Raw genomic sequence first — 115,343 nt, forward strand, 5'->3', positions numbered from 1 at the left:
TCGCGGTGGACGTCCTCGAGCACCTCCGCCGGTTGCGGCCGCGCCTGCTCCTGGCGCTCCTCCTCGCGCTGGTCGCCGGCGGTGCCACCTACGTCGTCTCCAACGCCCAGGCCCCTGTCTACGAGGCGACGCTGACCGCGTACGTGGACACCGGGGCCCCGGCCGGGAGCGCCGCGGACGCGGCGATCCGGACGGAGTGGACCGAGGGCGCCGTGGCCATGACCGCAGGCGTCCTCGACGACGTCGTCGACGAGGCGGGTGTCGACTGGAGCACGGGCGACGCGACCGACCGGACGAGCGTCGCGCGCGACCCCGACTCCGGCGAACTGCTGGTCCGCGTGCTCGGCCCGTCCCGGGACGCTGCGGCACGCGTCGCCGACGAGCTCGTGGTCGTGCTCGACCGACGGCTGGCCGCGCAGCAGCGGCGGACCGTGACCGCCGTCGTCCGCCCCCTCCAGGAGCAGGCCGCGGACATCGAGGACCGGCTCGCCGCCCTGCCCGCGGGCGGCACCGGCCGGTCGGGGCTGCAGGCGGACCTGGACGCGGTCCTCCAGCAGATCACCGACGCCCGCGACGACGAGGCCGCGGCCACCCTCCAGGCACTCGGCCCCGCGGTGGCCGCGGAGGAGCCCATCGCCCCGAAGCCGGTGGGGACGGCGGTGACCATCGCGCTGGTCGTCCTCGTGCTGGCGGCCGAGTGCCTGATGCTGCTCCGCCGCCGCCGCCGTCCGGCCCCCCCTGCCCAGCCTGGGCCGGGCGGCCGCGCGGGGGCTCCCGACACCCGCGGGGCCGGTGCGTGACCGAGTCCCCCCTGCTCGACGTCGTCGTCGTGACGCACGACTCCGGCGACGTGCTCGCGGCGTGCTTGGCCCCGTTGACCGGCCACCCCGACCTGACCCTCGTCGTCGTGGACTCCGGCAGCCGGTCCACCACCTACCTCGAGCGGTTCGCGGCTGCGGGTGTGCGGGTCGTCCGGCAGACCAACCAGGGGTACGGGACCAGCGCCAACGTCGGCGCCGCGCTCGGCTCGGCACCCTGGCTGGCGGTGCTGAACCCCGACGTCGTGGTCGACGCCGACACGCTGCGGGCCCTCGTCGACCGGGCCCGCGACTGCGCGGTCGACGCGCTCGGCCCCCGGCTCCTGGACGGCGAGGGCCGTGAGCAGGACTACCCCTACCGGGCCACCACGCCGTACTGGCGGCGACCGTTCCGCTGGAAGACGCTGCAGACCTTCGGCACGTGCCGGGAGACGGAGGTGCTCAACGGTTCCCTGGTGGTGTTCCGGCGTGCGGTCTTCGAGCGCACCGGCGGCTTCGACACGTCGTTCTTCCTCTACGCCGAGGAGGACGACCTGGTGACCCGGCTCCGCGCCGCCGGCGCACGGGTGGCCCGGTGCGCGGACGTGTCGGCGGTCCACCTCCACGAGCAGGGCTCAGGCGAGGTGCCCGGTGAGTGGCGGGGGTCGCAGCGGCTGCGGGGTCGGGCCCAGTACGTCGCCAAGCACTACTCCTCGGTCGAGGCGTTCCTCGACGTGTGCCTGAACCTGCACCGGCTGGTCCGGCGGTACGGGCCGGCGGGCACGGTGCGGGTCATCCGAGGCGCTCGGGTCGACCCCCGGGCCTCCGTCACGGCACCTGGCTGACCGCCGGACCGCTCCTCCGGGCGGCCGCCGTGCGACGGAGCAGGGCGACGGCCTGGACCGCCAGGACCGTCACCTCGGCGAGCAGGACGCCCGCCGCGCCGCCGGCCGCACCGTGCTCGCGGCCCAGGACGACCATCGCCGGGACGGCGACGAGGGCGCCGACGCAGGCGCTCACCCTGACCGCCGACCGGTCGCCGAGCGCGGGCAGCGCCACCACGCCGATCGCGCGGGTCAGCATGCCGACCAGGAAGACCCCCGCGAAGAGCAGCACGACCGGGGTACCGATCCGGACGCGGTCGTCGAAGAGGAGGGACTGCAGCCAGGGGAGGGCCGACACCAGGACGACGCCCCCGGCCAGGCCGAGCGCGGTGTGCGCGACCAGGCTGGTCCTGATCCGCCGCAGGTCGCCCGCCCCCCGGGCGACCCAGGACTGGAAGCTCTGGGTGACGGGCAGCGAGCCGGCCACGGCCAGGCGCATCACGCGGTCCGCTGCGGCGAAGGTGGCCACGCCCGCGGCGCCCGTCGCCGCCAGGATGGTCACCGGCAGGTTGAGGTACACCGTGGACGCGACCTGGGCGACGGAGAACGACGTCTGGTCCCGGAGGACGGCCCGCACCTCCCGGGGGGCGAGGGCCGCGCGCAGGCCGGTGACCCCCGCCCGGCGCACGAGGAGCACGTAGGAGACCGCCGAGGCCGCGGCCTGGCACAGCGGCAACGGCCACAGTTGCTCGGTCACCACCACGAGGACGCCACCGACGAGCGCGGACGCGACCTTGGGCAGGGCGTCGAAGACGACGTTCCAGGTGCCGCGGCCGAGTCCGATGAAGTACCAGATCGGGGTGACCCCGATCAGCATGGTCGCCACCGCGCCGAGCGCCGCACCCACCGGGTACGTGCCCGCCAGGGCCCACACCAGGGCCACCGCGGGCACGGTGAGCGCCGCTGCGACCCACACCTGGGTGGCGAGGGCACGTGCCAGGATGCGGGGGCGCTCGGCCGCGGACGCCCCGGCCACGGCCACCGGACCGGTGAAGGCCCAGCCCAGCCCGACCACGACCGCCGCCGCAGCGCCGACGGACTGCCCGATGGCGAGGTCGGAGAAGCCGGCGGCCCCGAGCGTCCGGGCCACGAGCGAGAGGTAGAGCAACGGGCTCAGGGCCACCAGGGCGGCTGCGGCGAAGAAGAGCAGGGTGGTGCGCAGCTCGCTGCGCCGGCCGGGGGTCACCTCGGGCATCGTGGCCGCACCTCAGTGCCGGGCCCGGGACGGGCGGCGGCGGAGCAGTTCCGCCCCGGGGAGCCGGAGCAGCGCACCGGCGAGGAGCACCAGCACGGTCGTCGCGACGGCCAGGACCAGCCAGGGCAACCGGTCGGCGGCCAGCTCGTCCAGCGCCACGCAGGAGGCCACGACGACGGCCATCGTGCCCACGGTCCGCCAGGGCACGAGGCCGCGGACCGGTCCCGAGGCCACCACGGCCCACATCGCCGCGCAGAGCAGGACGTCGGTGAGCACGCCGGCCACCGCCGCGCCCTCGAAGGAGGCGATCGGCACGAGCACGAGGGTCAGCACGACGGTCAGGACGAGCCCGAGAACCGCCACCGCCACGTAGGCCCGGTGCCGGCCCATCGCCATCAGGACGTTGAGCCCGAGCAGCGTCAGCATGGCGATGGCGGCGCCGAGGACCAGCAGCTGCGCCGCATCGGTCGCGGCGACGAACCGTGCGCCGAAGAGGAACACCACGAGCGGGTCGGCGACGGCCCAGAAGCCGACGACCGCCAGGCTGCCCACGAGCGTCACCAGGCCGATCACGTGCCGCACCCGGTCCCGGAACCGGTCGAGGTCGTCGGGCCAGGCGCCGACGAGGATCGTGAGCGTCGGCGCCAGCAGGGCCCAGCCCACGAGCCCCAGCGCGTCGGCGAAGCGGACACCGATGCTGTACAGCCCGATCGACTCGAAGGTGTCCAGCTTGCTGAGCACCAGGAGGTCGACCCGGGACATCAGCGTGAACAGGCCCAGGCCGATGGTCAGCGGGACGGCGTCGACCAGCATCGCCCGCCAGCGCCAGGCGTGCACCACCCCGGACGGCGGCGGCCCGGCTGCGCCGCGCCGCACCGCCCGGAGCTTCAGCAGGAGGAGCACCACCTCCCGGAGCACCGCCGGGAGGAGGAAGACCAGCAGGAACGGCGCGAACAACGCCGCCGCCACCGTCGCGGCGAGCTGCACCACCTGGGCGACGGCCTCGGCGAGGGCGGAGACCGTCAGGCGCAGCCTGCTCTGCAGCAGCACCGTGAGCGCGTTGCCCGGCGTGGCCAGCACGACGACCAGGCCGGCCACCGCGGTGGCCGCGACCACCTCGCCCGGGTAGCCACCCAGGAACACGACCGCGATGGCGATCAGGTAGCCGAGGAGGCCGAGGACCGTCCGCAGCGCGATGTAGCTGCTCGCGACGTCCGGGGTGTCCGCCCGGTCCTGCATCAGCCGGCCCAGGACCACCCGCCCGATGCCCAGGTCGGTCACCACCGCCATGAGCCCCAGCAGTCCGAAGACGAAGGAGAACTGCCCCCACTCCTCGGAGCTGAGCGCACGGGCCACGATGACGCTGCCGCCCCAGGCGAGCCCTGCGACGACGACCCGGCTGAGCACCAGCGCCATCGAGTTCCGGGCCGCCGCGACGTCCTGCTCGGCGGAGGTCACGACCGGCTCCTGCGACGTCCGTCCGTGCCCACCAGGGTGAGCAGGTCGACCAGCTCGTCCGCCGTCCTGGCCATGTCGTAGCGGGCCTCGACGTGGGCACGCCCGCGGCGGCCCATCTCCAGCCGCCGCTCCCGGTCACCGGTCAGCGAGCGCAGCGCGGCCAGCAGCGCGTCGTCGTCCCCCGGCGGCACGAGGAGGCCGGTGACGCCGTCGACGACCAGCTCGGGGACGGCGGCCACCGGGTGGGCCACGACCGGGAGCCCGGCCGCCGCGGCCTCGAGCACGGCGTTGGGCACCTGGTCCATCGTGCTGGGGAAGCAGAAGACGTCCGCGTCGGCGAGCACGTCCCACAGCCGGCCGTCACCGCTGCGCAGGTCGCGCACCACGCGGACCCCGGGCGCCGGGTCGACGTCCGCCGTCGTGACGAGGACGAGGTCGCACGCGTCGCGCAGGTGCCGCTGGTGCAGCGCCACCAGGTGGTTGCCGCCCTTCCGCTCCATCTGGTGGCCCACGAACACGATGGTCGGCCGACGCTCGGGGCGCTCGTCCGGCGGGGGTGGCAGGTCGACGCCGAACGGGAGGACGACGAGCCGGTCGGGCTCCACCGCACCGGTCGCCCGGAGCATGTCGGCGGTCCACCCGCTCGTGGCGACCACCCGGTCCGCCGCACGGAGGACCCGGCGCTCGAAGGGCAGGGCGACCCGCACCGCGGCCGGGGTCCACCGGGTGGGCAGCCGGTACGGGAGGCGGTAGGCGTTGGCCTCCGTCGTCGAGTCGGTGCTCACCACCGTGGGCACCCCGCGGAGGACGCCGCTGCTGAGCAGCACGCTGTGCTGGGTGTAGACGTGCACGACGTCGACGTCCCCCCGGCGCAGCCGCCGCCGGAGCCACCGGTGCACCGCGGCGGAGCGGACGAGCTGGGCACGGAGGGGCTGCAGGTCCGCGTCCAGCCGGCCCAGGACGGGGACCGGCAGGCGTGCGACCCGGCCGAGGAACCCGGGGTCGGGGGCGTCGAAGAACTCGGCCTGCACGTCGGTCCGCCCGGCGAGGTGCGTCCGCAGGGCGGCGTGCACGGTCCGGTGGCCGCCGAGCGCCTCGTTGACGAAGAGGACCCGCAGCGGGCGCGGAGTGGCGGGGCCCTCGGGCGCTAGGCGTTCGACGGTGCCCGCCCGACGTACAGACCCCGGTTGAAGGGGCTCACCGGGTCGTGCTCGACGCTCAGTCCGACGTCGGTCATGGCCGCCGTCATCTGCTCCCGGGTGAACAGCCCGATGCGGTGCTCCTCCACCAGGTGCTCGACCCGCTCCGGCGTCCCGACCAGGTAGTGGATGTCCAGGACCGAGACGTCGCCCTCCCGCTTGCTGGTGTACATCCAGCAGATCTTCAGGTCGGGCTGGTCGGCGTGGTTGGCCGTCACCGTGTCGGTCCAGTACCGGTCGGGCTCGAACCACGGCTCGACGACCAGCAGGCCGCCGGGGTTCAGGTGCCGGGCCATGGTGGCGACGGAGCGGCGCATGTCCTCGACGGTCTGCACGTAGCCGATCGCGCTGAACAGGCAGGTGACGACGTCGAAGCGCCGCTCCAGCTCGAAGTCGACCATGCTCGCCTCGTGGAACGGCACGCCCGGGCACCGCTGCCGGGCGACCTCGAGCAGCTGGCCGTCGAGGTCGAGGCCGACCACGTCGTAGGACCGCTGGAACTCCTGCAGGTGCCGGCCGGTGCCGCAGCCGACGTCCAGCAGGGTCGCCGCCCCGGGCACGTGCCGCTGGACCAGCTCGTCGAGCTGCGCGACCGCCGCCGGGTAGTCGACGAAGTGGTAGAGGGCGTCGTAGAACGCCGCGGACTTGGTGAACACGGTTCTCCCAGTGATCAGGTTCTCGGCCCGGACGGCGTCCGGGCGCCCGGCCGGCGGTACGCCGGGAAGTAGCCGGCGCGGTCGTCGGGGTCGGCGCCGACCTCCCGGGCCAGCGCCGCGTACTCGGCCGGCCGGTACACCTGCTTCAGCGCACCGAGCGGGAGCCGGGTGGCCCCGAAGCGCTCCTTGAACTCGGCGATGCCGTCGCCCCGCCGCACCCCGCCGCCCAGGTTGAGCCGCGGGACGCCCCGCTCGGCCAGGCGGGCGGCCGCGGCCCAGATGAGCGGCGCGGAGTAGTGCCGGCCGTCGGGGCCCGAGATGCCGAAGAGGTACTCGGCGTAGTGCGGGGTGGTCGCGAACAGGCAGGCGGCGACCGGGTCGCCGTCGGCGCCGTCGACGCCGACGAGGAAGGTGTCGTCGAGCTCGAGCAGGGCGGTCCAGGTCTCCGGGCGGAACGCGTAGGCCGCGGTCGCCCCGCTGGCCTCCAGGAACGCGTCGACGTGGGCGAGGAAGTACCCGGCCAGCCGGTCCTGGTCCTCGACGACGGGCTTACCGGCGGCCGCGAACGCCCGCAGCTGCCGCCGCCGGTTGGTCGACAGCGCCGCGTGCAGGGCGTCCAGGCCGCGGTCCAGCTCCAGCACGTAGACGTCGTTGTGCTCGGCGTGGTCGGGCGAGCTCCGGACGACGTCCGGCGCCAGCTCCGGGTTCAGGCCGACATAGCCGCAGACCCACCCCTGGTCGGCGGCGAACCGCACCCAGGAGTCGAGCAGCGCCGGCCCGACGCCGACCCCGGTGAAGCCGCCGAACCCGTAGGGGGTGACCACGTCCACCCGGCCCGCCTCGCCCCGCTCGGCGACGGCGCAGACCGCCCGCGACGGGCCGTCCTGCCAGACGTAGAGCGACGTCGGCCAGCCGGTGGTCAGCTGCATGGCGCGGCAGCTGCCCCAGGTGTGCGCGAAGGCGTGCGGGACGGCGGCGAGCTCCCGCTCCCACCGCTCCCGGTCGGCGAGCGGCACCAGTTCCTGCCGGACGCCGGTCACCGGGCGGCCCCGCCGTCCCGCGACCAGCGACCCCGCGAGCGCGTGTGCAGGTCCAGCCACAGCGCGACCCGCCGCAGCTCCCCCCGCCCGGGCCGCAGCCGGGGCACGTCCAGCGGCCAGGTCCGGAAGCTCTCCGCCAGGTGGTCGGCGGCGGCCTGGTGGTCCCCGGTCAGCGCGAGCTGGTGGGCCAGCCGCGCCTCGGCCACGGCGAGCCGGCGCCTCCGGTACCGGTCGTGCTGCGGCGGGACGACCCCGGACAGACCGCGGAAGAACTCGACGTCCAGCGTCTCCTGCCGCAGCGCGGACAGCCCGGAGAACATGCCGCCGCCGTGCAGGCGGTAGACGCCCATGACGTCGGGGAGGTAGTGGACCTCGCCCTCCGCGGCGGCGAGGAGGTAGAGCGGCAGGTCGCCCCACGGCAGCTCGAGGTACCAGGGCGGCAGCGGGTCGAGCACCTCGCGGCGGAAGACCGGCGTGCACGAGGCCACCGGGTTCTGCTCGAACCAGTCCGCGTAGGGGATGGTGCGGGCCTGGTCCGGCGGGTTGTAGAGGGCGTCCGGCACGCTGCCGTCGTCGGTGCGCCGGACGGCGTTGTGGAAGACCATCGTGCACCCGGGGGTGCGGTCCAGGTGGTCGAGCTGGGTGGCCAGCTTGTCCGGTGAGGTCCAGTAGTCGTCGCCGTCCATGCCGGCGATGAAGCGGCCGCGCGAGCGGCGCACCAGCTCCGCGTACAGCGCCTTGCCGCCCCCGCCCATGTTGCGCTCGGGGAAGAACGGCACGACCCGGCCGGGGTGCCGGCGGGCGTACCCCTCGATCACCGCCCGGGTGCCGTCCGACGAGCAGTCGTCGCCCACGACCAGCTCGATCGGCCCGACCCCGCGCTGCTCGAGCACGCCCTCGATGGCCTGGCCGATGAACGCCTCGTGGTCGTAGCTGGTGATGAGCACGCTGACCCGCACGTCGTCCCCGGGAGTGCCTGCCGCCACGGTCAGCCCACCTCGTCCTCGACGGACGGCGGCGGGACCTCGGCCGGGGCCGCCGGCGCCCGGTACGCCGGGAACCAGCCGGGCGCACCGTCGCCGGCCAGCGCCTCGTAGCCGGGCCGGTCGACGACCCGGCCGCCCAGCCAGGCGGGCAGCTCGGCGTTCGCCCACCCGCTCTTGAACCGGAACAGGCCGTCGTCGCGGTGGGCCGCGCCGGCGCTGCCGCCCAGGTCCACCCGGTCGACGCCGAGCTCGCGGAGGTGCTCGAAGGCGGCTGCGAAGATCGCGTAGGAGGCGCTCGCCTCGTAGCCCGCGGCGGTCGACGCGCCCAGGTGGTAGTACGCGGTGTCCCCGCCGACCAGCCACAGGGCCATGCCGACCGTGGCGCCGTCCCGCTCGGCACGGACGGCCAGCATCCGCGGGACGGCGAGCTGCTTGCTGAAGCTGTCCCGGGAGAACGCGCTGATCCCGGTCAGCCGGCGGCGGGCGACCAGGAAGTCGTAGAGGGCCACCCAGTCGTCGAGGTGGTCCAGCGGGTCGGCGCACACCTCCACCTCGACGGCGCGTGCCGCGCGACCCAGCTGACGGCGGTGGTGGGACGGCAGCGGCGCCGGCCGGGACAGCTCGCGCACCTGGTGCCGCTTGAACAGGACGAGGTGGTCGGGGAACGCGGCCTGCAGGTCCGCCGGCCGCCATGAGCCGAGCGGGTCGGCGACGGCCACCACGCTGAGCGGGTCGTCGTCCGGGGTCGCGAGGTCGTCGGCCAGCAGGCTCCAGTCGGCGCAGCTGAACAGCGGGTACGGCCCGCTGAGGTCGCGCCGGTCGGTGTCCGGGACGGACCGGCTGAGCAGCCAGCCCCCGCTGCCGGGCAGGTGCACGGGCCGGCCGACGTCGGCCAGCGAGGCGACGTAGCCCGGGTCGGCGTACGCGGGCACGTCGGCCGCGCCGGTGCCCAGCTGGCGGGACCGGTCAGCGCTCGGGGCCGACGGCACGGGTGCCTCCTCCGGTTCGGTGACCTGGGTGTCTCCGGCCGAGGCGGTCGACTCCCGGGCCGCAGGTCAGCCTGCCACCGAACCCGTGGCCGCGACGCACCCCGGGAGGGGGTCCACCCCCTCCGGGTGGCGCGCGGAGCCCGGCCGGGGGCTCAGCGGAGCAGGCCGGTCCGGGCGCCGAGGTGCAGCACCATCGACGGGTCGAGCTCGGCCGGGCGGGTGGCGCCGGCAACGGCCAGCACGTGCGCCAGGTCGGCGGCCAGCGCCTCCAGCGCCGCGGTCACCGCCTCCGCACCGCCTGCGGCCAGCGCCCAGAGCAGCGGCCGGCCCACGAGCACGGCGTCGGCACCCAGCGCCAGCGCGACCAGGGCGTCGGTGCCACCCCGGATCCCGCCGTCGACCAGCACCGGCACGCGCCCGCCGACCGCGGCCACCACCTCGGGGAGGGCCAGCGCGCTGGGCACCGCCCGGTCGAGCTGCCGGCCGCCGTGGTTGGACACGATGACGCCCGCAGCACCGGCCTCGACGCAACGCAGCGCCTCGTCACCGCGCAGCACGCCCTTGACCAGCACCGGCAGCCCGGAGGCCTCGGCCAGCTCGGCGATCACGTCGGTGGTCATCGACGGGTCCTGCTCGGCGGCCTCCCGGGCGATCGAGCCGGGCACCAGGTGCTGGGCCAGGTTCACCAGGTACTGGTCGTCGGGCACGGAGATCCGCACACCGTCGACCCGGCCCTTGCGGCCCACGTACGGGGTGTCCACGGTGAGCACCACCGCGCCGGCGCCCGCGGCGGCGGCCCGGCGCACCAGCGCGAGGGTCAGCTCCCGGTCGCGCATCCCGTAGGCCTGGAACCACCACGGCCCGGTCGCCGCGGCGGCGACGTCCTCGATCCGGCGGGAGGACCGGGTCGACAGCACCCCCAGCGCCCCGGCCGCCCCGGCACCGGCGAAGGTCGCGCACTCGCCGTCCGGGTGGGCCAGCGCGTGGAAGGCCATCGGCGCGACGACGAACGGCGACGCGGCGCGGGCGCCGAGCAGCTCGGTGGTGAGGTCGACGGTGGAGACGTCGTGCAGCACCCGGGGGCGCAGCCGGTACTCCAGCCAGGCCGCCTCAGCCTCGCCGGCCGTCACCTCCTGGCCCGACCCGGCGGCGTAGTAGCCGAGCACGGCGGGCTCGAGGCTCGCGCGTGCGGTCTCCTCGTGCTGAGCCAGCAGAGCGTGCACCGGACCTCCTCTTCCACTCGATGCCGGACGGCGGAGACTACGGCGGCGGGGCACCGCGGGGCGAGGGCGACTCCCTCAGAAGAGCTGGCGGTAGGCCGCCGCGGCCAGCGGCGCGGTCGCCGTCGGGGTGAGCGCGTAGGGGTTGCTGCCGGGCCAGACCTCGTTGAACAGCACCTCGTAGCGCAGCTGCCCCGGGCCGGTGCCGGCGTTGGCGGCGAAGAAGGCGTGCATCTGCTCCATGAACGCCGGGGAGTCACCGAAGTCGGCGTTGTTGCCCCACTCGCTCACCGCGAACGGCAGCCCCACGCTGCGGGCGAACTCGAGGTGCCGCTGGATGCCCCGCGGGGCGCCCCAGCGGTCGTAGGCCAGCGCCGCCTTCTGGAACTCGGCGGCGGTGCCCACCCACGGCCACATGTTGTAGTAGTCGACCGCGACGACGTCGACGTGTCCGGCACCGGGGAACGCCGTCCGCCAGTCCAGGCCGTTGGCGCCCTGGGTGTCGGAGTTGGGGCAGAACACCAACTGGGACGACGGAAACCAGCGCTGCTGGAGCGCCCGGAACCGCACCCAGGAGGCCCGGAAGTCCGCGGCGGTCGCGGCGGTGACCTGCCACGGGTACCAGTCGCCGTTGAACTCGTGGGCGAAGCGGACGTAGAGCGTCCCGGGGTGGCCGGCCCAGAGCCGGGCCATCTCCTGCAGCGACCGGGTCCAGCGTGCGTCGTAGGCGCCGCGGGCGGCGTCGGCCCAGGTCTCGCCCTCGCCGATGGCGCCGATGGCGATGTCCAGGTCACCGGTCCACCGCCCGAACTCCGCCTTGGGCTGGATGGTCCAGAGCTCCACCTGCGACACGTTGTCGTCGACCCAGGTGCCGGCGACGGGCACCGGCGAGCCGCGCCAGGTGGCGAACCGGCCGTCGGCCACCCCGTCGCCCGCCGCGCCCGAGGCCCAGGTCGCGGCCCGGACGGTCAGCTCGGTGCTGACCTGGCGGCAGGTGAGCCAGGACGTCGCGGCGGGGGGCACCGGGGCCTGCACGGCGACGGTGACCCGGGCGGTCCCCGCGGTCAGGTCGACCGGGAAGCTGAAGGTGCCGGCGCTGGTGCGGGTCGCCGTCCCGGTGGTGGTGCCGGTCGCGCCGGTCACCGTCCAGGTCAGCTTGCGCCCCTGCAGGTCGCCGCTGGTGCCGGTGACCGTCGTCCGGCCCGCCGGCACGGAGCCGCCGTCCTGCGGGGCGGTGACGGCGAGCGCGACGTAGGGGCACCAGACCGCGCCGTCGGCGACGGGCGGGGGCGGGTCGGTGGCCGGGTCCGCTGCCGGTGCCGCACCGGCGGGAGCGGCCGGGCTGGCGGGGTCGGCCGGACCGGACGGGTCGGCCGCGGAGGTCGTGGTCGGGTCGCCTGCGACGGGATCGCCGGCGGCCGGTGCGGTGCTGGTCGTGCTGCCGGCCGGGGACCCGGCGGGAGCTGCCGGGCTGCCCGGCCCCGGGACGTCGGGCCGCGCACCGCCGTCCGCCGGCGCACCGGCCACCACCGCCGGGACGGCGGGTCCGGCGTCTGCGACGACGGCCGGTGCCGAGCACGCCGACAGCGCCAGCACCGTGAGCAGCACGGCGAGGGCGGAGCGGCGGGGGTGCGCGGCGGGGCGCGGTCTGGGCACAGCACGTCCAAGCGGGTCGGGGGCTTCCCTCCCCTGATCGGCAGACCGGGCCCGGCCCCTGAGCCGCCGGCCTCACTCGATCGGGTGACCCCCCGCTGTCCGGCGCCGCCGGCCCGGGCTCACCAGAGCCGGGCGTAGGCCGCCGCGGTGTTCGGCAGGGACGTGGTCGGGAAGAGGCTGAACGACCTGCTGTCCATCAGCTCGTTGAACAGGATCTCGTACTGCAGCTGCCCGCCGCCGGTGCCGGCGTTCGCGTTGAAGAAGCCGTACATCTGCTCCACGTAGACCGCGGAGTCGCCGAAGCCGCTCTCCGCGCCCCACTCGCTGATGCCGAAGGGCAGCCCCACGCTGCGGGCGAACTCCAGGTGCCGCTGCAGCCCGCGCGGCCCGCCAAACGGGTCGTAGGTCAGCGCCAGCTGCCCGAACGCCTGGGCGGTGTCCACGTAGGACCAGTTGTTGTAGTAGCTGGTCGACAGCACGTCGACCTGGCCGGCGCCGGGGAACGCCGCCCGCCAGTCGCCGCCGAAGTCCGCGTCGCTCTCCCAGTTCGGGGAGAACACCAGCCGGGAGGCGGGGAACAGCTGCTGCTGCAGGGCCCGGAAGCGCTGCCACGACGTCACGAAGTCGCCCACCGAGGCCTGCGTCACCGACCACGGGTACCAGTCGCCGTTGAACTCGTGGGCGAAGCGGATGTAGAGGGTGCCGCTGTGCCCGGACCACAGCCGCGCGGCCTGCTGCAGCGACTCGGTCCACCGCGCGTCGTAGGCGCCCTGCGCCGCGGCTGCCCAGCTCTCCCCCGCGCCCGAGTCGATGGCGCCGATCGCGATCTCCAGGTCACCGGTCCAGGAGGCGTACTCCCCGGTCAGCGGCCAGAGCGCGGTCTGGCCGTCGGTGCTGTCGGCCCAGGTGCCGGCCATCGGCACCGGGGAGCCGCGCCAGCTGCCGAAGGAGCCGTCGGGCACGCCCTCGCCGGCCACCGCCGCCGACCAGCGGGGCGCCCCGGCCGGGTCGACCTGGAGGGCGGTGCCGGTGACGGCGCACGAGCCGTCGCTGGCCACCGACCAGAGCTGGGCGGTGTACGGCCCCGCGGCCAGGTCGACGGGGGCCAGGAAGCTGTTGCCGGTGCCGGCGGTGGAGCCCGAGGAGACCTCGAGGCCCGCGCCGTCCCGGACCGACCAGTAGACGGTGCTGCTCGCCGCGGGGGTGCTGCCGGCGACCAGCAGCGGGCCGGCGGCCACGGCGGCGCCGGCGGCCGGGGCGGTCACCGCCATGCCGGAGGTGGCGCAGCCCGGCGGCGGCGCGACGCTGACGTCGACCTGCGGCTCCTGCCCGGCGCCGCAGCCGGCCAGGAGCAGGACGACTGCCAGCGCGGCGGCGGCAGCACTCCGGGAGGATGCCATGCGGTCGATCATGACCCCGTGACGAGCCCAGCACCAGCCGTCATCACCCACTCGGGGAACCCACAGCTCCGCTCGCTACCGTGCCCGGATGCTGCGCTGGCTGGGGGCCCTGCTCACCGCGATGGTGATGACGGGGTTCGCGCTGCTGCTGCTCTCCGGTGACTACATCCGCGAGGGACCGGTCGTGGTCAGCCTGTCCGCGAACCACGGCATCCACCGCGGGGACGTCGGCATCGTGTCGTTCTGGGTGCTGGGCATGATCGGGCTGGGCATCAACCTGGCCACCAGCGGGCGCCGGCACCACTGACGCGAGGGGTCAGTGCGGCAGGTACCCGGGCCGCACCGGCAGGGTGCCGGGGGCGTCGACCGTCTCGGCGTCCGCCTGGCGGCGGAGCAGCCAGGCGGCCGGCAGGACCAGCCGCGGTGCCACGCCGACGAGCACGGCGGTGAGCACGGCGGTGGCGCCGACGACCTCACCGCTCTCCTCCACGAAGGTGGCGAAGGCGAAGAGCGGGGACGCGCCGGAGACCTGCCAGACGGCGGTCGAGACGCCGGAGAGCACGACGGCCGCGCCGGCGTACAGGGCGAGGGCCGTCAGCACGCGGCGACGGTCCCGCCGTTCGCCCGCGCTGAGCCGCCACAGGACCACGAGCGCGGTCCCGGCCACCGCGGCGCTGACCGCGACGGCGAGGACGGGGCGGCTGGCGAGGCCGGTGGTCTCCAGCGCCCGCACGTGCACCGACCCGCCGGCCTTGACCTGGGCGACGAGGGCGACGAGCACGCCGACCCCCAGCCACCACGGACGGCGGTCGGTGCTGCGGGCCGCACCCACGAAGGCGCCGAGGGCGGCGACGGCCAGGACGGCGGCGACGGTCATCCGGGGCAGCGACAGGGGGGCGTCCATGGACAGCAGCCGGAGCGGGCCCTCGTCGGTGCCGGCCAGCCGCGCTCCGAGGCCGGCGGCCTCCAGCGTGACCCCGGCGCCGATGAGGGCGACCGCGAGCGGCGGCACCGGGAGCCGGCGGCGGGGCGCGCGGACGGCGGCGGGCGGCAGCCCGTCCAGCACCCAGTCGGTGCGCGCCCGGGAGCGGTGCTCGGCGATCCGCAGCGCCTTGCCCACGACGACCGCGAGGACGACGGAGACCGCCGTCCACCCGACTACGACCCAACCCCACCACGGCATGAGGCGACCATCGGCAGCCCGGCGCCCCTCCTTGAGGGGCTCAGCGGCCGGGGACCACCCCGGCGAGGGTGTCCAGCAGCCGGGCGGCGAGCTCCGGCCGGCAGACGAGCAGGTCGGGCAGGTACGGGTCGGGCTGGTTGTAGCGCAGCGGCGAGCCGTCGAGCCGGCTGGCGTGCAGGCCCGCCGCGCGGGCGATGGCGACGGGTGCGGCGGAGTCCCACTCGTACTGCCCGCCGCCGTGCACGTAGGCGTCGGTCGTCCCGCGGACGACGGACATCGCCTTGACCCCGGCCGAGCCCATCGGCACCAGCTCGGCGCCCAGCTGCGCGGCGACGTCGGCGACCAGGGCCGGGGGGCGGCTCCGGCTGACCGCGAGCCGCATCGGGCCGTCGGCGCGGCTCGGCGCAGCCGGGACGTCGCCGCTGCCCAGCGTGGCGCCCTCGGCCGGCAGCGCGACCGCGCCGGCGGCGAGCTCACCCCGCTCCCAGAGGGCCACGTGCACGGCCCAGTCGGCGCGGTCGAGCTCGGAGAACTCCCGGGTCCCGTCCAGCGGGTCGACGATCCAGACCCGGCCGGCGGTCAGCCGCACCGGGTCGTCCGCGCCCTCCTCGGACAGCACCGCGTCGTCCGGGCACAGGGCGGCCAGCCGGTCGACCAGGAAGCGGTGCGCCTCGGCGTCGCCGGCGGCCTTGCGGGCGGCGGCGTCGGGGAAGTCGCGCTGCCGGACCTGCAGCAGGAGCTCCCCCGCGGCGGCCGCGAGGGACCACGCGATCTCGTGGTCGGCCGGTGTCATGTGCGGGCTCCCGTCAGCTGGGGAGCCCCATCCTGACGGTCGGCAGGGCGGCCGGGCTGCGCCGGGGGTCGCCTGCGGTCAGGCGGTGCCCCGGCGGTCGTCGCCGGGCACGTCCACCCGGCGCTCGGGCCGCCCGGCGTCCTCCTCGAGCAGCGGCCGCAGCATCCGCTCGAACTCCTCGTCGATCCGCCGGCGCCGGGCGACGTCCCGGCGCTCGCTGAGCTGCACGGCGACCCCCAGCCAGATCGCAGCAGGCAGCGCGACCGCCGTCCAGGCGACCAGCACCCAGCCCCACCACGTCACCGTCCGGCCCCTTCGTCGCTGCAGCGTGACCCCCAGGTTGACCTGCGCATGATCATCCGTGCAACCGTTGCCACGACACGCCCGACCGCGGGTACGGCCTGCGTTCGGCCGGGCACCGTGCGTCCACCGGTCCCGGCCCGCCGCTCCCCGTAGCGTCGTGGGCGTGCACCGGACGGCCGCGCGGACCCTGCTGGTCGGCTACCTCGTCGCCGCCGCGGCGCTGACCCTCGGGCCGCTGCCGGAGACCCTGCTCTTCGCCGTCGTCGACGCCCTCCGCAGCGTCGTCGAGCTGCCCCGCCTGCGCACCGCCGCCGCCGTCGAGCGCGGGGCGAACGTCGTGCTGTTCGTGCCCCTCGGCGCGCTGCTCTGCGTGGCGCTGCCCCGGTTCTCCCCGGCCGTGGTGTGGCTCGGCTGCCTGGCCGGCTCCGCGGCGGTCGAGGCGGTGCAGAGCGCACTGCCCGGCCGGACGTCGACCCTGGACGACGTGCTGGCCAACGGCCTCGGCGCGGCGGTGGGCTGCACCTCGGTCTGGTGGCTGCGGCGGCGCCGTCAGTCGACGTAGGCCTCGGCCTGCAGGTCGTAGAGCTCGGCGTACCGGCCACCCGCCGCGAGCAGCTCCTCGTGCGTCCCGGACTCGACCACCCGGCCCTCGTGCAGGACGTGGATGGAGTCGGCCAGCCGCACGCTGGAGTAGCGGTGCGAGATCAGCACCGCCGACCGCCCGTCCAGCACCCCGCGGACGTCGCGGAACAGCTCGTGCTCGGCGCGCGGGTCCAGCGCCGCGCTCGGCTCGTCCAGCACCACCAGGTCGGCGTCCCGGTACAGCGCGCGGGCCAGCGCGATCCGCTGCCATTGCCCCCCGGAGAGGTCCGACCCCTCCTCGAGCTCGACGCCGAGCACGGTGTCCTGCTGCTGCGGCAGGCGGGCGACCGCGTCGCCGAGCCCGACCCGCCGGACGGTGTCCTGCACCCGGCCGACGTCCGCGGGCCGCCCGCTGTCGGAGATCGCGACGTTGTCGACGACCGACATCTGGTAGCGCAGGAAGTCCTGGAACAGCACGCTGGTGCTGGCCCGGAGGTCGTCCATCGGCAGCGCGCGGCCGTCCCACCGGACGTCGCCGGCGGCCGGCCGGTAGAGCCCGGCGATGACCTTGGCCAGCGTGGTCTTCCCGCTGCCGTTCTCCCCCACCAGGGCCACCACCCGCCCGCGGGGGACGTCGAGCGAGACCCCCTGCAGCGCGGGGCGGTCCTGCCCCGGGTAGCTGAACGAGAGGTCGCGCACCTGGAGCCCCTGCTCGAGCCGCTGCCGGCTGCCCGGGTGCTGCACCGGCGGGTGCTCGTCGAGGAAGGAGGCCAGGTCCGCGAGGAACGGGGCGGACTCGACCAGCTGGCCGACCGTGCGGAAGACGGTGGTGAGCTGCCCGCCGAGCAGCCGGGCCGCGATGGCCGCGGCACCCGCCTCGGGCAGGCCGATCCGGTCGGTCGCCGCGAGCCAGACGATCACCAGCAGGGCCAGCGCCAGGCCGACCGCCGAGGTGGCCAGCCCGGCGAGGGCGTACCGCTGGCGCTGCCGGACGTGCGCCCGCAGCAGCGTCAGGTGGGCCGCGTCGTCGGCGGCGTGCCGGCGGAGCAGCTCGGGCGCGGCGTCGAAGGCACGCAGCTCGGCGGCGGTGACGCGGTGGCTGAGCAGCGCCTTGAGGTAACCCCGGCGCTGGGTGGAGGCGGTGCTCCGGCGGGCGAAGCGGAACTCGGCGCTGCTCGCCCGGCGGGAGATGAGCACGGCCGGCACCCCGGTGAGCACCAGCACCGGCACCAGCAGCGGGGCGATCGCGAAGAGCGACACCGCCATCGCCACCGCTCCGATGGCCGCCCCGCCGAGCCCCAGCAGCGACGAGACGACCGACAGCGGGCGGCTGACCGCGTTGCCCCGGACCCGTTCCAGCCGGTTGAGGAAGGAGGTGGACTCGTAGGTGAGCAGGTCGACGCCGGCGCACGCGGCGAGCAGCCGGCGCCAGACGTGCTGGGACACCTTCTCCCCCAGCAGCCGCTGCTGGAGCGACTGCAGCACGCCGGCGGCACCGGAGACCGCGGTCGTCAGCGCCAGCAGGAGCAGCGGCAGCACCAGCCCGGCCGCCGGCTCCTCGGACAGGACGGCGGTGAGCGCGAGCTGGCTGGAGAGCACCAGCCCCAGCGCGGACAGCGCGCCCACGACCTGCAGGGCCACCGCGACGAGCGTGCCGCGCCGGTCGGCGGACCAGACGGTGGCGACGGCGGCGAGCACGGGGGTCCGCAGCGCGGTGCCCAGCCCGCGGGTCAGCCGCACGGCAGGGAGTCTAGGGGCCGCTGTCCTAGCATCTGGCCATGTCAGCGGCCGGGCAGGACGGCTCCGCCGCGGTGGTCGTGGTCGGTGTGGTGGACGCGCGCCGGCTCGTGCGCGACCAGCTCGGTGCCCTCCTGGACGCCGACCCGCGGCTGCGCGTCGCGGCCGTGCACGCCGACTGGGCGGCCGCCGCCGACGACTTCGGGCGCACCGACGTGTGGGTCGGTGCCGGGGGTGCAGCGCACGTGCCGCAGGTCAGCGTGGAGCACCTCGACGTCGGCCGCCCGCGGGAGCTCTGCGACCACGTGCTCGCCGCGGCGTCCGGACCGGTCGTCCCGGCGGCGCCCCCGGAGGGGCGGGCCGACGGCGGGCCACCCCTGTCGGCGCGGGAGCGGACGGTGCTCGAGTCGGTGGCCGGTGGGCTGACGGCCGCGGAGATCGCCGTCGAGCTCGGCATCTCGACGAAGGCGGTGGAGAACGCCCGGCGCCGGGCGATGACCAAGCTGGGCGTGGACACCCAGGTGGCGGCGGTGCGCCGGCTGTTCGAGCTGCGGGGTGACCGGTGACGGTCCCCGCGCTGCGGGTCCTGGTCGCCGGCGACTCGGCGCTGGTGCGGTCGGTGCTGCGCGCGGCGCTGGCCGGCTCGGCCGACGTCACGACCGCCGCGGACGCCGAGCAGGTGCGCGCGCTCGGCCCCGACGTGCAGGTGCTCGTCTCGGGGGTGGACGTCGGCGGCGTCCCGCTGGTCGACCTGCTGCCCGGGGTGCTGTCCCGCGGCACCCGGGTGGTGGTCGTCTGCACCCGCGCCTCGGTGCAGCAGGTGCCCGAGCTGCTGCTGCACGGCGCCGGTGGCCACCTCGTGCTGGAGGAGTGCACCGCCCAGCAGCTGACGGCGGCGGTCGAGGACGCCGCGCTCGGGGTGGCGCACCTGCACCCCGGCGTGGCCACGCTGATCCTGCAGCAGTGGCGGGACGCGCGGAGCTCGGCGGCCCAGTCGCTCACCGCCAAGGAGCGGGAGGTGCTGCAGGCGATGACGACCGGGGAGCCGGTCAAGACGATCGCCCGGCAGCTGGGGCTCTCGGCCCGGACGGTGGACAGCCACCGGTCGCGGATCTACGTGAAGCTCGGGGTGCGCACCCACGCCCAGGCGGTGCAGCGCGCCTCGGAGCTGGGACTGCTCGGCTGACGGGGCTGCACCGTGCCCGCCGTGGCGGCCGGCACGGTGCAGCGGTGGGTCAGGAGACGTTGGCGTACGGCTCGTCGCCGATCCCGACCGAGGTGCCGCCGGGGATGTTGAGGATGATCCCGTCCGCGGAGCCGAAGTACTTGCCCTGCAGGGTCATGTCGTGGAGCGACCCGATGGTGGTGATCGCAGGGGCTTCGTAGTCCTCGTGCACAGTTGCTCCTCTCGTCGTCGTGAACGGACAGTAGGCTCGCCCGCCGTGCCGGCACACCGGGCAACTTCACCTAGGTGAACGTCGGCGGGACCACGACCGGGGGGAGGTCCGCACGTGCCGACCGGCTGCTACGGCATCACCCTCGACGGCCTCCCCGGGGCGGCCGGCCTGCTGCGGCCCACCGCGCCGGGCGACCCGGTGCTGCACGTCGCGCAACGCCGCGGCCAGGAGGAGCCCACCCACCCCGGCATCTCCGACGACCGCGCCGCCTACCCGATGGCCAACGGCGCCGGCACCGTGCTGCTGGACCGGGCCGCCGGCTCGCTGGCGTACGTCACCGGCGCCCCGCTGCCCGACCGGCACGTCGTCCACCCGCACCTCGCCCTGCCCGCCTCCGTGGTCGCCCGCTGGTCCGGCCGGGACGCGCTGCACGCCGGTGCGTTCGAGGTCGACGGCGGCGCCTGGGGCGTGCTGGGCCCCCGGGACTCGGGCAAGAGCTCGCTGCTGGCCCAGCTCCACCTGCTCGGCGTGCCGGTGCTCAGCGACGACGTGGTGGTCGTCGCCGACGGGCAGGTGCTGCCCGGCCCGGGCCTGGTCGACCTCCGCCGCGGTGCGGCCGGGCACTTCGGCGTCGGCGAGGCGCTGGGCGTGGTCGGCCGCCGGGAGCGGTGGCGGGTCGAGGTGCCGCCGGCGACCGCGGCGCCGCTGCGCGGCTGGCTGCTGCCGGCCTGGGGCACCGCCGGGCTGCAGCGGGTGCCCCCGACCGCGCGGCTGCCGGTGCTGATGACCAACGTCGCGCTCCGGCTGCCGCCGCCGGACCCGGCACGGTTCTTCGAGCTGGCCGGCGTCCCGGTGCTGCAGTGGAGCCGGCCGCGCGACTGGGCGCAGCTGGAGCAGGGCACCCGCCGGCTGCTGGAGTCACTGCCCGCGGCGTGACCGCCCGCTGTCGACGAAGGCCGCCTGCAGCAGCGGGTAGGTGCGGGCGTCCGGGTCGGCGGAGTGCCACACCCGGCGCAGCGCCTCGACGTCGACCAGGCCGTCGTCCACGCCCGACCCGTCCCAGGTCCGGGCGAACTCCTGCGTCTCCGGGCCCCAGAACGCGCCGTTGAACGACGCCTTGCCGACCCGGGTGAGCACCTCGCGCGGCAGCACGTCGGCGAAGAGCCCGATCGTCTCGCGCGACCGGTGCCGCGGCCCGGCCCGGCCGCGGTCGGCGGCGATGCCGCGGAGGAAGCACGGGTCGGCGAACGGGTGCACGATCGCCGCGCCGTACCCGCCGGCCATCAGCTCCAGGCTCTGCACGACCACCGAGAAGTACCGCATCGCCCACCAGTGGCGCAGCACCGCGTCGTCGTGCCGCACGGGCTCGGCCAGCCGCAGCGCGGCGAAGCCGTCCCGGACGGCGGCGTCGGCGGCGGGCAGCAGCCAGGTGGGCGGGTCCATCGGCTCGGGACGGCGGGCGAGCACCCGGCGCCGCAGCGGGCGGGGCCCGGCGGCACCGGCCAGCTCCAGCAGGTCGGCCGGCCGGGGGCGGCGCTGCCGGGTGAGCACCCAGTTCAGCCGGTCCCAGGCCCACCCCGGCGACATGATCTCGTCGCCGCCGAAGCCGGTGACCAGCGTGCCGCCGGCCGCCCGCTCCGCGATCGGTGCGTGGAACATCGTGTTGAACGGCCAGAGCACGCCGTGCCGGTCGAACTGGGTGCGGGCCAGCGGGCCGACGAGGTCCAGCTCGGTGTCCACCTCGACGCGTTCCCAGTCCGGCACCCCCAGGCGGTCCACGACCCGCTGCTGCCAGGCGGTCTCCTCGGCGGCGGGCACCCCGGCGAAGCGGAGGCTGACCGCGACTGGCAGCGGCAGGCCCTCCCGCCGGGCCACCGTCACCGCGACCGCGAGCACCGCGGAGGAGTCCCGCCCACCGGAGAAGCTGACCACGCAGGGCGGCCGGCGCAACGCCTCCAGCAGCACGGTCTCGAAGGCCTGCCGGGCACCCGGGGCGCCGGGCAGCGGCCGGGGCAGCCGCCGGGTGGGGTCGGTGCCCAGCGGGACCCCGGCCGCGAGCTCCAGCGGCGAGAGCTGCCAGGCGGCCGGGCGGCCGGTCACCGCGGCGCCAGCCGGTGGATCTCGCGGTACTGCCGGGCCAGCACGTCACCGCCCTCGATGTCGAGCCAGGCGTGCGCGCGGACGCCGTCGTCGTCCCGGGCCACCCCGATGACCACCTCGCAGGGCACACCGTGCGCGGCCAGCCACGCCTGCAGGACCAGCGAGCGCTCCAGGCAGGTGGGCGCGGTGCGCCGCAGCACGGCCTGCACCCCCCGGCGGGCGCCGCTGGGCAGCGGCGGCGGTGGGGTGACCACCGTCGACAGGCCGTCCACGGGGAGCCGCCGCCTCGCTGCCCGCAGCGCCTTGTGCGCCCACCACGCGGCGCGCAGGGTGGCCGGGCCGGCGCGCGGCGCGAGCGGCGCGTGCCGGTAGGCCCGCCACTCGGCGGGGCCGTGCAGCGTCGAGAGGTGGACCGGCCGGCCCGCCGGGACCGTCACCCCTCGAGGACGTCGCGGGACCGGGCGTCGGCGAGGAAGGCCGCGACGTCGGACTCGGCCCGGGCCCGGTCGAGACCGAAGGCCTCCTGCAGCGCGTCGACCAGCGCCGCCTCGGTGGTGCCGCCGGCGATCGCGGTCCACAGCACCGAGCCCGCCCGGTTCACGCCCAGGTAGTCCGAGGTGCGCAGGTCCAGCACGATCACCTCGCCGTCGGCCTCGCGCCAGGACACCGCGCCCGGCCGGAACCGGATCTGGTCGCCACCCTCGGTCACGTCGTCCGCCCTCCCGCTGTGGTGCCGCGTCGCGCGACCGCCCAACCGTAGTCACCGGTCCCCCGCGCGACGAGGACCAGACCGGCGGCCTCGACCTCCTCGCGCACCTGGCGGCCGGTGAAGTGGTGCACGAAGTTGGGCGACAGGGCGTCGCCGAGCAGCGGCGGCGGCGCTCCCCGCAGCCGGCGCAGCAGGCCGGCGACCCGCGCCGTCACCCAGAACTGCCGGCGTCCCGGGGGCATGGGGAAGTAGGAGAACGCGACGGGCCCCCGGTCGCCGGTGGCCGCGGACGCCGCCCGCAGCAGCGCCACCCGCTGCGCCCGGGTCGGGACCAGCATGTAGGAGCCCCAGCCGAGCAGGACGGCGTCGGCCCGCCCGGCGTCGTCCGGCCACGCGGAGCGGGCGCTGGGCAGCACCCGCGCGCCGTGGCCGTCGGCCGCGGTCAGCACCGACCCGGCGGACGCCAGCGCGGCGTTGGGCTCGTGGCCCCAGGCGTCGTGGCCCCGGGCCAGCAGCTCGAGCACCTCGCGGCCGCCGCCGGCACCGAGGACGACGACCCGGCCGCCCGCTGGGAAGTGGGCGTCGACCAGCTGCTCCTCCCAGGGCTGGAAGCCGCTCCGGTTCCAGGCCTCGGAGCGGTACATCTCCTGCCCGTCGTAGTAGCGCTCGTCCAGCCGGGCCAGCTGGGCCTCCGTGAGCACGCCCAGCCAGAGCCCGTCCCACGCCCCGCGGACCACGGACACCCCGCCCTCGAGCAGCCGCTCGCCCCGGACGTAGAGCTCGAGCCAGCCCGGCATCACCCCACCTCCTGGGCCACCGCGTCGAGGTAGGCGGCCAGGTCGCCGACGTCCCCGGAGGGGTACAGCGTCGAGCCCGGGTCCTGCAGCGGTGAACCGGCGACCCGGACCGGCGGGCGGGCGCCGAGCCGCCGCCGGAGCCGCGTGCCGCCGAGCACCACCACGCTGGCGTGCTCGGCGGAACCGACCACCAGCCGCGCCGCCCAGCCGTCGGAGTCGCTGCGCGCCGCGGGCACCCGCCTGCCGACGACCGTCTCCGCCGCCCGCCAGCTCGGCCCGGCCAGCGACCCGATGACGCCGCGCGGCACCGGCGCGCCGAGCAGCCGGCGGCTGCGGGCCAGCACCAGGCCGACGACGCGGCCGACCCGCCACTGCCGGGCGACCCGGACCACCTCGGCCCAGTCGACCGGCGTCTGCTCCACGGTGAGCGCCACGTCGAGCAGCCAGCCGAGCCGGCTGCCACCGGCCAGCCCGGCGTGCAGGCAGAGGTGCACGAGGGCGTCGGCCGGGTGCAGCACCCGCAGCGGGCGGCCGCCGACGTCGTCCGTGCGGGCGCGGTCCAGCAGCTCCCCGGTCGAGACCGACGTCCAGCGGCGCCGCCGGGACCGGTTGACCAGGCTCCAGTGCAGGTCGACCACGGTGCCGCGGCCGGCCTGCACCGCCACCTCGCCGGGCAGTTCCGCGCGCATGAGGGTGAAGTTCCGGCTCAGCAGCCCGCCGCCGGCCGTGGTGAGCGCCCGCAGGGCGTCGGCCAGCCGGGCCGGGGGCACCAGCAGGTCCAGGTCCGAGGCGGAGCGGTGCAGCCCGACCCGCTGGTACCGGGCGGCCAGCACCGGGCCCTTGACGCACGCCCACGGGATGCCGGCGGTGTCGAGCCGGACCGCGGAGTCGGCCAGGTCGGCGTCCTGCACCAGTCGGCGCTGCACGGCCCGGCGCTGCCGCTGCACGGCCTCGGTGGCCAGCTCGCCGGGCAGGCCCGCGACGAGGTCGCCGAGCGCGGCGAGGACCGGCCACCCGCGGTGGTGGCCGACCGCGGCCGCGAACACCTCCGTCGGCAGCCCGGGCGGCCAGCCGGGCACCGGGCCGGCCCCGCTGCGCGCCCGGCGGAACAGGGCGACCAGCAGGGCGTCCGCCTGCGAGGTCGGTGACCGTGTCACGCCGTCCACCTGTCCGCCCGGGGTCGGGCGCCGGTGGCGCTCCGCTGCCGAGCGATCACCCTACGGTCAACCGGCGCGGCGGCCCAGGGCGCGGTAGCTCCAGCCGGCGGCGGTCCACGCCTCGCGGTCCAGCGCGTTGCGCCCGTCGAGCACCCGCTTCCGCGCCACGACCTCCCCGAAGGCGACGGGGTCGAGGTCCCGGTACTGCTGCCATTCGGTCAGGAGCAGGACCGCGTCGGCCCGCTCGGCCGCCTCCTCCGGGGTGTCGGCGAAGTCCAGGTGCGGCCACTCGGCGCGGCTGTTGGCCAGGGCGGCGGGGTCGGTGACCCGGACGACGGCGCCCTGCAGCTGCAGCTGCGCCGCGACGTTCAGCGCCGGGGAGTCCCGGATGTCGTCGCTGTCGGGCTTGAAGGCCGCCCCCAGCACCGCGACCCGCTTGCCCAGCAGCGAGCCGTCGCAGACCTCGCGGGCCAGGTCGACCATCCGGATCCGCCGACGCATGTTGATGGCGTCCACCTCGCGCAGGAACGTCAGCGCCTGGTCCGCCCCCAGCTCCCCGGCCCGCGCCATGAACGCCCGGATGTCCTTGGGCAGGCAACCGCCACCGAACCCCAGCCCGGCGTTGAGGAACTTCCGGCCGATCCGGTCGTCGTGCCCGATCGCGTCGGCCAGCTGCGTCACGTCCGCGCCGGTGGCCTCGCACAGCTCGGCCATCGCGTTGATGAAGGAGATCTTGGTGGCCAGGAACGAGTTGGCCGCGGTCTTCACCATCTCCGCGGTGGCGTGGTCGGTGACGACCTGCGGGGTCCCGGCAGCCACGATGGGGGCGTACACCTCGTCCAGCAGGGCGCGGGCCCGCTCCCCGTCCGGGCCGGCCGGCAGCCCGTAGACCAGCCGGTCGGGGTGCAGGGTGTCCTGCACCGCGAAGCCCTCCCGGAGGAACTCCGGGTTCCACGCCAGCAGCGCGCCCGGGACCTTGCCCTCGACCAGCTCGGCCAGCCGCGCGGCCGTGCCCACCGGCACGGTCGACTTCCCGGCCACCAGCTCGCCGGGGGCCAGCACCGACAGCAGCGACTCCACCGCCGCCTGCACGTACCGCAGGTCCGCCGCGTACTCGCCCCGCTTCTGCGGCGTCCCGACGCACACGAAGTGCACCGCCGACCCGGCGGCGTCGGCCACGTCGGCGCTGAACCGCAACCGGCCCGACGCCAGGCTGGTGCCCAGCAGGTCCTCGAAGCCGGGCTCGTAGAACGGGGCCCGCGCGCGGTTCAGCAGACCGACCCTGCGCTCGTCGACGTCGACGCCCACCACGTCGTGACCCAGCTGCACCATCGAGGCCGCGTGGACCGCGCCCAGGTAGCCGCAGCCGATGACCGAGATCTTCATGGACTTCGTTCTCTCCCCGGGGACGGCCGGCCGGCACTGGCACCGTCCCGCAGACGCTAGGTGAGCGGTGACCCCCTGCGCCAACGCGGGACCGGCCCGCCCGGCCACCGACCTCCAGGTGCCGCCTCGCGGCGTGTCGTTGGCGACGCGCCGTGAGCGTGTAGGCACTCCTTGCCATGCGAACTACGTTCGTGGAAGTCGGTTCGGGGACCGGCGCACTTGGGGGGACACACAGGGTGTACAGCGCAGCGCACGGCCCGGAGGACACGGGCCGCCACCGCCGGGTCGAGGCAGCAGCACTGACGGACACCGGTCGCCACCGGGCCGTCGCCCTGCCGGCACCGCCCGCGGCACCCGCGCCGGCACCTGCCCGTCGCCGGCACGCCGCGGACGCCGCGCCCGCGACCCATCCCGACGCCCGGGTGCAGCCGCGCGGCCGCCGGTCCCGCCGTCTGGTCGCCGGGACCGTGCTCGTGACGATCGCCTTCGCCCCCGTCCTCGCCCGGTCCAGCAGCGCGCTCGGCATGCACGACGCCGTCGCCGCCGAGGTCGCCGCCAACCCGGACCGGGCCGACGACACCCTCGAGGCGCTCAGCCGCGGCGGCGCCCTGGTCGGTCTGGCGACGCCCACCCCGGCGGCCGGCCCGGCCACCGCCGGACCCGAGGAGCCGGCCGGCACCCCCAGCGGCCGGGCGGGCGGCACCGCCACCGGCAGCACCACGCGCACCACCGCCGGCGGCACCTCCGCCCCGGCGGACGCCGCTCCGGGGAGCACCCCGGCCGACGCCGGCGCGCCCGCCCCGACCGGCACGTCGGCGACCGACCCCGGCACCGGCACGACGGCGACGACCGGGTCGACCGGGGCCGTGCCGTCGGAGACCGGGACCAGCACCCCGACGACCGGCAGCACCGGGTCCACCCCGCCGACCGGGACCACCGGGTCCACCGCGCCACCCGTCGTCGTCCCGCCCGTCGTCGTCCCGCCCGTCGTCGTCCCGCCCGTCGTGGTCCCGCCCCTCGTCCTCCCGCCGCCCGTCGGCGACAGCGACGACACGGAGCAGGCACCCGAGGCGCCGGAGGAGACGGTCACCGGGTCGGCACCGGCCACCAGTGCGGCCTCGTCGGCGTCGCGCACCCCGCCCGGCAGGGACGCCGACCGCACCCGGCCCGGCCGGGGCGACGTCGCACCGCAGAGCACGGACGACGCGGCACCGACCGGGTCACCCGCGCCCACGGGCAACCCGGTCGAGGACCTGATCGCCACGATCACGGCCACCATGGGTGGCTGACGCTCCGCCTGCCCACTGGCGCCAGCCTCCCGTGCTCACGCAGAGTCACCCGTTCGCCTCGGATCCCGCGCCCTAACGGGTGATCACCGGCCGGACACCCCTGCACGACTCCGCTGCGTAGCTACTTTCCGGATCAGTCACATCCGGAGAGCAAGGGGTCGTCATGAGCGTGCACGCGCCTGCAGTGGACGAGGCGGAGCTCGTCCTGCGCTCCGCGTTCCCCGAGCACGAGGAGCCGACGCGACGGCGTCCGTCGTGGATCCGCCGGACCCTGGTCGGTCTCGGCGCGCTCGCCGTCGTGCTGGCGATGGTCGTGGGCGGCGGTCTGTGGTTCCTCACCGACCGCTACGCCGGCAACATCGAGCGCGTCGGCGACGTCTTCGCCGCGCTCCAGGACAGCTCCCGACCGGCCGCCCCCACCGCGGCGCCGACGGCGACGGCCGTGCCGATCACCTTCCTGCTGGTGGGCTCCGACACCCGCGCCGAGATCGCGGCCGGCGAGCTGCCCGACGCCCGCTCGGACGCGATCATGCTGGCGCGCTTCGCCGGCGACCGGGAGCACGTCCAGGTCATCTCGATCCCCCGCGACTCCTGGGTCGACATCCCCGGCCACGGGTCGAACAAGATCAACGCCGCCTACGCGCTGGGCGGTCCGTCGCTGTTGGTGCAGACCGTCGAGCAGCTCACCGGGGTGCGCATCGACCACTACGCCGCGATCGACTTCGCCGGTCTCACCGAGGTCACCGACGACCTCGGCGGCGTCGACGTCGTGGTGCCGACGACGACGAGCAACGGGCCCTACACGTTCACCGCCGGCCTCAACCACCTCGACGGCGACCAGGCGCGCTGGTACGTCGGCCAGCGCTACGGGCTGCCCGGCGGCGACTTCGACCGGGTCAAGCGCCAGCAGAACTACCTGCGGGCCACCTTCACCAAGCTGTTCAGCCAGGACGTCTTCACCTCCCCCGGCCGGCTCGACGCCACGATGCTGTCGGTGACCGGCGCGGTGGCGGTGGACGACGGGCTCAGCGACACCGACCTGCTGTCCATGGCCTACTCGCTGCGCGGGCTGACGCCGTCCGACGTCCAGTTCTTCACCGCCCCGGTCCTGGGCACCGGCCGGGAGGGCTCGGCCAGCGTCGTCTACCTGGACCGGACCACCGGCGAGCGGATGTGGAGCTACCTCGGCAACGACTCGCTGGGGCAGAACGCCGCCGAGTTCGCCGACGAGGCACTGCCCGCCGTCACGAACTGAGCCCCTGACCGGCGCCGCAGGCGCCGGTCAGGGGGACGCGTCAGCCGGCGCGGCGGCCGAGGGCGCGGTAGCTCCAGCCGGCGGCGGTCCACGCCTCGCGGTCCAGGGCGTTGCGCCCGTCGAGCACCCGCTTCTGCTTCACGACCGACCCGAAGACGGCGGGGTCGAGGTCCCGGTACTCCTGCCACTCGGTCAGCACCAGGACCGCGTCGGCCCGCTCGGCGGCCTGCTCGGCGGTGTCGACGACGTCCAGCTGCGGCCAGCTGCGCTTGATGTTCTCGTTCGCCGCCGGGTCGGTGACCCGGACGACCGCACCCTGCAGCTGCAGCTGCGCCGCGACGTTCAGCGCCGGGGAGTCCCGGATGTCGTCGCTGTTCGGCTTGAACGCCGCGCCGAGCACGGCGACCCGCTTGCCGACCAGCGAACCGTCGCAGACCTCGCGGGCCAGGTCGACCATCCGGATCCGCCGACGCATGTTGATGTTGTCGACCTCGCGCAGGAAGGTCAGCGCCTGGTCCGCGCCGAGCTCGCCGGCCCGGGCCATGAAGGCGCGGATGTCCTTGGGCAGGCAGCCGCCGCCGAAGCCGAGGCCGGCGTTGAGGAACTTGCGGCCGATCCGGTCGTCGTGCCCGATCGCGTCGGCCAGCTGCTTGACGTCGGCGCCGGTGGCCTCGCACAGCTCGGCCATCGCGTTGATGAAGGAGATCTTGGTGGCCAGGAAGGAGTTGGCCGCGGTCTTGACCATCTCCGCGGTCGCGTAGTCGGTGACCACCTGCGGCGTCTGCGCGGCCACGATGGGCGCGTAGACCTCGTCGAGCAGCGCCCGGGCGGTCTCGCCGGGGGCCCCGGCCGGCAGGCCGTAGACCAGCCGGTCCGGGTGCAGCGTGTCCTGCACCGCGAAGCCCTCGCGGAGGAACTCCGGGTTCCACGCCAGGATCGCGCCGGGCACCTTGCCCTCGATCAGCTCGGCCAGCCGGGCCGCCGTGCCGACGGGCACGGTGGACTTGCCGGCGACGAGCTCGCCGGGGGCGAGCACCTCGAGCAGCGACTCCGCGGCGGCCTCGACGTAGCGGAGGTCGGCGGCGTACTCACCGCGCTTCTGCGGCGTCCCGACGCACACGAAGTACACCGCCGACCCGGCGGCGTCGGCCATCGCGGTGCTGAACCGCAGCCGGCCCGAGGCCAGGCTGGTGCCCAGCAGGTCCTCGAAGCCGGGCTCGTAGAACGGCGCCCTGGCCTGGTTCAGCGAGTCGATCTTGGGCTGGTCGACGTCGATGCCCACGACGTCGTGGCCGATCTCGGCCATCGAGGCGGCGTGCACCGCGCCCAGGTAGCCACAGCCGATGACGGCGATCTTCATGGTGTACGAGCTCCGCTCAGTGGGGTGGTGCGACGGGGGGTGCGGACCGGGTCAGTAGGCACCGGAGCCGCGGAAGACCGCGCCGAGGGTCTTCCAGAGGATCATGAAGTCGAAGACCAGGGACCAGTTCTCGACGTAGCGCACGTCGATGCGGACCGAGTCGTCCCAGCTCAGGTCCGAGCGGCCGCTGATCTGCCACAGCCCGGTGATGCCGGGCTTGACCAGGAACCGGCGGTGCATGTCGAAGCCGTAGCGCTCGGCCTCCTTGGGCAGCGGAGGGCGCGGCCCGACCAGCGACATGTGCCCGACCGCGACGTTGAACAGCTGCGGCACCTCGTCGATGGAGTAGCGGCGCAGCACCCGGCCGACCCGGGTGACCCGGGGGTCGGCCTTCATCTTGAACAGCACGCCGTTGCCCTCGGAGTGCTGCTCGAGCGCCATGACCTGGGCCTCGGCATCGACCACCATGCTGCGGAACTTCAGCATCGAGAACGGCTGGCCGTCCTGGCCCAGCCGTACCTGGCGGTAGAAGACCGGACCGCGGCTGGTGGCCTTGATCGCCACGGCGATGCCGAGGAACGCCGGCAGCAGGACCAGCGTCGCGAGCACCGCGACGGTGCGGTCCACCAGGCTCTTGGTGAGCCGCCGCACGCCGCGGAGCTCGGGGCGCTCCACGTGCATCAGCGGCAGCCCGCACACCGGCCGGATGTTGACCCGGGGGCCGACGACCTCGGTGACGGCGGGGGCGAGCAGCAGCTCGGCCCGGGTCTTCTCCAGGTCCCAGCCCAGCCGGCGCAGCGCGGGGCCGTCCAGCTCCGGGCTCGGCAGCACGGCGACGGTGTCGACCTCGTAGCGCTTGACCACCTCGACCACCTCGTCGAGGTCGCCGAGCACCGGCAGGCCGTCGAAGTTGCCGCTGACGGTCGCGCCCGGCAGGCAGCAGCCGACGACGTCGTACCCCTGGCGCCGCTCGCGGTCGATCTGCTCGTGCAGCGCCGCGACGCCGCCGCGGTGGCCGACGAGCAGCGTCGTCTGCAGGTAGCGCCCGCGGTCCCGCTGCCGGTGCAGCCAGTACCGCATGCCGTAGCGGGCGAGCAGGGTCAGCGCGGTGGCCAGCGGGATGGCCACGACGACGAAGCCGCGGGCCACCTCGACCCGGAAGGCCCAGGAGACCGTGCCCACCGTGGCGAGCAGGAAGAGGGCCGCGACGAAGACCCGCCGGAACTCCTCCGGCCCCGCCCAGAGGAACCGGTCCTCGTAGCTGCGGGACAGCAGCATCGCGACCACCCACGCCAGCGGCAGCAGGGCCACCGACCAGGCGGGCGCGGTCGTGGCGAGCTGGCCCACGGCGGTGTCGAACCGGATCGTGTAGCCGATCTCGGCGCCGACCAGCGCGCACACCAGGTCGACGCCGACCAGGGCGCGGACGTAGCGGGACCGCCAGGCGCGGCGCGCCTCGGTGCCCAGGCCGCGGGTGCCCGGCCGCCAGGTGCTCAGCGGCCCGCCCCCACCGCCGCTGCCGGCGCCGGTGCGGTTGCCGACCCGGTGGGCGCCACCCGGGGCGGTCGTCGCCGCCCGTCGGCTGTCCGTGCTCGTCACAGGGCGACCTCAGCCGTCGTCACAGGTCCTCCGTCGTGTGTCACACCCGTTGCCGGGGCCCCCGTGACCGTGCCGACGACGCTGTCCGGCTCCCCCAGCCTGCCCGCTACCGACCGGTAATGGCATCCGCAGAAGGTGAACAACGCGTCACATCGGGGGCACGCTGCGGAGTTGGACGCAGCGTCCCACGCGCGGCAGGCGACTGACCTGCCGATACGCTGAGTAGTTGAAACTGCACGATCGGTATACCGATCGTGGCGTGTGACGAGGCTCATGCCGCCTTCCTCCGCCGGACGACGGACCTCAGGTCGCGCAGCGTCCCGCGGAAGAGCAACAGCCCGACCCCGGCGTAGACGGCCAGCGCCAGCAGACCGCCGCCGGCGACGACGCCGAGCTCCGCCCACAGCCCCTCGACCGGCGGCAGCAGGGCCAGGCCACCCGCGACGACCGCGAACACGGCGAGCCCGCCCGCGGCCGGTGCGGCCCACTGCCGGAGGTAGCCGGGCACGGACAGCCCCATCGCCGTCCGGAGGGCCCGCAACCGCAGCGGCCACACCACGTACTGCCGCGCGGTGACCGCGACGGCCACCGCCACGATGCCGAACGGCACCGCGACCAGCACGGCCAGGACCCCGACGACGCACTGCACCGCGGTGATGACCAGCGCGAGCCGCGACCGGCCCACCGCGATCAGCGCCGTCCGGTCGAAGACCAGCACGCTGTTGAGCGCGCCCATGACGCAGAGGACCTGGGCGATGAGCACGCTGGTCGCCCACTGCGGCCCGAACACCATCGGGACGACGACCGGCGCCAGCGCGGCGAAGGTGGCGTAGGTGAACACGCCGATGGCCGCGGACGCCCCGGTGAGGGAGAGGAAGGCCCGCCGGAACCGGGGCAGGTCGTCCTGGACCTTGGACAGGGCGGTCAGCGAGACGCTCTGGATCACCGCGGTCTGGACGTCGCTGAGGATGCTGATGATCCGGGTGCCCACGTAGTAGTAGCCCAGCGCCGAGGGGCTGATGAAGGCGCCGATGACGAACTTGTCGGCCTGGGCGTTCACGAACGCGAACAGCTGGATGCCGATGACGGACAGGCCGACGCCGCGCAGGTCGCGCAGTGCCCGCCGGCTGAACCGCAGCCGCGGCCGCCACGGCAGCACCGCCCACAGGACGACGACGCCCACGGCGGCGGAGGTGATGCTCTGCGCCACGATCGCCCAGACCCCGCCGCCGAGGACCGCGACCACGACACCGACCACCCCGCCGAGCAGGTTGGACACCACCCGGCGCTGGGTCAGCCGCTTGAAGCCGAAGTCGCGCTGCAGCAGCGCGGCCGGGGTCAGGCTGAGGGCGGCCAGCGGCAGCGTCACGCAGAGCACCTGGAGCACCGGCGCGAGCTCCGGGGCGCCGAGGGCCGCGGCGATCGGCCCGGCCAGGGCGACCAGCACCCCGGCCAGCAGCACCGAGCTGCCCAGCGACACCCAGAACGCCGACTCCGGGTGCTCCCGGTCCAGGTCCTTGCGCTGTACCAGGGCGTCGGAGAAGCCCTGCTCGGCGAAGACCTGGAACAGCGCGACGAAGGTCGCCGCCAGCGCGGCGACCCCGATGTCGGAGGGGTCCAGCAGCCGACCGATGACCGCGAACACGACCAGCGAGGCGAGCCGGTTGACCCACTTGTCCGCGGCCACCCAGAACACCGAGTTGACCGTCCGGCTGCGCAGCTCGCCCGGCGCCGGACCGGACGGTGCGGCGTCGAGCGGTGCGGCGTCGAGCGGTGCGGCGTCGAGCGGTGCGGCGTCGAGCGGCGGGGTGGCGACGGGCGCACCCGACGCGGTGGTGTCCGCCACGGAGCGGGCACCGGGCGTGGTCACGGGACGGGCTCCCGGACCGGCGCCGGGGCCTGCCCCACCTCCGCGGACACCCGGGCGGCCTCCCGGCGGGCCGCGCGGCGGCGGGACCGGCGCGCTCGGGCCCGGGCGCCGGCGAGCACCAGCCGGTCCAGCAGCACCGCGGCGAGCAGCGCGACCAGCACACCGACCAGGGCCAGCCCGACGACCGAGCGGAGGCGGTCCGGGTAGGACCGCAGCGGGTAGTCGGCCGGCGAGCCGACGGCGGTGGTGAACAGCTGGTCCTCCGGCGCGCCGGCGTCCAGCTGCACCCGCCCGACCTCGACCTCGGCGCCGGCGACCAGCCGGGTCATCAGGTCGCTGGCGCCCTCCGCGGTGCTGCTGACGGTCGAGAGCTCCACCAGCTGCGCGGCCTGGTTGTCCCAGCCGGCGCTCGCGGCACCGCTCCCCCCGGCGAGGACCTGGTCCTGCACCACGGCGGTGTTCAGCGCGTCGGCGAGCACCGCGGCCAGCGTCGAGCCACCGGTCTGGGCGTTGAACGGGTTGGTGGTGAGCCCACCGCTGCCGGAGGTGGGCAGCCGCGCCTGGACCAGCGACGGGGAGGGCACCACGACCAGGGTCGCGGTGACGGTGTAGCTGGGTTCGGCGGCCCGGTGCGCCTGCACGGCGCCGACGGCCGTCAGCGCGAACACGATCAGGAGCACGTACCACCGTCGGGCGCACGCGCGCAGGACGTCGGTGAAGGTCACTGTTCCTCTGTCTCTGTGGTGGGGAGGGCGGAGCGGTCGGCCGACGCCGTGGTCGGCCAGGCGCTGCGGACGACCACGGAGGTCAGCCCGACGAGGACGAAGACCAGCAGGGCGCTCTGCTGGAAGGCGAGGGTGTCGAAGGTGTAGGCGGCGACCCCGGAGGCGACCAGGCCGGCGACGAGCGCACCGGCCAGGCTGGAGCGCTCGGGGTCGCGGGTGCCGGTGCGGGCGGCGACGGCGTTGCACACGACGGGGCCCAGCAGCAGCAGCGCGAAGCCGAGCAGCGACACCAGCCCGCCGCGCACCAGGAAGCCGAGCCACTGGTTGTCCAGCACGCCGTCGCCGCTGGTGAGCACACCACCGAGCCACGGGCTGCGGTCGAAGACCTCCTGGACGCCGACGTAGTCGGCCAGCCGCCCGGAGATGCTGTCGTCGGCCGCGCTGGAGTCGGTGGCCACCCCGCCGAACAGCTCGACGAAGGCGTCCACCACCCGCGGGACGGCGACGACGGCCAGCGCCGGGGCGAGCACCGCGCCGGCCAGCACCGCCCAGCGCTGCGCCCTGGTGGCGAAGGGGACGTAGAGGAGCAGGCCGACGGCGATGCACAGCAGCCCGGAGCGGGACAGCGCGAACGGCGTCGCCAGCGCGATGACCCCGGCGGCCGCCGCGCTGGCCACCCGCCGGGCCGGCGTCGCGGCGAAGCGGCTGAGGTGGATGGCCAGCGGCAGGGTCACCGCCAGGCAGACGGCGAACTCGATCGGGTGCGAGGTGGTGCCCAGCACCCGGACGAAGTCCAGCCGCTCGCGCAGCTGGCCGGGGTTGGAGGTGAAGGCCATGCCCGGCACCCGGACGACGTCGGCCCAGCTGAGCGTGGCGCCCATCGCCTGCACCAGGCCCACGCCCGCGTTGAGCACGCTGCCGGCGACCAGCCAGCCCAGCAGCCGCCGGGCACCGGCCAGGTCCCGCACCGCCACGGCGATGAGCAGGGTGATGCCGATGCCGGCGGTGAGCACCAGGACGTAGCGGAGGCTGGTGGCCGCCGCGGTCGCGTCCAGCGTCCGCCCGGTCTCCACCCCGTAGCTGAACAGCGCCTGGGCGAGGAAGAGCAGCGCGATCACCACCACCGGGTCCACCCGGTGCCGCACCTGCATCCGGCGGCGTCCCCGCACCAGGCCGAGCGCGACCAGCAGCAGGGCCGCGAAGCCGAGCAGCCGGCCGGGCGACCCGTTGGACTTCAGCGGCCCGGCCAGCACCACCTCGCTGGGGAAGACGAACAACACGGCGCAGAAGACCGCGGCCAGGGCGGCCGGCGGCCCCGCGCCGGGCGGGGGGGCCAGCCGCTCCTCCAGCGGGAGCCGGTGGCTGCCCCGCTGGGCACGGACGGCGCCGGTGGTCGGGGCGCTCACGAGCCGGGACCGGGCACCGGGTCGGGGACGGCGTCGGCCGAGCGGAACCGGCCGTACCGCCCGACCTCGATGTCCCGGCGGATCACCACCGCCGGGTTGCCCGCCACGATCGTGCCCGGCGGCACGTCCTTGGTCACGATCGCGCCGGCGGCCACGATGCTGCCGTCGCCGACGGTGACCCCGGGCAGCAGCATGCTGCGGGCGCCGATGAAGCAGTTGCGCCCGACGACGGTGTCGGCCTTGACGCCGCGGGTGCGGTCGTGGCAGAGGATCGTGGCGCCGATCGCCACGTAGCTGTCCGGGCCGACGTGCACGCCCCGCGGGTAGGTGCGGTCGAAGTACGCCGACAGGGAGAACATCGCGGTCGGGGCGATGTGCATGCCCCAGAGGCGGTTGTAGTACTGGCGCTTGGCGCCCTGCAGGGCCTGACGCAGCAGGCGCAGCCGGTTGAGGCTCCTCATCGGTGCCCTCCTCGAGGGGTCGCCCCGCTGTGCGCAGGGGTCGGGCGGTCGTCGGGGGTGGGGGCGCCGTCCCGTCCGCGGCGGCGCTGCAGCAGGGCGGTGTCCAGCGCGACGGCGAGGGTGACCGCGGCGAGCGTCCCGGCCCCGACCACGAGCACGGTCATCCGGCGCCGGTCGGGGGTGGTCATCGCCGGCACCTCGGCGTCGGAGCCGGGCAGCACCTGGAAGACCGCGTCCGGCGTGACGCCCTGGGCCTGCTGCAGGTCGGCCAGCGACTGCCGGGCGGCGGCCACGGCTGCGTCGAGCGCCACGGCGGCGCTGTCCTGCTCGTCGCCGGTGGCGGCCAGCAGCACCAGGCTGGGCCGCAGACCGTCCCAGCTCGCGGTCGCCGAGGCGCCGTCGGGGAGGCCGGTCAGCACGCTGTCGGTGGCGACGGCCCGGCTGACCAGCAGCGCGAGGGTGGCCGCGGAGCTGAACGGGTTGGTGTCGCCGGGGCCGTCCTCGCCGGCCGCCGCGTCGCGGGCCGCGGTCAGCCCCGGCGAGGGCACGACCACCAGCGTCGCCGACGCCGACCAGCTGGCCTGCACGCCGTTGCCGAGCTGCAGGGCGAGCAGCACCGACGCCGGGACGACCAGCAGCAGCACGTACCAGCGGCGCAGGCAGCCGCGGACGACGTCCATCAGGTCCACGCGACACCTCCCCGGCACGACACGGAGGCCAAGGTCACAGCCAGCCGGCGGGCAGCCGTGCCACCGTCGGGGGCGTGACCCGTCGACACCGAGTCCTCCTCACCCTGCTGACCGTGGTGCTCGTGGCCGGGTGCGGTGCCGGGGACGACGACGACTACGTCCGCCCGGCCGGGGCGGCGGCCGTCACCGACGGGCCGCCCACCCCGCCCGGGCCGGACGACACGGGCGTCCCGGCGGGCACGGTGCTGGAGCCCAGCGGCGACCTCGAGGTGACCGAGGAGGGCGCCGTGGTCGACGGCCTCGACGTCGACGGCTGCGTCGTGGTGCGCGCCGACGACGTCACCATCCAGAACACCCGCATCCGGTGCGGCGACCCGGACACGGCGAACGTCGTGCAGGTGGCCGACGGGGTCACCGGGCTGCTGGTCCAGGACACCGAGATCGACGGCATGGGCACCGCGGACATCGGGGTGGGCTGGAGCGACTACACGCTGCGCCGGGTGGAGATCCACCGCACCAACGACGGCGCCCGGCTGGGCGACGACGTGCTGATCGAGCGCTCCTGGATCCACGACATGACCCGGCAGGGCGAGCTGCACCCCGACTGCGTGCAGGCGACCCAGGGGGTCGGCATCACGCTGCGGGGGAACAACCTCGACGTCCCGGCCCGGGACATCGGCGACCTGAACAACGCCGCGATCATGCTCGGCAGCGAGACCGGCAAGCGCCGGCTGGAGCAGGTGCTGGTCGAGGGCAACTGGCTCAACGGCGGCAACTACACCGTCAACGTCCGGCAGGACACCGACCTGGACGACGTGGTGTTCCGGGGCAACGTCTACGGCCCGGACAGCCGCTACGGCCCCGCCCAGGCCCCGGCCGGCGTGGTCTTCGAGAACGAGGGCATGGCCGAGCCCGGCGACCGGTGGGCGCTCAACGAGGTGGGCTGAGCGGCTCACGCGGCCACCCGCTCGAGCGGCAGGTCGGCGTCGACGTCGGCGGGCACCGCGGCCCAGCCGCCGCGCCACTCGGCCCGCCGCCGCCACGCCGCCCGCCAGACCCGGTCGCCCTCCGGCCGGCGCACCTCGAGCAGCGCGCGCAGCGCGACCCCGCTGTGCAGCAGCGCGTTCGACACCGCCCGGCGCAGCGCCGAGCGGCGGCGGAGGTGCAGCGTGGCCTTGCCGCGCAGCACCATGACGGTCTTGCCCGCCGACGACGACGACGCGCCACCGGCGTGGGTGGCGACGACGACCGGCAGGAACGAGCGCTCCCAGCCCAGCTCGGCCGCCCGGGTGCTCAGGTCCACGTCCTCGCCGTACATGTAGTACCGCGGGTCGAAGCCGCCCAGCGCATCCCACAGCGCCGTCCGGACGAGCAGGACGCAGCCGGAGACCACGCCGACCGGGCGCTCGGTGTCCCGCGCCCAGCCGTGCAGGTCGAAGGTGTTGGCCCAGGCCGACCGGCGGAAGGCGGTGGACAGCCCGGTGCCGAAGCAGACCTCGCTCCACAGCGAGGGCCGGCCCAGGGCGGAGTAGGGGTCCAGCGAGCCGTCCGGCCGCTCGAGCCGGCCGGTGACGATGCCCCGCCGCGGGTCGGCGTCCAGGTGCGCGACCAGCGCCTCCAGCGCCCCCGGGCGCAGCAGCGCGTCCGGGTTGAGCAGCAGCAGCCGCTCGGCGGTCGTGTAGCGGCGGGCCAGGTTGCAGGCCCGGCCGAAGCCGACGTTCACCTCCGAGCGCAGCGCCGTCACCCGGCCGGCGTGCCGGGCCAGCACCGGGGTCAGCGGCGGCTCCGAGGCGTTGTCCAGCACGACCACCTCGACCTCGGGGCCCACCGCGGCCAGCAACGCGTCCAGGCACCGCGCCAGCCAGTCCGGGGAGCCGTAGCCGACCACCAGGACGCCGACCGGGGCGCTCACGCCGCGCTCCGGGAGGACTCGTCGCGGTTCCAGACCGCGGTGCGGCCCCGGCGGGCCTTGACCCAGGCCCCGGCGCGGACCACCACCGACAGGGCGAGGAACAGCAGCTTCTTCTGCGCCGGCACGCCGGGGGTGGCCAGCAGGCCGCGGGCACCCCGGGGGGCCTCGGCGGCGTCGATCGGCAGCTGCGCCGACTCCAGCTGGACGTTGCCCGCCCGCACCCGGACCAGCCGGTCGACCAGGGCCGGCAGCCGGCGGGAGGGGTGCAGGGTGAACCCGGGCTCGGTGGTCACCCGCTCGGCGGGGTCGAAGACCCGCCGGGCGTAGAGGTCGTCGGCCACGACCGGGGGGAAGGGCGCCAGCCGCCGGTGCCCGGCCTCGGACACCGCGAACACCCCGGACCCGACGTACCGGTCGTTGAGCACCGGCAGGGCCAGCCAGACGTCGTAGTACCAGCGCACCCAGCGCGAGCACCCGGTCAGGTCGGGGACGGGGCGGGCGCCGGCGACCAGCGCCGGGCCGGCGCGCAGCTCGCGGGCCATCGCCCGGGCGGCCTCTGTGCTCAGCTCCACGTCGGCGTCCAGGTAGATCCGCGGGAAGCCGGTGGCGGCCGCGTCCCCCGCGTTGAGCGCGCCGGTCTTGCCGGCCGCCGGCAGGTCCAGGACCCGGACGTCCGGGCCGTGCGCGGCCGCGCGGGCCGCCGTGTCGTCGGAGCAGCCGTTGGCGACGACGACCACGTCGAACTCCCCGGGCTCCGACCGGGCCAGCAGCGCGGTCAGGCAGCGGTCGATGACCTGCGACTCGTCGTGCGCGGGCACGACGACGGACGTCGGCGTGCGGACGGGCTGGGCGGGCACGGGGTTCCTCGTCTCTCGGGATGCGGTCCGGGTGGGGGGTGGCGGGGGCGGCGGGCCACGATCGGTGGTGACTGGGGTCACCGGAGGACCACCCGTCCGGGCGATCCACCGCGGTCCCGGGTCTGCCGACCATCAGTCCCATGACGACGCTGCACCCGACCCGCCGCACCGACCGGTCCCGACGGGGCCGCCTGGCCAGGCGCGCCGGCGCGGTCGCCGCCGCCGCCCTGGCCGTGCTGACGGCCCTGACCGTGCTGCCCGTCGACCGGGCGGACGCCGCCTCGTCGATGTGGGTGGCCTACGAGGGCCGCTCGATCAGCATGGCGCCGGTGCCCGCCCAGCCGGTCGAGCTCACCGCCGTGGCGTCCTCGCCGCTGACCGCCGTCTCCTTCTCCGTGGGCGGCGCCGTGGTCGGCAGCACCACCGCCGTCACCGCGACCGAGGGCACCTGGCGGGCGACCGCCACCGTCGACCTCACCGGCCGGTCCGGGCTGACCGCCGTGCGCACCCGGTTCACCAACGGCCAGGTCAGCTCCACGGTGGACAAGACCCTGCGGGTGACGCCGGTCGCCACCGCGCCGGCCGTGGCCGCCCCGACCACGCTGGCCGGGCCGGACACCACCGGCGTGCCGGCCGGCGTCCGGCTGACCCCGCAGGTCGGTGACCTCACGGTCTTCAAGTCGGGCACGGTGATCGACGGCATCGACCTCGCCGGCTGCATCACCATCCGGGCCAACGACGTGGTCATCCGCAACAGCCGGATCACCTGCAGCGCGTCGGCGACCAACATGGTCGTGGCCACCAGCGGCAGCTACACCAACCTGCTGGTGCAGGACAGCGAGCTCGACGGCTCGGGGATCGTCGACATCGGCATCGGCTGGCAGAACTACACGCTGCGCCGGGTGGAGGTCCGCGGCACCAACGACGGCGCGCGGGTCGGCAGCAACACCACCGTCGACGCCTCGTGGATCCACGCCATGGTGCGCAAGGGCGAGCTGCACCCCGACGCCGTGCAGAGCACCGGCGGGGGCAACATCACGATCACCGGCAACACCCTGGACCCGCGCAACTACACGACCGGCGACCAGGGCAACGCCTCGATCATGCTGGGCAGCGAGCTGCGGCCCTTCTACCTGCAGGACGTCGTGGTCGCGGGCAACCGGCTCAGCGGCGGCAACTACACCGTCAACGTCCGCGGCGACGCGACGATCACCCGGGTGTCGCTGAGCCGCAACACCTTCACCGCCGACGCCAAGTACGGCCCGGTGCTCGCACCGCCGACCGTCACGGTCACCCCGGACAACGTCATGGCCGAGACCGGCGCGCCGGTCACCGTGGTCCCGACGAAGTGAGCCGCGGCGCGGGCGCCCCGCCGGGCGCCCGCGCTCAGCCGGCCAGCAGCTGCGCATGACGCCTCGCCCGTCGGGCCCAGGTGTGCTCGGCGGCGAACGCCGTGCACTCCTCGGCGGTGGCCGGGTCCCGGGCGTCGGCCAGCGCCGCTCGCAGCGCCGCGGCGACGTCGTCCGGCCCGGTGGTGCGGTGCACGTGCGGAGCGGCCAGCCAGCGGACCGCCGGCAGGTCGGAGGCGACGACCGGCAGCCCGGCGGCCAGGTACTCCAGCAGCTTCAGCGGGAAGCTCGCCCGGTTGAAGTCGCTCTGCGTGTAGGGCACCAGGCCGACGTCGCAGGCCCGCACCAGCGCCGCGACGACCTCCGGTGAGCGCTCGCCCAGCGGGCGCAGCGCCCCGCGGTCGACCAGCGCGGACCAGCGGTCCTGCAGGGAGAACGTGGGCTGCTGCCGGCCGACGGCGACCACGGTGACCCCGGCGGCGCAGGCGGCCTCCAGCACGTCGAAGTCGATCCGGTCGCTGACCATGCCGATGAAGACCGCCCGCGGGGTGGGGACCCCGGCGAGCAGGTCGGCGACGTCGGCCCGGCCGGCGTCCACGTCGCAGCCGGGCGGGAGGACGTGCACCGCCGTCCGGGCGCCCATGGCCGCGGCCGCGTCGGCGAGCACCGGGGAGACCACGGCGACCTCGTCGACCTGCGCCAGCAGCGCGCGGCGGTGCCGGGCGATCCGCGCCCCGGCCCCGTTGATGAGGGCCGCGCCGGCCACGTAGTCGTCCTTGAGCAGCAGCTCGGACCGCCACGACCGGAGGAACCGGAGCGTGAGCGGGTGCGCCGCCGTCACCAGCACCGCCGGACGGCGGGCGTGCCGGGCGGCCACGCGCACCAGCACCCCGAGCCAGACCGCGGTCAGCACGGCGAGCCCGCGCCGCCGGCCCCACGGCAGCATCCGCGGGGACAGCACGGTCAGCCCGTCGACGCGGCGGCGGTGCGGCGGGACCGGACCGCGCTTCCCCAGCCCGAAGACCGGCACGGGCGGGTCGACGTACAGCACCTCGGCGTCGGCGGCCAGGGCGCGGGCCAGGCGCTGGTCGGTCAGCTGGTGGCCGTCGTAGGCGGTCGACGCCAGCAGGACGATCGTCCCCGGCGGGGTGGCGGTCACCGGTCCCCCGCGAGCAGCTCGAGCAGCGGGCGGTGCCGCGACCGCCAGGACATCTCCCGGATGCAGGCCTGCCGCTCGGCCTCCGGCTGCCGACCCAGGGCCAGCGCCCGCCGGGCACCGGCGAGGTGGTCACCGCCGGGCTCGACCCAGGCGACCCGGTCGCCGGCCACCGCGGAGCCGGGCAGCCGGGTGGCGACGACCGGGGTGCCGGAGGCGAGGTACTCGTAGAGCTTCAGCGGCGACATCGCCTCGGTGAGCGGCGTCCGGTGGTGGGCCAGCACGCAGACGTCGCTGGCCTGGGCCAGCGCGACCACCTCGGCCCGGGGGCGGGAGCCCAGCAGCTCGACGCCGGGGACGGCGGACAGCTCGGCCCTGACCGCCGGGTCGACCAGCGGACCGGCGACGTGGACGGCGAAGCCGCCCTCGGCCAGCGCCCGGAACGCGCCCAGGTCCAGCCGCGCGTCGACGGTGCCGGCGTAGAAGGCCACCGGACGGGGGCGGCGGACCGGCGCCGGCGGCGGCACCGCCCACAGCGCGGCGTCCACGCCGTTGGGCACCACCAGGCCGGGCCCGGTCGGGGCGATCCGGTCCAGCAGCACCTGGGAGACCGCGACCACGGCCATCCCGCTGCGGGCGATCCGCTCGTAGGCGGCCAGCGTCTGCTCGCGGTGCGCCGCGTGCGACGGGATCGCGGACTCGTCGTCCTGCGCGTAGAACACCCGCTGCCGGGCCCAGCGGGAGTCGGCCAGCGCGGCGTGCCAGAGGTTGAAGGTGACCAGCGCCGGGCGGCGCAGCCCGTGCCGCCGGGCCGCGACCGCCGTCTGCAGGTCGTAGGCGCGGTAGCGGCGGCGCAGCGCACCGGCCGGCACCGGCGGCGGGGTGACCAGGCTGAGCGGCCGGACCCCGCGGAGCCCCGGCCGGCGCGGCGCCGGCCGGTCCCCCCGCAGCCGGCGGCGGACCTGCGAGGCGACGCCGCGCGGGTGGTCGGCGACCAGCACGGTGCCGACCTCCTCGGCGGCGAACAGCGTCTGCAGGGTCTGGTCGGCCGTGGAGTAGAAGCCGCGGCGGACCGCGTCGGTCCAGGTGTCGGAGACCAGGGCGACGACGACGTCGGTCGTGCCGGTCATGCCCGGGCCCCCGCCGTCGCCGGGCCCAGGAAGACCGCCGCGTACCGGTCCGCCACCGCCGACCACTCCCGGCCGGCCAGCTCGGGCACCGCCGCGGGGTCCCGGTCGGCCGCCGCGGCCAGCGCGGCGGACAGGTCGTCGGCGGTCAGCGGGTGGGTGAAGCCGCGCACCCAGTCGGCGCCGACCTCGGCTCGCAGCGCGGCGGTGACCGCGTTCTCCGGCACCAGCACCGGGCAGGCCAGCGACAGCGCGGCGAACAGCACCCCGGAGTTGTGGATCTCCCGGTACGGCAGCACCACCACGGTCGCCGCGCGCACCAGGGCGCTCAGCTCCTCGTCGGGCAGGAAGGACAGGTGCGGCTCGACCCGCGGGTCGGCGGCGGCCGCGTCCTCCACCAGGGCGCGCATCGCCGGGGTGGCCGGCTCGCCGGCGACCACCAGCCGCGCGGCCGGGTCGGCCAGCTGCCCGAAGGCCTCGACCAGCACGTCGACGCCCTTGTACGGGCGGAGGAAGCCGAAGAACAGCAGCGTCCGGCCGTCGTCGCGGGGCAGGTCGCCGGCGGCGCCCAGCTCGGCCCGGTAGTGGCCGTGCGGGATGGTGACGACCGGCGCGCCGCGGCGCACCTTCGTCTCGTCGTTGAGCCGGACGTGGCAGGTGACGCGGCGGTCCAGCGCGGCCAGCAGGGCACGCTCGACCCGGTGGCCCCGCTCGTGCGGGGCGACGTTGTGCACGGTCCGGACGACGCCGGGCCGCAGCACGCGGATCCGCAGCAGCAGCAGCGCGAACAGCACGCACCGCAGCGCCTGCCGGGGCCTGCTGCGGTGCCGGATGAGGTTCTCCGGCCAGTGCACGTGCAGCACGTCCCAGCGCCCGACCAGCGCCGTCCGGTAGGAGAACGACAGCAGCTCGAGCCGCTGCGGGTCCAGCGCGGCCGCGACGTGGTCGGCGTAGCTGGGGTGCGCGCCGCCGAGCCGCACCGACTGCAGCACCCGGACGGGCCGGCCGCCGGGCTGCGACGGGGTGGGGTCAGGCACGGGGGTCCTCCGGGGTGGTCTGGCGGAGCGGCAGGAGCGCGGGGCGGGTGCCGTCGGGCGGGCGCAGGCCCAGCGCGTCCAGCAACCGGGCCGCGACTGCCCGCCAGGTGAAGAGCTCGGCGCGGGCGGTGGCCCGGGCGCCGAGCAGGGCGGCGGTGGCCGGGTCGGCCAGCTCCCGCATGGCCTCCTCCACCGCCCGGTCGTCGGTGGGGTCGACCACCCGGCCGGCGTCGCCGATCAGGTCGGCCGAGCCGCCGACGCTGCCGCCGATGCTGGGCAGCCCCGCGGCGGCCGCCTCGGTGAAGACGATGCCGGCGGGCTCGAAGAGCGACGGCATGACGAAGCACGTCGCCCCGGCGAAGAGCCCGGCGAGCCGGGCGCGGTCGGCCGGGGAGTCCTTGCGCAGCACGCCGTGGGTGCGCACGCCGGGGACGTCCAGCGGGGGGTGCCCGCCGACGACGTCCAGGGTGGCGTCCGGGTGGTCCCGGTGCAGCCGGCTGAACGCCCGGACCACCCGGTCGCCGTTCTTGCGCTGCCAGTCCAGACCGACGAAGAGGAACCGCGGCACCGACCAGACCCGGCCGGCGCCGGCACCCACCGCGGCGGTGCCGGTGCCGACGACGGCCAGCCGCTCCAGCGGGACGCCGTAGTCGCGGGCGATCGCGGTCGCGGCCCAGGAGGACTCGGTGCAGCAGACCCGGGCCGCGCGGTAGGCGTGCCGCTGGATCTCCGTCCGCCGGCGCACCGTGCCGGCGCCGACGTCGGGCCAGCGGCCGTAGCCGTGCCGCCGGGCCTGCAGCACCGTCATGTCGTCGTAGACCGCGACCGGCGCCGACGTCCCCAGCGCGAAGCCGGCGCCGACCTGCACCCAGGCGTCCACGGCGGTCGACCGCGAGCGCGCCGAGGCGGTGGCACCGCGCAGCCGGGCGACCGGTGCCGAGTACAGGCCGCGGGAGGCCCGGGCGCGCAGCCGCTGGTCCAGCCCGCCGCGCTCCGCCCCGCGGCCTCCCGCGACCAGCGCGACGCCGCGCTCGAGCACCGCAGGGGGCGCCGCCCGGAGCACGGGCACGTCCACGCCGAGGGACCGCAGGCCGGTGACCACGCCGTACGGGGTGCCGGAGCGGGCGGCCGGGTCGCGGGCGTCGTCGGTGGCGACCACGCCGACCCGCAGGGTGCCGCTCATCGCCACAGGTCCCGGGGGAAGGCCTCGGCCAGTGCCGGGTCCAGCGTCGCCGGGGCCTCGCCGCCCGCGTCGATCGCCGCGGCGACGGAGTCGGCCGGGTGGAACGCGGACCGGCCGGTGCCGGCGTAGTAGTCCTCGTACTTGAACAGCGGCTCGGCGCCGGGGCGGACCAGCCGGGCCGGGATGCCGAAGCTCTCGGCGACCACGACGCCGTGCAGCGAGGAGCCCACGACCAGGTCGCTGTTGGCGATCCGGGCGAGCACCTCGCCGACGTCCGTCCGCGGGTCTAGGAAGCCGGGCGTGCCGCGCAGGGCCGGGGCGTCGTGCAGGTTCGGGACGACGGTGACCGGGGTGCGGGGGCCGGGCCGCAGCAGCGACCCGCGCGGCCACAGCCGGCCGACCAGCAGGCCCGGGTCGCCGTAGACCTCCGGCACGGCGATGCCGTGCTGCTGGAGCACCTCGCGGGTGCGCGGTCCCCGCACGGCCCGGACGTCGAGCCGGCGGGCGGTCACCGGCGCGTCCAGGCTCTTGCCGTTGACCCCGGAGCCCCAGACGACGTCGCCGTCCCGGGCGAAGTGCAGGACCGAGCCGATGGACAGCAGCCGCGCGTCGGCGACCGCGGTGCCCAGCCCGGCCCGGCGGAGCAGCTCCTGGACCACCATCGGGCCCAGCAGGTCGCCGAAGTTGCCCACCGGCCGGGTGATCCGGGCGGGCAGGAGGCGGGAGACCCGGCGGCGCGGGTTCCAGTGCACCAGCTCGACCCGCGGGGCCACGGCGGCGGTCACGCGACCCTCGCCATGGCCAGCCGCATCGCCTCGGCCGCCCGCTCCAGCCGGAGGCCGAGGTCCTCGACGGAGCGGCGCAGCGCGGGCCGGTCGGCGTCCGCCGCGGCCAGCCCGGCGGTCACGAAGTCGACCAACGTGTCCGCGGTGAGCTCGCTGGTGCGCAGCACCCAGTCGCCCCGGCCGACCGACAACTGGAAGTCCCGGCACTTCGGGCGGTACTCCAGCGCCAGGGTGGGGATGCCCAGCCGGGCCCCCAGCACGAGGGCGTGCAGCTTCTCCCCCACCACCACCGAGCAGCGCTTGAGCGCGGTGTCCAGCTCGGCCAGGCCGACGGCGTTCGGGCCGGAGACGGTGACGCCCGCGGCCGCGCACTCCCGGGCCACCTCGCTCAGGTGGGCGCGGTCCTGCACCGTCGTGGCGAGCAGCGCCACCTCGTGGCCGGCCGCGGTGAGCCGGCCGATCGCCGTCACCACCGACGCCCGGAAGGCGGCGTGGTCACCGCCCCACAGGTCGTCGGTGACGCCGAAGTTCACCCCGACCCGCACGCGGCCCGCCGGCCGGTCGGCCGGCTGCCCGGCTGACTGGTCGGGCAGCGCGATGGCCGGGTCGCCGACGACGAGGCTCTCCAGCCCCATCGAGGCCACCGTGGCCTGGCTCAGCGGTCCGCGGACCCGCACCATGTCGAACTCGGTGAGCAGCGGCCGCCAGGCGGCGACCTCGCCGGCCACCCCGGCCCGGCGGCCCTCCCGGAACTCCAGGTCCTCGACGCCCACGCCGAGCATCACCCGCGGGGCGTCCGGCGCGGCGCGCATCAGCCGCTCGAGGGTCTCCCGGAAGTGGCCGTTGAGCACCAGCGTCCCGCCACCGAGGCAGATCACCGAGACCCGGCGCAGCGCCGCGGCCGAGAGCGGCGCGATCCCGCCGTGGTTGGGCACCTGGACGACGTCCCAGCGGGGCAGCAGCCGCCGGTGCGCCGCGATCATCGCGTCGTCCCCCAGGTTTCCGTTGCCGGACCAGCCGACGTAGGCCACGCGGTGCCGGGTCGCCGAGGCGGGGGCCGGCGGGAAGGACCGCCAGAGCCGGCCGGTGCTGCGCGCCGAGGTGAGGAGGGCGCGCGGGGAGGGGGGCATGGGTGTTCCGTTCGGGGATCAGCGGAACTCGACCAGCCTGCGCGGCACGGCTCCGCACCCGGTCGGGGAGGGGCTGCGCACGCAGTCGGTGGAGCGACGAGAGGGCGACGCGGTGACCGGGATCCCCCGACCGGTCCCGCGGTGGGCGTGCCGGCGACCGCCCCGTGGGCGGCCGGCCGGCGAGAGGGTGCGCCGGGTCAGACCAGCGCGAACGGGGCCGCGTTGCCGCGTCGGCGGACGCGGGTGGCGGCGGCGGCGAACAGCAGGTCGGCGGTCACGCCGTCGACCTCGGCGGTGGCGGCGAGCCCGCGCTCCCCCAGCATGCTGGCGATCTGCAGCTGGTGGTCGTCGACGTGCTCCCCGTGCTCGGGACGGCGCGGGACCAGGACCGGGAACTTGCCGGCCTGCAGGGCGGCCAGGGCACTGCCGGTGCCCGCGTGGGCGACGACGGCGTCGGCGTCGGCCATCGCCTCGAACAGCTCGGCCGCCGGCACGCGGGGGCGGGCGTCGATGCCCAGGCCCGTCACGTCGGTCGAGCCGGTCTGCCAGAGGACCTCGGCCCCGGCCGGCAGGACGGCGAGCAGCCGCTCCACCAGCCGCCGGAAGCCGTAGGACTCGGAGGTGCCGAGGGACACGACCACGCGGCGCAGCGCCACGGTGTCGGCGGCGCGCTCGAGGCCGACGCCCTCGTAGCCGTCGAAGACGGAGCCGCCGTAGGACCAGTGCCGGTCCGACCACGACTCGTGCTGGGTGTACAGGCGGACGCCGGGGACCCGGCGCAGCAGCCGGCCGGACAGTGAGGGACCGTGCACGCGCGTCGCGCTCTCCAGGTAGTAGCAGGGGATGCCGTGGGTACGGGCGATCGGGAGCACCGAGAGGGCCAGGCTGGCCCCGGTGCTCACCACCGAGGTGATCTCCTCGTCCTTGAAGGCGGCACGGGAGTCCCAGGCGTTCCGGAGCACCGCGCCCCAGTCGCGGGTGGGCGCCGGTGCCATCCAGTGCACCCGCTCGTCGGCGAGCAGGGAGCGGGTCTGGGCGGTGGGGACGGTCATCCACAGCCGGTCCTCGTCGACCGGCAGGCGGGGAGCCAGGGTCACCAGCTGCATCAGGTGACCCCCGTCGTTCGCGACCATCAGGGCAGTCAAGGTCAGGCCTCGTTCCGATCGGAGCTCGGTGTCGGTGTCGGTCGAGGACGTTCGACGTTGAGCCGGCCTCCGGGGTGCGGCCCGAGTGAACCGCGTCCGGCCCGCCCCCTGCCAGCCCGGGATCCGGCCGGTCCGGGCTCGGTGGTTGATCAGCACAGAGTCGACAAGTCGCTACGGAGCGCGACACGCCTGCCCGACCTGCACCGTCACGGCGCGTTCACCTCTGGGCGGGCGTGACGTCGCGACACGACCGCGTGGGAGAAATCACATCGGGTTGTTGAGTGGTCACTCATCGTGGTGTCGATCCCACGAATCGGTACTCAGCGGTAACCGAGAGCTACGACACGATGAGGGTCATGGCGTTACGTGGTGTCGGGCACACTCAACGTCGCGTCGCGAGGTACGTGGCCTGAAGACTCGACAACACAGCGGCGTGGCACTGCGTGACCGATGCCTCACGGTGGTAGGAGCCGTCGGTGGCTGTGCGTGAGGCTCAGTCGGCCGCGAGCTGGGTGCGCAGGACGGTCGCGAACTCCTCCGCGGGCTCGAGCGCCGGAACGGCGGCCCGCCCGATCGGCAGGCCCAGCAGCCGGGACCTCACGACGACGTGCCCGCGGACGGAGAGGACGGCCCGCCGTCGCCCACCGCCCAGCTCGTGCCAGCTCAGCACCATCGTCATGAGGGTGGCCAGCGAGTCCGGGTGGACGACCGCGTAGGACACCGAGGCCGCGTTGGCGAGGTCCTCGCGGATGGCGCCGTCGAAGCGGCCCGCGGTGGCGGCGTGCGCACCGGCAGCCCGGATCTCCGCGGGCGAGAGCCGCGTCTCGACCGCGAACTCCAGCGCGTCGACGCCAGCTGCCCCCACTGCACACACCTCAGAACTCGCTGTCCGCCGAGGACCGGCGGAAATGGCCTCACGAGAAGTGAGGATCGGAGCACGGGAAGTGAGCCGATGCCATTCCTGGACCGGAGGAGAGTCGCACATCCGCGGACCGCCCAGCAAAGCAGTGCACGCCGGTCCTCCCCCTTCGTGGGCACGCCTCATCACGGGGCGACGGCGGCCCCGGGTCGCCCTGTCCGCGGGCGCCGTCGGGAGCAGGCCGGGACCACCGGTCGCCGCGCCGTCCATTCGCCGCGCATTCGGTGGGAATGGCGGCAATGGCCGCCGGGAGGCCCGGTGCCCGTCAGTGCGAGAGGTCGCCCGGCGCCACGCGTGCCGGGTGCCGCTCGGCGACCTCGAGGGTGTGCGCGTCGGCCGCTCGCCGGGTCGCCCACTCCCGGGGGAGCACCAGCCGCGGCGCCACCCCGGCGAGCACCGCGACCAGGAACGAGACCCCGGCCAGCGCCTCCGCCGACTCCTCGCCGAAGGTCGCCGCGGCCGCCCAGGTGCTGCCGATGCCGTAGCGGCCCTCGACGAACGCCGTCAACGCCGAGAGGCCGACGGCGGCCAGCGCGTACCCGCCCAGCGTGCCCAGCACCCGGCGGCGGTCCCGCCGCTCGGTCCGGCTCAGCCACCACAACCCGGCCAGCACCCCGACGGCGAGCACTGCGCTCAGCACCACCGCGGCCGGCCCGGTCAGCACGTCCGCCAGCTCGCCGACCGCCCAGGTGTGCACCTGCCCGCCCGCCTTGACCAGGGCCACCACCCCGGCCACCACGCCGACAGCCGTCCACCAGGCCCGCCGTCCGGGCATCCGGCCGGCCCCGGCCAGCGCGGCCAGGGCCGCGACGCCGAAGAGGGCGGCCACGTACATCCGTGGCAGCGAGAGCGGCGCCTCCATGGAGAACACGTCGGCCATCCCGCCCGAGGAGCCGGCGAGCCGGACCGCGTACCCGCCCGCCTCCAGCGCGACCGCGACCGCGGCGAGCGCGACGCCGAAGGGGGGCAGCGGCAGGGCGCGGCGGCGCACCCGGGCCGGCCGTGCGGCGCTGACCGGCCGCGCGACGGCCCCCGGCCGGTCGGCCCGGGCGATGCCGGACCCGACGAGGACGCCGATCAGCAGGGCCGCACCGGCCCACACCGCCAGACCACCCAGCACCCACGCCACCCACACGCGTCCATCATCGGCAGGCCAGGGGCCACGGACCTCCGATCGGGCGGCGATGTCCCCCGGTCGACGGACACGACCGGGCGGGGACGCCGGAGCGTGACGGAGCCGTCCGCCCCTCGCACTCGCCGCGCCTTCCGGCGGGGTCGGGTCCGCTCGGCCGAGCGCGCGGCCCTCTGCTTGACTTGTCCCGAGCCGGTCCGGTGCGGGCCGGCGACGCTGCGTGGGACGAGCGAGCCAGACAGGGGAGATCCGTGGCGTGGTGGTGGGTGCTGGCCGCGTGGCCCGTGGTCACCGTGCTCGTCGGCGCCGCCTTCATGGCCCTGACCACCGGCGCCGCCTCCCGGAGCGCCCGCCGGCCGGCCGCGTCGTCCCGGGTGCACGTCCCCCGCCTCCGGACCGGCGGCCCCCGCCGGACGCCCGGGGCGCGACCGCCCGCCGGGCGCCCCCGCGGCGTGTCGGTCGCGCGTCAGCGGTCGGCCGCCCTGACCCGCCCGCTGCGGACCGCCCGACCGGTCCGTGGGCCCGTGCGGCCCGTCCGTCGGGAGCCGGTCCGGGCACCTCTTCCCCCCACGTCCCGCCGGGCACCGGGCCGCCGAGCCCTCCCCGTGGAGGTCGCCGGACGGGCCGACGTCCCCGCTGCGATCCGGACCCACCGGGTGGTGCGTGCCCTCCGGCCCGTCGGCACCGTCCGGACGCCCGTCCCGTCGGCCCGCCGGGTCGGCCGGCCCCGCAGTGGTCCCCGGCGGCTGTCGCGCCGGGTGCGCGGCGCGCAGCGGCTGCTGGCCCTCACCGCCCTCTCGGTGATCGCGCTCGCGCCGGTCCTGGCGAGGTCGGGCAGCAGCCTCGGTTACGACGACGCCCTCGCCGCCGAGCTGGCCGCCCATCCCGACAAGGTGCCGGCCACCCTCGAGGCGCTCAACCAGGGCGCCGCGGTGGCCGGGCTGGCGACCCCGATCGTCGTCCCCGAGTGGCGGCCGCCGGCGGCCGTCACCCCCGCCGCCCCGCGCGACCGGACCGAGGAACGGACCACCGAGCGGGCTCCCGAAGCGCCCCGCCCCGCCACCAGCGACCCCCGCCGGACGACGTCCGCCCCCGCCACGGACGCCGCCCCGACGACGGTCCCCGCACCCGCGACCGGCGCCCGCCCGACCACGAGCCCGGCACCGACGACCGCTACCACCCCGCCGCCGGCCACCCCCACGCCGACGCGAACCCCGACGCCCACGCCGACCCCGACGCCCACGGCGCCCGAGACCACTCCTCCCGTCCCGACCGGGCCCACCGAGCCGGCACCGACCGAGCCCACCCCCACCGCGCCGTCACCCAGCGAGCCCACCGGTTCCCCGGAGCCCACCGGCCCGCAGCCGACCGCACCGGCGTCGACCGCCCCGGCGTCGTCGGCGCCGGCGACGCCCACCGTCGTCCCCTGACGCACCGGCCGGCCGCGACGGCCGGCTGACGCCCCGGGGGGCGACCCCGGACAGCGGACTGCCCCGTACCGCAGGGCGGGACGGGGCAGTCGGTGGGACCGGACGTCAGCGGACGACGGACCTCGCCACGTGCGGGTCGCCCTCGTCTGCGGCCGCCGCAGCGGCCGCCTGCCGGGCCTCGAGCCGTTCGCGCTGCGGGATGACGGTGTACTTCGGGTCCTTGGCGCTGGCCATGCCGGCCTCGAACACGCCCATCCGGGTCAGCAGCGAGCCGGCGGCCAGCAGCACGCCGCCGACGACCGCCCCGGCCCGGGTCCGCCCGGCGATCGCGGTCAGCCCCGCGCCGGAGACGGTGGCCGCCTTGGCCGCCCGCAGCAGCGCCCCGGCCTTGCCGAGGTGGTACGGCTCGCTGACGATGCCGTGCCCGTTCTCGACCCGGTGCATCGCGGCGAGCTCCAGGGCCACGCCGGTCAGCGCCACCTTGCGGGACGGCCCGGCCTCGTCGACCGGCGTCAGCGCCATGGTGATCCCACCCCCGGCGGCCATCGCGGAGCCGGCGAAGACGAAGGGCAGCTCGTCGTGCGGCGCGTGCCAGGACGGGACGGCGGTGTTGGCGATCAGCACCGCGGTGTAGGTGGCCATCGGACCGCCGAAGGCCGCCGCCCCCACCGCCGCGGATTTGCGCAGCACCGGGAAGGACCCGGCGATCCGCGGCAGGAACGGCAGGACCCGGGTGCCCAGGCCCATCACCGGACGCAGGTCCAGCAGCCGCACGGCCGCGGCTGCGGACGCCAGCGCGCTGAACGGCGACAGGATGTAGGAGCCGACCGACAGCGGCGAGGTCACCTTGAACACCCGCAGCATGTGCAGGAACCGCTCCGGGCGGCCGAGGTCGTCGATGAGCAGCACGACCGAGGCGAGCGCCCCGACCCCGGCCGCGTACTCGGCGTTGCGGGCCAGCTTCGGCCGGTCGGTGAACTCGGCCAGCGCGGCGATCACCGACGACGTCCCGGCCGCCCCGCCGAGGAAGAAGTAGATCGGGACCTCGGGGTTCTTCCAGGTCGGCGACTTGATGATCTGCCGGCCGTAGTAGGAGGTGAACTCCGCCTCCGGCACCATCGCGGCCTCGCGGTTGCCGCTGCCCCAGCCACCGCCGCCACGACGGCGCTTGCGCCGCGGCTTGGTGAGGTCGGCTCCCCCGGCGCGGTGCCAGCCGGCACCCGGGGTGACCGGCGCCTGCCCGGCGGGCTCGTTGCCCGTGCCCGCCTCGGTCACGGCCGCCTCCGCCCCAGGAACGACGACGCCACGACGCCGACGATGACGGCGGCGCCCGCGGCGGCGGCCCGCCACATCGAGGGCAGGTCGCGGGTGGTGACGATCGGGTCCGGCGGCAGGCCGTAGACCTCGGGCTCGTCGAGCAGCAGGAAGAACGCCCCGTTGCCGCCGACGCCGTCGTCCTCGTCCCGGCCGTAGAGCCGCGCGGTCTCCACGCCCTGCGACTTCAGCGTCGCCAGCCGGGCGTCGGCCCGGGCCTGCAGCTCGTCGAGGTCGCCGAACTGGATGGACTGGGTCGGGCAGGCGGTGGCGCAGGCCGGCTGCAGCCCGTCGGTGAGCCGGTCGTAGCACATCGTGCACTTGAAGACCCGGCCGTCGTCCTCGCGCTTGTCGATGACGCCGTAGGGGCAGGCGGGCACGCAGTAGCCGCAGCCGTTGCAGATGTCCTGCTGGACGACGACGGTGCCGAACTCGGAGCGGAACAGCGCCCCGGTCGGGCAGACGTCGAGGCAGCCGGCGTGCGTGCAGTGCTTGCAGACGTCCGAGGACATCAGCCAGCGGATCTGCTTGTCCGCCCCGCTCTGCCCGGTCTGCGGGTCGAACTCGCTGAGCGCCTCGGCGTTGAGCACGCTGGTCTGCGCGTTCAGCACGCTGTCGGCCTGCGGGCTGATCGGGTTGACCGGCAGCCCGCTGTCCGTGCGGTCGTCACCCGGGCGGCCGAAGGCGGGCATCGGCAGGTCGACGGCGCGGCTCTGCTCGATGAACGCCACGTGCCGCCACGAGTTGGCGCCCAGCATCCCGGTGTTGTCGTAGGACATCCCGGACATGCCCATGGCGTCCTTGGTGCCGTGCGAGTCGTCCATCGGGAGCGTGTTCCACTCCTTGCAGGCGACCTCGCAGGCCTTGCAGCCGATGCAGACCGAGGTGTCGGTGAAGAACCCGACCCGGGCCGGGTGGTCCTCGGCGTACCCCGCCTCGCCCTGGACGTCGGGCAGCGGACCGTAGAGCCGGTTCTTGCCCTCCGGCCCGTCCAGGCCCGGGCTCGCCGAGCTGACCGTGGTCATCGCGTCCCCCGCTCGTCGTGGCTCACGCGCCGGCCTCTTCCATCTTGCTCGGGTCCTCGTCCGGTGCACGGCCGTTGACTCCGACCCGGCCGGACTCGACGCCGGCCCGCATGCGGTAGGCCTCGACGTAGTCCAGCAGCTCGGGCCCGCGCGGCCGGCGCCCGGGCTGGATGTCGGCGGTGCTGACCTTGTCCTCCTGGATGTGGGTGTTCGCGTCCAGGATGATGCCGAGCAGGTCGTTGGCGTTGTCGCCGGTCGACAGGCCTGCGTAGGACCAGTGGTAGGGCATGCCGATCTGGTGCACGACCTGCCCGTCGCGGAGCCTGATCGGGCGCATCCGCTCGGTGACCAGCACCTTGGCCTCGATCGCCGTCCTGGCGCTGACCAGGGTGGCGAACTCGCCGTTGACCAGCCCGCGCAGCTGCGCCAGCTCCGGGCTGACCTCGACGAAGAACTCCGGCTGGAGCTCGGCGAGGTAGGGCAGGGTGCGGCTCATCCCGCCGGCGGTGTGGTGCTCGGTGAGCCGGTAGGTGGTCACCTGGAACGGGAAGACCTCGCTGAGCGAGGGGTTCTCCCGGTTCCACGGCCCGGCGATCCGCTCGATCGTCGGGCTGGACTGCTGGTCGTAGAGGAAGTTCTCCACGACCGACTCGGCCGGCTCGTAGTGCGTGGGCAGCGGGCCGTCGACCAGCCCGGCCGGCGCGTACAGCCACGCCTTGCCGTCGCCCTGCATCACGAAGGGGTCGGCGCCGCCGATGGCGTCCTGGGCGCGGGCGCCCTCCGGCGGCACGTAGTCCGGCCGCTTGGTCGCCTCGAAGTCCGGGACGTCGTCGCCGGTCCAGCGACCGGCCTCCTCGTCCCACCAGACGTAGGCCTTGCGCTCGCTCCACGGCTTGCCGGCGGGGTCGGCCGAGGCGCGGTTGTAGAGCATCCGCCGGTTGAGCGGCCACGCCCAGCCCCACTCGGACGACACCGGCCCCTGCTCGCGGCCGGGCTTGCGCCGGGCGGCCTGGTTGACCTCGTCGGCGTAGACGCCGCAGTAGATCCAGCAGCCGCCGCTGGTCGAGCCGTCGTCCTCCATCTCCATGTAGGACGACAGCGCCCGGCCGTCGGGGCCGACGCCGTTGATCTCGCGCAGCACCGCCTCGGCGTCGGGGTCGTCGGTCTCCCCGGTCGTCGGGTAGTCCCAGGTCATGTGCAGCAGCGCCTGGTCGCGCGGGTCGGTCGACCCGGCCAGCCGCTGGCGCAGGATCCGCCCCAGGTGGAAGTAGAACCACAGGTCGCTGCGGGCGTCGACCGGCGGCTCGACCGCCTTGTGCCGCCACTGCAGCAGCCGCTGCGTCTGGGTGAAGGTGCCTTCCTTCTCCGTGTGCGTCGCGGCCGGCATGAAGAAGACCTCGGTGCCGATCGTCTCCGGGGCCATCTCGCCGGACTCGATCTCCGGGCCCTGCTTCCAGAAGGTCGCCGACTCGATCATCTGCAGGTCGCGGACGACCAGCCAGTCGAGGTTGGCCAGCCCGAACCGGTTCATCTTCCCGTTCGGGTGCCCGACCGAGGGGTTCTCGCCGACCAGGAAGTAGCCGTGCACCTTCCCGGCGATCATGTCCGCGATCGTCCGGTACGAGCTGTGGTCGCCGTTGATCTTCGGGATCCAGTCGAACCGGAAGTCGTTCTCCGGCTGCGCCGCGTCGCCGAACCAGGCCTTGAGCAGGCTGACGGTGTAGGCCCGCTTGTTGCCCCAGAAGCCCGCCTTGCCGGCGGCGTCGGCCACGTAGTCGTCCAGCGTCTCGTGCTGGGCGGCGTGCGGCATCGGCAGGTAGCCCGGCAGCAGGTTGTACAGCGTCGGGACGTCGGTCGAGCCCTGGATGCTGGCGTGCCCGCGCAGCGCCATGATCCCGCCGCCGGGCCGGCCGATGTTGCCCAGCAGCGTCTGCAGGATCGACGCGCTGCGGATGTACTGCGCGCCGACGCTGTGCTGCGTCCAGCCCACCGAGTACACCCAGGCCGTCGTCCGGTCGCGGTTGCTGTTGCTGGTCACCCACTGCGCGACCTGCTCGAACACCGCCGGCTCGATGCCGCACACGTCGGCGACCATCTCCGGGGTGTAGCGGGCGAAGTGCCGCTTGAGCACCTGGAACACCGAGCGGGGGTGCTGCAGCGTCTCGTCGCGCAGCGGCTTGGCCGGGATCGGCGCGCCGCCACTGCCCAGGGACTGCCCCTTGTCGACGGCCTTGATCTCGTGGTGCTCGTCGCTGGCGTCCTGCTCGGCTGCCCCCGCGGGGTCGTCGGCACCGGAGTGCGGCGCCTCCTCGAACTCGTACTCCCAGGTCCCGGAGTCGTACTGGCCGTGCTCGGGGTCGAACCCGGAGAACAGGCCACCGAGGTCCTCGGTGTCGGTGAACTCCTCACCCACCAGCGCCGCGGCGTTGGTGTAGGCGACGACGTACTCCTTGAAGTACAGCTCGTTGTCCAGGACGTACTTGATCAGCCCGCCGAGGAAGGCGATGTCGGTGCCGATCCGCAGCGGCACGTGCAGGTCGGCGATCGCGCTGGTCCGGGTGAACCGCGGGTCGATGTGGATGATCTTGGCGCCCTTGGCCTTCGCCTCGGACACCCACTGGAAGCCGACCGGATGGCACTCGGCCATGTTCGAACCCTCGATGACGATGCAGTCGGAGTTCGCCAGGTCTTCCAGGAAGTTGGTGGCGCCACCACGGCCGAACGAGGCTCCCAGACCGGGAACCGTCGACGAGTGCTATATGCGGGCCTGGTTCTCGATCTGCACCGCGCCCAGCGCGCTGTACAGCTTCTTCATCAGGTAGTTCTCTTCGTTGTCCAGCGTCGCCCCGCCGAGGCTGGCCAGCCCCATGGTGCGGTTGACGCGGTGGCCGCCGTCGGACTCCTGCCAGCCCTTCTCCCGGGCCTCCAGGACGCGGTCGGCGATCATCTCCATCGCCGTGTCGAGGTCGAGGTCCTCCCAGTCCGTGGCGTACGGCCGGCGGTACTTGACCGTCGTGACGCGCGTCGGGCTGGTGACCAGCGACTTGCTGGCGCTGCCCTTGGGGCAGAGCCGGCCGCGGCTGATCGGGGAGTCGGGGTCGCCCTCGATCTGGACGATCTTCTCGTCCTTCACGAACACCCGCTGGGCGCAGCCCACCGCGCAGTACGGGCAGACCGACTTCACGACCTTGTCGGCCGTCGCCGTCCGGCTGACCACCTGCTCGGTGGCCTTGCTGCGGGCGGCATGGCCGCGTCCGAGCGGATCGGAACCGGTGAGCTGCCGGAACACCGGCCACGCATCGAGCCACGTCTTCACCAGCGCGACTCTGCCACCCGGTTGCGCGCCACGCTCGTCCAGGCCACCCGGCGGGTCACCTTCCGGACGATCCCGGTCCCGCGCCCGCCCCCGATCCACGGACATGGCCATCTCCGCCCCGCGTCGAACGGCGAACATGGCCATCTCCGCCCTCGGGGTGAGGGCGGAGATGGCCGTGTTCGCCTCGAGGGGTCAGCGGGTGGCGAGGACGTCGCGGACGAAGCGCTCGGACCGCTCGCGGAGCCCGGCGGTGCGGTCGGCGACGACCAGGTCCGCGATCGCCTCGACCCCGGTCCCGGCCTCCGCGCTGGTCGGGGGCCGGCGCACGTGCCTCGAGCAGGAGAAGTCCTCGCAGATCAGCGTGCCCACGGTGTTGCCCGCCCGACCGGACGCCCCGCCACGGCGGGCGACGTACAAGCTGGCCTCGACGGTGGACAGGTCACGGCACCAGGAGCACATCGCCCGGCGGCGCCGCCCGCTGGCCGGTGCGGCCGCGGCCCGCAGCAGGACGCCGGTCGGCTCCTCGTCCAGCTCGACGACGACGTAGGCGGCCAGCGGCGCCCGCCGGTCGCGCCAGCCCAGGTAGTCCAGCCGGCCCCAGTCCAGGGGGTCGAGGTCGGGCACGGTGGCCTGGACGACCTCACGGCGGCTGGCGTTGACGAAGGACGCGCGGATCTGTTTCTCGGTCAGGGGGTTCATCGGTGCGGGCTCGGCTTCCGTGCAGGAGGGAGCCGCCGGCCGGCCCTGGGAGCCCGACGTGGACGTCGGCTCACCGGGCGGGCAGGCAGCGGGGGACGGGACGACGCCGCGTCCGCCCGCTCCCGCCCGTGCCGGCACGCACGTCCCCGCGCAGGGCGGGACGGGGGCTCAGGAGCTGCGGGTCAGGGGCGCCGGACGCGGGTCCGGCGCGCGGTCGAGCAGGCCTGCACGGCCACCTCGCACCCCGCGGCGACGCTGCGCATCCGCCCGCTCCCTCGCTCGCACCCGTCGTCGGCCGGCCGGTCGACGGCCCGATGCTACGGCGTCGGGAGCCGACCGACCCCGTTCGATAACGATCTGGGGGCTGGTGCTGCTGGGTAGCCTGGGGAGGAGACCCCAGGAGGCGCGTCATCGCGACTGACACCGCACGCTGCACCGAAGCCCACCTCGGCTGCCCCTGCGCCGGCGACCCCGCCGCCCACGCGGCCCGCGCCGAGCACGTCGAGCGGACCCAGGCCGAGGCCACGGTCGACTGCCCGGAGTGCGGTGAGCCCAGCAGCCCGCTGCGCATCGTCACCTGGGGGCACTGCCGCGCCTGCCGCACCGCCGACTCCCGCGCGAAGAGCCCGCTGCGCTGGTGACGACACCCCTCCCCATGGGGTGAGGGGCGCACCGCACCGGTGCAGTGCGGCCGGTGGCCTTCCGACAACTGACCCGTGACCACCGCTGCCCCCGCCGCACCACCGGCGCGGGCCGTGTCCGCACCGCCGGGCGGCACGGCCGCCCTCGCCCGGCCGTTGGCCCTCGCCGTGCTCGCCGCCCTGCTCACCCTCGCCGCCGGCCTGCTGCCGGACCCGGCGGGAGTGGCGGTCGCCGTCACGCTGAACTTCTCCGCCGTCGGCGTCGTGCTCGTGCTGCTCGCCCGGTCCGGCCGCACCAGCGCGCACCCGGCTGGCTGGCGCTGGTACACCCTCTCGATCGCCGTCGGCGGCCTCGGCGCGCTGCTGGCGGCTTCCGTGCTGCCGTGGGGCCAGACCGCGCTGGGCAGCGTCCCTGGGCAGCTGCTCGTGGTGGTGGCGCTGGCGCGGATGATCGACCGGGCCCCGCTGCGCGCCGCCCGGGCCCAGATGGCCAGCCTCTTCACCCTCTTCGTCGTCGCCGACGTGCTCACCGTCCACACCGTGTACCGGCTGACGATCGGCACCCGCGGCGTCCTCACCCTCGCCGAGACCGTCGCCCTGTTCGCCCTGCTGCTGAGCATCGCCCTGGGCACCGGCCTCGCCCTGGTGCTCATCGCGGTCGCCGGGGTGCGCCAGCGCGCCGTCGGCTGGCTGGTGTTCGCCGCCCAGGTCGCGACCGCCGTGGCCGGCGCGCTGTCCTCCATCGCCGCCGGGCCCGGCCTGGTCCAGTACGGCGCCTGCGCGGCCAGCGTGCTGGGCGTCGGCCTCCTCGTGGTCGCCTGCCGGCACGACCGGCCCGAGCGCGCCGCGACGCCGGCGGACGGCGACCCGGGCGGCTCCACCCTGGGCGCGCTGCTCCCGCACGTCACCGCCCTGGTCGGCGGTGCCCTGCTGCTGATCAGCGTGCCGGTCACCGGTGGCCTCACCTTCTTCGGGACGACGCTCGGCCTGCTCGGCCTGGGCGCCCTGCTCGCCCACCAGACGGCGTCCTGGCACGTGCAGCAGCGGCTCACCCGCGACCTGCAGCGCAGCGAGGCCTACTTCCGCACCCTGGTGCGCGGCAGCGCCGACCCGGTGCTGATCCTCGACCAGGAGCTGCGGGTCGCGTGGGTCTCCCCGGCGATCACCGACCTGCTCGGCCTCGCACCGCACGACGTCGTCGGCCGGCTGCTCGCCGACGCCGTCCACCCCGACGACGCAACCGGCCTGGTCGGGGCGCTCAGCGCCGGCCACGACGAGGAGGTCAAGACCCGCAGCGCGAGGGTCCGCCACGCCGACGGCCGGTGGCGGCTCATCCAGGCCCGGGTGCGCGACCTGCGCAGCGACCCGGACGTCGGCGGCCTGGTGCTCTACTGCCGCGACGTCAGCGCCGCCGCACCGCAGCCGGCCGGCCCCGACGTCACCGCGTTCCACACCACCGACCCGGCCACCGGCCTGCCCAACCGCTCCGCGCTGACCCAGCGGCTGGCGGCCACCCTCCGCGGCCCGGCGGTGCACCACCGCGCGCTGGTGGTCCTGGGTGTCGACGGGCTCGCCGACGGCGACGACGCCGTCGTGCTCCGCGAGCTCACCACCCGGTTCAGCCGTGCGCTGCGCGGCGACGACTGGCTCGCCCGCGCCGGCGTCAGCGAGTTCGCGGTCGTCGTCGACGGCACCATCGCCGACGCCGAGGTGGTCGCCTCCCGGCTGGTCGCCGCCGTGGAGCCGGTCGCCACCGGGCCGGGCACCGCCTTCCGGTTGACCGCCGCGGCCGGGGTCGCGGCTCTCGACGAGGACGTCGACGCCGGCGAGACGCTGCGCCGGGGCGACCTCGCGCTGCGGAGTGCCCGCGCCGCCGGCCCCGGTCGCGTGCGCCGGCACTCCGACGCCCTGCGGATCACCCAGGACCGGGAGGAGGCGCTGCGCGCCGACCTCGCCGACGCCCTGCACCACGACCACCTGTACCTGGCCTACCAGCCGGTCGTCGACCTGGCGCTGCGGCGCACGGTGTCGGTCGAGGCGCTGCTGCGGTGGGCGCACCCGGTCTACGGCGACGTCTCCCCCGCGGAGTTCATCCCGCTGGCCGAGGAGTCCCCGCTGATCACCGAGATCGGCCGGTGGGTGCTGCTGCACGCCACCGCGACCGTGATGGCGCTGCCGCACCCCGACCTCGGCGTCGCCGTCAACATCTCCGCCCGGCACGTCCGCAGCGGCGAGCTCGTCGACGACGTGCTCACCGCCCTGGAGGCCAGCGGCCTGCCCGCCGCCCGGCTGGTCCTGGAGATCACCGAGTCGGTCCTGCTGGACGACGAGCACGTGGTCGCCGACCTGGAGCTGCTGCGCCGGCTCGGCGTGCGGATCGCGGTCGACGACTTCGGCACCGGCTGGTCCTCGCTGGCCTACCTGGTCGGCCTGCCGATCGACGTGCTGAAGATGGACCGCCAGTTCCTCGCCGACGTGGAGCAGCAGCCGCAGCGCCGCGCGTTGTGCGCCTCCGTGCTGCACCTGGGCAACAGCCTCGGCCTGTCCGTGGTCGTCGAGGGCGTGGAGACCCAGGGCGAGCTGCAGCTGCTGCGCGACATGGGCCACCGCTTCGTGCAGGGCTTCCTGCTGGCCCGCCCGCTGGAAGCCGCGGTGCTCGCTCGCGGGCTGCCCGGCATCGGCGAGGACGGCGTGCCGACCACCGCCGCCGCGCGCCCGGCCGGCGCCGACGGCGCCGCGGACGGCGGCGTCCCCGGGGTCCCGGCGTGACCGGCCCCGGGTACCGCTCGCTGCTGCTGCTCACCCTCGCCGGCCTGCTCGGGCTGGCCGTCGCCGTCCCGAACAGCCCGGACGGCGCCTTCCCGCAGTGGGACAACCTGGTGCTCGCGGCCGTGGCGCTGGCCTGCTCGTGGCGGGTCAGCCGCCGGGTGCGGCTGCTGGCCCCCGGCGACCGGCGGCCCTGGCAGGTGCTGGGCACCAGCGCCCTGGTGTTCGCGCTGGCCAGCCTGCTCACCGGCACCGGGCTCGGCGGCTCGTTCGGCGACTTCACCGTCGGCGACGCGCTGCTGGTCACCGCCGTGCTGGGCCCGACCGTCTGCTGCGCCCTGCTCGCCGGCCGGTCGCACGGCAGCCGCCGGGGGGTGCTGGCCCTGGACGGGCTGGCCGTCACCGTCGCGCTGGTGGTGGTCACCGACGTGCTGGTGCTGGACCGGGCGGTGTCCAGCGGCGTGCTGTCCGGCCCCCGCCAGCCGCTGGTGCTGGCCTACGGCCTCTTCCCGGCCGTGGCGGTCGGCCTGGCCGGTGCGCTGTGCACCGTCTCCACCGCCGCCCTGCGCCGCTCGGCCAGCGCGATGCTGGTCATGACGACGCTGCTGGGCGCCGCCTCCGGGATGCTCGCCGTGCTCATGGTGGCGCCGGACCCCCGCTGGGAGGCCGCGGCCGACGTCGCCAGCGTGCTGGCGATGGTCGCCGGCGTCCTGGCCGTCGAGCTGGCCCCCACCCGCGACCGACCGGGCCGCACCGAGAGCGCCCCGGCCATCAACGCCGCCGGGCTGGCCATCACCCTGGGCGCCCTGTTCGGCGTCCCGGTGACGCTGGTCGCCGCGCTGCTGCTGGACCTGCGGGTGACCCCCGCCGCGACCGCGCTCTCCGCACTGCTGCTGGTGCTGCTGCTGGTCCGGATGATCGACCGGATCAAGGTCAGCGGCCGGATCCGGGAGGACCTGCTCCGCAGCGAGGAGGACTTCCGCGGGCTGGTGGAGGCCAGCTCGGACGGCGTCGCGATCGTCGACGCCGACCTCCGCCTGGAGTTCACCTCCCCCGCCGCCCGCACCCTGCTCGGCGTGCTGGACAGCGCCCCGCACCCGGTGCTGCTGGACCTGCTGCACGAGGAGGACCGGCCCCGGGTGCGGCGGGAGCTCACCAGCGCCGTCGGCGAGGTCACCCCGGCGCTGCAGCTGCGGGTGCTGCCCGCCGGGTCCGAGCCGCGCGAGCTCGAGGTCACCCACCACGAGCGGCCCGGCAGCGGCCGCCGGGTGCTGCACCTGCGCGACGTCACCACCCGCCGCCGCCGCGAGCGCGAGCTCGAGCGGATGGCCTTCACCGACCACCTGACCCGGCTGCCCAACCGGGCGATGCTGTTCCAGGAGATGGCGTCGCTCACCGGCGCCACCGGCGACCGCTGCCTGCTCGTGCTCGACCTCGACGGGTTCAAGGCGGTCAACGACACCGCCGGCCACGAGGCCGGGGACCTGCTGCTGGTCGAGGTCGCCCGCCGGCTGCAGGGCCTGCTGCGCACCGAGGACCTGGTGGCCCGGCTCGGCGGCGACGAGTTCGCCGTGCTCATGGCCGGCGACGAGGAGGCCGCGGTCGAGGCCGCCCAGCGCGTCGTCGAGGTGCTCGCCCAGCCCTACCGGGTCGGCGAGCGCGTCTTCTCCGTCGGCGCGAGCGTCGGGCTCGTCCGGGTGCACCCCGGGGGCGGCCAGCTCGCCTTCCGCCAGGCCGACCTGGCCCTGGGCTCGGCCAAGCAGGCCGGCAAGGGCTGCTGGCGGGTGCACACCGACGACCGGGTCGCCCAGGCCGCGGCCACCAGCGACGTCGCGGCCGCGATGGCCGACGGCGAGGTGCAACTGCGCTTCGACCTCATCGCCAACGGCGACACCGGGGTGCTCTCCGCGGTCCACGCCGAGCCGGTCTGGGTGCACCACGACCTCGGGGTGCTCCCGGCCCCCGAGCTGTGGGCCGCTGCCGAGCGCCAGGGCCAGACGTCGGCGCTGCAGCAGTGGCTGATCACCCGCGCCTGCAGCGACGTGGCGTCCATGGACGACCAGCTGCTGGTCGCCGTCGACCTGCCCGCCGGGCTGGTGCACGCCGACGAGCTGCCCGGAGAGGTCGCCGCGGCGCTGGCCACCGCGGGCCTGGCGCCGCACCGGCTCACCCTCTGCTTCACCGAGGAGGTGCTGCAGACCTCCTCGGCCGCGCTCATCCCGGCCCTCCGGACCGTGCACGAGTCGGGGACCCGGCTGGGCCTGGACGACTACGGCATGGGCTCGACGCTCTGGTCGGTGCTCGCCCGGCTGCCGCTGGACGTCGTGTTCGTCGACGTCCGCAGCCTGGCCGCCCGCGAGGACGTCGCCCGGGCCCTGCAACTCCTCGGGGCGATCGCCCGCAGCGCCCGCAGCTTCGACGTGGACACCGTGGCCCGGCAGGTGTCCGACCCGCAGATGGTCGCCGAGCTGCGCAGCCAGGGGCTGGTCGCCGTCTCCGGCCCGGCGCTGCCGGTCGGGCTGCGGGCCGAGCACGTCGCCGCGCTGCTCCGGCACCCCTCGTCAGCCGTGGTGGCGCCGCTCTCGCCGGCCCGGGTGTGATGACCGGGGCCATGATCAGCCCCGATACTGGGGCGGTGAGCCCACCGTCCCTGCAGTTCCTCGGCCACTCGACGGTCCGGGTGGAGCTGGCCGGGCGGACCGTGCTCACCGACCCCCTGCTCACCGCCCGGCTCGGACCGCTGCGCCGGGTCGTGCCGGCACCGCCGCCGGCCAGCTGGGCCGGGGTCGACCTGGTGGTCGTGTCGCACCTGCACAACGACCACCTGCACCTGCGCTCGCTGCGGCTGCTGGGCCGCAGCACGCCGGTCGTCGTCCCGCGGGGGGCCGGCCGCTGGCTGACCCGGCAGGGCTTCACCGCCGTCGAGGAGCTCGGGCCCGGCGAGAGCCTCACCGACGGCGGGCTCACCGTCACCGCCACCCACGCCGACCACGCCGCGCACCGCTGGGGGCCGCGGCTCACCCACGGCCCGCACGCCCCCGCCGTGGGCCACCTCCTCTCCGGCGGCGGGACGACGGTCTACGCCGCCGGCGACACCGACCTCTTCCCCGGCATGACCGACCTGGGCGCCGACGGCATCGACGTCGCGCTGGTGCCGGTGTGGGGCTGGGGTCCCTCGCTCGGCCCCGGCCACCTCGACCCGGCCGGCGCGGCCGCGGCGGTGCAGCAGCTGCGCCCGTCGGTCGCCGTCCCGGTGCACTGGGGCACCTACGCCGTCGCCGGGCTCACCGGCCTGCCCAGCCCGTGGCGGGCCCGGATGCGGGCGCTGCTCACCGAGCCGCCGCGCCGGTTCGCCGCCGAGGTCGCCGGGCTGGCGGCCGCCGGGGGCGCCGCCACCCGCGTCGCGCTCACCGCGCCCGGGTCGCCGGTCGTGCTGCCCGCCGACGCCGACCTGCCGGCCGAGGGCCCGTCGTGACCGCCACCGACGTGCTGGCCGTGAGCTGGACCGACGGCAGCTCGCTGGGCTACCCGGTGCTCTTCGGCGGGGTGCTGCTCGGGTCGGTCGTCCCGGTCGTGCCCACCGGCGCCGTCGTCGGTGCCGCCGCGGCCGTCTCGCTCACCACCGACCACCTCGAGCTGCCGCTGGTGCTGGTGCTGGCCACCCTCGGCGCCTTCCTCGGCGACGTCGTCACGTTCACGATCTGCCGGTTCGGCGGCCCGGCCGCGGTGCGCTGGGTCGCCCGCGGGCAGCACGCCGAGCGGATCGACGAGGTGCGCGAGCAGTTCCGGGCGCACGGCTGGCAGATCGTCGTCGTCGGCCGGTTGCTGCCCGCCGGCCGCATCCCCGTCCTGCTGGCGGCCGGCGCGCTGGCCTACCCGTGGCGCCGGCTGCTGCCCGCCTCCTTCGTCGCCGCCCTGGTCTGGGCGGTGGCCTACGCGCTGCTCGGCGTGGTCAGCGGCGGCATCTTCGACTCCCCGTTGATCGCCACCCTCATCGCCACGCTGCTCGTGCTGCTGGTCGGGATCGTGCTCAACGTCGTCTCCGCCCACCGCCGCCGCGCCCCCGCTGCCCCTGCGGTCGCGGGCTCGGACGATGCCGTGGGAAGACGCGCGAAACCGCACGACGAGGGCGTGGGAAGACGCGCGAAACCGCGCGGGGAGGGCGTGGGAAGGCGCGCGAAAGCGCGCGGGGACGAGCACGGAAGCGAGCGCTGCGACGAGCAGGGGGACGGGGGCGCGGGGGCGGGTGGGGTGCCGGTCCGGGCGCCGGGGCCTCCGGACGCCGACGTCGCGTGCGGGCCGACGTGAGCCAGGCGCACGCCCCCGGCCGGGTGCTGCGGACCGGCCGCACGCTCGCCCGGCTGCTGCTGGTCTGGGCGTTCGTCACCGGCGCGCTCGTCGTCCTCGACCGCGGGCTGGCCGGGTTCGCGATGCGGTCGTGGTGGCAGCCGCCGGTCGCGGCGCTGCTGCTGGGCGTGCTGGCCGCGGTGGGCTGGCCGCTGGTCATGCGGATCGCGCTGCCGGTGGCCTTCTTCACCTTCGGCCTGGGCAGCTTCCTGCTGATGGGCGCGGGCGTGCTGGCGGTGTTCAACGCGATCCCCGGCGTGGTGGTCACCTCGCTGGGCACCAGCGTCGCCGTCGCGGTCGCCATGGCCGGCATCGCCGGGGTGATCAGCAGCGTGCTGGCGGTCAACGAGGACGAGCTGTTCTTCCGCCGGGTCCGCCGGCGCAGCCGCTCCGCCGACGCCGGCGACCAGCCGCCGGGGGTGCTGTTCCTGCAGATCGACGGGCTCGGGCACGCCGTCGCGCGGCGCGCCGTCCGGGACGGCTCGATGCCCACCCTCGCCGCCTGGCTGCGCAGCGGCAGCCACGTGCTGCGGTCCTGGCACACCGACTGGAGCTCGCAGACCGGCGCCAGCCAGTGCGGCATCCTGCAGGGCTCGAACGAGGGCGTCGTCGGCTTCCGCTGGTACGACAAGGAGCGCGACCGGGTGGTCACCGTGTCCCGCCCCGAGGACGCCGCCGAGGTGGAGCGCCAGCACTCCGACGGGCGCGGGCTGCTCGCCGGGGACGGCGCCGGCCGGGGCAACCTGTTCACCGGCGACGCGGCGCACGTCTCGCTGACCATGAGCTCGCTGGCCGTCGTCGTGGCCCGCGGGTCGCGGCGGGAGCGCCGGCACCACGACCGCATCGGCGCCGGGTACTACGCCTACTTCGCCAACCCGGTGAACGCGCTGCGCACGCTGGGCGTCGCGCTGGTCGACGTCGTCCGGGAGCTCAGCGCGGCGGCCGCCCAGCGCCGGGCCGACGTCCGGCCGCGGGTGAAGCGCGGCGGGCTGTACCCGCTGGCCCGGCCCGGGACGACGGTGATCATCCGGGACGTCGTGGTGAACGCGCTGCTGGAGGACATGATGGCCGGCCGCGCGGTCGTCTACGCCGACTTCGTGGGCTACGACGAGGTGGCCCACCACTCCGGCATCGAGCGCTTCGACAGCCTGGAGGTGCTGCGCCGCATCGACCAGCAGATCGGCCGGCTGTGGCGGGCGGCCCAGCTCGCCCCCCGCCCGTACCACCTGGTGTGCCTCTCCGACCACGGGCAGACCCAGGGCGAGACGTTCGCCAGCCGGTTCGGGGAGACCGTCGAGCAGCTCATCGGCCGGCTCTGCGGCGGGTCCGCGGCCCCCGCACCGCGGCGCCGGCTGCTCGGCCTGCTCGCGCCCGCCCGGGTCGACGACAGCTCCCGCCCGGCCGAGACCTGGCAGGTCACCTCCGCCCTGGCCGAGGGCGGCGGGCTGATCGCCCGGCGGCTGCGCGACCGGGTGGCCCGGGCCGGCGCGGACGAGGCGGTGACCCCGGTCGGAGAGCACGGCGCGGTCACCCGGGTCGCCCCGGGCGTCGTCGTTTCGGTGTCCGGGCACATGGCGCACCTCTCCTTCCCCGACGTCGCCGGCCGGGCACCGCTGGAGACGATCGAGCGGCGCTGGCCGGACCTGCTGCCCTCGCTGGTCGACCACGCCGGGATCGGCTTCCTGCTGGTGCACTCCGCGGAGTTCGGGCCGGTGGTGCTCGGCCGCGACGGCCTGCGCCGGCTGCGCACCGGGGTGGTGATCGGCGTCGACCCGCTGGTCCCGTACGGCCCGCACGCGGCGGCGCTGGTGGCCCGGGTGTCGGCGTTCCCGAACTGCCCGGACGTCGTCGTCAACAGCCGGTACGACCCGGTCACGGACGAGGCCTCCCCCTTCGAGCCGCACGTCGGGTCGCACGGTGCCCTCGGCGGGCCGCAGCAGCACGGTTTCGTGCTGCACCCGCAGGAGTTCGGCGACCCCGGTGAGGTGGTCGGCGCCGAGCAGCTGCACCGGGTGTTCCGCGGCTGGCTGACCGACCTGGGGCACCCCGTGCCGGCCGGCGAGCAGCCCTCCCCGGCAGCGGAGCTCGCCGCCCGGACCTGACCCCGTCCCGCCCCCCGGTCTCAGCTGTGGCGGCGGGACCGGGCGGCCACCAGGGCCGCGGTGCCGGCGAGCAGGAGCGCGACGCCGACCCCGGTCCAGCGCAGCACCTCGGCACCGGTCGCCGCGAGCCCTGACGCGCCACCCACCGGGGTGGACGTGGCAGCCGACGAGTTGTTGCCCGCGTCGGCGTCTCCACCGGACCACGAGACAGCGGCCCTGTTGGTCACCGCGTCGTCCCCGGTCGGGGCGGTGGTGGTGACCAGCACGTCGGACTGCGCCCCGGGCGCGAGGTCGGCCGCCCGGTCGCAGGACACCCGGGAGCCGGAGACGACGCAGGTCCAGCCGTCCCCGGCGGCGGACCGCACCTGCAGCCCCGCGGGCACGTCGTCGGTCACCCGGATCCCGCCGGTCGCGGGGTTCAGCCCGGCGTTGCTCACCCGCAGCCGCCAGACCAGCGCCCCGTCGTCGGCCGCCTGCACCGTCTTGGCCAGCGCCACGTCGATCAGCGGCGCCACGGCCGCCGAGTCCGGGGCGGTGTCGTTGCCCGGCTCGACGTCGTGCGCACCGGAGCTGACGGTCGCCACCAGGTCCACCTGGGGGAAGGCCCGGGCGTCCACGGCGACGGTGACCCGGAACGAGGTGCCCGCCCCGGCCGCCAGCCCGCCGGAGTACCGGCAGGTCACCCGTTGCCCGGTGGCGGAGCAGGACCACCCGGCGCCTTCGACGCCGGTGTAGGTCAGCCCGGCCGGCAGCTCGTCGACCACGGTGATCGGGCCGCTCACCGTCCCGTCGGGCCCCGGGACGTCGCCGGGGTCGGCGGTCCGCCCGGCGTTGACGACCCTCAGCTCGTACACGGCCGGCGAACCCACCGCGACCGGGCCCTGCCAGCCGCGGGAGATCGCCAGGTCGACCTCCGCAGGCACCAGCACCCGGTCGACCACCGGCCCGCCACCGGTGTGCGGCGAGGTGGCGGTCGCCTCGGCCGAGTTCTCCGCCACGGGGAAGGCGGCGGGGTCGACGCGGGCGGTCACGGTGACGGCCGCCGACGCACCGGGCGCCAGCGTCGACTGCAGCTCGCAGGTGACCGCCGTCTCCGAACCGGTCAGCACCGGGCAGTCCCACCCGGGCCCGCCGGCGGACACCGGGACCAGTCCGGCCGGCAGCCGGTCGGTCACGGTGACGTCCTGCGCCGGGCTGGGCCCCGCGTTGCGCACCGTCAGGGTGAAGGGCACCAGGGCGTCCAGCGCCACCACCGACGGGTCGTGGGTCTTGGTGACGACCAGGACCGCGGCCTCCAGGTCGGCGTCCGCGGACGCCGGGGGACTGCCCGGGACGCCGTCCCACGTGCTCCCGTACGCCCGGCCCGCGTTGCGCCAGGCGCCGGTGGCGTCCTGGCCGATGACGGAGACGGTGTTGCGGTGCAGCGGCTGCCCGACGCTGTCCGCGGTCGGTACGGCGCTGTAGGTGACCCGGAGCCCCGATCCGGGAGCCAGGTCGGCGACGTCGGTGAACCGCAGCACCTGCGCACCGCCGGTCGTGGTCACCTCCGGAGCCGGCAGCGTCGTCTCCGGGCCACCGTCCACCGACGACCGCGCCGAGCCGGCCACGTAGGCCCAGCCGACCGGGAGGGTGTCGACCAGCTCCACCGCACGGGCGTGACCGGCGGACGGCGCGTTGTCGGCACCGATCCGCCAGCGGAACGGCTCACCGACCGGCGCGTCCGCCCCGTCCGGCATGCTCTTCACGGCGGTGAGGGCGGGGAACAACGGCGTCACCGGCTCGGTCACCGGACTGGTCGGCCCGTACTCGCGGCCACCACCGGGCAGCGAGCCGTACCCGCTCACGAGGACCTGGTTGCCCAGCACGTCCCCGTCGTCCAGTGTCGTGCTGTCGGCCAGGACCGCCTGGTAGGTCCGGACCACCCCGGCGCCCGCAGCCAGGGTCGGCTCGGTCCAGGTGATCCGCCGGGTGGCCGGGTCGTAGGTGCCCGGTGCCACCGTCGCCGGTCGCACCGTCAGGCCCGCCGGGAGCGTGTCGACGACCAGCACGTCGTGCGCGGCGCTGGTCCCCCCGTTCGTCGCGGTGACCGTGTAGGTGACCACCTGGCCGGGCTCCACCGTGGCGTCGTCGGCGGCCTTGGTCACCGTGACCACCGGCTCCAGGACGGTGACGGTCGCCTCGGCCGGGTCGCTGAGGACGGGGCTGTCACCGGCGTGGTCGCTGTCGGCGAACCAACCCAGCTGCGCGGTGTTGTCCAGCTCGTCCCCCGCCGCCACGGCGGCGTCGTCGGCGACGGTCGCCGGGTAGGTGACGGTGATCGTCCGGGCGCCGGCCGAGTTGGCGTGGCTGCCCAGCGGGAAGACGATCTGCCGGTCCGCGTCCATCGTCAGGCCGGACAGCGGCGGCACCGTGCACGGCCCGGTGGAGGTGCACACCACGGTGCTCTCGTCGAGGTCGCCGGGCTCGATCCCCACCGGGAGGACGTCGGTGACGTGCGCGTCGTACACGGTGACCCGGGCCGGGACCACCACCGTCAGCGTGTAGCTCAGCTGCTGCCCGACGGTCGCGCTCGTGGGCACCACCGACTTGGTGATCCGCGCCGGGGCGATGTCCAGGTCCGCCGAGGCGGTGGCGCCGTAGGAACGGGAGATGCGCGGGTCGCTGACGTCGCCGGCCAGGCTGGCGGCGACCAGGGCGACCGTGTTCGTGTACGCCTCACCCGCGATGGCGTCGGCCGCCGGCCGGGCCACGTAGGTGTAGGCGAGGGACTCACCCCCCGCCGTCGAGCCGACCTGCCAGCTCAGCCGGGTGGTGCCGGTGCCGCAGCCGTTGCTGCCGTTGCCGGGCACCGGGGCGGTGGAGGTGCCGCGCGGGGTCGCGACGTAGCGGTCGAAGGCCAGCTCGCCGGGCAGGCAGTCGGTCACGACGACGTCGTGCGCCGCCGGCCGGCCGGCGGCGTTGCCCACGGTGACGGTGTAGGTGACGTCCTGCCCTGCCCCGACCGGGCCGGTGGCGTCGCTCGCCTTGGTCACCGTCGGCGCCGGCTCCACCACCGTCGAGCTGACCGCGGCGGTGCGGGCAGGCAGCGCCGTCCCACCGGGCGTGCGGTCGCTGGCGAACCGGCCGGTGTCGACCAGGCCACGGGCGTGCACGTTCGTCCCGCTCGTCGACACCCGCGCTCCGACGGTCAGCTCGAACACCGCGACGCCGGGGCCGGGGTTCACGTAGGTGGCCGGCAGGACGATGCGCGGATCGGACGTCGACGGCGGCACGGTCCCCGAGGGGAGGGGGTCCGCCGCGGGGCTCGCACCCGCGGCCGAGAAGCCGGCGTCCACCGAGACGACCGTCAGGCCGGCGGGCAGCACGTCCCGCAGCACGCCGCCGTACACCGTGGTGCGGGCCGGGACCGAGGCCCGCACGGTGTAGGTCACGACCTCGCCGATGGTGGCCTGGCCGGCCGCGTCGTTGCCCGGTCCGTCGGCCGGGCTGCTCTGGGTCTTGGTCACCGCGACGTCGGCCGTGCGCACCGAGGAGGTGTCGTCGGCGGCGGGCGCGTTGACCTGTGCACCGGTCACGGAGGTGTCCAGGTTGTCCGCCGGGTACCAGTCCGCGGTCGCCCCGCCGGGGCGGTTGGTGTCGGTCCGGTAGGAGGCGACGCCGGCCTCGTTGTCGAAGACGGTGCTCACCGAGACGTTGGCCGGGAGCGTGACCGTGTAGTGCAGCGCCGTCGTGCTCCCGGCTGCCTGCCGGTCGGCAGCGGTCAGGGTCCAGCTGAGCACCGAGGCCGTGGACGGTGTCGCGGCCGGCCGGCCGGGGGCGCCGGCGTCGGAACAGGTCGCCCCGCCCAGGTCGGTCACCGTGGCGCAGGTGAGGCCGGTGGGCAGCACGTCGAGCACCCGCATGCCGTGCACGTCACGGTCGTTGCCGTCGGCGGGGGTGCCGCCGTGGCTGACGTCGACCTGGAAGTCGACGGCGTCACCCTGGCCGACGCCCACGCCGTCACCGGCAGCCGGTGCGATCGGCGTGCCGACGCCGTCCCGCGTCACCTGGGTGACCCGCTTGTCCACGTCGAGCGGCGGCGCCGGGGCGAGCGCCAGGTCGACACGGTCGCGCAGGGACACCGCCTCCCCCGCGCTGTTCTCCGACCGGAACTTCGCCAGGTTGCCGGTGACGTCCGGGGCGTCGCCGTCCGGCGTGCCGATGACGCGGGCGGCGAGCTGCAGGCGCAGCACCCCGCCGTCCGTCACGTACTCGACGCCGCCGACCGGGGCGCCCATGGTCCAGGTGGGCAGCTCGGCACCCGACGCGGCCTGCGTCTCGTTGAAGTCGACGTCGAGGAAGGTGACCGGGTCGCCGTTGCCCTCCGTGGCCCGCTGGCTGCCGGCCTCGTAGCTCAACCCGTCGGGCAGGAAGTCGGTGAGGACCGCACCCCGGGTGGCCACGCTGCCGGGCAGGGTGAGCTCGATGCGGAAGCAGACGAGGTCGCCCAGCGAGAACACCGGCCGGGACGCGGGGGTGGGCGTGTCGACGTAGGTGGCGGTGTCGCAGTCGGCGACCGGCTGCCACTGGCCGATGGTCTTGTCCAGCTCGGGCAGCGAGGTGGTCTGCCGGGACTCGGAGTCGTCGATGACCGGGACGGCGCCTTGGCCGTCGTCGAGCCCGGCGCCCGGCGCCGGAGTGGTCGTGCCGGTCGCGTGCACGGTGTTGACGAACTCGTCACCTGCCGCGGTCGGCTTGCTGGTGAGGTCCTCGTCGCCCTGGCCGGGACCGGAGTACGACGACCGCATCACCGCCTGGTAGGTGACGGTCACCACCTCGTCGGGGGCCAGCGGAGGCAGCGTGGTGAAGACCAGGTCGTAGGTGCCGTCAGCGGGTTCGTAGGTGATGCCGGCGTAGTCGAAACCGGTGACCTGGCTGCCGTCGTCCAGGGTCGCGGCGGGGCCGTCGCCACTGGCAGCGCACTCACCGGTCTGCTCGGGATAACGCCCGGCCGGCGCCACGGGGCAGTAGCCGTTGGGCAGCACGTCGCTGAGCACGACGTCGGCCGCCTGCCGGTACTCGCCCACCCGCACCGCCACGGTGAAGGTCGCGATGCCCGGTGCGGCGAAGACACCGGTGTCCACGCTCTTCTGGACCGCCAGGTCCTCGGCGGTGACGGTGAGCTGGTCGGCATCGGTGACGACGGCGCCGCCGCCGCCGGCGACCGGGCCCGTGTAGGTGCCCGAGGCGCTGGCGGTGTTGGTCAGGCCGTTCTCGGCCGGCCCCTCCGTCGTCCAGGCACCGAGGTTGTTGTCCAGGTTGGCCGTCTGCCCCAGGCCCTCGGGGTCCGGCCGGGCACTCGCCCAGTCGGCGTTCTCGCGGAGCGGGATGCCGGCCCGGTAGCTGATCTGCACGGTGTCGCCGGCCGCCAGGTCACCGAGGTCGTAGGTGACCTGGGTGTAGACCCCCGGCGCGTGGCCGGCGGGGTCGACGACCGTGTCCACGGACGTGGGGGCCGTGCACCCGCCGACGGCCGGGGTGGCGGTCAGCGCAGGGGCACCGGCGTACTCCTCGGTGACCGAGGTGGAGTTGTCCACGGCTCCGCAGCCCAGGTACTCGAGGGCGGCCGGCAGCAGGTCCACGAGCACCACGTCGTCCGTGGGGTGCACCTGGTTGTTGCGCACCTCCACCGTGTAGACGGTGGTGTGCCGGTGGACGCCGCGCAGCAGCTCGTGCTCGGGGCTCGGCTCGCCCTTCTCCACCTCGATGGCGGAGATGCGGGTGACGGGACCGACGGCCGACGCGGAGCCCGTGGCACCGCCCGACGGGGTGCCGTCCGCGGCGAAGGACGGCAGGGTGCGGGCATCGGAGGCGACGTACGCGTCCGCGCGGAGCTGGACGGTCGAGGACACCGGGTAGGGCGCGACCCCGCTGACGGCACGGAACCCGAGCACGGCGGTCCCACCCGGCTGGACGTCGGCCACGTTGAGCCAGATCAGGGTGGTCTCACCGCTGTCGGGGTCGCTGACCTGCCGCGGGTCGCCGGCGACGGCCGGTGAGGTGCTGCCCACGACGTAGGTCACGCCCGCCGGCACCACGACCCGGAAGGAGGCGTTGTACGCCGGCAGCTGCCCCGCGGGGTTGGTCACGGTGAGCTGGTAGGGCAGCTCGTCACCGAGCAGCACAGCGTCCGGCGCCTCGATGGACAGGCCGATGTCCGGCGTGCCGGCCGCCTGTGCCGCCCCGGGGGCGAACACCACCAGGGCCGTCGACACGACAGCTGCCACGACCGCGAGCAGGGCGGACCACGGACGGACGGACGTGGAGTGCATCCCTGCTCCCACCGATCGGCGACAGTGACAGCTAGCGAGCAAATACTCACGCTGCGGTCACGGACCCTAGGGAGGTGTGGCGGGCCGGACCGGCGCGACGCACGCAGAGCGCGGCACGATCTTGTTCCGGTAACAGCGGGTACCTGGTGGCTCGCGGTGGATTGTGCCGCTGCGCACCAGCCGTCACCCTGTCCCCGGTGGGGTACGTGAAGTTCATGTGAACGACGCCCCGCGGACGTGCAGGGGGTGGCCGGCGTGCTCGACAGTGACGGGATGCGACCTGACGCCCGCGCCTGGTTCCAGCACCGCACCACGTCGGCCACCTCACTGGCCGAGATCGACGTCGACGCCCTGCTGACGGCCAAGCGCCGCGGCGGGCACCGGATCAGCGTCGTCCTGCCCGCCCGCGACGAGGAGGCGACGGTCGGCGTGCTCGTCCGGGACCTCGTCGACCGCTGGGTCGACGGCGTCCCGCTCGTCGACGAGGTCGTCGTCGTCGACTCCAACTCCAGCGACCGGACGACGGAGGTGGCCCGCGCCGCCGGCGCCGAGGTGGTCGCCGCCGCCGACGTGCTGCCCTCCCACGGCGACCGGCCCGGCAAGGGCGAGGCGCTGTGGAAGTCGCTGGCCGCCACCACCGGCGACCTGGTCGTGTTCATGGACTCCGACCTGCTCGGCGACGTCAGCCACTACGTCCCCGGGCTGCTCACCCCGCTGCTCACCGACGCGCGGGTCGACTACGTCAAGGGCTGCTACACCCGCCCGCTCCGCATCGACGGCGAGCACCGGCCCGCCGGTGGTGGCCGGGTCACCGAGCTGACCGCCCGGCCGCTGCTCAACGCGCTGTGGCCGGAGCTGGCCGGCTTCGTCCAGCCGCTGGGCGGGGAGTACGCCGGCCGCCGCAGCGCGCTGGAGCAGGTGCCGTTCGTGTCGTCCTACGGCGTCGAGGTCGGGCTGCTCATCGACCTGCTGCAGGTCTGCGGGCTGCAGGGCCTGGCGCAGGTCGACCTCGGCACCCGCACGCACTCGCACCAGACCGACGAGGCGCTGGGGAAGATGGCCGGCCAGATCGTGAACACCCTGCTGGCCCGGGCCGAGCGCGGCCGGCACGGACGGCGGCTGGAGCCCGGCGGCCTGCTCACCCAGTTCAGCCACGACGGCGACCGCTTCGTACCGACCAGCCACACGGTCGCGGTCGACCAGCGCCCGCCGATGGCGACGGTGGCCGAGTACACGACGCTCCGGGCCGGCGTCGTCGGTTAGGCCTCCTGGCAGGGGCCCGGCGCGAGCTCGCGAGCGGTGGGGGCAAAGGGGTCCTCGTTCAGGCGAGCGGGGTCCCGTCCAGCGCCGCGGCCAGGTCCCCGGGGGTGTCGTGGATGCCGACCGCACCGGCGTCGCGCAGCTCGTCGTCCCCGAAGCCGCCCGAGCGGACGCAGATCGCGGGCATCCCGGCGTTCTTGGCCGCCTCGACGTCCCACACCGAGTCGCCGACCAGCACGCTGGCGGTGTCCTGTGACGCGCCCAGCTTCTGCAGCGCCACCTGCAGCAGGTCCGGCGCGGGCTTGGTCTGCTCGGCGTCCTCGCTGGTGGTGATCGCGTCGGCGATGCCGCGGGCGTCGAGCAGGTCGACGAAGGCGTCGACGTGCTGCGGCTTCCCCGAGCTGGCCAGCACCAGCCGGTGGCCCCGGTCCTTGACCGCCAGCAGCAGGTCCCGGGCGCCCGGCAGCGGGGAGATCTCGCCGATGAGCTCGTCGAACTCGCCGACCCACCGGTCCCGCGCCTCGTCGCCGATCCGCTGCTCGACCTCGTCGCCACCCAGGGCGGACACCAGCTGGTCGCCGCCCATCCCGATCAGCCGGTGGATGCGCCAGAGCGGGAACGTCTCACCCAGCGAGCGCAGGGCCCGGTACCAGGCCAGGGCGTGCTGGTAGTTGGTGTCGACGAGCGTGCCGTCGACGTCGAGGACGGCGATCGTGGGTTCGGGCATGGGCACACAGCTGCCCAGCCGCCGCCCCGCTCACCCCTGTCCCCGCGAAGACGGTCATCTCCGCCCGGCCGGGAGGCCCGAAGACGGCCATCTCCGGCCGGCCGGAAGGGCCGGAGACGGCCATCTCCGCCCGGCCGGAAGGCCCGAAGATGGCCATCTCCGCCCGGCCGGGAGGGCCGGAGACGGCCATCTCCGGGCTGGGGTCAGTGCTGGTGCTCGAGGACGCCGCGGATGACCAGGCCGTCGCGCTGGTCCTGGTAGCCCTCGTTGACCTGGTCCAGCGAGTACCGCTTGGTGATCAGCGAGTCGAGCTCGAGCTTGCCGTCCTCGTAGAGCCGCAGCAGCCGCGGGATGTCCCGGTGGGCGTTGCACATGCCGTAGAGCGCGCCCTGCACCCGCTGCTCGAACACGGTGGCGATGTTCCCCGGCAGGCCGACGGTCATCTCGGTGGCGTGGTCGCTCAGCCCGGTGAGCACCAGCGTGCCGCCCTTGCCCAGGCAGCCGTACGCCCCGCCGATGATGTCGGTGCTGGTCGTCCCGGTGGTCACGATGACGACGTCCGCGCCGGTGCCGCGGGACAGCTCCCGCGCCAGGCCCTGCGCCTCCTCCGCGCCGGCGACGGCGTGGGTGGCGCCGAGCGTGCGGGCGAACTCGCGGCGGAACTCGACCGGGTCGACGGCGACGACGTGCCCGGCCCCCGCCATGGCCGCGCCCTGCACCGCGTTGCAGCCCACCCCGCCGGTGCCGACGACGACCACCACGTCGCCCGGGCGCACCGGGCCGGCGTTGACCGCGGACCCCCAGCCGGTCGGCACGCTGCAGGCCATCAGCGCGGCGACGTCCAGCGGGAGGTGGGCGTCGATCTTCACGCAGGAGTACTCGGAGAGCAGCGAGGTCTGGGCGAAGGCGCCGACGATGCAGAACCCGCCGAGCGGCTCGCCGTCCAGGGTGAAGGGGAACCGGCCGTTGGGGAGCATGCCGCTGGTGATGGTGGCGCCGAGGTCGCAGAGGTTGGAGCGCCCCGCGGCGCACCAGCGGCAGTGGCCGCAGGCGGGCAGGAACGCGGTGACGACGTGGTCGCCGGGGGCCACGTCGGTGACGCCCTCCCCCACCGCCCGGACGACGCCGGCGCCCTCGTGCCCACCGACGATCGGGTAGCGGGCGCTCTCCACGCGCAGGTGCTCGTCGGAGTGGCAGAGCCCGGCGTAGGCCATGTCCACCAGCACCTCGCCCGGCCCGGGGTCGCGGACGTCGAGCTCGACGACCTCCCAGTCGCCGGGACCGCGCAGCACAGCACCGTGCGTCTTCATCGAGCGCCTCCAGATCAGCGGGGTGACCCAGCACACGTTAGGCGGTCGCGCACCTCGTCCCGCCGCGGGGTGGCACCGGGTGCCAGCGCGCCGCGCGACCGCACCGCGCAGCACCCGCGGGCCCGGTGCGGCACCATCGACCGCCGTGGACGCCACCGACACCGCCGCCCCGGCCGCCGAGCCCACGGTCTGCCCCGGCTGCGGCTCCGTGCTGGTCGCCGTCCCCGGCCTGCCGGACGCCCACCCGGGCGCCTCGGCCGGCTGCGCCGGGCTCTTCGCGGTCACCGTGCGCGGCCTGCGCGAGGAGGCGGCGCAGGACGCCCGGACGGCGGCGCTGCTGCAGCTGGCGACCGACGCCTACGACGCCCAGCACCTGCGCGACGGCGAGCCGGCCGCCCCCGCGGTGCGGCTGTGCCGGTGGCTGGAGCGGGACCTCGACCCGGCCCGCGCGCCGTCCGCTGCGGACGAGGTCGCCGCCCCCGGGGACCTCGCCCGGCCGGTCCGCTGGACGACGACCGTCGCCGACCTCGCCGCCGACCTGGACGTCGTCGACCTGCCCTCGCTGGTCCGGTCCTGGGCCGCCGCGGTGTGGTCGGACTGGGCGCCGGCCCACGCGGCCCTGCGCGCAGCCGCCGATGCCGCACCCAGCGGCCGGGACACCGCGGGCGGACGCCGCTAGGTTCTGGCTGTGACCGAGGCCACGGGTGGCCGGCGAGAGCTGCGCAAGGCGCAGACCAGGGCCGAGGTGCGGCAGACCGCGCAACGGCTGTTCGCCGAGCGCGGGTTCGGGGCGGTCACCATCGCCGACGTCGCCGCCGCCGCGGAGGTCGCCGTCCAGACGGTCTTCAACCACTTCGAGACCAAGGAGGCGCTGTTCTTCGACGGGCGCACCCCCTGGGTCGAGGGCGCCGCCGCCGCGGTGTCCCGGCGGACGGCGGGCAGCGACCCGGTGGCCGCGCTGCGCGGCTACATGGAGTCCGCGCTCACCTCGGTGCTGCTGCGGGAGCACGAGCCGGAGAACCGCAGCTACGTCGAGGACCTGGCCCGCTCGACGTCGCTGCAGTCGCGGGAACGGATGCTGGTCGAGCAGGCCGGCGAGCGGGTCGCCGTCGAGCTCGGCGCCGCGATCGCCGCCGGCGACTGGCCGGCCGCCCGGGCGGCGGACCACGCGACCGCGCGGGTGCTCAGCCGGATGGTCGCCGACCTGTTCCTGGTGGCCGGCCGGGTGCTGGTGCTGGAGAACCGCCGGGTGGTGCTGTCGCCGGAGCCCGACGACGCCCGCCGGACGTCGGTGCAGGAGACCACGGCGGCGACCCTGGCCGAGCTGGAGCGGGGGGTCCGGGGCCTGGCCGCCCGGTTGGTCGACCCGGCCCCGTGACCCTCAGCGGGCGGGGTGCCCGGGGTCGATGACCGGCAGCAGCAGGTCGGTGACCAGCTGCTCGACCTGCGTGGAGGTCATCGGCGCCGGCGCGAAGGCGGTGTAGCGCTGCCACCAGAGGGCCTGCAGCACCTGGCCGAGCAGGGCGACCCGCTCGTGCGGCAGCTCCCGGCCGCGGCCGGCCTCGCGGGTGGCGAGCTCGCGGACCGCGCCGGCCAGCGGGCGCACCAGCGCGTCCTCCAGCCCGGCCCGCAGCTCGGCGTCGTGCCGGGCGGCGCCGACCAGGCTGGCGGCGGCCCGCTCGGCGCGGTCCAGCGGGCGGGTCCACGGCAGCAGCAGCGCGCAGAGGTCGGTGCTCAGCGAGCCCTGGTCCTCGGGCACCTGGACCAGCGTCGTGGTGCTGAGGGCGTGCCGGGCGAGGGCGGCCATGGTGGGCCAGCGGCGGTAGATGCCCGCCTTGCCGGCGCGGGCACGGGCTGCGACGCGGTCGCTGTTCAGCCGGCCCCAGCCCTCGTCGGCCAGGATGTCCATCGCCACTGTCACCAGTTGGTCGGACAGTTCGGTGGACAGCGGCCGGCCTGGGGGGCGGGCGCCGGCGGGTCGCGGCGGCAGGTCGGTGGTGGTCACCGTGCAATCGTTCCCCAGAGAGTGGAGTGACCACAACAACTCTCCGCGTCCGCGTCGAAGTCACAGCTCCCCCGACAGCGCTCCCACGGCGTTTCGGAACAGATCAGGCAGATGCAGCGGGCTCCACGTGTACGTGGAGTGACGCTCCGTCGTCAGCGGCCCAGCCCTGGTCGGCCGCGGCGGCGACCATGGCGTCGAACCGCTCGGTCCAGTCCGCGGCCGTCGCGTGCGCCCCGCCGGCGCTCCGCAGCGCGGCGACGTCCACCAGTCCGTGCTCGCCGTCGACCAGCCGGCCCAGGCCCGCCTGCCGCAGCGCGCGGTCGACGTCCTCGTCGGTCAGCGCGCCCACGGCCAGGTGCAGCCGGGACAGGTCCTCGACGTCGGCCACCTGCACCTCGGGCACCTCGTCGGTGCCCCCGATCACCTCGATGATCATCCGTACGTCTCCTCTGCTCTTCGGCCCCCTCGTAGGGTCCCGCCGCGCGCTCGCGAGTGGTGGGGGGCGAGGGGGTCCTCCATCAGGCGTGCCAGGGGAAGCGGCTGAAGTCGGCGGGCCGCTTCTCCAGGAAGGAGTCGCGCCCCTCCACCGCCTCCTCGGCCATGTAGGCCAGCCGGGTCGTCTCCCCGGCGAACAGCTGCTGACCGACCAGACCGTCGTCGATCAGGTTGAACGAGTACTTCAGCATCCGCTGGGCGGTCGGGCTCTTGGCCACGATCCGCCGCCCCCAGTCCAGGGCCGTGGCCTCCAGCTCGGCGTGCGGCACCACCCGGTTGACCATGCCCATCCGGTGCGCGTCCTCGGCGGAGTACTCCTCGCCCAGGAAGAAGATCTCCCGGGCGAACTTCTGCCCGACCTGGCGGGCCAGGTACGCCGAGCCGAAGCCGCCGTCGAAGCTGCCGACGTCGGCGTCGGTCTGCTTGAACCGGGCGTGCTCGGCGCTGGCCAGGGTGAGGTCGGCGACGACGTGCAGGCTGTGCCCGCCGCCGGCCGCCCAGCCGGGGACGACGCAGACCACGACCTTGGGCATGAAGCGGATCAGCCGCTGGACCTCCAGGACGTGCAGCCGGCCGGCCGCGCCGTCGCCGGCCTCGTAGCCGTACTTGCCGCGCACCCGCTGGTCACCGCCCGAGCAGAAGGCCCAGCCGCCGTCCTTCTCGCTCGGGCCGTTGCCGGTGAGCAGCACGCAGCCGACGTCGGTGGACAGCCGCGCGTGCTCGAACACGGCCAGCAGCTGGTCGACCGTCTGCGGCCGGAAGGCGTTGCGCACCTCGGGCCGGTCCAGCGCGATCCGGACGACGCCGGCGTCCACGGCGCGGTGGTAGGTGACGTCGGTGAGCTGCTCGAAGCCCTCCACCTCCTGCCAGGCGGTGGGGTCGAAGATCTCGGAGACGTCGGCGCGGGCACTCACGGGCCGAACCTAACCGCCGGGGAGGGCCGCTGCCCGGCCGACCAGCTGCCCCCGCGGCCCGGCGCAGGGGCGGCCGGGACGGCGGGACCGGGCGCGGGCTGGTCTGATGGGCGGGTGGAACTCCGGGTCGGCACGCTGAACCTCGCCTCCGGCCGGGACACCGCTGGCCGGGCGCTGGACGCCGCCGGGCTGCGGGCCGCCGTCGACGGGGTGGACGCCGACGTGCTGTCCCTCCAGGAGGTCGACGTCGGCCAGCCCCGCTCGCACGACGTCGACCAGCCGGCCGAGGTGGCCGCGGCGCTCGGCGCGAGCGAGTGGCGCTTCGCCGCGACCGTCGCCGGCACCCCCAGCCCGTTCCGCAGCTGGACGCCGGTCGACCCGCCGGTGCTGCGCGCGTCCTGGGAGGAGCCGGCCGGCCCGCACTATGGGATCGCCCTGGTCAGCCGGCTGCCGGTGCAGCGCTGGTCGGTGCTCGCGCTGGGCGCCGGCCGGGCCCGGCTCCCGCTGCAGGCGCCGGACCCGCGCACCGGGCGGACCCGCTGGTGGTGGTTCCCCGACGAGCCGCGGCTGGCGATCGCCGCCGAGCTCGAGCACTGCACGGTGGTCGCCACCCACCTGTCGTTCGCGCCGCACACCGCGCTGCGCCAGCTGACCCGGCTGCGCCGCTGGTGCGCCGGGCTGCCCGGCCCGGTCGTGCTGGCCGGCGACCTGAACCTGGTCGGACCGGTGCCGGCCCGGGTCTTCGGCGCGCAGCGGCTGGTCAGCGAGCCCAGCTACCCGGCGCCGGCGCCGCGGGTGCAGTTCGACCACGTGCTCGGCCCCGCGGGGCTGGACCCGCAGCGCCCCGAGGTGCGGCAGCTCGGGCTGGGCGACCACCGGCTGGTCAGCGTGTCGGTGCGGCCGGGCTGACCGCTCCGCCCGCGAGCCCGCTGACCCGGCGGCCCGGCGGCCGGGGCTCAGGCGAGCAGCGGGCGCAGCACCGGGAGCGAGGCCGCGAACCCGGGGTGCAGGTCCGGCAGCCCGTCCAGCGGGAACCAGCCGACCCCCACGCTCTCCTCGTTCAGCGCCAGGTCGGCCGGCTCGAGCGCACCGGCCGGGGTGGCGAGCACCGTGGTGTAGGCCCAGCCGCCGTGGTCGTCGACGGACTCGGTGCCCAGCACGACGTCGTCCCGGCGCAGGCCCAGCTCCTCGCCGGCCTCGCGCAGCGCGCCGTCGGCCGCCGACTCTGCGGGGTGCAGCGCGCCCCCGGGGGTGCCCCAGGTGCCGCCGTGGTGCGACCACTCGACCCGCAGCTGCAGCAGCACCTCGATGCCGGCCGAACCGGCGCGGTGCAGCAGCAGGCCCGCGGCGCCGGCCAGCCCCCAGTGGCGGTGCCCCAGCGCGCACGTCGTCCAGCCGTCGGTCGGGGAGCGCACCCGGTCAGTCTGCCGTGGGTTGGGCCGGCGCCGCGCGGGGCACCCGTCGGGCACAACCGAAGCGATCACCGAGGAGTGCAGACGTGGCGAGTGGCGTGGCGAGCGTGTGGGTGCCGGTCGAGGACATGGACCGGGCCCGCGCCTTCTACCGGGACACCCTGGGACTGACCGAGCAGAAGACCACCGAGGACTGGAGCGAGTTCGACGCCAACGGGCTGATGATCGGGCTCAACGCGCGGGAGAGCGCGAAGTCCGCCGACGGCGGGGCGGTCATCACCTTCCAGCCCGACGGCGACCTCGACTCCGAGGTCGAGCAGCTGCGGGGCAAGGGCGTGGAGTTCACCGGCGGGATCAGCGACCACCCGTGGGGCCGGCTCGCGCCGTTCAAGGACTCCGAGGGCAACGACCTGCAGTTCTACGCACCGCCGTCCTGACGCCGACCCCGTCCTGACGTCCCTTCCGTCCTGACGTCGCTGCCGGGCCCGGGCACCGCCGGGCCCGGCAGGATGGGCGCATGGAGACCGTGCAGCTGCGCCGTTACGTGCTCGAGCCCGGCCGGATGGCCGACTTCCTCGCCTGGTTCCCGAGTGTCGTCCCGGTGCGGGAGCAGTTCGGGTTCCGGGTGCTCTTCGCCCTGACCGAGCACGAGCACAACTCGTTCACCTGGGCGGTCGCCCACGACGGCGACGAGGCGGCGTTCCTCGCCGCCGAGGAGGCCTGCAACGCCAGCCCGGAGCGGGCCCGTGCGTTCGAGGCCTTCCCGCGGGTGATCGCCTCCTTCGAGATCGGCTTCGCCACCCCCGCGCTCTAGGGGCCGGCGCCGCCGCAGCACTCGTGGGGGAACTCGACCTCGAACGGCTGCAGCACGCCGCCGGCGGCCTGCTCCACGACCAGGGTGAGCCGCCCGTCGGTGAACTGCGGGCGCAGGAACCCCAGCGTGTCGACGACGGCGTCCGGCCCGACCGCCGTGCCGACGCCGACCACCGCGTCGATGGCGGTGCGGGCGACCAGGTCGGCGACCGGCAGCCGCCCGGCCACCGCGTCCTGACCGGGGAACCGGACGCACCGGCCGTCGACCCCGTCCTGCGCCGCCAGCAGCGCCGCCACCGCCGGCGTCGCACCGTCCGGCCCGGCCTCACCGTCGACGACGACCGGCCCGCCCAGCGCGGTCGCCAGCGCCGTCCGGGTGCGGTCGGGGTCCGCCGGCGCCGCGGTGAGCCGCACCGCGACGCCGGCCCGGGGTGCCGTGGCGGAGCGGTCCACCGAGGTGCAGACCAGCTCCGCCGCCGTCCCCGACCCGGCGAGCGCCGCGTCGACCGCCGCCAGCAGGTGGGCGTCGGGCAGGACGTCGTCCGCCGGGACGCCCGCCCACCAGCGGGCCGTCACGCGACGACGTCGACGAAGACCGGGTTCGCGTAGAACCAGAGGTCCTGCCACGGGTCGGCGTCGCCCACCACGTCGATCGGCGGGTTGTCGTTCGCGTCCAGCTGCTTGCCGTCGCTGCCCCGCAGTCGCAGGTAGAACGACTGCTGCACGTCCCGGAACGTGTACTCGAACGTCGCCCGCTTCCGGCCGCCGCGCACCTCGAAGGTCTGCACCACCCGGGTCTGCGGGGCGGTGAAGGTGTCCCGGTCGGCGGCCGCGCCGGTCACCGGGCCGCTGATCAGGTCGACCCTGGCGAGCTTCGGCACGTCGCCGTTGGCGTTGGGGCCGGTGGCCAGCTCGATGGTGACGTCGACCTTCACGTCGTTGCCGCGGCGCACCTGGGTGCGCCCGCCGAGGGTGACACCCCGGCCGTCGCCACCCCGCCCCGAGCGGACCCGCAGGTCCAGGCCCTCGATCAGCCGGCCGTGCACGGCGACGACCTTGCCGGCCTGCAGGCCGCGCATGACGGAGACGTAGTCGCGGGAGTCGGCGGCCACCAGGGTCGAGCTGTACTGGCCGGGCCAGAAGTCGCCGTAGGTGGTGATCGGCGCGCCGGTGTCGACGGGGGCGCCGCGGCTGCCGGTGGTCGGGTAGTCCTGGCTGCCGGGGGCGAAGGTGTCCCGGAAGACCTGGTGGGAGTCCGAGGTGGCGGTCACCCAGAACGGCCGGCCCTCGGCCAGCAGCGAGTCCCAGAGCCCGCCGACGGTCGCGGTCATCCAGTCGAAGCCGCCGAAGGTGCGGTAGGACTCCGGCGGGTAGGCCAGGAAGCTGGTCGCCGGGTTCGGGCCGCGGTCGTAGTAGCCGCGACCGCTGCCGGGGCCGCCTGCCGCCGCCGGGATGCCTGCGGCCTGGTGGCCCGGCGCCCCCTCCATGCCGACGGCGACGCCGGGCGCGGCCTCCCGCCAGCCGCGGATCTCGTGCGGGCTGTCGATGCCCTGCCGGCTCGGGTGGTTGGCGAACATCAGCGCGAGCTCGGTGCGCCGGTTGCGGACCTGCGCCTCCAGGTACTTGAGCCCCTCGACGGCGTAGCGCTCGGCGGCCGCAGCATCGGCACCGATGGTGCCGGCGGCGGCGAGCACGCTGCCGTCGTAGCCGGCCTCGAAGGCCTTGAGGATGTCGACGGTCGCGGCGCCCGGGGGCAGGAAGACCGTGGCGTGCTCGGCGCCCGGGATGTTCCACTCCAGGCCCTGGAAGACCAGCATGTCGCGGTGCGCCGCGCGGGAGGCCTCGATCCGCGGGGTGACCTGGTCGATCGAGAACTTCTGGTGCGCCACGCTGCCGTGGTCGGTGATGACCACCCAGTCCAGGCCGTACTCCTGCCCCTTGCTCACCTGCGTCTCGATCTCGTACTGCGCGTCGGGTGAGAACTGGGTGTGGATGTGGTGGTCGCCGGCCAGGAACACCGAGCGGCCGTGCCACGGGTTCGTGGTCTGCCCGCCTCCGCCGTGGGCGGCGGCGACGCCCTGGCCGACCCCGGCCGCCGCGCCCCCCAGCCCGGCGGCGGCACCGGCGACGACGGCCGCGGTGGCCAGGAAGCCGCGGCGGGACACCGACAACGGGTCGTCGGCGTCCGGGTCGGCCCAGCTGCCCTCGGCGCCCGTGGGCCCGTGGTGGTGGTCGCCGTGGCCGTGCCCGTGGTCGTGCCCGTGGTCGTGCCCGTGCTGGTGGTCGTGGCTCATGGATCGCTCCCACATCGTCCGCGCTGCATCCGTCGCCAGGGACTCTGCGGCGGCGGCACCGACGCGCGGGTGGCCCGCAGGCGAGCATCCGGCGAACACCGCACCCCCGTCCCGGGCACCCCCGAACGGGGCGGACCTAGGGTCGGCGGGTGCGCATCGCCGTCTTCACCGGGTCCCACTCCGGGCCGCCGTCCCACCAGCGGGCCGCCGCCACCTTCGCCACCGACCTGGCCCGCGCCGGGGTCGGCATCGTCTACGGGGGCGGCAACGTGGGCCTGATGGGCGTGGTCGCCGACGCCGCGCTGGCCGCCGGCGGCGAGGTGGTCGGGGTGATCCCGCAGCACCTCGTCGACGACGAGGTCGCCCACCCCGGGCTGCCCCGGCTGGAGGTCGTGCCGTCGATGCACGAGCGCAAGGCGGTGATGGCCGACCTCGCCGACGCCTTCGTCGCCCTGCCCGGCGCGGCCGGCACGCTCGAGGAGCTCTTCGAGGCCTGGACCTGGGGGATGCTCGGGCTGCACAGCAAGCCGACGGCGTTCCTGGACGTCGAGGGCTTCTGGCAGCCCCAGCTGGACCAGCTGCGCCGGATGGTCGACGACGGGTACCTCGCGGCCAACCGGCTGGCGGCGCTCGGCGTGGTGCACGACGCCGCCGGGCTGCTCGCGTTCGTCGACGGCTACACCCACCCGGCCCGCAAGTGGAGCCCGCCGGCGGCCTGACCGGCGGTCGGGTTGAGGGCAGCGCGCGGTGGGCACCGGATGCCCATGCGCCTGAAGACGACCCTCGCCGCGCTCGCGATCGCCACCAGCACCGTGCTCACCGGGTGCGGCGGGGACAACACCGACCTGGACCGCGGCGAGACCAACTGCGACGGCGGGGACACCAGCTCCCAGGACCAGGAGTGCGAGCAGGAGGGCAGCGCCCCCGACCCGGCCGTCCTCGGCTGACCCGCCTACCGTTCGCGCGGTGGAGCACGCGGACGTCGTCGTGGTGGGGGGTGGCCCGGCCGGTGCCGCCTGCGCGGCCGCCGTCCGGCGGGCCCGGCCGGACGCCGACGTGCTCGTCCTGGACCGGGCCGCGTTCCCCCGGGACAAGGTGTGCGGCGACGGGATCGCCCCGGAGGCCCTCGACGTGCTCGCCGGGCTGGGCCTGGACGTCGCCGCGCTGACCGACGGGCACCCGGTCGTGCCCCGGCTGCGGCTGCAGGGTCCCCGAGGGACGACGGTCGAACGCGCGACCGCCCGCCCGTCGGTGGTGGTGCCGCGGGCGGTGCTCGACGGCCGGCTGCTCGACCAGGTGCTGGCCGGCGGGGTGCGGTACGCCCGGCACACGGTCCGCTCGATCGCCGTCCACCCGACCCACGTGGAGGTCGACGGCCGGTACCGGGCGCCGGTGCTGGTCGGTGCCGACGGCGCGGAGTCCGTCGTCCGGCGGGCGCTCGGCATCGCGCCCAACCCGCCGGACCGGTTGGCCGTGGCGATCCGCGGCTACGCGCCGGTGCCGTCGTCCGCCGAGGGCGTGCAGGTGGTGACCACCACCGAGCAGCGGTGGCCGGCCTACGCGTGGTCGTTCCCGCTCGGCGACGGCCGGGCCAACGTGGGCTACGGCGAGCTGGTGTCCGGCGGGGTGACCCGCGCCGGCCTGCTCGCCGGGCTGCACGGGCTGCTGCCCGGCGTCGAGCCGGTGGAGCTGCGGGCGCACCGGCTGCCGCTGTCGACCGGCCGACCGCGGCTGCCCGACGGCCGGGTGCTGCTGGCCGGCGACGCGCAGTCGCTGATCAACCCGCTCACCGGCGAGGGCATCTTCTACGCGGTGCTGTCCGGGGCGCTGGCCGGTGCGGCGTCGGTGCACGGCGCACAGGCCGGGCAGGTGCACCGGCGGCTGCTGCGCCGGCGGCTGGGCGCGCACCTGCGGTCGTCGACGGCCGCCTCGCAGCTGAGCCGGTGGCCGGCGCTGATGGACGCCGCCGTCCGGGCGTCGGCCGCGGACCAGCGGGTGTTCGACGACGTGGTGGGGCTGGGGCTGGCCGACGGCCGGCTGACCGCCCGGACCCTGGCCGCCACCGTCCGCTCCCTGCCCCGCCGTCTGACCTCCAGCGTTGATCAGGTGACCTGATCAAACGCCGTCCTCCCGCACCGACGTTGGTGCGGGAGGACGGACTTTGATCAGGGGACCTGATCGAAAACCGCCCCGGTCAGCCGGCGACCTCGACGCGGCCGCGGCCGGCACGCTTGGCGGCGTACAGGGCGGCGTCCGCAGCGGCGTAGAGCTCCTCCAGCCCGAGGGCGTGGGACGGCGCGTGGGCGACGCCGAGGCTCACCGAGATCGCGAGCAGGGAGCCGTCGGGGAGGACGAGCGGGGAGGCGCTGACGGCGTCGAGCACCTCGGTGGCCCGCCGGACGGCGACCTCGGAGGAGCAGTCGGGCAGCAGGACGGCGAGCTCGTCGCCGCCCATCCGGCTGAGGACCGCGTCCCCGGCCCGGACCACCGCGCGCAGCACGCCGGCGATGTGGGCCAGGGCGTCGTCGCCGACCGGGTGCCCGTGCTGGTCGTTGATGGACTTGAAGGAGTCGACGTCCACGAGCACCAGCGCGGTGCCCTGCGGGGCCAGCCGGGTGGTCAGCGCCGTGGTCAGCGCCTGGTCGAGCACCCGGCGGTTGACCAGCCCGGTGAGCGAGTCGGTGGTGGCTTGGGCCTGCAGCAGGGCGACCAGGCGGTCCTGGGTCTCGCCGGACCGGACCAGCATCACGGCCATGACGGCCAGCACGGCGCCGAAGAAGCTCAGGTCGCTGAGGGCGTGGCCCACCGGCTGGAGGGAGAACAGCACGAGGGCGTCCCCGGTGATGGCGACGACCGTGACGACCGCGACGGCCGACCGGCGCAGGTGCACCCCGGCCCACAGCACGGGGAAGGCGAGGAAGGCCTGGGCACCGGCGGACGGGTCCCGGGTCAGCCAGTTCATCCCGCAGCAGATCAGCACGCCGATGAGGGCGATGGACACGTGACCGCCGCGGCGGTCGATCAGCTCCGGGGCGGTCAGGTGGTAGACCCCGGCGAGGGCGACGAGCAGCCCGGCGCTGACCCAGGACGCGACGATCCCGGTGGAGCGCACGGCGTTCGGCCCGAAGAACGAGAAGACCAGCAACGTGGCAGCGCAGACCAGCAGCACCAGGACGGCGGTCCTGGCTGCTGCCTGAGGGTCTCGGGCCCTCAGCGACGCGGGGAGCTGCACTCCTGCGTCATCGGCAGTCCCCGGCGATTGCTGGGACACAACCGATCCCGACCCGACCCGTTGGGGTGAGCGGGGTGGTGCAACGGCGGAGGGCGTGGGATTCGAACCCACGATGGGTTTCACCCCATAGCGGTTTTCAAGACCGCCGCCATCGGCCACTAGGCGAGCCCTCCTGGCAGAGGCAGGCTAGCGCCCGCCCCAGGAACGGCACCGGCCCCGCCCCGCGGGTGCGGGACGGGGCCGGTGCGTTCTGCTGGGGTTACGCGGCCCGACGGCGGGCGGCGACGAGCAGGCCGCCACCGAGGCCGAGGGCCAGGACACCGGCGCCGATGAAGGGCAGCGGCGAGAAGCCGGTGAGGGCCAGTGCGGCGACGCCACCGGAGACGGTGACCTCGACGACCAGGTTGCGGACGTTGCCGTTGACGTCGACACCGGTGGCCACCAGGTGGTGGACGCCGTTGGTGAGGTCAGCCGGCAGAGTCACCGTCGCGCTGAAGGTGCCGTCAGACAGGACGGTGGCCTCACCGAGCTTGACCGGGGTGGAGTAGACGACCAGCTCGACGGTGGAGCCGGGCAGGAAGTCCTTGCCGGTGATCGTGATCTTCTCGCCGGCGACGACCTTGCCGTCGGCGTCGTTGGTGGTCAGCGTGCCGTCGGCCTTGGGCAGGGTCGCCGAGACGGCCGAGGCGGGGACGACCGCGGTCGGGTTCTCGCCGTAGGTGCCCTCGCCGAGGTTGTCGCCGGCGTCGATGCCGTGCACGCCGTACTCGTAGGCCACCCCGGCCTTGACGGCGATGGTGCAGGAGGTGGCGGTGGCGTTCGCCGTCGTGCAGACCACGAGGTCAGCGTCGCTCTGTGCGCCGGCGGGGATGGCGAAGGCCTCGTAGGCGACGATGCCGCTGGCGTCGGCCGGCGGGGTCCAGGAGACCGTCAGGGCGGTGACGCCGACCTTGGCCGCAACGCTCGCGGGCGCAGCGACCGGGGAGTAGGGCTGGAAGGTGACCGGTGCGCTGCCAGCACTGGTGCCGGAGGCGCTGGTGGCCCGGACGCTCAGGGAGTAGGTCTGGAGGTTGGTGAGCCCGGTCAGCGTGCCGGTGAGGTCGTCGCTACCGGTCATGCCGGGCGTGAACGGCTTCCACACGCCGCCGTCGAGCTGGTACTCGAAGTTGACCGGGTGCGCGTCACCGTTGACGCCGGGGGTGAACTGGAACTTCGCCGTACCGTCGCCGACGGCGACGTAGTCGACGAGCGTCGGCGTGCCGGGCGCGACCACGACCGGGTCCGCAGTCGTGCAGGTGACCGTCCCGCTGATGACGCCGCCGCCCGTCAGGGCCGACGCAGTGCCGGCCGACGAGTTGACGCCACCGCCGGTGCCCGGGGAACCCGCCCCGTCCCCGCCCTTCGCGCCCGCCACGGGGTTGGCACCGAGGACGACCACGGAACCCGAACCGCCACCGCCGCCGTACACGTCGACGAGCGTGGGGTCACCGGCGTTCAGCGTCTCGACGCCGTCGTCTCCTGCCGCATCAGCGATCCCGGACGAGGTGGTCCCACCAGTGCCCACCGCCTCGTCAGCCATGCTCGCGTCCCCGCCCTTGCGGCCGGGGAAGAGCTTGTAGACGTCGCCGTCGGCGGTCGTGGTCGTGCCGGTGACGCGGCTGCCGGGCGAGCCGGCGACGGTGCCGTCGCCGCTGTCGCTGGCGCCACCGGCCGCACCGTCGATCACCCAGGCGATGGAGCAGTCGCCGTCGATCTCGATCTGCGTGGCGGCGCTCTCGTTCACGCCCGTGGCGGCCGGGTCGGTCGAGAACGTGTAGGTCGTCGTCGCCGCGGAGGCGACGCCGGTGACGCTGAGGACTGCAGTGGACAAGCCGATCGTGGTGACGGCCAGCAGGCCGGCCGCACGACGGGCCGGAGACGTTGAACGCACGTCGATCTCCCCGTGGAAGGTGCCCGGAACGCCGGGCTGCGTTACCCGGAGGTCCGGGTGCTGGGAGCACCTGACCACCCGGCTGGGAGCCGCCTGTGCGACGCCGAGCCGATGGTGCGTCGCGTTATCGAATCGTTATCTGCGCACAGGTTTGCAGATCATTGTCAAGATCAGCCAACGCGGGCGACGCGTCCGGCGAGCGCGACCGAGACGTGACCACAGGATGTGCTGACGGTTGACCACGGGTGCAGCAAGCCGCCGATAGGGCATGATGGGGGCGCTGGCGGTGTTCCTCGTAGCGATGGTCCGCGCACGCGCGCGTCGACCACCCACCGCCTGATCCCTCAGCGAAGGACACCTCCTGCCTGTGACCGTCCCCCAGCCCGCCCCCGCTCGTCGCCGTGAGCGCAGCGCTGCCCGCGAGGCCGCCTCCCGTGACGCCGACCGGACCGCCGCCCGCGACGAGAAGCGCGCCCAGCAGGTCTGGGTCGACGGCGCCGCTCCCGAACTGCCCACCCGGGCCACCCGCCCCGAGAAGGTCTTCTTCCACCTGGGCCCCACCAACTCCGGCAAGACCTACGAGTCGCTGCAGGCGTTGGCCGCCAAGGGCTCCGGCGTCTACGCCGCCCCGCTCCGCCAGCTGGCCCACGAGGCCTACGCCAAGCTCTCCGCCCAGCTCCCCGCCGGCACCGTCGGCCTCTCCACCGGCGAGGAGGAGATCGACCCCTTCGCCCCGATCGTCTGCTGCACCGTGGAGAAGGCCCCCGAGCGCGGCGAGCTGCTCGTGCTGGACGAGTCGCACTGGGTCACCGACCCCGACCGCGGCCACCACTGGGCCCGGCTGCTGCTCACCGGCGAGTACCGCGAGATGCACCTGATCTCCGCCGCCGAGGCCTACCTCGTGCTCCGGCCGCTGGTCGCCGACGCCGAGCAGATCGAGGTGGTCAACCACAAGCGGCTGTCCCGGCTCGACGTCCTCAAGAGCCCGGTCCGCACCGACGGTGTCCGCCCGCAGACGCTGGTCGTCGCCTTCTCCCGCAAGACGGTCTACGCCGTCGCCGCCGAGCTCGACCAGCACCGCCCCGGCAAGGTCGGCGTCCTCTACGGCGCCCTGCCGCCGGCCACCCGGCGCGACGTCATCGAGCGGTTCACCACCGGCGAGCTGGACGTGCTGGTCACCACCGACGTCATCGGCCACGGCATCAACGTGCCGGCGACCACGGTGCTCTTCGCCGACACCACCAAGTTCGACGGCCAGGAGGTGCGCCCGCTGCGCACCTGGGAGGTCGCGCAGATCGCCGGCCGCGCCGGCCGGTACGGCCTCACCGGGCACGGCCAGGTCGGCATCCTGATCGGCGTGAGCGGCCTCAAGCCGGTCGGTGCGCTGGTCGGCGTCGGCGCCGCCGTGGCCCGCGGCGACGAGATGAGCGACCTGCCCAAGCGCGCCCCCCGGTTGCGGCCGGAGCTGGAGGACCTGGGCGCCTACGAGGCCGTCGACCTGCCCGAGGCGCTCACCCGCTGGATGGCCTGGGCCCGCGCCGCCACCCGCGACCAGGCGATGACCGCGGACGACGTGACCAGCCTCGTGCTGCGCGTGCACGCCCTGCTGCCGCTGCTCAAGGGCCCGCTCGGTGCGGCCGGCGACCTCGACACCGTCTGGCGCCTGGTCAACCTGGCCATCGACTACAACCCGCCGCGGCGCACCCGCTGGCTGGTGCTGGCCAAGGCCGCCCTCCAGCACAAGGTGGGCCTCCCGGTGCCGCCGGAGACCGTGCTGCCCGACCTGCCCGTGGGCGGCACCGTCGAGGAGTTCGAGCAGACCGCCGCCGCGGCGCGCGACGCGCAGACGCTGCTCCGCCAGTTCCCCGGCGTCGCCGGGCTGGACAGCGACGACGCCGCCTGGGTCGAGGAGGAGTGCTCCGAGACCATCACCGAGATGCTGCCGGGCGCCATCTCGCTGGGCCGCTCCGGCAAGTGCAGCGACTGCGGCACGGCGATCGCCCCGTGGTTCACCACCTGCCGCCCGTGCAGCACCCGCGGCCCCGGCGGACGCGGCCCGTCCTCCCGCGAGGGCGGCGGCCGGTCCGGCAGCCGCCCCGGCTCCCGCTCGGGCTCACGCCAGGGACGACGCCCCAGCCGCAGCGGGCGCTGACCCCCGGTCCGGCCGGCCCCCGCCGTCAGGTCGGCGGCCGGCCGGCCGGCCTCACTGGTCGACGGTGACGTCGTTCCAGGGCAGCCGCGGCTCCACCCACGGGAAGACCACGAACAGCAGCAGCGCGACCACCGCCAGCACGAGCACCAGGGCCAGCGCCGCCCGGCTCGCGGTGTTGCCGGGCAGGTGCCGCCAGATCCAGCCGTACACGGGTCAGTCCTCCTGCAGGGCGGGCGGCCCGTCGGGGGCGGCGGCCTTGCTGGTGCCCGCCCCCTCCAGGACCGCGTGCACGATCATCCGCTGCCGCGCCGAGTACTTCGGGTGGCAGGTGGTCAGGGTCAGGTACGCGCCGGTCGGCGCCACACCGGGTGCTCCGGGCACCGGGGCGATGACCCCGACGTCGGTGGGCGTGACGATCTGCTGCCCGGGGATGCCGCTCGGGTCGGTCGCGTAGTCGCCGCTGGCCGGGTCTCCCAGCACGCGGTAGGTGAACCAGCTGTCCGCGGTCTCGACGACGATCGCGTCGCCGGGCACCAGCGTGTCGGCGTCCAGGAACGGCGAGCCCTTGCCCACCCGGTGCCCGGCGATGGCCAGGTTGCCCGCCTGGCCGGGCAGGGCCGTGTCCACGTAGTGGCCCGGCCCCTGCCGCAGCTGGTCCTCGTCGGTGCCCTCGAGGACGACCTTCGTGTAGTCCTCGCCCAGCCGCGGGACGTGCAGGACGGCGAGGGGCTCCCCCACCGCCGGCGCGACCGTCATGGGGCTGCCCGGCGCGACCGTGGGGCCGTCCGCCTCCCACTGGTCGCGGATCTGCTCGTCCAGGCTGCTCTGAGTGCGGTCGTTGAGCCAGTCGGTGACGTACACCTCGTAGACGACGAACAGCAGCAGGACGACGCCGACGGTCACCATCAGCTCGCCGACCCCGCGGGCCGCCACCTGCCAGAGCGGGTCGCGCCGACGCCGGGCCGGCACCGCCGCCGGCCCGTCGTCCAGCGCGTCGTCGTCCAGCGCGTCGTCGTACTGCGCGTCGTCGTCCAGCGCGTCGTCGTACTGCGCGTCCACCTCGTGCTCGGCCGCGAGGTCGTGCTCGGCGTACCGCTCGCCGTCCGGCCTGCCCGCGGCCTCGGCGACCCGGTGCGCACCCGACCGGCGCGGCGGCACGGGTGGCAGCGCGGCGGAACCGCCCCACCGCTGGGTCACGTCCGGCTCGAGGCCCTGCCCGGGGTCCGTCATGTGCTCCCCCGCCGTCCACCGGCCGCGCTGCCCGCGCGGCACTCCCCGGCGATGCTAGGCGAGCGACCTGGGCAGCCGTGGGAGGTGGGAGGTCAGCGCGGGCGGACCGTGCCGACCAGGTGCTCGGTGACCGTCCGCTCGTTGCGGACGGCGAGGTCCCAGCCGCCGTCCCGCGCCGCGGTGGCCAGCACCACGGTCGAGGGCAGGTACAGCGGCTTGCGGAAGGCGGCGTCCACGGCGACCGCGTCGGGCAGCCGCCCGGACAGCGCCGCCAGCGCCCGGGCCTGCACCCACATGCCGTGGGCGATGGCCCGCTTGAAGCCGAAGGCCTTCGCGGTCAGCCCGGACAGGTGGATCGGGTTCACGTCGCCGGAGACCCCGGCGTACCGGCGGCCGGCGTCGTCGGGCACCCGCCACTCGGCGGCGACCCGGTCCAGCTCACCCACCGGTACCTCGACGTCCGCGGCCGGCGCGCCGTCGGGCGCCTGCGCACCCCGGGCCAGGTACGTCGACCGGCCGCGCCACACCTCTGCACCGCCGGCGGAGACCGACGCGCAGAGGTCGACGGTGGCGCCGGAGCGGTGGGTGGCGAACCGCTCGGCCCACACCTCCAGGTCCAGGACCTCGCCGCTGCCGATCGGCCGCTCCACCTCGATGAGGTTGCGCACGTGCACCAGGCCGGGCAGCGCCAGCGGGAACGCCCGGTCGGTCATCAGCGCCACCTGCAGCGGGAACGCCAGGACGTGCGGGTAGGCGACCGGCAGCGCGTCGGCCAGCGGGAACCGGCACACCCGCGCGTAGGCAGCCAGGTGTCCCGGGTCCACCGGCACCCCGGTGCGGGCCAGCCTGGTGTCGGGCAGCGGGCCGCCCCGCCCGCGCGTGGTGACCGCGGCCCGGGCGAACAACGCGGCCATGTTCGGCGCCTCGTCGAGCACGGTGCGGGCCACGGTCACGCCCCCAGCAGCGACTGGCCGCACACCCGCACGACCTGGCCGTTGACCCCGCCGCTGCCGGGCTGCGCCAGCCAGGCGATCGTCTCGGCGACGTCGACCGGCAGTCCGCCCTGCTGCAGCGAGTTGACCCGGGAGCCGACCTCGCGGGTGCCCAGCGGCATCGACGCGGTCATCTCGGTGACGATGAAGCCCGGGGCGACGGCGTTGATGGTGGTGCCGCGCGCGGCGAACTCCGGCGCCCAGGCACGCACCATGCCGATGATCCCGGCCTTCGACGCGGCGTAGTTGGTCTGCCCGCGGTTGCCGGCGATCCCGGACTGCGAGCTGACGCTGACCACCCGGGCCCCGGGCCGCAGCACGCCGTCGGCGGCCAGCAGCGCCGCGGTGAGGTCCAGCTGCGCCTGCAGGTTCACCGCCATCACCGCGTCCCAGCGGGCGGCGTCCATGTTGACCAGCAGCTTGTCCCGGGTGATGCCGGCGTTGTGCACCACGACGTCCACCCCGCCGTGCCGCTCGCGCAGGTGGTCGACCAGCCGGGTGCCGGCGTCCGCGGCGGTGATGTCCAGCTGGAGCGCCGTCCCGCCGACCTCGTTGGCGACCTCGGCCAGCGACTGCCCGGCGGCCGGGACGTCGACGGCGACGACGTGCGCGCCGTCGCGGGCCAGCACCCGGGCGATCGCTGCGCCGATGCCGCGCGCCGCGCCGGTGACGACGGCGATCTTGCCGGCCAGCGGACGGTCGACGTCCTCGGCGGTGGTCAGCTCGGTGGCCGACAGCGTGACGACCTGGCCGTCCACGTAGGCGGAGCGGCCGGACAGGAAGAAGCGCAGCGGGCTCGCCAGTGCCGGCTCCGCCCCGGCCGGCACCAGCAGCAGGTTCGCGGTGGAGCCGTCGCGCAGCTCCTTGGCGACCGACCGGACCAGCCCCTCCAGCGCCTGCCGGGCCGCGGCCTGCGCGGGCGACGTCGCGTCGGCCGGCGGGTCGGCCAGCACCAGCACCCGCCCGGACGCGCGCAGCCGCCTGACCGCCGGGGCCAGGAACGCGTGGGCGGCGGCGAGGTCGGCGGGCCCGGTGAGGCCGGTGGCGTCCAGCACGACCGCGCCGGACCGCTCGCCGTCGTCCTCGCCGGTCGCCGGTGCGGACACGGTGACGCCGGCGTCGACGAGCAGGTCGGTGACCTGCAGGCGGAGCCGCCCCTCCCCCGCCGAGCCGACCACGACCGGCCCGGGCAGCAGCGGCTCACCGGGCTCGTAGCGGCGCAGCACCGCCGGGCGCGGCAGTCCGAGGTTCTTGGTGATCGTCGCGCCGACGCCGGAGTTGGCGAAGTCGCGGTACCAGTCGCTCACGGTGGTCCCTTCCGAGTGCGGTTTCGCGCGCCTTTGCGCGCGTCGTTTCGCGCGCCTTCCCACGGAGCCGGATTGGCGCGTGGTTTCGCGCGCCTTCCCACGGGGTGGGTTGGCGCGTGGTTTCGCGCGTCTTCCCACGGGGGTGGGTTCGCGCGTCTCTGCGCGCAGGTGGGTCAGGACTCGAGGATCGCGACGACGCCCTGGCCGCCGGCGGCGCAGATGGAGATCAGGCCGCGCTTGCCCGGGCCGGCCGCGTGCAGCTGCTTGGCCAGCGACGCCACGATCCGGCCGCCGGTGGCCGCGAACGGGTGCCCGGCCGCCAGCGAGGAGCCGTTGACGTTGAGCTTCGAGCGGTCGATCGACCCCAGCGGCGCGTCGAGCCCGAGCGTCTCCTTGCAGAACGCCGGGTCCTCCCACGCCTTGAGCGTGGCGAGCACCGTCGAGGCGAAGGCCTCGTGCACCTCGTAGAAGTCGAAGTCCTGCAGGGTGAGGCCGTTGCGCTCCAGCAGCACCGGGACGGCGTGGACCGGCGCCGTCAGCAAGCCCTCGCCGCCGTGCACGTGGTCCACCGCGGCGGTCTGCGCGTCGACCAGGTGGGCGAGCACCGGCAGGTCGTGCGCGGCGGCCCACTCGTCGGAGGCGAGCAGCACCGCGGAGGCGCCGTCGGTCAGCGGGGTCGAGTTGCCCGCCGTCATGGTCGCGCCCGGGCCGGTGCCGAAGACCGGCGACAGCTTCGCGAGCTTCTCCACGGAGGTGTCCGGCCGCAGGTTGTTGTCCCGGGTCAGGCCCAGGTAGGGGGTGACCAGGTCGTCGAAGAAGCCGCGGTCGTAGGCGGCGGCCAGGTTGCGGTGCGAGGCGACGGCGAGCTCGTCCTGCTCCTCGCGGCCGATGGCCCACTCGGCGGCGGTGATCGCGGCGTGGTCTCCCATCGCCAGGCCGGTGCGCGGCTCGGCGTTGCGCGGCATCTCCGGCACCAGCTGCCCGGGCCGGATGCCGCCCAGCGCCTTGAGCCGCTGCTGCAGCGTCTTGGCGCCGTTGAGCGCGATCAGCACCCGGCGGAGGTCCTCGTTCACCGCGAGCGGTGCGTCGGAGGTGGTGTCCACCCCGCCGGCGATGCCGGACTCGAGCTGCCCGAGCGCGATCTTGTTGGCGACCAGGACGGCGGCCTCGAGCCCGGTGCCGCAGGCCTGCTGCACGTCGTAGGCGGGCGTCGTGGCCGACAGCCTCGAGCCCAGGACGCTCTCCCGGGTGAGGTTGAAGTCGCGCGAGTGCTTCAGGACGGCGCCGGCCACGACCTCGCCGACGGCCTGACCCTGCAGCCCGAAGCGGGCGACCAGCCCGTCGAGGGTGGCGGTCAGCATGTCCTGGTTGCTGGCCCGGGCGTAGGCGGTGCCGCTGCGGGCGAACGGGATGCGGTTGCCGCCGACGATCGCGGCCTGCCGGGTCTGCGCTGCCATCGGGTTCCTCCGAACGGGGCGGTCACTCTGCTCGATACCGACAGTATCAGGTACCGTTCGTCACGTGAACGCCGGAACCGCCGGTCGCCGGGACCGCCGCGACTCCCGCTGGGACGAGCACCGCCGCGTCCGGCGCGAGCAGCTCGTCGACGCGACCCTCGCCGCGGTCGGCCGGCACGGCGCCGGCGTGGGCATGGAGGAGATCGCCGCCGCGGCCGGCACCAGCAAGGCCGTCGTCTACCGGCACTTCGCCGACCGCAGCGAGCTGCACGTCGCGGTGTGCGCCCGGGTCGCCGAGCAGCTCACCCGCAAGCTCCGCGAGGCGATCGGCAGCAGCTCCGACCCCCGGCAGATGGTGGCCGCCGCCGTCGACACCTACCTGACCTTCATCGAGGCCGACCCCGCGGTCTACCGCTTCGTCGTCACCCACTCACCGGCCGCGGACGACGGCAGCGACCCGATCAGCAGCCTGTCCGACCTGGTCGGCGCCGAGGTCGGCGGGCTGGTCGCCGGCTTCCTGGTGCGCGCCGGCCAGGACCCGGCCCCGGCCGCCCCCTGGGGCCACGGACTCATCGGCCTGGTCCGCGCGGCCGCCGACTGGTGGCTGCGCGCCGACCGCCCCATCCCCCGCGCCCAGCTCGCCACGCACCTCACCGCGCAGGCGTGGTCCGGCCTCCGCGGCGTCGTGGGCCCGACCGCCCCGCCCGCAACCGCCCCGCCCGCGACCGCCCCGCCCGCGACCGCCTCCCCCGTGACCGACGCCGCCGCGACCGACTCCCACGTGTCCCAGATGGAGGACCAGTGACCAGCACCCCCGCCCCGCTGACGGCGGTCGACCCGGCCCGGCTCACCGAGGTCCTCGACGGCCGGTGGGCGCACGTGCGCCGCGACGCCCGCGAGCAGCTCGACGACCCGAAGTACGCCCCGGTCTACGGCGAGTCCATGGCCGAGGCCCGGGCGCGGGTGACCCGGCTGGCCGCCGACCTCGCCGCCACCGGCCGGGTCGCGCTGGGCTTCCCGGCGGCCTACGGCGGCTCCGACGACAACGGCGGATCGGTCGTCTCGGTCGAGATGCTGGCCCACGCCGACCTGTCGCTGATGGTCAAGGCCGGCGTCCAGTGGGGGCTGTTCGGCGGCGCCGTGCAGGCGCTGGGGACGCAGTCCCACCACGACCGGTTCCTGCCCGACATCATCAGCTTCGCCCTGCCCGGCTGCTTCGCGATGACCGAGACCGGCCACGGCTCCGACGTCCAGCAGCTGCGCACGACGTGCACCTACGACCCGGCGACCGAGACCTTCGACCTGCACACCCCGCACGAGGCCGCCCGCAAGGACTACATCGGCAACGCCGCCCAGGACGGCCGGCTGGCGGTCGTGTTCGCCCAGCTGGTGACGCAGGGCGAGGGGCGGGGCGTGCACGCCTTCCTGGTGCCGATCCGCGACGCGCAGGGCCGGCCGGCGCCCGGCGTCACCATCGGTGACGACGGTCCCAAAGCCGGCCTGCTCGGGGTGGACAACGGCCGGCTCAGCTTCGACCACGTCGCCGTCCCGCGGGACATGCTGCTGGACCGGTACGGCCAGGTCGCCGCCGACGGCAGCTACACGTCGTCCATCGAGAACGAGACCCGGCGGTTCTTCACCATGCTCGGGACCCTGGTCCGCGGCCGGGTGAGCGTCGGCGGGTCGGCGTCCTCGGCCACCAAGGTCGCCCTGGAGATCGCCGTCCGCTACGGCGACGTGCGCCGCCAGTTCGGCGCACCCGGCGAGGACCGCGAGGTCGTGGTCAACGACTACCTGGTGCACCAGCGCAAGCTGCTGCCGGCGCTGGCCCGCACCTACGCCTACTCCTTCGCCCAGGAGGAGCTGCTCTGCACGCTGCACGACGTCCAAGGGGCGCCGGACGTCGACGAGCGGGCGCAGCGCGAGCTGGAGTCCCGGGCCGCCGGGCTCAAGGCGGTGCAGACCTGGCACGCCACGGCCACCATCCAGGCCTGCCGGGAGGCGTGCGGCGGCGCCGGCTACCTGGCGGAGAACCGGCTGCCGGCGCTCAAGGCCGACACCGACGTGTTCACCACCTTCGAGGGCGACAACACGGTGCTGCTGCAGCTGGTCGCCAAGGGCCTGCTCACCGGCTACCGGGACGCCTTCGGCTCGCTCGACGGCTGGGGCCGGGCGGCGTTCGTCGCCGAGCAGGTGCGGGAGACCGTGCTGGAGCGCACCGCGGCCCGCTCGCTGGTGCAGCGGCTGGTCGACGCCGTCCCCGGGCGGGACGAGGAGGTCGCCGTCACCGACCGCGGCTGGCAGCTGCGGCTGTTCGAGGACCGCGAGAAGCACGTCCTGGAGGGCGCCATCCGCCGGTTGCGCGGCCGCGCGGCCGGCGCTGGGCAGGTCCGCCGGCAGTTCGACGTCTTCAACGACGTGCAGGACCACGTGCTCAAGACGGCGACCGCGCACATCGACCGGGTGGTGCTCGAGGCGTTCGTGGCCGGCATCGACCGCACCACCGACCCCGCCGCGCGGGCGCTGCTGGCGAGGGTCTGCGACCTGTACGCGCTGACCACGATCGAGGCGGACAAGGGCTGGTTCCTCGAGCACGGCCGGCTCACCCCGACCCGGGCCAAGGCGGTGACCGGCGCGGTGAACGACCTGCTCCGCGAGCTGCGGCCGCACATGCGCACGCTGGTCGACGCCTTCGCCGTCCCGGAGTCGTGGCTGAACTGCGCGGTGCTGCGCGAGGAGCCGGCCCGCCAGGAGGCGATGGCCGCGCACGACGCGTCGCTGCGCGCCGCCGGCCGCGGCGCCGAGACCGGCACCGACGACCCGACGGCCACCGACCTGCAGCTCGCCCCGGCCCAGTAGTCGAAGGACCCCGTCCCCCTCGCCCCTCGCACGCTCGGGGCGAGCCTCTGGACGGGGCCGGCAGCAGGGCCGTTCCAGGACCTCACCGGGGTCGGGGATCATGCCCGTCGTGGAGATCCTGGCGGTGACCGAGGCGTTGCGGGTGCCGGCCGCCGTGGACCTGACGGCGATCGTGATCGGCGCGCTCACCGGCGGGCTGCTGGCCGCCCGCGAGCAGTTCGCCGTCTCCGGCGTGCTGCTGCTCGCGGTGAGCACCGGGCTGGGCGGCGGGCTGATCCGCGACGTCCTGCTCGCCGACGGGCCGCCGGTGGCACTGACCAACACCGCCTACCTGCCCACGGTCGCGGTCACCGCTGCCGTCACGTTCTTCTTCTCCGGCTGGCTGTCCCGGCTCACCGGGCTGCTGGTCGTGCTGGACGCGGTCACCCTGGGCTTCTTCACCGTCATCGGCGCGCAGAAGGCGCAGCTCGCCGGGCTGCCCAGCGCCTCGGTCGTCTTCATCGGCACGGTCACCGCGGTCGGCGGCGCCGTCATCCGCGACGTGCTGCTGGCCCAGCGCGCCGACATCGTGCAGCCGGGCCCCTACAACGCCGTCGCCGCGCTGATCGGGGCCGCCGCGCTCACCGTCCTGGCCGGACCGGTGGGCCTGGCGCCGCTGCCGGTCGCCGCGGTGGTCATCGTGCTGGTCGCCGGGCTGCGGGTGCTCTCGGTGTGGCGCGGCTGGGAGGCGCCGGTGGCCGTCGACCTGCCGCAGCGGGCGCGCAGCCGGCTGGTGTCCCGGGCACCCCGGTCGCGCACCAGGTGGCAGCTGCGCCGTCGGCGCTGACCCCGCTCAGTGCCGGTCGCGGCCGGCCCCCGGGACGACGGCCGGCGCCGGCTCGATGCCCGGCGGCACCCGCTGCGGTCCGGCCTCGGGCGGGCGGGGCAGGTCCTGCGGGTGCACCCGCACGGCCAGCAGCGCGACGTCGTCCTCGGTGTCGGGCAGGTACATGCGCTGCAGCAGCCGGTCGCAGAGCTGCTGCAGCGGCACCCCGGCCAGCCCGCCGAGGACCCGGCACAGCTCCTCGATGCCGGCGTCCAGGTCGCGGTCGCGGCGCTCGACCAGCCCGTCGGTGTAGAGCAGCAGGGTGCCGCCGCGCTCGATGGTGGCCACCCGGTCGGTGCGCAGCCGGTCCGGCTCGACCCCCAGCAGCAGGTCCGGCGCCCCGCAGTCCAGCACCGTCACCCGGCCGTCCGCGGACACCAGCAGCGGTGGCGGGTGGCCGGCGCTGGACCAGCGCACCCGCGTCTCGGCCACGGCGAGCTCGGGCTCGTCCTGCTCGAGCCGGGCGACCAGCGCGGTGGCCATGGTGTCCAGGTCCAGCCCCCAGCTGGCCTGGTCCAGGCCGCGCAGCACCTCGGCGGGGGTGCCGCCGGTGTGCCGGCCGATGCCGCGCAGCAGTCCGCGGAGCTGGCCCATCGCCGCCGCGGCACCGCTGTCGTGGCCCACGACGTCACCGATCACCAGCACGGTGGCGCCGTCGGCCTGGACGAACGCGTCGTACCAGTCGCCGCCGACCTCCGCGCCGGCCGCCGCCGGGACGTAGCGGACCGCTATCTCGCAGTGGTCCGGCGCCGGCGGGGCGGTGAGCATGCTGCGCTGCAGGGTCTCGGCGAGCTGGCGCTGCTGACCGAACAACCGGGCCTGCTGCAGCGCCACCCCGGCCCGCCGGCCCACCTCGAGGGCGGTCTCCAGCTCCGCGTCGGTGTGCCGGCCCCGCTCGCCGGTCATGTAGACGCCGAGCGCGCCCAGCGTCTGACCGCGCGCGACCAGCGGGACGACGACGCCCGACCGCGGGTCCAGCCGGGCGAGCGCGGCGCGGGTGGCCGGGTCGGGCAGGGCCCGCGCGATGCCAGCCGTGTCCAGCTGCGGGGCCACCACCGGCCGTCCGGTGCGGGTGACCACGCGGGCGGCGGCGTGCTCGGTCATCCCGGCGGTCATGGCGCGGACGTAGCCGTCCAGCTCCGCGGCGCGGGCAGGGTCCCGGTGCGCCGAGGCGAGGTGCCGCAGCCGGCCGCGCTCGTCGGCGACCACCACCCAGCACCAGTCGCCCAGCGCCGGGACGACGATCTGGGTCAGCGCACCGACCTGCTCGGTGACGTCCAGCGAGCCGGACAGCACCCGGCCGGTCTCGGCGAGCAGCTCGAGCCGGGCGTTGGCCGCGGCCATCTCGGCCACCGCGGCGTCGCGCGCCTCGTCCGCCTGCAACCGGGACACGCTGAGCGCGATCTGGGCGGTGAGGGCCTCGAGCACCTCGACGTCGTCGTCGGTGAACCGGTGCTCGGTGCTCCAGACCGCCACGAAGGTGCCGAGCAGCCGCCCCTCGACGCGCAGCGGCAGTGCGGCCAGTGCGGAGGCGTTGAGCACCCGGCTCAGCTCGGCCATCGCCGGGAACCGCTCCGCCGCCTCCGCCGGGTCGCCGAGCAGCACCCGCTCGCCGTGCCGGGCCACCCACTGCGTCGGCAGCTCGTCGTCCAGCGGGATCTCCACCCCCGCGGGCGGCAGGTCGACACCGGCCTCCGCCGCCGCCACCTCGACGACGTCCAGCAGCCGGCGGCCCATGTGCAGCCGCAGGACGCCGGAGCCCGGCTCGAAGACCGCCAGCGCACCGGTCTCGGCGCCCAGCACCTCCGAACCGCGCAGCGTGATGTGGGCGAGCTGGTCGATCCGGGTCGCGCCCGCCAGCGCCGCCGCGACCTCCGCGATCGCCGTCGTCCGCTGCAGGGAGGCGAGCCGGCGGCCGGCGGACTCGCGGGCGTCGGTGACGTCGACGGTCGTGCCGAGGAAGCGCACCGGCTCACCGGCGGCGTCGCGGACCACCCGGCCGCGGGAGACCGCCCAGCGCACCTCCCCGTCGGCCCGCAGCACCCGCATCTCGGTGACGAAGTCCCCCGTGCCCGCCACGGCGGCGCGCATGGCGGCGGTGACGGTCGCGTGGTCGTCGGGGTGGATCCGGACCAGCAGCTCGTCGTCGTCGCCCTCGAGCTCGAGCGGGCCGTCCACGCCGAAGATCGCGGCGTTGCGCTCGTCCCACCAGACCCGGCCCGAACGCAGGTCCCGCTCCCAGGTGCCGACCTCGCTGGCCTCCAGCGCCACGTCCAGCCGGGCCAGGGACGTCCCGACGGCCGACTGCGCGGCGGACAGCTCGAGCTCGGCCACGACCGAGGCGGAGAGCTGCTCGAGCAGCTCTGCGGCGTCGTCGGACCAGGTGCGCGGCTCGGCGTCGTACACCGCCAGCACACCGACGACGTGACCGGAGGCGGCGACGAGGGGCGCGCCCAGGTAGGCCTGCACCTGGCCCGAGGTCACGGCCGGCAGCCCGGACACCCGCTCGTCCGAGGCCGCGACGGGCACGTTGAGCGGTGCGCCGAGGCGCACGACGAGCGCGGAGACGGCGCCGGTGAGCAGCGCCGGCCCGCCGACCACACCGGCCGGCAGGCCGTGCCCGCCGACGACGACGTCGTGGTCGGTGAAGAGGGTGACCTTCGCGTGCCCGGCGCCGACCAGCCGGGCCGCCAGCGCGGAGAGCCGGTCGTAGGCGGCCGGGCCGCGCACCTCGTCGAGCAGCCGTCGGGCCGCAGCGACCCGGTGCGGGTCGAGCAGGGTGTCGACCGCTGCACCCGTGGACTCCGTGGACACGACCGACCTCCCCCGACCTGCCCCGGTGGCACCGTGGTGGACCGCCCCATGCTGGCACGTCGCCGCCGGTCCGCCGGGGAGCCCGCGGCCGGTGGTGTCCCCCCTCCGGGGGGGCGCTCAAGCTCCGGCCGGCCGCGTCCGATCTGGATGAGGTGACGTCGACCCTCCCGGACCGCTGGGACTGCCGCCCGCTGCTGGCCGGCGAGGACGACCTGACGGTCGTCTTCCAGCCGATCGTCGACCTGGCGTCGGCCGCGGTCGCCGGCTACGAGGCGCTGGCCCGGTTCCCCGGGACCGCCTCGCCCGACGTGTGGTTCGCCGCCGCCCACGAGGCCGGGCTCGGCGCCGAGCTGGAGGCCCTCGCCCTGCGCAAGGCGCTGGCCGCGCTGCCGGACCTGCCGCCCAACACCTTCCTGACCGTCAACGTCAGCCCGCACCTGCTGGGCTCCGCCCCGGTCGCCGCCGCCCTCGCCGAGCCCGCCACGCTGCGCCGGGTCGTCGTCGAGCTGACCGAGCACAGCCCGGTGGACGACCTGACCACGCTGCGCCGGCAGACCGCCGCGCTGCGCGGCCGGGGCGCGCTGATCGCCATCGACGACGCCGGCTCCGGCTACGCCGGGCTGCAGCAGATCGCCGAGATCCGGCCCCAGCTGGTCAAGCTCGACCGCGCCCTGGTCGCCGGCGCCGACAGCGACCCGGTCAAGGCCGCGCTGGCCGAGATGGTCGGCACGTTCACCAGCCGGATCGACGCCTGGCTGCTGGCCGAGGGCATCGAGACCGCCGGTGAGCTCGCCGTCTTCGCCCGGCTCGGCGTCCCGCTGGCCCAGGGCTGGCTGCTCGGCCGGCCGGCCCCCGGGTTCGCCCCGCTCGCGCCCGAGGTCACCGACCTGGTGCGCAAGCAGGTCGCCCGCGCCCAGCTGTCGGAGAGCGTCGCCAGCCTGCTGCGGCCGATCCGCCAGCGGGAGGCCTTCGACGGCGACGACGGCCCGCCGCCCTACGTCGTGCTGGACCGCACCGAGGTGCCGGCCGAGCTGGTGCTGGCCGACCCGCGGACCGGCGCGCCCTACCGGGCGCCGGTGACCCTGCGGGTGCACCCGTCCGCCGGGGTCACCGAGACGCTGCAGCGCGCGCTGACCCGCCCGCCCGTGCACCGCTTCGACCCGGTGCTGTGCACCGACCGGAACGGCGCCGTGCTCGGCCTGCTGCGCATCGAGGACCTGGCCGCCGCAGCGGCCACGACCTGATCCCCCGGGGCGCCCTGACCCGCGCCCCGGTGCACCACCCCGACCGCACCCCGCATCCCCGACCTGGAGCCCGCATGAAGACCTTCGCCTGCGGGGACGTCGTCCCCGGCTGCACCACCACGTTCACCGGCCCGGACGACGACGCCGTCCTCGCCCAGGTCGCCGCGCACGCCAGCGCCGACCACGGGCTGGGCAGCGTCCCCCCGGAGCTCGTGGCGCAGGTCCGGGCCTCGATCGTCTCGGTCTAGCGACCGCGCGGCGGTCCCATCGGCGCGCTGCCGACGGGACCGCCGTCGTCACGCGCTGGCGTCGGTGAGGTGCTGGCGCTCGTCGTCGGTGAGCACCAGGTCGAGCATCGGCAGCAGGTCGGCGAGCTGCTCGACCGAGCGGCCGCTGGCGATCGGCGCGGTGACCGTCGGCTGGTCGGCCAGCCAGCGCAGCGACACGGCGGCGTCGGTGACGCCGTGGGCGTCGGCGACCTCCTGCAGCGCCGCGAGCACCCGGTCGCCCCGCTCCCCCACGTACTGCGCGGCGCCCTTGGCGCGCGGCGAGTCGATCGTCTCGCCGGCCCGGTACTTGCCGGTGAGGAAGCCGCGGGCCAGGCCGAAGTACGGCATCGAGCCCAGGCCGTGCTCGGCGACGACGTCGCGCAGCTCGGCCTCGTAGGCCGGCCGCTCCATCAGGTTGTAGTGCGGTTGCAGGGCCACGTAGCGGGCCACGCCGAGCCGCTCGGAGGTCTCCAGCGCCTCGGTGAGCCGCTTGGCCGAGTAGTTCGACGCCGCGACGTGGCGCACCTTGCCCGACCGCACCAGCTCGTCGAAGGCGGTGAGCGTCTCGTCCAGCGGTGTCGTCTCGTCGTCGTAGTGCGCGTAGTACAGGTCGATCGTGTCGGTGCGCAGGTTGCGCAGCGACCGCTCCGCGGCGGCCTGGATCTCCGGCGCCGACAGCGGGTGCTCCTTCTCGCCGGGGCTGGCCTTGGTGGCCACGACCATCCGGTCCCGGGCCCCGCGCTCGGCCATCCAGTTGCCGAGGATGGTCTCGGAGACGCCGTTGCCGTACATCTCTGCGGTGTCCACGAAGGGCCGCTGGGTGCTGGGCACGGCGTCGGCGAAGCGGTCGAGCAGGGCGAAGGAGGTCGGTTCGTCGGCCGTCCAGCCGAACACGTTGCCGCCCAGGCAGAGGTCGCTGACGGTCAGGTCGGTCCCGGGGAGCTGAGGCATGGGCTCCACGCTAAGTGCGCCTGCCGACGGTCGCTCGACGGCGGGTGGGGTGGCCGTGCCGGCCCGATCTGCGTGACGGTTGGGACCTGCGGGGAGGAAAACCCCGGAAATCCGGGCTCCCGGCTGGCCAGGGACGATCCCGGCATGGCAACGTCCCCGCCGTTGCTGGTCGACGACGTGGTCGGCCAGATGCGCCCGCCGGACCCCCGCCGTGCACCTGGTGCACGGTGGGAGGGCACGGTGAGGGCCCCGGAGTCCGCCTGGACGGCCGGGGGGACGCGCCCGGTCCGACCGGGCGCGACACAGACTGCGTCCGCCCCGACGGGGCGGGCTGCTGAGCCCACAGCGAGAGGATCCACGATGAACAAGGCAGAACTCGTCTCCGCCATCGCCAAGCGCGCCGAGGTCCCCGCCTCGACCGTCGACTCGGTGCTCGCCGGTCTCCAGGAGGAGCTGGTCGAGGCCATCACCCGCGGCGACAAGGTCGCCCTCCCCGGTCTGCTGACCGTCGAGCGGTCGCAGCGTTCGGCCCGCACCGGCCGCAACCCGCAGACCGGCGAGTCGATCGAGATCGCCGCCGCGCACACCGCCAAGGTGACCGCCGGCTCGAACCTCAAGAAGGCCGCGGCCGCCGTCCCGGTGAAGTGAGCCGCAGCTCGACCGCATGAGCTGAGCACCACTGCGCCCCCGGCGCGCTCCTGGCACCTCGTGCCAGGATGCGCGGCGGGGGCGCTGCTCATCGGGGAGCGGGCCCGCGGCGAGCGGAGTCCGATGACCGCGGTGCAGACCGACCTGTCGATCACCACCGACCCGGCCGAGGTCGGGCTCGACGCCGAGCGGTTGCAGCGCATCGACCGCCGGCTCGCCCGGTGGGTCGACGACGGCCAGCTGCCCGGCTTCCTGGTGACGGTGGGCCGGCACGGTGCGCTGGTGCACGTGGGCCGGTACGGGCACCGCGACGTCGAGGCGGGGCTGCCGGTCACCGACGACACCCGGTGGCGGGTCTACTCGATGACCAAGCCGGTGACCTCGGTGGCGGCGATGTCGCTGTACGAGGAGGGCGCCTTCGCCCTCACCGACCCGATCAGCCGGTGGCTGCCGGAGTTCGCCGAGACCCGGGTCTACGCGGGCGGGCCGGCGCAGAAGCCGGTGACCGTGCCGCTGATGGAGCCGATCCGGGTCTGGCACCTGCTCTCGCACACCTCCGGGCTCACCTACGGCTTCCACCACGCCCACCCGGTCGACGCCCTCTACCGGCTGCGCGGCCACGAGTGGGGCACCCCGCCCGGCGCCGACTCCGCCGAGGTCACCCGGCAGTGGGCGGCGATGCCACTGCTGTTCCAGCCCGGCAGCGAGTGGAACTACGGCGTCTCCACTGACATCCTCGGCCGGCTGGTCGAGGTGCTGGCCGGCAAGCCCCTGGACGAGGTGTTCGCCGAGCGCGTCTTCGGTCCGCTGGGCATGACCGAGACGTCGTTCGGGCTGCGCCCCGAGGACGACGTGACCTCCCTGGCGCAGCTGTACGGGCCCGGGGTCGTCCCGATGCCCGCTGCCTTCGCCGAGGCCGCGCACCGCCGGCCTGCGTTCCTGTCCGGCGGCGGCGGGCTGGTGTCCACCGCCGGTGACTACCTGAGGTTCGTGGAGATGCTGCGGGCCGGCGGGGCCACGCCGTCCGGCGGCCGGGTGATCGGCTCCCGGACGCTGGCGCACATGCTGCGCAACCACCTGCCCGGCGGCCTGGACCTGGAGAGCTCCGGCCGGCCGCTGTACGCGGAGACCCCGCTGCGCGGCGTGGGGTTCGGGCTGGGCTTCTCCATGGTGCTCGACCCGGTGCGCTACGGCGGGGTGGCCAGCCCGGGCACCTACAGCTGGGGCGGCGCCGCCTCGACCGAGTTCTACGTCGACCCGGTCGAGGACCTCACGGTGACCTTCTACACGCAGCTGCTGCCCTCCAGCACCCTGCCGGTGCGCAGCTTCCTGCGCCCGCTGGTGCAGCAGGCCCTCGTCTGAGCCCCGGAGCAGGATGGGCGCATGGTGACGCTGCTGCCCGACGCCTCCACGCTGCACGGGTCCTGGAACCCCGCCCGCCCGCCGGTGCTGACCGTCGAGCCCGGGACGACGGTGCGGATCGGCACACTGGACTCCGGCTGGTCGACCGGGCCCTACACCGGCCCGGACACCGCGGCGGGCCTCGCCGCCCGCCCCCGGCACCCGGCGCACGACCCGGCCGCCGGGCACGCGCTGACCGGTCCGGTCGCCGTCGCCGGGGCGCAGCCGGGGCAGGTGCTCGCCGTCCGCGTCGACGACGTCGTCCCCGGCCCCTTCGGGACGACGTACTGCGGCCTGCGGTCCACCGCGCTCAACGACCGGCTCGGCGTCACCGCGTCACCCGTCGTCCACCGCTGGACGCTGGACGCCACCGCCGGCACCGGCCGCAACCAGGCCGGGCACACGGTGGCGCTGCGGCCGTTCCTCGGCGTGGTGGGGGTGCCGCCGGCCGAGCCGGGCGAGCACTCGACCATCCCGCCCTACTGGCACGGCGGGAACCTCGACTGCCGCGAGCTCGTGGCCGGCGCGACGCTCTACCTGCCGGTCACCGTGCCGGGCGCGCTGCTGTCGGTCGGCGACGGGCACGCCGCGCAGGGGGACGGCGAGGTGAGCGGCACCGCGATCGAGTGCCCGATGGACCGGGTCGACCTCACCCTCGACCTGCTGCCCGGCCTGTTCGGCGCCCCGCTGACCACGCCGGTCGCCCGGACCCCGGCCGGCTGGGTGACGATGGGCGTCGCCGACGACCTGGACGAGGCGATGGCGATCGCGCTGGACGCGATGCTCGACGTCATGGCGGCGCTGCACGGCATCGGCCGCTCCGACGCCCTGGCCCTGGCCAGCGTGGTCGTCGACCTGCGGGTGACCCAGGTGGTGAACCAGGTGGTCGGCGTGCACGCCGTCCTCCCCTGGGGCGCCGTCCGCTGACCCCCTCGCCTTCCCCGGCATTGATCAGGTGACCTGATCCCGCGTGCTCCTGGCTCAGCTCCTGCGGTGAGCCAGGAGCACGCGCGTTGAGCTCACCTGATCAACGCCGAGGAGGGCGGGTACGGCCCCGTCGCAGGGGGCCGCCCCGAGTCTGCGAGTGGCGGGGGGGCGACGGGGCCCTCCGTCAGTCGCCGGTGACGCCGTCGATGCGCTCGCGCAGCAGGTCGGCGTGGCCGTTGTGCCGGGCGTACTCCTCGATCATGTGCAGGTAGATCCAGCGCAGCGACACCTGCTGGCCGTGCCGCAGCCCCGCGCCGACGTCGTCCAGCGAGTCGTGCTCGGCGGCCAGCGCCCGGCTCGTGCCGCACTCGGCGGTGAACGCGGCGAGCTCCCGCGCCACGGCGGTGGCGGTGTCGGGGTGGTCGGTGTCCCGGCCGATCGCGTCGAAGTCGCCGTCCTCGTCGTCCGGGCCGTAGTACAGCGGCGCGGCCTGCTGCCCGGCGAGCACCCGGCGGAACCAGCTGCGCTCGACCTCCGTCATGTGCCGCAGCAGCCCGCGCAGGCTCAGCGAGGACGGCGGCACCGACCGCTCCCCCAGCTGCTCGGGCGTCAGGCCGGCGCACTTGGTCAGCAGCGTCGCCCGGTGGAACTCCAGCCAGGCCTCCACGGCGGCGCGCTCACCGTCGCGGTAGGGCGGGTCGACGCGGGGAGGGGCGGGCGGGAACTCGGTCACCCGCCCAGTCTGCCGGGCTACAGCAGGGACAGCCCCAACCGCTCGCTGAGCAGGTGCAGCGCCGCCCGGCCGGCCCGGGAGTTGCCGGCGCGGTCCAGCGGCGGCGACCAGGCGCAGACGCCGAACCGGCCCGGCACGTCGCCCATCACCGCGCCGGCCACCCCGCTCTTGCACGGGAAGCCCACGTCGTAGGCGAACTGCCCGGCCGCGTCGTAGGTGCCGCAGGTCAGCATCACCGCGTTCACCCGCCGGGCCAGGGGCTCGTCCAGCACGCGGTCGCCGGTCCGCGGGTCCACCCCGTCGTTCGCCAGGAACCGCGCGGCGCGGGCCAGCTGGCGGGTCGTCACCGTCAGCGCGCACAGCTGGACGTAGGCGTCCACCACCTCCGCCACCGGGTGCCGGAAGTTGTCGAACGAGCGCATCAGGTGGCCCATCGCCGTGTTCAGCGCGGCCCCGGCGCGCTCCTCCTCCAGCACCGCCGGGTCGGGCTCGAGCCGCTCGCCGACCAGGTCCGACAGCAGGTCGACGACCGCGGCGCCCGCCTCCCCGGGCGACCCGGCGGCCCCCACCAGCACGTCGCAGACGACGACCGCGCCGGCGTTGATGAACGGGTTGCGGGGCACGCCGTGCTCGCGCTCGAGCTGGACGAGGGAGTCGAAGGGGTCGCCGGACGGCTCGCGGCCGACCCGCTCGAAGACCTCCTCGCCGACCATCCGCAGCGCGGCGGTCAGCGTGAACACCTTGACCACGCTCTGCACCGGGAAGCCGACGTCGGCGTCGCCGGCGACGTGCTCGGTGCCGTCGAGCTCGCACAGCGCCAGCGCGAAGCGCTCCGGGCCGGCACCCGGCTGGGCGACCTCGTCGTCCTCGGCCAGCGGGCGGGCATCGGCGGCCACCCGGTCGAGGGCGTCGGTGAGGTCGTCGGGCAGGTCGTCAGGGCTCGTGGACACCCCTGGACGCTGCCACGGCGCGCCCGCCCCGGCTGGTTGAGTGGGCCCATGCTGCGCATCGGTGCCCTCGACGTGCCGGACGGCGGGCTGGTGGTGATGGCGATCGTCAACCGCACCCCCGACTCGTTCTTCGACCGCGGCGCCACCTACGGGCTCGACGCCGCGCTGGCCCGGGTCGAGCAGGTGGTGGCCGAGGGCGCGGACATGGTCGACGTCGGCGGGGTCAAGGCCGCACCGGGCGCGGAGGTCGACGCCGCGGAGGAGATCCGCCGGACCGTCGACCTGGTCGCCGCCGTCCGCGCCGCCCACCCCCGGCTGCCGATCTCGATCGACACCTGGCGGCCGGAGGTCGCCCGGGAGGTGCTCGCCGCCGGGGCGGACGTCGTCAACGACGCCTGGGGCGGGGTCGACCCGCAGCTCGCCGTGGTCGCCGCCGAGGCCGGCGCCGGCATCGTGTGCACCCACGCCGGCGGGCTGCCGCCGCGGACTCGGCCGCACCGGGTCACCTACGCCGACGTCGTCGCCGACGTGGTGCGGCGGACGACGGCGCTGGCCGAGGCGGCCGTTCGGGCCGGCGTGGACCGGGAGCGGGTGCTGGTCGACCCCGGCCACGACTTCGGCAAGAACACCCGGCACTCGCTGGAGGCCACGCGGCGGCTCGACGAGCTCGTCGCCACCGGCTGGCCGGTGCTGGTGGCGCTGTCGAACAAGGACTTCGTCGGCGAGACCCTCGACGTGCCGGTCGGAGAGCGGCTGACCGGCACCCTGGCCGCGACCTCGGTCAGCGCCTGGCTGGGCGCCCGGGTGTTCCGGGTGCACGACGTCGCCGAGACCCGGCAGACGCTGGACATGGTCGCCTCGATCCGCGGCGACCGGCCGCCCGCGCGCACCACCCGCGGCCTCGCCTGACGGGCTGCTACCCGCGGCCCGCGGCCTCCTCGGCCGCCGCCTGCACCCGCGCGCGGTGGACGGACCACTGCGCGGGGTCGTCGGACCCCATCAGCAGCAGGCCCTCCTTCGCGCCGACCGCGCCGTCGACCAGCTCGCGGACGATGTCGGCGTGCCCGGCGTGCCGGTGGGTCTCCCCGATCAGGTGCACCAGCACCCGCCGCAGCGTGGGGTGCCGCCGCTCCTCGGGCCACCAGGGCACCGTGCCGGTCGTGTCCAGGTCCAGGGCGGCGACCGTGGCGTCGCCGTGCGCCCACACCCGGCGGTACAGCGCGAGCAGCTCCCCGCGGGACTCGTCGGCGGTGGCCCACATGTCGGCGTCCGGCTCGGCGTCCTGGGCGCCCCAGGGCAGCGCCTCGGGGAACGGGCGGCCGAAGACCCCGCCGAGGTAGCCAGCGTCCACCCCGGCCAGGTGCTTGACCAGGCCCAGCAGGTTGGTGCCGGTCGGGGTCAGCGGCCGCCGGACGTCGAGCTCCGAGGCGCCCGTCAGCTTCCAGACCACCGCCTCCCGGGACCGGTGCAGGTACTCGAGCAGGTCGTCCTTCGCCGCGTCGCTCACAGGGAGACAGGATGCTCGGTCGCACCGGCCGGGGCCACCGCCCAGCCCTCCCTCCAGGGCGAAGACGGCCGTCTTCGCCGGTGCCGGGAGGGGCGGAGATGGCCATCTTCGCCCGGTGGGTCGGGGCTCCCCTAGGTTCCTCGCCATGGCCGCCACCGGGTTCCTCACCGCCGACGAGCTCAACGCACTGCTGCCGGGCACGCTCCCCGGCCTGCTGGGCATCGTCATCGACAGCCACGAGCCCGGGCGGCTGACCAGCCACCTCGACGTCCGGCCCGAGCTGCTCGCCCCCAACGGCTACCTGCACGCCGGCACCGTGGTCACCCTGGCCGACACCAGCTGCGGCCTGCCCACCCGGGCGCTGCTGCCCGAGGGGTCGACCGGTTTCACCACCATCGAGCTCAAGAGCAACCACCTCGGGACGGCGCGCGAGGGGCGGATCGACGCGGTCGCCACCAACGTGCACGCCGGCCGGACGACGCAGGTGTGGGACGCGGTGGTGACCGCCGCGGCGACCGGGAAGACCCTCGCGCTGTTCCGCTGCACGCAGTCGGTGCTCTGGCCGCGCTGACCGCCGCGGGAGGCATCGCCGCAGGTCACGGTCCGGGAATCCAACCTACTCGCCGGTAACCCGGGTGTGTCGCAGGCCACGTCTGGTGTGAGACTGGCGTCACCGCACCTGAGTCGAGGAGGACCCCGTGGCGCTGTCCAGCCGCTATCCCGATGTCGAGATCCCGGAGCTGTCCGTGCCGCAGTTCGTGCTGGCCGGCGTCGCCGACCGCGCCGACCGCCCGGCCCTCGTCGACGGCCTCTCCGGGGAGACCATCACCCACGGCGAGCTCGCGTTCTACGTCGAGCGCCTCGCCGCGGCCCTGCACGCCCGGGGCCTGCGCAAGGGCGACGTCGTCGCGGTCTTCAGCCCGAACACCATCTGGTACCCGGTGGTCTTCCACGGCATCGCCGCGGCCGGCTGCGTCATCAGCCCGGTCAACGCCCTGTACACGCCCGAGGAGATCGCCTTCCAGCTGACCGACTCCGGGGCGAAGGTGCTGGTCACCGTCTCGCCGTTCCTGGACCGGGCGCTGGCCGCGGTGGAGAAGGCGCCGGTCGACGAGGTCATCGTGATGGACGGCGCGGAGGGCCACGCCTCGCTGCGCGACCTGCTCACCGCCGACGCACCCGCCGTCCAGGTGGACATCGACCCGGCGGAGGACCTGGTCACGCTGCCCTACTCCAGCGGCACGACCGGGCTGCCCAAGGGCGTCATGCTCACCCACCGCAACCTGGTGGCCAACGTCAGCCAGTCCCGCCCGCTGGCCGGGGTCGACGAGGGCAACGAGCGGATCATCGCCGTCCTGCCGTTCTTCCACATCTACGGGCTGACCGTGCTGATGAACCAGGGCCTGCAGTGGGGCGGCGCCGTCGTCACGCTCCCCCGGTTCGACCTCGAGCAGTTCCTCCGGGTCATCCAGGACCACAAGATCACCCGGGCCTTCGTCGCCCCGCCGATCGTGCTGGCGCTGGCCAAGCACCCGCTGGTCGACTCCTTCGACCTCTCCTCGCTGCGCAGCGTCACCTCGGGCGCGGCCCCGCTCGACGAGTCGCTGGCCCAGCTGGCGCAGGACCGGCTGCGCAAGGGCGCGGCCGAGGGCACGTCGGTGGGCCAGGGCTACGGCATGACCGAGCTGTCGCCGGTCTCGCACACCACCCCCGAGGTCGGCCTCGAGCCGGCCGGCGCCGGCCCGACCCCCAAGGGCACGGTCGGCTTCGCGCTGCCGAACACCGAGTGCCGGCTCATCGACCCGGCCACCGGCGAGGACGCCGCCCCGGGCGAGCGCGGTGAGCTGTGGGTGCGCGGGCCGCAGGTGATGAAGGGCTACCTGAACAACCCGCAGGCCACCGCGGAGACCCTGGACGACGAGGGCTGGCTGCACACCGGCGACGTGGCGGTCGTCGACGACGAGGGCCGCTACACCGTGGTCGACCGGGTCAAGGAGCTGATCAAGTACAAGGGCTACCAGGTGGCGCCGGCCGAGCTGGAGGCCGTGCTGCTGGGCAACCCGGAGATCGCCGACGCCGCGGTGATCGGGGTGCTGGACACCGAGAGCGGCGAGGAGCTGCCCAAGGCCTTCGTCGTCCGGGCGCCCGGCTCGGAGATCACCGCCGAGGCGGTGCAGGCCTGGGCCGGCGAGCGGCTCGCCCCGCACAAGAAGATCCGGCTCGTCGAGTTCATCGACGCGGTGCCGAAGTCGATGGCCGGCAAGATCCTGCGCAAGGACCTCAAGGCCCGCGCCTCGTAGGGTCACCGGCATGCGTGCGGTGACGATCAGCGAGCCCGGCGGTCCCGACGTGCTGGGGTGGGGCGAGGTGCCCGACCCGGTCTGCGGGGCCGGCGAGGTGCTGGTCGACGTCGCCGCCGCGGCGGTGAACCGGGCCGACCTGCTGCAGCGCCAGGGGCACTACCCACCGCCGCCGGGGGCCAGCGAGGTCCTCGGCCTGGAGTGCTCCGGCGTCATCAGCGAGGTGGGCGCCGACGTCAGCGGCTGGTCGGTCGGCGACGAGGTCTGCGCCCTGCTGTCCGGCGGCGGGTACGCCGAGCGGGTCGCCGTCCCGGCCGGGCAGCTGCTGCCCCGCCCGGCCGGGGTCGAGCTGGCCACCGCCGCCGCGCTGCCGGAGGTGGTCTG

At 75.5% G+C, this 115,343-nt stretch carries 102 protein-coding genes, 1 tRNA gene and 1 pseudogene (1 of these 104 running past the window's edge); 39 read left to right on the forward strand and 65 right to left on the reverse strand.

The genetic code is table 11. From position 1 onward, the window contains the following. The coding region (locus HL054_RS17620) for a hypothetical protein (RefSeq protein ID WP_369140354.1) at positions 1 to 800 on the forward strand (800 nt) is incomplete at its 5' end. After that, complete coding sequence (locus HL054_RS17625) at positions 797 to 1,642, forward strand: glycosyltransferase family 2 protein (RefSeq protein ID WP_369140355.1); 846 nt, start codon at positions 797 to 799, stop codon at positions 1,640 to 1,642. The genes HL054_RS17620 and HL054_RS17625, both read left to right, overlap by 4 nt. Here the strand turns inward: HL054_RS17625 and HL054_RS17630 are convergent. From HL054_RS17630 to HL054_RS17675, 10 genes are all read right to left on the reverse strand, one after another. Beyond that, the gene (locus HL054_RS17630; protein WP_369140356.1) at positions 1,626 to 2,876 is read right to left on the reverse strand and encodes an oligosaccharide flippase family protein; all 1,251 of its coding nucleotides are present in this window, start codon (positions 2,874 to 2,876) and stop codon (positions 1,626 to 1,628) included. The two genes, HL054_RS17625 and HL054_RS17630, sit on opposite strands and share 17 nt — an antisense overlap. Before the next feature lie 12 nt (positions 2,877 to 2,888). Beyond that, positions 2,889 to 4,334, reverse strand: coding sequence for an oligosaccharide flippase family protein (locus tag HL054_RS17635; protein WP_369140357.1), 1,446 nt, complete (start codon positions 4,332 to 4,334; stop codon positions 2,889 to 2,891). Continuing rightward, complete coding sequence (locus HL054_RS17640) at positions 4,331 to 5,452, reverse strand: glycosyltransferase family 4 protein (RefSeq protein WP_440347954.1); 1,122 nt, start codon at positions 5,450 to 5,452, stop codon at positions 4,331 to 4,333. The genes HL054_RS17635 and HL054_RS17640 overlap by 4 nt, the downstream gene beginning before the upstream one ends. A gap of 29 nt (positions 5,453 to 5,481) precedes the next feature. Continuing rightward, positions 5,482 to 6,189, reverse strand: a complete 708-nt coding sequence (locus HL054_RS17645; protein ID WP_369140359.1) for a class I SAM-dependent methyltransferase — start codon at positions 6,187 to 6,189, stop codon at positions 5,482 to 5,484. A gap of 14 nt (positions 6,190 to 6,203) precedes the next feature. Continuing rightward, positions 6,204 to 7,289 carry a GNAT family N-acetyltransferase gene (locus HL054_RS17650; protein ID WP_369140360.1) on the reverse strand — a complete coding sequence of 362 codons (1,086 nt, stop codon included), beginning with the start codon at positions 7,287 to 7,289 and terminating at the stop codon, positions 6,204 to 6,206. Further along, positions 7,226 to 8,215, reverse strand: coding sequence for a glycosyltransferase (locus tag HL054_RS17655; protein WP_369140362.1), 990 nt, complete (start codon positions 8,213 to 8,215; stop codon positions 7,226 to 7,228). The genes HL054_RS17650 and HL054_RS17655 overlap by 64 nt, the downstream gene beginning before the upstream one ends. Before the next feature lie 2 nt (positions 8,216 to 8,217). Next, positions 8,218 to 9,204, reverse strand: a complete 987-nt coding sequence (locus HL054_RS17660; protein WP_369140363.1) for a GNAT family N-acetyltransferase — start codon at positions 9,202 to 9,204, stop codon at positions 8,218 to 8,220. A 152-nt stretch (positions 9,205 to 9,356) separates the two neighbouring features. Beyond that, entirely contained in the window at positions 9,357 to 10,427 is a 1,071-nt protein-coding gene (locus HL054_RS17665; RefSeq protein ID WP_369140364.1) for an alpha-hydroxy acid oxidase, read from the reverse strand. A gap of 75 nt (positions 10,428 to 10,502) precedes the next feature. Further along, entirely contained in the window at positions 10,503 to 12,080 is a 1,578-nt protein-coding gene (locus HL054_RS17670; protein ID WP_369140365.1) for a hypothetical protein, read from the reverse strand. A gap of 119 nt (positions 12,081 to 12,199) precedes the next feature. Beyond that, complete coding sequence (locus HL054_RS17675; RefSeq protein ID WP_369140366.1) at positions 12,200 to 13,480, reverse strand: hypothetical protein; 1,281 nt, start codon at positions 13,478 to 13,480, stop codon at positions 12,200 to 12,202. An 88-nt stretch (positions 13,481 to 13,568) separates the two neighbouring features. Here HL054_RS17675 and HL054_RS17680 point away from each other — a divergent pair, with 88 nt between their 5' ends. Next, positions 13,569 to 13,787 carry a hypothetical protein gene (locus tag HL054_RS17680; protein WP_369140367.1) on the forward strand — a complete coding sequence of 73 codons (219 nt, stop codon included), beginning with the start codon at positions 13,569 to 13,571 and terminating at the stop codon, positions 13,785 to 13,787. Between the two features lie 9 nt (positions 13,788 to 13,796). Here HL054_RS17680 and HL054_RS17685 read toward each other — a convergent pair whose 3' ends face one another. The 3 genes from HL054_RS17685 to HL054_RS17695 all read right to left on the reverse strand — a co-directional run bounded on the left by HL054_RS17685 (position 13,797) and on the right by HL054_RS17695 (position 15,759). Then, complete coding sequence (locus HL054_RS17685; RefSeq protein ID WP_369140368.1) at positions 13,797 to 14,663, reverse strand: hypothetical protein; 867 nt, start codon at positions 14,661 to 14,663, stop codon at positions 13,797 to 13,799. A 40-nt stretch (positions 14,664 to 14,703) separates the two neighbouring features. Further along, positions 14,704 to 15,456, reverse strand: coding sequence for a 3'(2'),5'-bisphosphate nucleotidase CysQ (locus HL054_RS17690; RefSeq protein ID WP_369140369.1), 753 nt, complete (start codon positions 15,454 to 15,456; stop codon positions 14,704 to 14,706). A 78-nt stretch (positions 15,457 to 15,534) separates the two neighbouring features. Continuing rightward, positions 15,535 to 15,759, reverse strand: a complete 225-nt coding sequence (locus HL054_RS17695) for a hypothetical protein (RefSeq protein WP_369140370.1) — start codon at positions 15,757 to 15,759, stop codon at positions 15,535 to 15,537. A 163-nt stretch (positions 15,760 to 15,922) separates the two neighbouring features. Between HL054_RS17695 and HL054_RS17700 the strand changes: the two genes are divergently transcribed. Beyond that, positions 15,923 to 16,321 (forward strand): VanZ family protein, encoded by a 399-nt coding sequence (locus tag HL054_RS17700; protein ID WP_369140371.1) that lies wholly within the window; start codon positions 15,923 to 15,925, stop codon positions 16,319 to 16,321. On the opposite strand, the gene HL054_RS17705 is transcribed toward HL054_RS17700, so the two are convergent. Next, positions 16,309 to 18,081: an ABC transporter ATP-binding protein gene (locus tag HL054_RS17705; protein WP_369140372.1), complete on the reverse strand. Its 1,773-nt coding sequence runs from the start codon at positions 18,079 to 18,081 to the stop codon at positions 16,309 to 16,311. The genes HL054_RS17700 and HL054_RS17705 overlap by 13 nt on opposite strands. Positions 18,082 to 18,119: 38 nt before the next feature. Between HL054_RS17705 and HL054_RS17710 the strand changes: the two genes are divergently transcribed. After that, complete coding sequence (locus HL054_RS17710; protein ID WP_369140373.1) at positions 18,120 to 18,644, forward strand: helix-turn-helix transcriptional regulator; 525 nt, start codon at positions 18,120 to 18,122, stop codon at positions 18,642 to 18,644. Beyond that, positions 18,641 to 19,264: a response regulator transcription factor gene (locus HL054_RS17715; RefSeq protein ID WP_369140374.1), complete on the forward strand. Its 624-nt coding sequence runs from the start codon at positions 18,641 to 18,643 to the stop codon at positions 19,262 to 19,264. The genes HL054_RS17710 and HL054_RS17715 overlap by 4 nt, the downstream gene beginning before the upstream one ends. Positions 19,265 to 19,313: 49 nt before the next feature. Here HL054_RS17715 and HL054_RS17720 read toward each other — a convergent pair whose 3' ends face one another. After that, the gene (locus HL054_RS17720) at positions 19,314 to 19,475 is read right to left on the reverse strand and encodes a hypothetical protein (RefSeq protein WP_369140375.1); all 162 of its coding nucleotides are present in this window, start codon (positions 19,473 to 19,475) and stop codon (positions 19,314 to 19,316) included. A gap of 114 nt (positions 19,476 to 19,589) precedes the next feature. Between HL054_RS17720 and HL054_RS17725 the strand changes: the two genes are divergently transcribed. Beyond that, on the forward strand, positions 19,590 to 20,411 hold the full coding sequence (locus HL054_RS17725) for a hypothetical protein (protein ID WP_369140376.1): 822 nt from the start codon (positions 19,590 to 19,592) through the stop codon (positions 20,409 to 20,411). Here the strand turns inward: HL054_RS17725 and HL054_RS17730 are convergent. From HL054_RS17730 to HL054_RS17755, 6 genes are all read right to left on the reverse strand, one after another. Beyond that, entirely contained in the window at positions 20,394 to 21,575 is a 1,182-nt protein-coding gene (locus HL054_RS17730) for an asparagine synthase-related protein (protein ID WP_369140377.1), read from the reverse strand. The two genes, HL054_RS17725 and HL054_RS17730, sit on opposite strands and share 18 nt — an antisense overlap. Next, complete coding sequence (locus HL054_RS17735; protein ID WP_369140378.1) at positions 21,572 to 22,012, reverse strand: lasso peptide biosynthesis B2 protein; 441 nt, start codon at positions 22,010 to 22,012, stop codon at positions 21,572 to 21,574. Before HL054_RS17735 ends, HL054_RS17730 begins: the two co-directional genes overlap by 4 nt. Continuing rightward, positions 22,009 to 22,284 carry a PqqD family protein gene (locus tag HL054_RS17740; RefSeq protein WP_369140379.1) on the reverse strand — a complete coding sequence of 92 codons (276 nt, stop codon included), beginning with the start codon at positions 22,282 to 22,284 and terminating at the stop codon, positions 22,009 to 22,011. Before HL054_RS17740 ends, HL054_RS17735 begins: the two co-directional genes overlap by 4 nt. Next, entirely contained in the window at positions 22,281 to 23,081 is an 801-nt protein-coding gene (locus tag HL054_RS17745; RefSeq protein ID WP_369140380.1) for a hypothetical protein, read from the reverse strand. The genes HL054_RS17740 and HL054_RS17745 overlap by 4 nt, the downstream gene beginning before the upstream one ends. Next, positions 23,081 to 24,238 carry a nucleotidyltransferase family protein gene (locus HL054_RS17750; protein ID WP_369140381.1) on the reverse strand — a complete coding sequence of 386 codons (1,158 nt, stop codon included), beginning with the start codon at positions 24,236 to 24,238 and terminating at the stop codon, positions 23,081 to 23,083. Before HL054_RS17750 ends, HL054_RS17745 begins: the two co-directional genes overlap by 1 nt. A 66-nt stretch (positions 24,239 to 24,304) precedes the next feature. Continuing rightward, complete coding sequence (locus tag HL054_RS17755; protein ID WP_369140383.1) at positions 24,305 to 25,624, reverse strand: UDP-glucose dehydrogenase family protein; 1,320 nt, start codon at positions 25,622 to 25,624, stop codon at positions 24,305 to 24,307. Between the two features lie 473 nt (positions 25,625 to 26,097). Between HL054_RS17755 and HL054_RS17760 the strand changes: the two genes are divergently transcribed. Both HL054_RS17760 and HL054_RS17765 read left to right on the forward strand, forming a co-directional pair. Next, positions 26,098 to 26,913, forward strand: coding sequence for a hypothetical protein (locus tag HL054_RS17760; protein WP_369140384.1), 816 nt, complete (start codon positions 26,098 to 26,100; stop codon positions 26,911 to 26,913). 163 nt (positions 26,914 to 27,076) lie between these two features. Then, positions 27,077 to 28,168, forward strand: a complete 1,092-nt coding sequence (locus HL054_RS17765; RefSeq protein ID WP_369140385.1) for an LCP family protein — start codon at positions 27,077 to 27,079, stop codon at positions 28,166 to 28,168. A gap of 40 nt (positions 28,169 to 28,208) precedes the next feature. On the opposite strand, the gene HL054_RS17770 is transcribed toward HL054_RS17765, so the two are convergent. The 7 genes from HL054_RS17770 to HL054_RS17800 form a co-directional block, all read right to left on the reverse strand. After that, complete coding sequence (locus tag HL054_RS17770; protein ID WP_369140386.1) at positions 28,209 to 29,528, reverse strand: UDP-glucose dehydrogenase family protein; 1,320 nt, start codon at positions 29,526 to 29,528, stop codon at positions 28,209 to 28,211. A 51-nt stretch (positions 29,529 to 29,579) separates the two neighbouring features. Beyond that, positions 29,580 to 31,127 carry a sugar transferase gene (locus tag HL054_RS17775; protein WP_369140387.1) on the reverse strand — a complete coding sequence of 516 codons (1,548 nt, stop codon included), beginning with the start codon at positions 31,125 to 31,127 and terminating at the stop codon, positions 29,580 to 29,582. Positions 31,128 to 31,398: 271 nt separating this feature from the next. After that, the gene (locus tag HL054_RS17780) at positions 31,399 to 32,997 is read right to left on the reverse strand and encodes a lipopolysaccharide biosynthesis protein (protein WP_369140388.1); all 1,599 of its coding nucleotides are present in this window, start codon (positions 32,995 to 32,997) and stop codon (positions 31,399 to 31,401) included. Beyond that, entirely contained in the window at positions 32,994 to 33,722 is a 729-nt protein-coding gene (locus tag HL054_RS17785) for a hypothetical protein (RefSeq protein WP_369140389.1), read from the reverse strand. The genes HL054_RS17780 and HL054_RS17785 overlap by 4 nt, the downstream gene beginning before the upstream one ends. Beyond that, positions 33,719 to 35,128, reverse strand: a complete 1,410-nt coding sequence (locus HL054_RS17790; protein WP_369140391.1) for a hypothetical protein — start codon at positions 35,126 to 35,128, stop codon at positions 33,719 to 33,721. The genes HL054_RS17785 and HL054_RS17790 overlap by 4 nt, the downstream gene beginning before the upstream one ends. Next, positions 35,125 to 35,589, reverse strand: a complete 465-nt coding sequence (locus HL054_RS17795; RefSeq protein WP_369140392.1) for an acyltransferase — start codon at positions 35,587 to 35,589, stop codon at positions 35,125 to 35,127. Before HL054_RS17795 ends, HL054_RS17790 begins: the two co-directional genes overlap by 4 nt. Beyond that, entirely contained in the window at positions 35,586 to 36,278 is a 693-nt protein-coding gene (locus HL054_RS17800) for a hypothetical protein (RefSeq protein WP_369140393.1), read from the reverse strand. Before HL054_RS17800 ends, HL054_RS17795 begins: the two co-directional genes overlap by 4 nt. A 74-nt stretch (positions 36,279 to 36,352) precedes the next feature. Here HL054_RS17800 and HL054_RS17805 point away from each other — a divergent pair, with 74 nt between their 5' ends. Continuing rightward, positions 36,353 to 37,225 carry a hypothetical protein gene (locus tag HL054_RS17805; RefSeq protein ID WP_369140394.1) on the forward strand — a complete coding sequence of 291 codons (873 nt, stop codon included), beginning with the start codon at positions 36,353 to 36,355 and terminating at the stop codon, positions 37,223 to 37,225. A 5-nt stretch (positions 37,226 to 37,230) separates the two neighbouring features. Here HL054_RS17805 and HL054_RS17810 read toward each other — a convergent pair whose 3' ends face one another. Together HL054_RS17810 and HL054_RS17815 are read right to left on the reverse strand one after the other, a co-directional pair. Then, complete coding sequence (locus tag HL054_RS17810; RefSeq protein ID WP_369140395.1) at positions 37,231 to 38,190, reverse strand: glycosyltransferase family 2 protein; 960 nt, start codon at positions 38,188 to 38,190, stop codon at positions 37,231 to 37,233. After that, the gene (locus HL054_RS17815; RefSeq protein WP_369140396.1) at positions 38,187 to 39,047 is read right to left on the reverse strand and encodes a glycosyltransferase; all 861 of its coding nucleotides are present in this window, start codon (positions 39,045 to 39,047) and stop codon (positions 38,187 to 38,189) included. The genes HL054_RS17810 and HL054_RS17815 overlap by 4 nt, the downstream gene beginning before the upstream one ends. 140 nt (positions 39,048 to 39,187) lie before the next feature. On the opposite strand from HL054_RS17815, the gene HL054_RS17820 reads away from it, so the two are divergent. Further along, complete coding sequence (locus tag HL054_RS17820; RefSeq protein ID WP_369140397.1) at positions 39,188 to 40,399, forward strand: hypothetical protein; 1,212 nt, start codon at positions 39,188 to 39,190, stop codon at positions 40,397 to 40,399. A 34-nt stretch (positions 40,400 to 40,433) separates the two neighbouring features. On the opposite strand, the gene HL054_RS17825 is transcribed toward HL054_RS17820, so the two are convergent. The 9 genes from HL054_RS17825 to HL054_RS17865 form a co-directional block, all read right to left on the reverse strand. Then, positions 40,434 to 41,555 carry a glycosyltransferase gene (locus HL054_RS17825; RefSeq protein ID WP_369140398.1) on the reverse strand — a complete coding sequence of 374 codons (1,122 nt, stop codon included), beginning with the start codon at positions 41,553 to 41,555 and terminating at the stop codon, positions 40,434 to 40,436. Beyond that, positions 41,552 to 42,682, reverse strand: coding sequence for a glycosyltransferase (locus HL054_RS17830; RefSeq protein ID WP_369140399.1), 1,131 nt, complete (start codon positions 42,680 to 42,682; stop codon positions 41,552 to 41,554). Before HL054_RS17830 ends, HL054_RS17825 begins: the two co-directional genes overlap by 4 nt. Further along, the gene (locus tag HL054_RS17835; RefSeq protein WP_369140400.1) at positions 42,679 to 43,716 is read right to left on the reverse strand and encodes a glycosyltransferase; all 1,038 of its coding nucleotides are present in this window, start codon (positions 43,714 to 43,716) and stop codon (positions 42,679 to 42,681) included. The genes HL054_RS17830 and HL054_RS17835 overlap by 4 nt, the downstream gene beginning before the upstream one ends. Next, entirely contained in the window at positions 43,709 to 44,899 is a 1,191-nt protein-coding gene (locus HL054_RS17840) for a glycosyltransferase family 4 protein (protein ID WP_369140401.1), read from the reverse strand. The genes HL054_RS17835 and HL054_RS17840 overlap by 8 nt, the downstream gene beginning before the upstream one ends. After that, complete coding sequence (locus HL054_RS17845; protein WP_369140402.1) at positions 44,896 to 45,684, reverse strand: polysaccharide pyruvyl transferase family protein; 789 nt, start codon at positions 45,682 to 45,684, stop codon at positions 44,896 to 44,898. The genes HL054_RS17840 and HL054_RS17845 overlap by 4 nt, the downstream gene beginning before the upstream one ends. Then, positions 45,681 to 46,814 (reverse strand): polysaccharide pyruvyl transferase family protein, encoded by a 1,134-nt coding sequence (locus HL054_RS17850; protein WP_369140403.1) that lies wholly within the window; start codon positions 46,812 to 46,814, stop codon positions 45,681 to 45,683. Before HL054_RS17850 ends, HL054_RS17845 begins: the two co-directional genes overlap by 4 nt. A 197-nt stretch (positions 46,815 to 47,011) precedes the next feature. Further along, on the reverse strand, positions 47,012 to 47,947 hold the full coding sequence (locus HL054_RS17855; protein ID WP_369140404.1) for a glycosyltransferase: 936 nt from the start codon (positions 47,945 to 47,947) through the stop codon (positions 47,012 to 47,014). Between the two features lie 505 nt (positions 47,948 to 48,452). Next, the gene (locus HL054_RS17860) at positions 48,453 to 48,824 is read right to left on the reverse strand and encodes a hypothetical protein (RefSeq protein WP_369140405.1); all 372 of its coding nucleotides are present in this window, start codon (positions 48,822 to 48,824) and stop codon (positions 48,453 to 48,455) included. Positions 48,825 to 49,143: 319 nt separating this feature from the next. Beyond that, a complete protein-coding gene (locus HL054_RS17865; RefSeq protein WP_369140406.1) occupies positions 49,144 to 50,013 on the reverse strand; it encodes a hypothetical protein in 870 nt (289 codons plus the stop codon). A 602-nt stretch (positions 50,014 to 50,615) separates the two neighbouring features. On the opposite strand from HL054_RS17865, the gene HL054_RS17870 reads away from it, so the two are divergent. After that, positions 50,616 to 51,440: a hypothetical protein gene (locus HL054_RS17870; RefSeq protein ID WP_369140407.1), complete on the forward strand. Its 825-nt coding sequence runs from the start codon at positions 50,616 to 50,618 to the stop codon at positions 51,438 to 51,440. 105 nt (positions 51,441 to 51,545) lie between these two features. Here HL054_RS17870 and nrfD read toward each other — a convergent pair whose 3' ends face one another. From nrfD to HL054_RS17890, 4 genes and pseudogenes are all read right to left on the reverse strand, one after another. Further along, the gene (nrfD, locus tag HL054_RS17875) at positions 51,546 to 52,715 is read right to left on the reverse strand and encodes an NrfD/PsrC family molybdoenzyme membrane anchor subunit (RefSeq protein WP_369140408.1); all 1,170 of its coding nucleotides are present in this window, start codon (positions 52,713 to 52,715) and stop codon (positions 51,546 to 51,548) included. Then, positions 52,712 to 53,779: a 4Fe-4S dicluster domain-containing protein gene (locus HL054_RS17880; RefSeq protein ID WP_369140410.1), complete on the reverse strand. Its 1,068-nt coding sequence runs from the start codon at positions 53,777 to 53,779 to the stop codon at positions 52,712 to 52,714. Before HL054_RS17880 ends, nrfD begins: the two co-directional genes overlap by 4 nt. Before the next feature lie 22 nt (positions 53,780 to 53,801). Beyond that, positions 53,802 to 57,098, reverse strand: a pseudogene (gene fdh / locus HL054_RS17885) (formate dehydrogenase). A 189-nt stretch (positions 57,099 to 57,287) separates the two neighbouring features. Then, positions 57,288 to 57,794: an FBP domain-containing protein gene (locus HL054_RS17890; protein WP_369140411.1), complete on the reverse strand. Its 507-nt coding sequence runs from the start codon at positions 57,792 to 57,794 to the stop codon at positions 57,288 to 57,290. Between the two features lie 716 nt (positions 57,795 to 58,510). Between HL054_RS17890 and HL054_RS17895 the strand changes: the two genes are divergently transcribed. The 5 genes from HL054_RS17895 to HL054_RS17915 are packed head-to-tail and all read left to right on the forward strand — an operon-like array spanning position 58,511 to position 67,650. Further along, entirely contained in the window at positions 58,511 to 61,204 is a 2,694-nt protein-coding gene (locus HL054_RS17895) for a putative bifunctional diguanylate cyclase/phosphodiesterase (protein ID WP_369140412.1), read from the forward strand. Beyond that, complete coding sequence (locus tag HL054_RS17900) at positions 61,201 to 63,801, forward strand: diguanylate cyclase domain-containing protein (protein ID WP_369140413.1); 2,601 nt, start codon at positions 61,201 to 61,203, stop codon at positions 63,799 to 63,801. The genes HL054_RS17895 and HL054_RS17900 overlap by 4 nt, the downstream gene beginning before the upstream one ends. A 35-nt stretch (positions 63,802 to 63,836) precedes the next feature. Further along, the gene (locus tag HL054_RS17905) at positions 63,837 to 64,676 is read left to right on the forward strand and encodes an MBL fold metallo-hydrolase (protein WP_369140415.1); all 840 of its coding nucleotides are present in this window, start codon (positions 63,837 to 63,839) and stop codon (positions 64,674 to 64,676) included. Further along, positions 64,673 to 65,509 carry a DedA family protein gene (locus HL054_RS17910; RefSeq protein WP_369140416.1) on the forward strand — a complete coding sequence of 279 codons (837 nt, stop codon included), beginning with the start codon at positions 64,673 to 64,675 and terminating at the stop codon, positions 65,507 to 65,509. Before HL054_RS17905 ends, HL054_RS17910 begins: the two co-directional genes overlap by 4 nt. After that, positions 65,494 to 67,650 carry an alkaline phosphatase family protein gene (locus HL054_RS17915; protein WP_369140417.1) on the forward strand — a complete coding sequence of 719 codons (2,157 nt, stop codon included), beginning with the start codon at positions 65,494 to 65,496 and terminating at the stop codon, positions 67,648 to 67,650. The genes HL054_RS17910 and HL054_RS17915 overlap by 16 nt, the downstream gene beginning before the upstream one ends. 20 nt (positions 67,651 to 67,670) lie before the next feature. Here HL054_RS17915 and HL054_RS17920 read toward each other — a convergent pair whose 3' ends face one another. Further along, positions 67,671 to 73,916 (reverse strand): isopeptide-forming domain-containing fimbrial protein, encoded by a 6,246-nt coding sequence (locus HL054_RS17920; protein WP_369140418.1) that lies wholly within the window; start codon positions 73,914 to 73,916, stop codon positions 67,671 to 67,673. A 318-nt stretch (positions 73,917 to 74,234) separates the two neighbouring features. Between HL054_RS17920 and HL054_RS17925 the strand changes: the two genes are divergently transcribed. Beyond that, entirely contained in the window at positions 74,235 to 75,224 is a 990-nt protein-coding gene (locus HL054_RS17925; protein ID WP_369140419.1) for a glucosyl-3-phosphoglycerate synthase, read from the forward strand. 58 nt (positions 75,225 to 75,282) lie between these two features. On the opposite strand, the gene HL054_RS17930 is transcribed toward HL054_RS17925, so the two are convergent. Further along, a complete protein-coding gene (locus HL054_RS17930; protein WP_369140420.1) occupies positions 75,283 to 75,948 on the reverse strand; it encodes an HAD family hydrolase in 666 nt (221 codons plus the stop codon). Positions 75,949 to 76,151: 203 nt separating this feature from the next. Further along, on the reverse strand, positions 76,152 to 77,258 hold the full coding sequence (locus tag HL054_RS17935) for an NDMA-dependent alcohol dehydrogenase (protein ID WP_369140421.1): 1,107 nt from the start codon (positions 77,256 to 77,258) through the stop codon (positions 76,152 to 76,154). A 145-nt stretch (positions 77,259 to 77,403) separates the two neighbouring features. Between HL054_RS17935 and HL054_RS17940 the strand changes: the two genes are divergently transcribed. Beyond that, positions 77,404 to 77,937, forward strand: a complete 534-nt coding sequence (locus HL054_RS17940; RefSeq protein WP_369140422.1) for a DUF5946 family protein — start codon at positions 77,404 to 77,406, stop codon at positions 77,935 to 77,937. A 9-nt stretch (positions 77,938 to 77,946) separates the two neighbouring features. Beyond that, positions 77,947 to 78,636 (forward strand): TetR/AcrR family transcriptional regulator, encoded by a 690-nt coding sequence (locus HL054_RS17945; protein WP_369140423.1) that lies wholly within the window; start codon positions 77,947 to 77,949, stop codon positions 78,634 to 78,636. A gap of 3 nt (positions 78,637 to 78,639) precedes the next feature. Here HL054_RS17945 and HL054_RS17950 read toward each other — a convergent pair whose 3' ends face one another. From HL054_RS17950 to HL054_RS17960, 3 genes are all read right to left on the reverse strand, one after another. Then, positions 78,640 to 79,263: a TetR-like C-terminal domain-containing protein gene (locus HL054_RS17950; RefSeq protein ID WP_369140424.1), complete on the reverse strand. Its 624-nt coding sequence runs from the start codon at positions 79,261 to 79,263 to the stop codon at positions 78,640 to 78,642. Between the two features lie 103 nt (positions 79,264 to 79,366). Then, positions 79,367 to 79,699, reverse strand: coding sequence for a hypothetical protein (locus HL054_RS17955; protein WP_369140425.1), 333 nt, complete (start codon positions 79,697 to 79,699; stop codon positions 79,367 to 79,369). Positions 79,700 to 79,781: 82 nt separating this feature from the next. Continuing rightward, positions 79,782 to 80,672, reverse strand: a complete 891-nt coding sequence (locus tag HL054_RS17960; RefSeq protein WP_369140426.1) for a 1,4-dihydroxy-2-naphthoyl-CoA synthase — start codon at positions 80,670 to 80,672, stop codon at positions 79,782 to 79,784. 114 nt (positions 80,673 to 80,786) lie between these two features. Here HL054_RS17960 and HL054_RS17965 point away from each other — a divergent pair, with 114 nt between their 5' ends. Next, positions 80,787 to 81,581: an endonuclease/exonuclease/phosphatase family protein gene (locus HL054_RS17965; RefSeq protein ID WP_369140427.1), complete on the forward strand. Its 795-nt coding sequence runs from the start codon at positions 80,787 to 80,789 to the stop codon at positions 81,579 to 81,581. Positions 81,582 to 81,628: 47 nt separating this feature from the next. Here the strand turns inward: HL054_RS17965 and HL054_RS17970 are convergent, their stop codons facing one another. Beyond that, positions 81,629 to 82,087 (reverse strand): NUDIX domain-containing protein, encoded by a 459-nt coding sequence (locus HL054_RS17970; protein ID WP_369140428.1) that lies wholly within the window; start codon positions 82,085 to 82,087, stop codon positions 81,629 to 81,631. 83 nt (positions 82,088 to 82,170) lie between these two features. Here HL054_RS17970 and HL054_RS17975 point away from each other — a divergent pair, with 83 nt between their 5' ends. Beyond that, entirely contained in the window at positions 82,171 to 82,521 is a 351-nt protein-coding gene (locus HL054_RS17975; protein WP_369140429.1) for a VOC family protein, read from the forward strand. A gap of 80 nt (positions 82,522 to 82,601) precedes the next feature. Then, positions 82,602 to 82,898 (forward strand): hypothetical protein, encoded by a 297-nt coding sequence (locus HL054_RS17980; RefSeq protein ID WP_369140430.1) that lies wholly within the window; start codon positions 82,602 to 82,604, stop codon positions 82,896 to 82,898. Here the strand turns inward: HL054_RS17980 and HL054_RS17985 are convergent. Both HL054_RS17985 and HL054_RS17990 read right to left on the reverse strand, forming a co-directional pair. Beyond that, positions 82,895 to 83,473: a hypothetical protein gene (locus HL054_RS17985; RefSeq protein ID WP_369140431.1), complete on the reverse strand. Its 579-nt coding sequence runs from the start codon at positions 83,471 to 83,473 to the stop codon at positions 82,895 to 82,897. The two genes, HL054_RS17980 and HL054_RS17985, sit on opposite strands and share 4 nt — an antisense overlap. Further along, the gene (locus HL054_RS17990; RefSeq protein ID WP_369140432.1) at positions 83,470 to 85,191 is read right to left on the reverse strand and encodes a PHP domain-containing protein; all 1,722 of its coding nucleotides are present in this window, start codon (positions 85,189 to 85,191) and stop codon (positions 83,470 to 83,472) included. The genes HL054_RS17985 and HL054_RS17990 overlap by 4 nt, the downstream gene beginning before the upstream one ends. 149 nt (positions 85,192 to 85,340) lie before the next feature. Between HL054_RS17990 and HL054_RS17995 the strand changes: the two genes are divergently transcribed. Genes HL054_RS17995 through HL054_RS18005 form a run of 3 tightly spaced genes read left to right on the forward strand, consistent with a single transcriptional unit; the run spans position 85,341 to position 87,306 of the window. Further along, the gene (locus HL054_RS17995) at positions 85,341 to 85,910 is read left to right on the forward strand and encodes a TIGR00730 family Rossman fold protein (protein WP_369140433.1); all 570 of its coding nucleotides are present in this window, start codon (positions 85,341 to 85,343) and stop codon (positions 85,908 to 85,910) included. Between the two features lie 39 nt (positions 85,911 to 85,949). Continuing rightward, positions 85,950 to 86,138: a hypothetical protein gene (locus tag HL054_RS18000; RefSeq protein WP_369140434.1), complete on the forward strand. Its 189-nt coding sequence runs from the start codon at positions 85,950 to 85,952 to the stop codon at positions 86,136 to 86,138. 19 nt (positions 86,139 to 86,157) lie between these two features. Further along, positions 86,158 to 87,306 (forward strand): NAD(P)/FAD-dependent oxidoreductase, encoded by a 1,149-nt coding sequence (locus tag HL054_RS18005; RefSeq protein ID WP_369140435.1) that lies wholly within the window; start codon positions 86,158 to 86,160, stop codon positions 87,304 to 87,306. A gap of 79 nt (positions 87,307 to 87,385) precedes the next feature. Here the strand turns inward: HL054_RS18005 and HL054_RS18010 are convergent, their stop codons facing one another. From HL054_RS18010 to HL054_RS18020, 3 genes are all read right to left on the reverse strand, one after another. Next, a complete protein-coding gene (locus HL054_RS18010; protein WP_369140436.1) occupies positions 87,386 to 88,360 on the reverse strand; it encodes a GGDEF domain-containing protein in 975 nt (324 codons plus the stop codon). Positions 88,361 to 88,509: 149 nt separating this feature from the next. Next, positions 88,510 to 88,596: transfer RNA gene (locus tag HL054_RS18015), tRNA-Ser, on the reverse strand. An 86-nt stretch (positions 88,597 to 88,682) separates the two neighbouring features. Further along, the gene (locus HL054_RS18020) at positions 88,683 to 90,293 is read right to left on the reverse strand and encodes a fibronectin type III domain-containing protein (RefSeq protein ID WP_369140437.1); all 1,611 of its coding nucleotides are present in this window, start codon (positions 90,291 to 90,293) and stop codon (positions 88,683 to 88,685) included. Between the two features lie 427 nt (positions 90,294 to 90,720). Between HL054_RS18020 and HL054_RS18025 the strand changes: the two genes are divergently transcribed. Further along, positions 90,721 to 92,505, forward strand: a complete 1,785-nt coding sequence (locus HL054_RS18025) for a helicase-related protein (protein WP_369140438.1) — start codon at positions 90,721 to 90,723, stop codon at positions 92,503 to 92,505. 51 nt (positions 92,506 to 92,556) lie between these two features. Here the strand turns inward: HL054_RS18025 and HL054_RS18030 are convergent, their stop codons facing one another. From HL054_RS18030 to HL054_RS18050, 5 genes are all read right to left on the reverse strand, one after another. Then, the gene (locus HL054_RS18030; protein WP_369140439.1) at positions 92,557 to 92,715 is read right to left on the reverse strand and encodes a hypothetical protein; all 159 of its coding nucleotides are present in this window, start codon (positions 92,713 to 92,715) and stop codon (positions 92,557 to 92,559) included. A 3-nt stretch (positions 92,716 to 92,718) separates the two neighbouring features. Beyond that, the gene (locus HL054_RS18035) at positions 92,719 to 93,735 is read right to left on the reverse strand and encodes a class E sortase (protein WP_369140440.1); all 1,017 of its coding nucleotides are present in this window, start codon (positions 93,733 to 93,735) and stop codon (positions 92,719 to 92,721) included. 92 nt (positions 93,736 to 93,827) lie between these two features. Beyond that, positions 93,828 to 94,688, reverse strand: coding sequence for a MaoC family dehydratase (locus HL054_RS18040; protein WP_369140442.1), 861 nt, complete (start codon positions 94,686 to 94,688; stop codon positions 93,828 to 93,830). Next, on the reverse strand, positions 94,685 to 96,034 hold the full coding sequence (locus HL054_RS18045) for a 3-oxoacyl-ACP reductase (RefSeq protein ID WP_369140443.1): 1,350 nt from the start codon (positions 96,032 to 96,034) through the stop codon (positions 94,685 to 94,687). Before HL054_RS18045 ends, HL054_RS18040 begins: the two co-directional genes overlap by 4 nt. A gap of 173 nt (positions 96,035 to 96,207) precedes the next feature. Further along, on the reverse strand, positions 96,208 to 97,491 hold the full coding sequence (locus tag HL054_RS18050; protein ID WP_369140444.1) for an acetyl-CoA C-acetyltransferase: 1,284 nt from the start codon (positions 97,489 to 97,491) through the stop codon (positions 96,208 to 96,210). 64 nt (positions 97,492 to 97,555) lie between these two features. Between HL054_RS18050 and HL054_RS18055 the strand changes: the two genes are divergently transcribed. The 3 genes from HL054_RS18055 (at position 97,556) to HL054_RS18065 (ending at position 101,176) form a co-directional block, all read left to right on the forward strand. After that, positions 97,556 to 98,296: a TetR family transcriptional regulator gene (locus HL054_RS18055; protein WP_369140445.1), complete on the forward strand. Its 741-nt coding sequence runs from the start codon at positions 97,556 to 97,558 to the stop codon at positions 98,294 to 98,296. Then, entirely contained in the window at positions 98,293 to 100,350 is a 2,058-nt protein-coding gene (locus HL054_RS18060; RefSeq protein ID WP_369140446.1) for an acyl-CoA dehydrogenase family protein, read from the forward strand. The genes HL054_RS18055 and HL054_RS18060 overlap by 4 nt, the downstream gene beginning before the upstream one ends. Before the next feature lie 100 nt (positions 100,351 to 100,450). Continuing rightward, positions 100,451 to 101,176, forward strand: coding sequence for a trimeric intracellular cation channel family protein (locus HL054_RS18065; protein ID WP_369140447.1), 726 nt, complete (start codon positions 100,451 to 100,453; stop codon positions 101,174 to 101,176). 6 nt (positions 101,177 to 101,182) lie between these two features. On the opposite strand, the gene HL054_RS18070 is transcribed toward HL054_RS18065, so the two are convergent. Next, positions 101,183 to 104,029 carry a SpoIIE family protein phosphatase gene (locus HL054_RS18070; protein WP_369140449.1) on the reverse strand — a complete coding sequence of 949 codons (2,847 nt, stop codon included), beginning with the start codon at positions 104,027 to 104,029 and terminating at the stop codon, positions 101,183 to 101,185. A 152-nt stretch (positions 104,030 to 104,181) separates the two neighbouring features. Between HL054_RS18070 and HL054_RS18075 the strand changes: the two genes are divergently transcribed. Beyond that, positions 104,182 to 105,273, forward strand: coding sequence for an EAL domain-containing protein (locus tag HL054_RS18075; protein WP_369140450.1), 1,092 nt, complete (start codon positions 104,182 to 104,184; stop codon positions 105,271 to 105,273). A gap of 74 nt (positions 105,274 to 105,347) precedes the next feature. After that, positions 105,348 to 105,521, forward strand: coding sequence for a DUF1059 domain-containing protein (locus HL054_RS18080; protein ID WP_369140451.1), 174 nt, complete (start codon positions 105,348 to 105,350; stop codon positions 105,519 to 105,521). 48 nt (positions 105,522 to 105,569) lie between these two features. Here the strand turns inward: HL054_RS18080 and HL054_RS18085 are convergent, their stop codons facing one another. Further along, a complete protein-coding gene (locus HL054_RS18085; RefSeq protein ID WP_369140452.1) occupies positions 105,570 to 106,493 on the reverse strand; it encodes an aldo/keto reductase in 924 nt (307 codons plus the stop codon). A 360-nt stretch (positions 106,494 to 106,853) separates the two neighbouring features. Here HL054_RS18085 and HL054_RS18090 point away from each other — a divergent pair, with 360 nt between their 5' ends. From HL054_RS18090 to HL054_RS18100, 3 genes are all read left to right on the forward strand, one after another. Beyond that, positions 106,854 to 107,141, forward strand: coding sequence for an HU family DNA-binding protein (locus tag HL054_RS18090; RefSeq protein WP_369140454.1), 288 nt, complete (start codon positions 106,854 to 106,856; stop codon positions 107,139 to 107,141). A 123-nt stretch (positions 107,142 to 107,264) separates the two neighbouring features. Beyond that, positions 107,265 to 108,503 (forward strand): serine hydrolase domain-containing protein, encoded by a 1,239-nt coding sequence (locus HL054_RS18095; protein WP_369140455.1) that lies wholly within the window; start codon positions 107,265 to 107,267, stop codon positions 108,501 to 108,503. Between the two features lie 21 nt (positions 108,504 to 108,524). Then, complete coding sequence (locus HL054_RS18100; RefSeq protein ID WP_369140456.1) at positions 108,525 to 109,469, forward strand: acetamidase/formamidase family protein; 945 nt, start codon at positions 108,525 to 108,527, stop codon at positions 109,467 to 109,469. Between the two features lie 184 nt (positions 109,470 to 109,653). On the opposite strand, the gene HL054_RS18105 is transcribed toward HL054_RS18100, so the two are convergent. Both HL054_RS18105 and glsA read right to left on the reverse strand, forming a co-directional pair. Continuing rightward, the gene (locus HL054_RS18105) at positions 109,654 to 110,202 is read right to left on the reverse strand and encodes a DinB family protein (RefSeq protein WP_369140457.1); all 549 of its coding nucleotides are present in this window, start codon (positions 110,200 to 110,202) and stop codon (positions 109,654 to 109,656) included. Positions 110,203 to 110,219: 17 nt separating this feature from the next. Continuing rightward, entirely contained in the window at positions 110,220 to 111,152 is a 933-nt protein-coding gene (glsA, locus tag HL054_RS18110; RefSeq protein WP_369140458.1) for a glutaminase A, read from the reverse strand. Between the two features lie 48 nt (positions 111,153 to 111,200). Here glsA and folP point away from each other — a divergent pair, with 48 nt between their 5' ends. Then, on the forward strand, positions 111,201 to 112,061 hold the full coding sequence (folP, locus tag HL054_RS18115) for a dihydropteroate synthase (RefSeq protein WP_369140459.1): 861 nt from the start codon (positions 111,201 to 111,203) through the stop codon (positions 112,059 to 112,061). Positions 112,062 to 112,068: 7 nt separating this feature from the next. Here folP and HL054_RS18120 read toward each other — a convergent pair whose 3' ends face one another. Then, entirely contained in the window at positions 112,069 to 112,659 is a 591-nt protein-coding gene (locus HL054_RS18120; RefSeq protein ID WP_369140460.1) for a DinB family protein, read from the reverse strand. A 145-nt stretch (positions 112,660 to 112,804) separates the two neighbouring features. Between HL054_RS18120 and HL054_RS18125 the strand changes: the two genes are divergently transcribed. The 3 genes from HL054_RS18125 to HL054_RS18135 form a co-directional block, all read left to right on the forward strand. Then, positions 112,805 to 113,230 (forward strand): PaaI family thioesterase, encoded by a 426-nt coding sequence (locus tag HL054_RS18125; protein ID WP_369140461.1) that lies wholly within the window; start codon positions 112,805 to 112,807, stop codon positions 113,228 to 113,230. A gap of 127 nt (positions 113,231 to 113,357) precedes the next feature. Then, positions 113,358 to 114,959 (forward strand): 4-coumarate--CoA ligase family protein, encoded by a 1,602-nt coding sequence (locus tag HL054_RS18130; RefSeq protein ID WP_369140462.1) that lies wholly within the window; start codon positions 113,358 to 113,360, stop codon positions 114,957 to 114,959. A gap of 10 nt (positions 114,960 to 114,969) precedes the next feature. After that, positions 114,970 to 115,343, forward strand: the beginning of a protein-coding gene (locus HL054_RS18135) for an NAD(P)H-quinone oxidoreductase (protein WP_369140463.1). The gene runs 616 nt beyond the window's last position; 374 of the gene's 990 nt are visible here — the first part of the coding sequence; its start codon is at positions 114,970 to 114,972; the stop codon falls past the right edge of the window.

It is taken from the genome of Modestobacter versicolor (genome assembly GCF_041028285.1).
GTDB classification, from domain to species: domain Bacteria; phylum Actinomycetota; class Actinomycetes; order Mycobacteriales; family Geodermatophilaceae; genus Modestobacter; species Modestobacter versicolor_A.

Coding starts and splice junctions, on each gene's coding strand:
- HL054_RS17830 (WP_369140399.1), bottom strand. CDS start 42,682: ATGACCGGCACGACCGACGTCGTCGTCGCCCTGGTCTCCGACACCTGG.
- HL054_RS17690 (WP_369140369.1), bottom strand. CDS start 15,456: ATGACACCGGCCGACCACGAGATCGCGTGGTCCCTCGCGGCCGCCGCG.
- HL054_RS18000 (WP_369140434.1), top strand. CDS start 85,950: ATGCCCATGCGCCTGAAGACGACCCTCGCCGCGCTCGCGATCGCCACC.
- HL054_RS18090 (WP_369140454.1), top strand. CDS start 106,854: ATGAACAAGGCAGAACTCGTCTCCGCCATCGCCAAGCGCGCCGAGGTC.
- HL054_RS17745 (WP_369140380.1), bottom strand. CDS start 23,081: ATGCCGGGCTGGCTCGAGCTCTACGTCCGGGGCGAGCGGCTGCTCGAG.
- HL054_RS17630 (WP_369140356.1), bottom strand. CDS start 2,876: ATGCCCGAGGTGACCCCCGGCCGGCGCAGCGAGCTGCGCACCACCCTG.
- HL054_RS17980 (WP_369140430.1), top strand. CDS start 82,602: ATGGAGACCGTGCAGCTGCGCCGTTACGTGCTCGAGCCCGGCCGGATG.
- HL054_RS17990 (WP_369140432.1), bottom strand. CDS start 85,191: ATGAGCCACGACCACCAGCACGGGCACGACCACGGGCACGACCACGGG.
- HL054_RS17840 (WP_369140401.1), bottom strand. CDS start 44,899: ATGAGCGGCACCCTGCGGGTCGGCGTGGTCGCCACCGACGACGCCCGC.
- HL054_RS17925 (WP_369140419.1), top strand. CDS start 74,235: ATGCGACCTGACGCCCGCGCCTGGTTCCAGCACCGCACCACGTCGGCC.
- HL054_RS17955 (WP_369140425.1), bottom strand. CDS start 79,699: ATGATCATCGAGGTGATCGGGGGCACCGACGAGGTGCCCGAGGTGCAG.
- HL054_RS17795 (WP_369140392.1), bottom strand. CDS start 35,589: ATGAGGAGCCTCAACCGGCTGCGCCTGCTGCGTCAGGCCCTGCAGGGC.
- HL054_RS17855 (WP_369140404.1), bottom strand. CDS start 47,947: ATGGTCGCGAACGACGGGGGTCACCTGATGCAGCTGGTGACCCTGGCT.
- HL054_RS17755 (WP_369140383.1), bottom strand. CDS start 25,624: ATGAAGATCTCGGTCATCGGCTGCGGCTACCTGGGCGCGGTCCACGCG.
- HL054_RS17820 (WP_369140397.1), top strand. CDS start 39,188: ATGACGACGCTGCACCCGACCCGCCGCACCGACCGGTCCCGACGGGGC.
- HL054_RS17710 (WP_369140373.1), top strand. CDS start 18,120: ATGTCAGCGGCCGGGCAGGACGGCTCCGCCGCGGTGGTCGTGGTCGGT.
- HL054_RS17935 (WP_369140421.1), bottom strand. CDS start 77,258: ATGAAGACGCACGGTGCTGTGCTGCGCGGTCCCGGCGACTGGGAGGTC.
- HL054_RS17890 (WP_369140411.1), bottom strand. CDS start 57,794: ATGAACCCCCTGACCGAGAAACAGATCCGCGCGTCCTTCGTCAACGCC.
- HL054_RS17770 (WP_369140386.1), bottom strand. CDS start 29,528: ATGAAGATCGCCGTCATCGGCTGTGGCTACCTGGGCGCGGTGCACGCC.
- HL054_RS18095 (WP_369140455.1), top strand. CDS start 107,265: ATGACCGCGGTGCAGACCGACCTGTCGATCACCACCGACCCGGCCGAG.
- HL054_RS18085 (WP_369140452.1), bottom strand. CDS start 106,493: ATGCCTCAGCTCCCCGGGACCGACCTGACCGTCAGCGACCTCTGCCTG.
- HL054_RS18065 (WP_369140447.1), top strand. CDS start 100,451: ATGCCCGTCGTGGAGATCCTGGCGGTGACCGAGGCGTTGCGGGTGCCG.
- HL054_RS18050 (WP_369140444.1), bottom strand. CDS start 97,491: ATGGCAGCGCAGACCCGGCAGGCCGCGATCGTCGGCGGCAACCGCATC.
- HL054_RS18100 (WP_369140456.1), top strand. CDS start 108,525: ATGGTGACGCTGCTGCCCGACGCCTCCACGCTGCACGGGTCCTGGAAC.
- HL054_RS18035 (WP_369140440.1), bottom strand. CDS start 93,735: ATGACGGACCCCGGGCAGGGCCTCGAGCCGGACGTGACCCAGCGGTGG.
- HL054_RS17675 (WP_369140366.1), bottom strand. CDS start 13,480: ATGGCATCCTCCCGGAGTGCTGCCGCCGCCGCGCTGGCAGTCGTCCTG.
- HL054_RS18125 (WP_369140461.1), top strand. CDS start 112,805: ATGGCCGCCACCGGGTTCCTCACCGCCGACGAGCTCAACGCACTGCTG.
- HL054_RS17765 (WP_369140385.1), top strand. CDS start 27,077: ATGAGCGTGCACGCGCCTGCAGTGGACGAGGCGGAGCTCGTCCTGCGC.
- HL054_RS17685 (WP_369140368.1), bottom strand. CDS start 14,663: ATGCCGTGGTGGGGTTGGGTCGTAGTCGGGTGGACGGCGGTCTCCGTC.
- folP (WP_369140459.1), top strand. CDS start 111,201: ATGCTGCGCATCGGTGCCCTCGACGTGCCGGACGGCGGGCTGGTGGTG.
- HL054_RS17850 (WP_369140403.1), bottom strand. CDS start 46,814: ATGCCCCCCTCCCCGCGCGCCCTCCTCACCTCGGCGCGCAGCACCGGC.
- HL054_RS17930 (WP_369140420.1), bottom strand. CDS start 75,948: ATGCCCGAACCCACGATCGCCGTCCTCGACGTCGACGGCACGCTCGTC.
- HL054_RS18080 (WP_369140451.1), top strand. CDS start 105,348: ATGAAGACCTTCGCCTGCGGGGACGTCGTCCCCGGCTGCACCACCACG.
- HL054_RS17680 (WP_369140367.1), top strand. CDS start 13,569: ATGCTGCGCTGGCTGGGGGCCCTGCTCACCGCGATGGTGATGACGGGG.
- HL054_RS17880 (WP_369140410.1), bottom strand. CDS start 53,779: ATGACCACGGTCAGCTCGGCGAGCCCGGGCCTGGACGGGCCGGAGGGC.